The following is an 82,960-nucleotide window of genomic DNA, read 5'->3' on the forward strand; positions in this document are numbered from 1 at the left end:
CCCAGCACCGCCTCGGCCCGGCGGGTCCGCCGTCCGCTGGAGGCCCCCAGGGGAACGGGGCAAAAGGCCCCCTGCCCCCGGCCCCCGCATGATCTTCAGGAGTCCACGCGACCTCCGATGATCACGCGATGGCCGCACCCGCTTCCCGCCGGGTCCGCCACGAGATCGCGACGTCAGATCGGATTGCCAGGAGTCCGGCCGCCCTCGGCATCGGCCACCATCGTGCGCAGCACCCTGAGCGCGGCCACGTACTCCTCGTCGCTGATGCCCCTGTGGACTACGGCGCGTACCTCGGTCGCCAGCTCACGGAGCCGCGCTCTGGCGGCCTCCCCGGCCTCCGTGAGGTGCAGGCGCTGTCCGTCATCGGCCCGGAGCCATCCGCGGTGGAGCAGTTGGTCCACGACCCTGGCGATCTCGTGCGGACCGTCCGCGAGGTGCGCCAGCTGAGCGACGGCCTCCTCACGGCTCGGCGCCGTGGGACCGCCGTGCACGCGGTTGAGTACCCAGTACTGCGGCTGCGTGACGTCGATCTCGGCCATGGCGTCACGCAGATGCTGGGTGACGGTCGTATGGGTCAGCCCGCACCAGAAGCCGACCGGCTGAGTGGCCGACATGTCATCGGCCACGGCCGGGTTCGCCGGAGCCTGGTCAGTGGTGGTCCCGATCAGCGATTCCATGAGCGCGACGCTGCATTCCCCCCGGCGCACCGAACCATCGGAATGCGCCATCCACGGCAACTCGTCCTGAAGACGCATCGGAACCACGGACCACCGCCATCGCGGCGCTCCGGTCCGGCCGCCTCGCCGCGCCGCAGAATCGTACGGCCGGCGTCGACGGCCGACTGGACGACGGGGCCAAGCCCGGCTTGCGGGCAGCGATGGCGCCTTCGTGGAGCGAGACCGGTACGGGCCGGGCAGATCCTTCGCCGGGTGCCGGGGAGGCAGCCATGGACCAGCGTTCGACAGGACTCCTGTCAGGGGACGAGGTCTGTACCGGGGAGATCCCAGGGACTTTCCGCCGCGCGAGCAGGGAAGGCCCCGACACAGCGCTGAAAGGTGCGAACGCGCTGGTCAGGGCCGAGCCGCCTAGCACTCGATGATGTTCACCGCGAGTCCGCCGCGCGCCGTCTCCTTGTACTTGACGCTCATGTCGGCCCCGGTCTCCTTCATCGTCTTGATGACCTTGTCGAGGGAGACCTTGTGGCTGCCGTCGCCCCGCAGCGCCATCCTCGCCGCCGTGACCGCCTTCACCGCGGCCATCCCGTTGCGCTCGATGCACGGGATCTGGACGAGGCCGCCGACCGGGTCGCAGGTCAGGCCCAGGTTGTGCTCCATGCCGATCTCGGCGGCGTTCTCCACCTGCTCGGGGGAGCCGCCGAGAACCTCGGCCAGGGCCCCGGCCGCCATGGAGCAGGCAGAGCCGACCTCGCCCTGGCAGCCGACCTCGGCGCCCGAGATCGACGCGTTCTCCTTGAACAGCATGCCGATCGCACCGGCCGCGAGGAGGAAGCGGACGACGCTGTCCTCCTTCTCGGCCTCGGTGCAGCCGCCCGAGGCGAAGTTCATGTAGTAGTGCAGCACGGCGGGGATGATGCCCGCGGCGCCGTTGGTGGGGGCGGTGACGACCCGGCCGCCCGCCGCGTTCTCCTCGTTGACCGCCATCGCGTAGAGGGTGATCCACTCCATCGCGTGGGCCTGCGGGTCGCCCTCGGCGCGCAGCTGCCGGGCCGAGTTCGCGGCACGGCGGCGGACCTTCAGGCCGCCGGGGAGAATGCCCTCGCGGGACATGCCGCGTGAGACGCAGGCCTGCATGACGTGCCAGATGTCCAGCAGCCCCTCGCGGATCTCCGCCTCGGTGCGCCAGGACAGCTCGTTCTCCAGCATCAGGGAGGAGATGGACAGCCCGGTCTCCCGCGAGAGCCGCAGCAGTTCGTCGCCGGTGCGGAAGGGGTGCTTGAGGGCCGTGTCGTCCGGGACGATCGGGTTCTCCCCGGCCACCGCGTCCTCGTCCACGACGAAGCCGCCGCCGACCGAGTAGTAGGTCTTCTCCAGGACCGGCGCGCCCTCGGCGTCGTACGCGAGGATCGTCATGCCGTTGGCGTGGTAGGGGAGCGCCTTGCGGCGGTGCAGGACGAGCTGCTCGTCGAAGTCGAAGTCGATCTCGTGCATGCCGAGCAGGTTGATACGGCCACCGGTGCGGATCTCCTCGACCCGGGCGTCGGCGGACTCCACGTCCACGGTCCGGGGCGATTCGCCCTCCAGACCGAGCAGGACCGCCTTGGGCGTGCCGTGCCCATGGCCGGTCGCGCCGAGCGAGCCGTACAGCTCGGCGCGTATCGAGGCGGTGTGCGCGAGCAGCCCTTCGTTCTTGAGGCGGCGCGCGAACATACGGGCGGCGCGCATCGGGCCCACTGTGTGGGAGCTGGACGGGCCGATGCCGATCGAGAAGAGGTCGAAGACCGAAAGGGCCACGGGAGGACTCCTAAACAGGGTTGGTAGACGCCGTTGTCTGCCGGGTGGTGCGGGGACGGGCCGACGGGCCCGCGGAACGCGGGGCAGCGACGAGGGCACCGTGCTCACTGTTCAGTGTGCGCGGTGCCCCCACCGGATGTGCAAACTGCGAAGGTCTTACGCGAGGCCGGGGTACAGCGGGAACTTGTCGGCCAGCGCGACCACGCGGGCCTTGAGGTCGTCGGCGTCGTAGGACGGCTTGAGGGCGGCGGCGATGATCTCCGCGACCTCGGTGAAGTCCTCCGTCCGGAAACCGCGGGTGGCCAGCGCCGGGGTGCCGATCCGCAGGCCCGAGGTCACCATCGGCGGCCGCGGGTCGTTCGGGATGGCGTTCCGGTTGACCGTGATGCCCAGCTCGTGGAGCCGGTCCTCCGCCTGCTGGCCGTCCAGCTCCGAGTTGCGCAGGTCGACCAGGACCAGGTGCACGTCGGTGCCGCCGGACAGGACGGACACGCCTGCCTCGGTGACGTCCGGCTGCACCAGGCGTTCGGCGAGAATCCGGGCGCCCTCCAGGGTGCGCTGCTGGCGCTCCTTGAACTCCTCGCCCGCCGCGATCTTGAACGAGACCGCCTTGGCCGCGATCACGTGCTCCAGCGGTCCACCCTGCTGACCGGGGAAGACCGCCGAGTTGATCTTCTTGGCGAGCTCCTGGGTGGAGAGGATCACGCCGCCGCGCGGCCCGCCGAGGGTCTTGTGCGTGGTGGTGGTGACGACGTGGGCGTGCGGCACCGGGTTGGGGTGCAGGCCGGCGGCGACGAGGCCCGCGAAGTGCGCCATGTCGACCATGAGGTACGCGCCGACCTCGTCCGCGATCCGGCGGAAGGCGGCGAAGTCGAGCTGGCGCGGGTAGGCGGACCAGCCGGCCACGATCAGCTTCGGCTGGGACTCCTTGGCGAGGCGCTCGACCTCCTCCATGTCCACGACACCGCTCTCGTCGACGTGGTACGGGACCACGTTGTAGAGCTTGCCGGAGAAGTTGATCTTCATGCCGTGGGTCAGGTGCCCGCCGTGGGCCAGGTTCAGGCCCATGATCGTGTCGCCCGGCTTCAGCAGCGCGAACATCGCGGCGGCGTTCGCCTGCGCACCGGAGTGCGGCTGGACGTTCGCGGCCTCGGCGCCGAACAGGGCCTTGATCCGGTCGATCGCGATCTGCTCGACGACGTCGACGTGCTCACAACCGCCGTAGTAGCGGCGGCCGGGGTAGCCCTCGGCGTACTTGTTGGTGAGGACGGAGCCCTGCGCCTCCATGACCGCCACCGGAGCGAAGTTCTCCGAGGCGATCATTTCGAGGGTGGACTGCTGACGGTGGAGCTCGGCGTCGACGGCGGCGGCGACGTCCGGGTCCAGCTCGTGGAGGGAGGAGTTCAGAAGCGACATCAGGGGGTCCCTTAAAGGTCTCAGTTGCCGGAGAACGCGGTGTACTCGTCGGCGGAGAGCAGGTCGGCCGGCTCCTCCGCGACACGCACCTTGAACAGCCAGCCGCCCTCGAAGGGAGCGGAGTTCACCAGCGAGGGGTCGTCCACGACGTCCTGGTTGGCCGCCGTCACCTCACCGGTCACCGGCGAGTACAGATCGCTGACCGACTTGGTCGACTCCAGCTCGCCGCAGGTCTCGCCCGCGGTCACCGTGTCACCGACCTCCGGGAGCTGGGCGTAGACGACGTCGCCGAGGGCGTTGGCCGCGTACTCCGTGATGCCGATGGTGGCCACGCCGTCCTCGACGGCCGTCAGCCACTCGTGCTCCTTGCTGTACCGCAGCTGCTGGGGGTTGCTCATGACCTGAATTCTCCTGTACGCGGGAAGTGCTGATGAACGGTGGTCTTACGGTGTGAGACGCGGATACGTCACTTCCGTGACGCCCGCACGGCGCCGGGAAGGTCCGGGTTGTTCCGGAATATCACTTCTGGCGCTTGTAGAACGGCAGCGCGACGACCTCGTACGGCTCGTGCGTGCCCCGGATGTCCACGCCCACGCCCTCGGTGCCGGGCGCGGCGAAGGCCGCGTCCACGTACGCCATGGCGATCGGCTTGCCCAGAGTGGGGGAGGGGGCGCCGGAGGTGACCTCGCCGATCACCGTGGAGCCGGCCACGACCGGGAAGCCCGCGCGCGGCACCCGGCGGCCCTCGGCGACCAGGCCCACCAGCTTGCGCGGCGGCGCGGTCTCGGCGCGCTCGGCGGCGGCCTTCAGCGCCTCGCGCCCGACGAAGTCGCCTTCCTTCTCGAACTTCACGACCCGGCCCAGGCCCGCGTCGAACGGGGTCAGCGCGGTCGTCAGCTCGTGTCCGTACAGCGGCATGCCGGCCTCCAGGCGCAGCGTGTCGCGGCAGGAGAGCCCGCAGGGGATCAGGCCGTGCGCGGCGCCGGCCTCGGTCAGGGCCCGCCACAGCTGCTCGGCGTGCTCGGGGGCGACGAACAGCTCGAAGCCGTCCTCGCCGGTGTAGCCGGTGCGGGCGATGAGGGCCGGGACGCCGGCGACGGCGCCCGGCAGGCCCGCGTAGTACTTCAGCCCGTCCAGGTCGGCGTCGGTGACGGCCTTCATGATGGCGGGGGACTGCGGGCCCTGGACCGCGAGCAGCGCGTAGGCGTCCCGGTCGTCGCGCACCGCGACGTCGAAGCCCTCGGTGCGGGCGGTGAGGGTGTCCAGCACGGTCTGGGCGTTGCCCGCGTTGGCGACCACCAGGTACTCGGGGGCCTCGCTCTCGCCCAGCCGGTAGACGATCAGGTCGTCCAGGATGCCGCCGTCCTCCTGGACGATCATCGTGTAGCGGGCCCGGCCGCTTCCGATCGTGGCGATGTTGCCGACCAGCGCGTAGCTCAGGAAGGCGGCCGCCTGGGGCCCGGTGACCGTGATCTCGCCCATGTGCGACAGGTCGAAGAGACCGGCCCGGGTGCGTACGGCGTTGTGTTCCTCGCGCTCACTGGCGTACCGCAGGGGCATGTCCCAGCCCGCGAAGTCGGTCATGGTGGCGCCGAGCGAGCGGTGCAGCGCGTCGAGGGCGGTGAGACGGGGGGCAGTGCTCATGGATACGGCTCCAGGGCATGACGACGTCAGGATGAAACCTCCCCATCTGTCATCGAACCTGAGAGGTTCGCCGATGGCCCCTGACGGGGTATGCCCCTTCCGACAGGGCTCGGCTTGCACCTTGGGTGGAGCCGCCGGGCGGCTCGCTTTTCAGATCTGCCTCATCCACGCGGTACGGGGCCTGAGAGATTCAAGGGAGGATCTTGCTCCTTCGGCGCCCGGCTCACACTGTGGCCGGAACTCTCCCGCGCGGATTCGAACGGCCGGTATGCAGTTGGCGCGCTCATCATCGCACGCATTGGGGGAGAGTGGGGCGTGGCGGTCCCCCCGCAGGTGAAGAGTAGGGCGAGACCGGTTGTGCCGCATTGCCTTTTCTTTACACTTCAGGGGCAGACGCGGGTGACCCGACGGCAGGGGGATGGGCGATGACGTTGCAGCGGTCGGCACCGACCGCGGGGGTCGCGCACGGCGCGATGCCCGCACAATCCAAGGCGCCCGTGCGGGAGCCGCGGGCAGCCCGTGCGCCGGTGGTACGCGATCTGCGCGGGCGCTCCGGCGGCGGGCCGCGCAGTCTCGACTTCACCGCCGGGGACATCGTGGTGGTCTCCGGCCTGCCCGGCAGCGGGAAGTCCACCCTGATCCGGCGGGCCGCGGCGGGCCGTGCCATCGACTCCCAGAACACCCGCGACAGCTGGGCCGCCGCCCTGCCCCGCTTACTCCCCTACGCCCTGTACCGCCCTGCGGTGCGCGCCGCCCACTACCTCGGCCTGCGGCGGGCGCTGCGCTCCGGCGAGTCCGTCGTCGTGCACGACTGCGGCACCCAGGCCTGGGTGCGCCGCAGGCTCGCCCGGTACGCCGTGAGCCGGGGCCGCACCCTCCACCTGATCCTGCTCGACGTGACGCCGGAGGTGGCCCGCCAAGGGCAGCGCGAGCGCGGCCGGGGGGTCTCCGGTTACGCCTTCGCCCGGCATCGGCGCGCGGTGGCGAGGCTGCTGCGCGACACCGAACAGGGGCTCCTGCCCGCCGGCTGCACGTCCGCGGTGCTGCTGGACCGCGAGGCCGCGGGGGCGATCGGCCGGATCTCCTTCACGGAGACCGAAGTCGCCGCCGCCCGTGCCGGTTAGGGTGCTGGCCAGGAACGACGGCCGCCGGTCGGCCGCGACGGCGCAGAGAGGGCACAGAGGCAGTGGACACTGAGGCACCCGTCCAGGCGCACCCCCGGCAGGGGTGGCCCGCCAACGAGCTCGAAGAGGTGCTGGCCGCCTCGCTCGGCGTCCCGGACGCGGGCGGCCGCCTCGTCGAGGTGCTCGGCCGCAGCTCCGTGTGGGTGCCGCTGCCGAGCGGCGGCGGCCCCGCCAGCGCCGATCTCGACCTGCCGATGATGGAGATCCAGGGCGCCGCGTTCGTTCCGGTCTTCAGCTCGGAGGACCAGTTCCGCAGCTGCGTCGGCAGCCACATGTCCTTCGCGGTGGCGCCCGCCCGCGACTTCGCCCGGGGACTGCCCCCGCAGGTCGGCATCGCCGTGAACCCCGGCGGCGCGGTCGGCATCCCCCTCCCGCCGCCCGCCGTCGCCGAACTGTGCCGGGCCGGGCGCACCGCGCTCGACGGAGCCGCCACCGGCGGCCGGGTCCGGCTGTTCGAGCCGGACTGGCAGCACGACCCGGTCGACTTCCTCGCCGCCGTGTCCGAGGAGTTCCAGGCCATCGGAGTCGTGAGCACCGCCCGCCGGGCGCTGGCCAGCGTCGAGGGCGAGGACCCCGTCCTCTTCGTCGGCGTCGAGTTCGCCTCCCCCGAGGACGTCGGGCAGAGCGCCCCCATGGACGCCCTCGGCCGGGCGCTCGGCCGCGTTCAGGTCCCCTGGCCGGTCAACCTGGTCCTCCTCGACGTGGCCCAGGACCTCGTCGGCGACTGGATGCGGGAGAGAGTACGGCCGTTCTACCGGAGCGCGGGCCACTGACCGCACCGGGCCGAGACGGCCCGGACGCGGGACTCCCGCCGGGCCCGCGCGGCGGCGCCGGACCGCGCAGTCACCGCGGTGTCACAAGCGGCGCATAAGCTGGTTTGATGGCGAGGGCCTTTCGTTCGGCTCGGACCGGATCAGAACAGCGGGGCACGCGCGCTCGTCCCGGTCCGGACGGGAGGCGCCGGCGGCCGTTCCCGATGCGCCCGGGAGCGGTGGCGCGAATCCGACGGAGCGACGAGGGGCGGGACCCAGGGTGAGTGCGGCAGGCACTGCGGCGGACAACGGGGCGTCCCCCGCTCGGGCGGAGCCGGGCGCCCGGGGAAGCGTCGAGCACACGCTGCGCCAGGTCGCCCCCGGGCATTACGACGCCTACGAGGCGCTCCTCGCCTCGCTCGCCGACGGCCGGCTCTGGATGCTGCTCTGGCACGGCACGGCCGGTTCGCCCGACGCCCAGTACGGGAACATGCAGATCGACGGCCTGGGGTACGCCCCCTGCGTGACCTCCGCCCAGGAGTTGTCCGCCAGCGGCTGGAACCGGGCCCACGAAGTGGTCACCGGACGTGACATCGCCCGCGCCCTCTTCCCCGACCGCTGGGGCATCTGGCTCAACCCGCACGCCCCGGGCGGCGGCGTCGGCATCCCCTGGCTGGATCTGCGCCGGATCGCCACCGGTCTCGACCGGCTCCCCGCCGGTCCGCTGCGCCTCTCAGAGCCCGCCATCGAACTCCCGCAGTTCTACGCCGTGCTCACCCAGAACGCCCACCGCACGCCGGCCGTCCGAGCCCTGCGCCGCGCCTGGGTCCACCCCGCGGTCGGCGTCCCGTATCTCGCCATCGGCCTCGACCTCTACGACACGGGCCGCGCCTCCGTCGAGGCGGTGCGCTCGATGATGCGGGAGTCGGTCGGCACGGTACCCGAGGGGCTGCCCGTCTCCACCGTCGCCATGTCCGACGAGTACGACCCGGTCGCGATGTGGCTGCGCGCCAACGTCCGCCCGTTCTACGACCGTGAGGCGCACGCCCCGGCCGGCCCGCCGCCGGTCGCCGCCCCCGGCTACGGATATCCGCCGCAGCACCGCTGACCGGCGCGGGGCGCCCGTCCCCGGGCCGCGGGTGACATCGGCCCCGCCGACGTCACCCGCAGGGATGTCCCGGAACTGGACGGTTTGTTAACTGTCCGGGTCTCGACTAGGTCTCACCGCTATCCGGACTGTTCTCTTGCGCTGGGTCCCGTCGTAGTGTGCGGCCATCAAACCTCACCACATGGCGAACCAGGGGTGGACCCATGCGCATATTCAAGTCCCGGGCTGTCCGGGCGATCACGACAGCCGTCGCTGTCGGGATGATCGCCACGGGCTGTTCCAGCGAGCGGGACGAGGGCGGCTCCAAGGGGGGCGACAAGGACACCTTCGTCTTCGCCGGAGCCGGTGACCCCGGTTCCCTCGACCCGGCCCTCGCGAGCGACGGCGAGACGTTCCGCGTCACCCGCCAGGCGTTCGAGGCGCTTCTGGAGCACGAGTCCGGCGGCAGCAAGCTGGTCGGCGGCCTCGCGGAGACGTGGTCGAGCGACCCGGCCGGCAAGGTCTGGACGTTCAATCTGCGCCAGGGCGTGAAGTTCCACGACGGCGAGGCGTTCAACGCCGCCGCGGTCTGCGCGAACTACGACCACTGGTTCAACTGGAAGGGCACGTACCAGTCCAGCGCGGTCTCCTACTACTGGCAGTCCATCATGGGCGGGTTCGCGGAGAACGAGGACGCGGAGGCGCCCGAGCCGAACTACAAGTCCTGCACCGCCAAGGACGAGAACACCGCTGTCATCGAGGTGAACAAGCCCTCGGCGAACCTGCCCGGCGGTTTCTCCCTCCAGGCCCTCGCGATCCACTCGCCGAAGGCGATCGAGGAGTACGAGAAGCAGGACGCGAGCGCCAAGGGCGACGCCATCACGTACCCCGAGTACAGCCAGGAGGCCGGCACGGTCGCCGGCACCGGCCCGTACAAGATCGTGAAGTGGAACAAGGGGAACAAGGAAGTCTCCCTGGAGCGCTTCGACGACTACTGGGGTGACAAGGCCAAGGTGAAGAACCTGGTCTTCCGCACCATCTCCACGGAGGAGACCCGCCGCCAGGCGCTGCAGGCCGGTGACATCGACGGCTACGACCTCGTGGCCCCGGCCGATGTGACGACCCTGGAGAAGGAGGGTTACGAGGTCCCGACCCGTGACGTCTTCAACATCTTCTACCTCGGCATGAGCCAGTCGGCGAACCCGGCGCTGAAGAAGCCCGAGGTCCGACAGGCCATCACGCACGCCATCGACCGCGAGAACCTGGTCAACACCCAGCTGCCGGAAGGCGGCAAGGTCGCGACCCAGTTCATGCCCGACACGGTCGCCGGCTTCTCGGACAAGGTGAAGACCTACCCGTTCGACACCGCCAAGGCGAAGGAGCTCCTCAAGCAGGCCGGCGAGGAGAACCTGAAGATCGACTTCTGCTACCCGACCGAGGTCACCCGCCCGTACATGCCTGCCCCGCAGGACCTGTTCGAGCTGATGAAGGCCGACCTGGACAAGGCCGGCATCACCATCACCCCGAAGGCCATGAAGTGGGCGCCGGACTACCTGGACGCCACTGAGGCGGGCTCCTGCGCCCTGCACATGCTCGGCTGGACCGGTGACTTCAACGACGGCTACAACTTCATCGGCACCTGGTTCTCCGGGCCCGACAAGCAGTGGGGCTTCAAGGACCAGAAGGTCTTCGACGCCGTGAACGCGGCCTCCAAGATCACCGACACCGCCGGCCGCACCGCGGCCTACGAGAAGGCCAACGAGGCGATCATGGAGTACGTCCCGGGCGTGCCGATCTCGTCGTCCCCGCCGGCCATCGCGTTCGCCAAGAACGTCAACCCGCCGAAGGTCTCCCCGCTGACGCAGGAGAACTTCGCCGAGGTCTCCTTCAAGTAATCGCACACCAGCGGGTCCGCCCGGCCACCTNGACCAGGTGGCCGGGCGGACCCGCATCGACGCACGTGAGAAAGGGGCATGCGGGGTGCTGCGACTCGTCGTCAGAAGACTTCTCCAGCTCATTCCCACCCTGCTCGGCCTGTCGGTCCTGCTGTTCCTCTGGCTGAACCGGCTGCCCGGCGGGCCCGCCTCAGCGATCCTGGGCGAGCGGGCCACCGAAGCCGAAGTAGCGAGAATCAACCGGGCGCTCGGACTCGACGAGCCGGTCCACGTCCAGTACTGGCGCTTCCTCAAGCGCATCTTCGAGCTGGACCTCGGAACCTCCACCCAGACCGGGCAGCCGGTGTGGGACGAATTCGCCCTCCGCTTCCCGGCGACCGTGGAGCTCAGCGTCGCGGCGATCCTGATCGCCGTCGTCGTGGGCATCCCGATGGGCTATCTGGCCGCCAGGCACCGCGGTGGCTGGCTGGACGTGGCCTCGGTCTCCGGATCGCTGCTCGGCATCTGCATCCCGGTCTTCTTCCTGGCCATGCTGCTGCGCGGGATCTTCTCCGTGGAGCTGGGCTGGTTCCCGAGCCAGGGCCGGCTGACCACCGGGCTCAACGCCACGGACGTCACCGGGTTCGCCGTCCTGGACGGGCTGCTGACCGGCGAGTTCGACGCGAGCTGGGACGCGATCCAGCACCTGGTCCTGCCCGCCGTCGCACTGGCCTCGATCCCGCTCGCCGTCATCGTCCGGATGACCCGCGCCAGCGTCCTGGAGGTGCTCGGCGAGGACTACATCCGCACCGCCGAGTCCAAGGGCCTGGACAAGGGGACCGTGCGCGGCCGCCATGTGCTGCGCAACGCGCTGCTGCCCGTGATCACCGCGGTCGGCCTGCTGACCGGCAGCCTGCTCTCCGGAGCGGTGCTCACCGAGTCCGTCTTCGACTTCGGCGGTATCGGGTCCTTCATCCGCACCGCGATCGACGGCCGCGACTACCCGGTCCTCGTCGGGTTCATTCTCTTCATCGCGATGGTGTACGTGCTGATCAACCTCCTGGTCGACCTCGCGTACAGCATCATCGACCCGAGAGTGCGGGTGCACTGACGTGACGATCCTGACCAACAGAGCAGACAAGATCGACCGTCTCGCCGAGCTGACCCAGAGCTCGGAGACGGTCACCGGGACCAGCCTGTGGCGCGAGGCGTTCCGCCGGATGCGGTCCAGCAAGATGGCCGTCATCGGCGCGGCGATCATCGCCGCGTTCGTCGTCGTCGCGGTGGTCGGCCCGTGGGTCGCCCCGCACGCGCCCACCGCGCAGACCTGGCGCGACGAAGTCTTCCCCAACCAGGGCAAGTTCATCGGCATGCGCGGCGAGAACTGGTTCGGCCTGGACCACCTGGGCCGTGACATGTTCTCCCGCTGGCTCGTCGGGGCGCGGCAGACGCTGCTCGTCGGCGTGGTCTCCATGCTCATCGGCCTGCTCGTCGGCGCGATGGTCGGCGTGCTCTCCGGCGCCGCCGCCACCCTCGGCGGCAAGGTGGGCCAGCGCGTCGACACCGTCATCATGCGCTTCACCGACATCATGCTGTCGCTGCCCTCGCTGCTGCTGGCCGTCTCCATCGCCGCGATGCTCGGCCAGTCGCTGACCACCGTGATGATCGCCGTCGGTGTCGTCCAGATCCCGATCTTCGCCCGCCTGCTGCGAGGTTCGATGCTCGTCCAGGGCGGCGCCGACTACGTGCTCGCCGCCAAGGCGGTCGGCATCCGGCGGAAGCGGATCGTGCTCACGCAGATCCTGCCCAACTCCCTGAGCCCCGTGATCGTCCAGGCCACCCTGAGCCTGGCGACCGCGATCATCGAGGCCGCGGCCCTGTCCTACCTCGGGCTCGGCAACCCCGACCCGGCCATCCCCGAATGGGGCGTGATGCTCTCCCAGGCGCAGCGCTTCTTCGACAACGACCCGATGATGGCGGCCTACCCGGCCGTCGGCATCATCATCACCGCTCTCGGTTTCACCCTGCTCGGCGAGGCCATGCGCGAAGCCCTCGACCCGAAGTTGCGAGGCTGACGTCCTATGTCACTGCTCTCCGTTGAGGAACTCAGCGTCACTTTCACCGCTCGCGGCCGCAAGGACGCCACCGCCGTGGACGGGGTCTCCTTCGATGTCGACCAGGGCCAGGTCGTGGGCCTGGTCGGCGAGTCGGGCTGCGGCAAGTCCGTCACCTCGCTCGCCCTGATGGGCCTGTTGCCCCGCAAGGGCGTCCGGGTCGGCGGCCGGGCCGAGTTCGACGGTCAGAACCTGCTCACCATGAACGAGCGCAAGCTGCGCGACCTGCGCGGCAGCCAGCTGGCGATGATCTTCCAGGACCCGCTGTCCTCGCTGAACCCGGTCGTCCCCATCGGCGTCCAGGTCACCGAGATCCTCCAGCGCCACCGCGGGCTGAAGGGCGAGAAGGCCCGCAGGGAGGCCACGTCCCTGCTGGAGCGGGTCGGCATCCCCGACCCGGCGCGGCGGCTCAAGGAATACCCGCACCAGCTCTCCGGCGGCATGCGCCAGCGGGCGCTGATCGCCATGGCGGTCGCCTGCGCGCCCCGGCTGCTGATCGCCGACGAGCCGACGACCGCCCTGGACGTGACCATCCAGGCGCAGATCCTGGAACTGCTCAAGGAACTGGTCGACCAGGAGGGGACCGCCCTCCTGATGATCACGCACGACCTCGGCGTCGTCGCCGGCCTCTGCGACGAGGTCAACGTCCTCTACGCGGGGCGGGCGGTGGAGTCGGCGAGCCGCCGTGAGCTGTTCGCCCACCCCACCCACCCGTACGCGCACGGGCTCCTCGGCTCCATCCCGCGGCTCGACGCGCCGCGCGGCGAACCGCTGCACCCGATCCGCGGGTCCATCAACGACAAGATCGCCTGGGCCGACGGCTGCGCGTTCGCACCCCGGTGCGACCACTACACGATGGGATGCCTGACCGGCACCCCCGAACTGACCGAACCACGCACGGCCGGACACCAGGTGCGCTGCGTCAACCCGGTCCTGCCCGAGGCGGAGGTCTTGGCATGAGCCTTCTCGAACTGGACGGCGTCAAAGTCCACTTCCCGGTCAAGAAGGGCCTGTTCTTCGACCGTACGGTCGGCCACGTCTACGCGGTCGACGGCGTCTCACTGAGCGTGGAGGCCGGGCAGACGTACGGCCTGGTCGGCGAGTCGGGCTGCGGCAAGACGACGCTGGGCCGCGCGGTGCTGCGGCTGAACGACATCACCGAGGGCGGGGTCGTCTTCGACGGCACCGACCTGGCGAAGCTGCCGTCCGAGGAGATGCGGGCCTTCCGGCGACGGCTCCAGATGGTCTTCCAGGACCCGCTGGGCAGTCTCAACCCCCGGCAGAACATCGAGTCGATCCTGTCCGAGGGCATGGCCGCCCACGGCATCGGCGAGAACCGGGAGGACCGCCAGGAGAAGATCAAGGACATCCTCGCCAAGGTCGGCCTGCCGGCCAACGCGATGTCCCGCTACCCGCACGAGTTCTCCGGCGGCCAGCGCCAGCGCATCGGCATCGCCCGCGCCCTGGTCCTGGAACCCGATGTGATCATCTGCGACGAGCCGGTCTCGGCGCTCGACGTGTCGGTCCAGGCGCAGGTGATCAACCTGCTGGAGGAGCTCCAGGAGTCGCTGGGTCTGACCTATCTGGTCATCGCGCACGACCTCGCCGTCGTGCGGCACATCTCCGACGTCATCGGGGTGATGTACCTCGGCGGGCTCGTCGAGGAGGCCCCGAGCGACGCGCTGTACGCGGGCCCCCGGCACCCGTACACCAAGGCGCTGATGTCCGCCGTCCCGGTGCCGGACCCCGAGGTCGAGGACCGGCGCGAGCGCATCCTCCTCCACGGCGACCTGCCCTCCCCGGCGAACCCGCCGGCCGGCTGCCGGTTCCACACCCGGTGCCCGTGGGTGCAGGAGACCAAGTGCGCCACCGAGCGCCCGCCGCTGCTGGACACCGGCGAAGGCCACAAGGTGGCCTGCCACTTCACGGCCGAGATCGAGGCCGGGACGGTGCGGCAGTCCTCGGCGACGGAGGCGGGGACGGGGGGCGGCGGCCGCAAGGCGACGGCCTCCGAGGCCGGGGAGAAGCCCGGGGCCACCGGCGCCCTCGCCTCGGAGGAGGGTGCGCGGCCGGCCGGGGAGAAGCCTCTGGCCGTACCGCCGCAGACCGCTGCGGAGCCGGCCGGACGGGCGGAGGGCGACGCCCGGTCCTAGGACCGGCACACTTGTCCGGTGCTCACCGAACTGTTCACGCCCTCCGTCCAGCACGCGCTCGACATCGTCGGGATCTTCGTCTTCGCGATCTCGGGCGCCCTGCTCGCCGTACGCAAGAACTTCGATGTCTTCGGCATCGCGGTCCTCGCCGAGGCGACGGCGCTGGGCGGAGGGCTGTTCCGTGACGTGATGATCGGGGCGATCCCGCCCGCCGCCTTCACCGACCTCGGCTACTTCATCACTCCGCTATTCGCCGCCGGACTGGTGTTCTTCCTCCACCCGCACGTCGAACGCATCCAGGTCGGCGTCAACGTCTTCGACGCGGCGGGGCTCGGTCTCTTCTGTGTGGCCGGCACGGTGAAGGCCTACGAGTACGGCCTCGGGCTGACGTCGTCGGCGGCCCTGGGCCTGGCCACCGCGGTGGGCGGCGGGGTGTTGCGCGACGTGCTGGCCAACGAGGTGCCCTCGCTGCTGCGGTGGGACCGCGATCTCTACGCGGTGCCCGCCATCGTCGGCGCGACCATGGTCGTCCTGTGCATCCGCTTCGAGATGCTCAACGCCTGGACCAGCGCCCTGGCGGTCGTCGCCACCATCGTCCTGCGCCTGCTGGCGCTGCGCTTCCACTGGCGGGCGCCCCGCGCCTACAACCGGTCCTCCGCCCGCGCCGAGGAAGGCTCCGCGGCCGCTTAGGGGGCGCCCGCCGGACCGCCCCCGACCGGGCCGCCCCTCGGGAGGGGGAGACGGCCGCCCGAGGATAAAGCTACCGCTCAGTAATGCGTCCGTGTACCGTGCATCCCATGGCACAGGCAGCGACAGAAGCGGCGCAGACCGCACGGGCAACCATCGGCGACAGCGAGTTCGACCGGGACACCGCGGTCACCCTGCGCGAGCACGGCGTGTACGACGCCGAGCTCTCCGCGGGCTGGACCATCATCCACGCCGTCAACGGCGGCTATCTGCTGGCCCTGCTCGGCCGCGCCCTGGGCGAGGCCCTGCCGCACCCCGACCCCTTCTCGGTCTCTGCGCACTACCTCACCGCCTCCGTGCCGGGCCCCGCCGTGGTGCGCACGGAGATCGTGCGCACCGGACGCACGCTCTCCACCGGACAGGCCTCCCTCTTCCAGTACGCGGCGGACGGCAGCGAGATCGAGCGCATCCGGGTCCTGGCGACCTACGGCGACCTCGACGCACTCCCCGACGACGTCCGCACGACGGCGCTGCCGCCCGCCATGCCCGCCCGCGACCAGTGCCTTGGCCCGAGCGACGGCCCGGCGCCGATTCCCGGCAGCTCCGCCATCACCGAGCGTCTGGACATCAAGCTCGACCCGGCCACCGTCGGCTGGGCGATCGGCGCGCCGTCCGGCAAGGGGGAGATGCGCGGCTGGTTCGGCCTGGCCGACGGTCGCGACCCGGACCCGCTCTCGCTGCTCCTCACGGTGGACGCACTGCCGCCGACCTCCTTCGAGCTGGGCCTGACCGGCTGGACGCCCACCGTCGAACTCACCGCCCACGTCCGCTGCCGCCCTGCCCCCGGCCCGCTGCGCGTCGCCATCACCACCCGCAACCTCGCGGGCGGCTTCCTGGAGGAGGACGCGGAGGTCTGGGACAGCGCGGACCGGCTCGTCGCGCAGTCCCGCCAGCTGGCCAAGGCCCCACGCGACGCGTGACGCGTGACGGGCCGAGCCTCTCCGGTCGGGCGTCCCTGACCCCCCCCGTCTCCGGCTGCGCCTTGCGATGCACCGTGCTAGGGCGTCGCGGACCCGGCTCTGATCCGCCGGACACCCCCTGAGCGGCCCCGGCGGCCCAGGCGGCCTCCCGCGGCCCCGGGCTGCCCGGGCCCGGCGCTCCAGCAGGACGAGCGCCGGGCCCGGCAGCCCTGGCGCGTCCTGGGCTTTTGTGCCCGGCGGGTTCCGGCGGTGTGCCGCGCGCCGTGCGGGAGGCAGCCGTTCCCCCGACCGGGAAGCCGTACGGGGTTTAGGCTGCCGAGTCGGTGAACACGCGTACGGCGAACGGCTTTCGTCGTCGCACAGAGAGGTTCCGCCGTGCTCGTCCTCGTCGCCGCGCTGCTTCTGCTGGGGGTCGTCCTCGGGGCGGTCGCCCAGCTCCCGGTCCCGGTGTCCCTGGCCGCCGCCGCCGCCATCGCCGGCTGGCTGCTGATCTTCGCCGTGCGCGAGCGTTCCGCACGCCGGCCGCGCTGAACCGCCGTCCCCGCCGGACCCGCGCGTCGGCCGACCCGCGCGCCGCCCCTGTCGAGCCTGCCGCGCCCGGACGCATCCGAAGGAGCTCGCACCATGCCTCGCACCGACTTCGCCCGCCGCGCCCCCAGGACCGATACGGACGATGCCGACTTCGCCGCTCCCGACACCGGTTCCGAGCGCGGGGCCGAACCGTCCGGGCCCGCGCCGACGACTGCGCCGGCCGAGCCCGCGCCCCGGCGGACGTCCGCCCCCGCGCCGCGGGAGGGGACGCCCGCGCCGACGGACGGCGGCCCCCGTTCGGCCCCGGCCCGCGCGGTGGGCAGGGAGGCGGACGGGCTGGCCGTCGCCTCGTTCGTCCTCGGCCTCGTCGGGCTGCTGGTCTTCAACGTCCTGCTCGGGCCCGCCGCGATAGTGATGGCCCTGCTGGCCCTGGCCCGCCGGACCCGCCGCCCGGGGCGGGCCCGTCTCGGCCTCGCGCTCGGCGTGGCCGACCTGGTGGTCCTGGCCGTCCTGGTCACCGTCAACGGCACGGTCACCTGGGACCTCGGCGGCTGATTCGGCCCCCGCGAGGCGCTCGCCCCCTTCCGGATCGGCTCCGAAACGGGTCCCGGCCCCGGGCCCCGCACCGGTCCACCGCCCCGAGTGCGGGCGTGCGCTGGCGCCGGGCCGTGACGCGCCCGGCATGCGCCCCGCCCCGGCCTCGTAGAATCGGCCCCACCATGGCTTACCTCGACCACGCCGCGACCACGCCGATGCTTCCCGAAGCGATCGAGGCGATGACCGCCCAGCTGTCCGTCACCGGCAACGCTTCCTCGCTGCACGCCGCCGGACGCCGGGCCCGCCGTACCACGGAGGAGGCTCGAGAAGCCCTTGCCGACGCCCTCGGCGCACGTCCCAGCGAGGTGGTCCTCACCTCCGGCGGCACGGAGGCCGACAACCTCGCCGTCAAGGGGCTCTACTGGTCCCGCCGCGACGCGGACCCCCGGCGCACCCGGGTCCTCAGCGGCCCCGTCGAACACCACGCCGTCCTGGACGCCGTCGACTGGCTGGCCGAGCACGAGGGCGCGACCGTCGAGCACCTTCCCGTCGACCGCTTGGGCCGGGTCCACGTGGAGGACCTGCGCGAGGCGGTCCTCCGCAACCCCGACGACATCGCGATGATCACCGTCATGTGGGCCAACAACGAGATCGGCACCATCATGCCGGTCCGTGAACTCGCTTCGGTGGCCGCGGAGTTCGGCATCCCCATGCACGCCGACGCGGTCCAGGCCTTCGGTCAGCTGGAGGTCGACTTCGCTGGTTCGGGGCTGGCGGCGATGACGGTCAGCGGCCACAAGATCGGCGGCCCGTTCGGGATCGGCGCGCTGCTGCTGGGCCGCGACCACACCCCCGTTCCCGTCCTGCACGGCGGTGGTCAGGAGCGGCACGTGCGCTCCGGCACCCTGGACGTGCCCGCCGTCGCCTCCTTCGCGGTCGCCGGACGGCTGGCCGCCGAGCGGCGCGAGCACTTCGCCCGGCGCGTCGGCGGGCTGCGCGACGACCTCGTCGCCGCCGTGCACCAGGCCGTGCCGGACGCTGTACTGGGCGGCGACCCCGATCCGGCAGGGCGCCTCCCGGCCAACGCCCACTTCAGCTTCCCCGGCTGCGAAGGCGACTCCCTCCTGCTGCTGCTGGACGCGCAGGGCATCGAGTGCTCGACCGGCTCCGCCTGCACCGCCGGGGTCGCCCAGCCCAGCCACGTCCTGCTCGCCACCGGCACCGATCCGGACCTGGCCCGGGGGACCCTGCGCTTCTCGCTCGGCCACACCTCGACCGAGGAGGACGTCAAGGCGCTGGCCCGGGCGATCGGCCCGGCGGTGGAGCGGGCGAGGGCGGCCGGGCTCAGCTGATCCGCCCCGGCGGCGGGCTCAGCCGGCGGCCGGGGGCGCGCTCCGCGCGGCTCTCGCCGTCGCCGCCCGCCGCACCAGCTCCAGATAGCGGTCCCAGTCCCAGTGGGGCCCCGGGTCGGTGTGGTCGGTGCCCGGCACCTCCACGTGTCCGATGATGTGCTCCCGGTCGATCGGTATGTCGTGGCGCGCGCAGATGGACGCCGTGAGCCGGGCCGACGCCTCGTACATCGCCGTGGTGAGGTCCTTGGGCCGGTCCACGAAGCCCTCGTGCTCGATGCCGACGCTGCGCTCGTTGTACGCGCGGTCGCCCGCCTGATAGGCCACGTCCAGCTCGCGGATCATCTGCACCACGCGCCCGTCCTGGCCCACGATGTAGTGGGTCGCGGCCCGGTGCGCGGGGTCCTGGAACACCCGCACCGCGCTGGCGAAGCTTCCCTGGGTGACGTGGATGATCACGCGGTCGATCCCGAAGTCGTCGGGGCGGTCCGCGCGCCGCCAGTTCGCCTCCGAGGCGGCCACCCAGGTCGCGCCCGGGTAGTCCAGCTCGCCGGGCGTGCGCGGTTTCTCCACGCCGGGCACCCGCCACCACATCCGTTCCACCTCGTCGCGCGCGAGCACGAGGCCGCCGCCGACCGCCACCGCGCCTCCGCCGATCAGCAGGGCGCGCCGGCTGACGCCGCGCGCGGGCTTCTTCCGCGAAGGCTTTCGCGAGGCCCCGGTGCTCCCGTTGTTCCCCATACGAGCGTCAACGCTCATCCGCGAGCGTTCGGTTCCCGGGGACCCGTACCCTGGAGAGGCTATGACTCAGACTTCCCAGCGCCCCCTGCGTGTCCTCGCCGCGATGTCGGGCGGCGTGGACTCCGCCGTCGCCGCGGCCCGTGCCGTAGAGGCGGGCCACGACGTGACCGGTGTCCATCTCGCACTGTCCGCGAACCCCCAGTCCTTCCGGACCGGGGCGCGCGGCTGTTGCACGATCGAGGATTCGCGGGACGCCCGCCGCGCGGCCGACGTCATCGGCATCCCGTTCTACGTCTGGGACCTCGCGGAACGTTTCCGCGAGGACGTCGTGGAGGACTTCGTCGCGGAGTACGAGGCGGGCCGCACCCCCAACCCCTGTCTGCGCTGCAACGAGAAGATCAAGTTCGCCGCGCTGCTCGACAAGGCCCTCGCCCTCGGCTTCGACGCCGTGTGCACCGGCCACTACGCCACGGTGGTCCTCACAAAGGACGGCGGCCGCGAGCTGCACCGCGCCTCCGACATGGCCAAGGACCAGAGCTATGTGCTGGGCGTCCTGGACGAGAAGCAGCTCGCCCACGCCATGTTCCCGCTCGGCGACACCCTCACCACCAAGGACGAGATCCGCGCCGAGGCCGAGCGCCGCGGCCTGGCCGTCGCCAAGAAGCCCGACAGCCACGACATCTGCTTCATCGCCGACGGGGACACCCAGGGTTTCCTGGCGAGCCGTCTCGGCGGCCCCGCCGAGGGCGACATCCTCGACGAGACCGGTGCGAAGCTGGGCACCCACGACGGCGCGTTCGGCTTCACCGTCGGCCAGCGCAAGGGCCTGAAGATCGGCCGACCCGCCCCGGACGGCAAGCCGCGCTACGTGCTGGACATCTCCCCGGTGGACAACACGGTCACGGTCGGCCCCGTGGAGGCCCTCGACGTGACGTCCCTGACCGCCGTCAAGCCCCGCTGGTGCGGCACGCCGCCGTCCGGCCCCGGTGCCTACACCGCCCAGCTCCGCGCCCATGGCGGCGAGACCGAGGTGACGGCCGAGCTGGTCGACGGCGCCGAGCTGCACGTCACCTTCACAGAGCCGGTGAGGGGCGTGGCCCCCGGCCAGGCGGTCGTCCTGTACGACGGCACACGGGTGGTCGGCTCCGCCACCATCGCGACGACCGCGCGCCGCGAGCGGGCGGCGGCGGGCTGACGCCGGGGCCCGTGTCTCAGAATGCCGGTGACGCGTACACGTTCCTGGCGAAGAAGTCCGCCAGCACCGGGGCGATCACCTGGGGCGCCACCTCGCGCATCTGGCCCGTCAGGGTGCGGTGCCGGCCGCGCGGCAGAGCCTCGGCCAGGGCGCGGGTCGCCGCACGGGCCGGGGCGCCGCTGAAGCCGCCGCAGATCACCAGAGTCCGGGCCGTGACGGCGGCGAACCGCTCGGCCGGGACCGACCCGTCCCCGAGCAGGGCGTCGTCGTAGGCCAGGGTGTGCGCCATCGCCTCCAGGCCGGCCCACAGCGGCGCGCGCCGCATCCGGGCGAGCGTCCCCGCGTCGACGCCCGTCGCGGCCAGGAACAGCTCCACCGCCCCGCCCCGGTCCCCGGCCGCCAGCGACCGGTTCAGCCGGGCCGTGCGGCGGGCCCTGGCCGACGTGCCGGACGCGCCCGGGGCGTAGGGCGGCTCATAGACGGCGAGCAGGCCCGCGGGCAGCCCGGCGGCCGCCGCCTCCAGGGCCAGCGCCCCGCCGGACGCCGTCCCGAAGACCGAGGCCCGCGGCCCGGCCGCGTCGACGACGGCGGCCAGATCGTCGATCTCCCGGCCCACCGCCGCGGGCCGGGTGTCACCGCTGGAGCCCCGGCCCCGCCGGTCGTAGGTGACCACCGTGAAGCGCGGGGCCAGCAGGGCGGCGAGCGCCGCGTCGCTCGCCGCGGTGCTCAGCGCCCCGCCGACCAGCACCAGCGGCGGCCCCTCGCCCTGGCGGCGAAAGGCGATCGGCGTGCCGTCGGCGGAGAGAATCCTGTCCATGGGAGAGGAGACCGGGGCGGGCCGGGAAACTCATCGCTCCGGCGGAGAGGAACTTCCCGGCGCATCCGGCACGGCCCCCTCCACGGGGTCCGGCACCGTCTCGGTGGCGTAGAAGCAGAAGTGGCCCTTGATCGCGGCGACGTCGGCCTTCGGCTCGGGATAGGCCCAGACCAGGTCGGCCGCGCCGGGGAGCGACCAGTAGGAGGCGTCTCCCTTGAACGGGCAGTGGGTACGGGTGTCCGACGGGCTGAGCAGATCGGTACGCACGTCCTTCGGCGGCAGGTAGTAGCGGGCCGGGCAGCCCGTCTCGCGGAGCACGAGCGGGCGGTGGCTCTCGGCCAGCACCTGCCCGTCGTGCACCGCCCGGACGTGCTCCGTGCCCTGCTCGACGGTGATGCGGTGTCCTCGGATGGAAGTCATACGGGGTTCAGCGGCCTGCGGGCCCGGAATCTTCCCCGGCCCCAGGACCGTGACCGCGACGGGGGAGTGTCCGAGGCGGGTCGTACGGTGAGCCCATGAACATCTGCGTCTTCCTCTCCGCCGCCGACCTCGACGACCGCTACACCGTGCCCGCCCGCGAGTTCGCCGAACTGCTCGGCAGGGGCGGTCACACCCTGGTCTGGGGCGGATCGGAGAGCGGCCTGATGAAGGTCGTCGCGGACGGGGTCAAGGCGGCGGGCGGACGGCTCGTGGGGGTCTCGGTCGACTTCCTGGCGGCGAAGGCGCGGACCGACGCGGACGAGATGGTGTTCGCCCGCGACCTCGCCGAGCGCAAGGCGCTCCTCCTGGCGAAGGCCGACGCCGTGGTGATCATGGTCGGCGGGACCGGGACCCTGGACGAGGCCACCGAGATCCTGGAGCTGAAGAAGCACGGGCACCACGCCAAGCCGGTCGTCCTGCTCAACACGGCGGGCTTCTACGACGGGCTGCGCCGGCAGTTCCAGCGCATGGAGGACGAGGGCTTCCTGCCCGTCCCCCTGACCGAGCTGGTCTTCTTCGCCGAGGACGGCGTCGGCGCCCTCGCCTACCTGGAGGAGTCCGCCGGTCTCCAGTGAGGCGCCCGACCTAGGATCGCCTCATGCCTACCCACCTCATCACCGGCGCCGGCTCCGGCATCGGGGCCGCTGTCGCCCGCCGCCTCCTGGAGCGGGGCGACGACCTCGTCCTCCTCGCCCGCGACGCCGGCCGCGCCAAGGAGCTCGCCGAGCGCTACCCGGGCGCGCACACCCTCGTGGGCGACCTCTCCAACCCGGACCGGCTGTCCTGGGCGTTCGGCCAGCAGACCATGCCCGAGCGGATCGACACCCTGCTGCACGTCGCGGGCGTCGTCGAACTCGGCCCCGTCGCCGAACTCACCCCCAGGACGTGGCACTTCCAGCTCAACGCCAACCTGGTCGCCCCCGCCGAGATCACCCGCCTGCTCCTGCCGCAGCTGCGGGTCGCCCAGGGCCACGTCCTGTTCGTGAACTCCGGCGCCGGGCTCAGCGCCCACGCGCAGTGGAGTGCGTACGCCGCGAGCAAGCACGGCCTCAAGGCGCTCGCCGACGCGCTGCGCCACGAGGAGCACGGCAACGGGGTGCGGGTCACCTCCGTCTACCCGGGGCGCACCGCCAGCCCCATGCAGGCCAAGGTCCACCAGCAGGAGGGCAAGGAGTACGACGCCGCCCGCTGGATCGACCCCGAGTCGGTGGCCACCACCATCCTGATGGCGATCGACCTGCCGCGCGACGCCGAGGTCAACGACCTCACCGTCCGTCCCGGCCGCTGACGCACCGCGGGCGGGCGGCCGCGGCGCGCCCGGGACCGGAGCCCCGGCCGCGCCCCCGGCGCGCCCGGGACCGTAGGCTTCCGGTGTGAGCGAGAAGAGCGATTTCAGCGGGTGCCCGGCGACCGGCATCGGGTCGATGCCCGGGGGAGACGCGAGGGAGGCGGCCAAGACCGTCACCGGGTCCTTCGCCGACGGCCAGGGCATGCCGTACCTGGCGGAACTGCCCGCACGCGGTCCGGGCGCCGACATGACGGGCCGGACCGTCGGCATGCTGGTCGAGATGTACGGTCACCTGGAGCCGAGCGGCTGGCGGATCAGCGACCGGCCGGGCCGCGACACCCGCCGCGCCCGGTCCTGGCTGGGAGAGGACCTGGACGCCCTGGAGGAGTTCACCCAGGGCTACGAGGGGCTGCTCAAGGTTCAGGCCGCCGGGCCCTGGACGCTCGCCGCCGGGCTGGAGCTGCGCGGCGGCGAGGCCATGCTCTCCGACCCCGGGGCCTGCCGCGACCTCGCCGGGTCGCTGGCCGAGGGGCTGCGCGCCCACCTGGCGGATGTCCGCCGCCGGATGCCCGGCGCCCGCGTCGTGCTGCAACTGGACGAACCCTCCCTGACCGCGGTCCTGCGCGGCCGCGTCCGCTCCGCCAGCGGTTACCGCACCTACCGTGCCGTCGACCGCCAGGTCGTCGAGTCGGCCCTGCGCGATGTCCTCGCCGCCGCGGGCGAGGGCGGGACGACGCTCGTCCACTCCTGCGACCCCGAGGTGCCGTTCGCGCTGCTGCGCCGGGCCGGGGCCGACGGAATCTCGTTCGACTTCTCCCTGCTCACCGAGCGTGAGGAGGAGACCATCGGGGAAGCCGTCGAAGCCGGCACCCAGCTCTTCCTGGGCGTGGTGCCCTCCACCGACGCCGCCTCGGACGCGTTGTCGGACCCGGGCGGTAGCGTCATGGGGGTCAGGACGTTGTGGAGCAGGCTGGGGCTGAATCCGGGGACTCTCGCCGAGTCCGTCGCGATCACCCCGTCGTGCGGCCTCGCGGGGGCGTCCCCCGCGTACGCCCGCACCGCGCTCGCCCACTGCGCCAGGGCGGCGAGATCGCTCGCGGACAACCCTGAGTGACGGGGACCGCGGGCCCACGGGTTAACGGGAGGACGGGACGATGGCCGGCGAACAGCGGGTGGAGCAGGAGAGCTCGGTTCCGGCAGACGTGCGGGAGAAGCACGCGCTGCTGGCCGAGGAGATCGAGGAGCACCGCTTCCGTTATTACGTGAAGGACCAGCCGGTCGTCAGCGACGGCGAGTTCGACCGGCTGCTGCGCTCGCTGGAAGCCCTGGAGGAGGAGCATCCGGCGCTGCGCACCCCGGACTCCCCGACCCAGAAGGTCGCGGGGCCCTACCGCACGGAGTTCACCTCCGTGGAGCACCGCGAGCGCATGCTCTCCCTGGACAACGCCTTCGACGACGAGGAGCTGGCGGCCTGGGCCGAGCGGGTCGCCAAGGACGTCGGCACCCCGGACCACCACTTCCTGTGCGAGCTCAAGGTCGACGGCCTCGCCGTCAACCTCACCTACGAGCACGGCCGGCTGACCCGCGCGGCGACCCGCGGCGACGGCCGCACCGGCGAGGACATCACGCCCAACGTCCGTACGATCGCGGAGATCCCGCACCGCCTCCGGGGCGAGGACATCCCGGCTCTGGTCGAGATCCGCGGCGAGGTCTTCTTCCCGATGGAGGCGTTCGAGGAGCTGAACGCCCGGCTGGTGGCCGCCGACGACAAGCCCTTCGCCAACCCGCGCAACGCGGCGGCCGGATCGCTGCGCCAGAAGGACCCCAAGGTCACCGCCGCCCGCCCGCTGCACATGGTGGTGCACGGCATCGGCGCGCTCGAAGGCCTCACCGTCGACCGACTCTCCGAGGCCTACGAGCTGCTCCAGGGCTGGGGCCTGCCCACCGCCCGGCACAACAAGGTCGTCGACTCCCTGGCGGGCGTGCGGGAGTTCATCGCGTACTACGGCGAGCACCGGCACTCCGTGGAACACGAGATCGACGGCGTCGTCGTCAAGCTCGACGAGATCCCGCTCCAGGGGCGCCTCGGCTCCACCTCACGCGCCCCGCGCTGGGCCATCGCCTGGAAGTACGCCCCGGAAGAGGTCAACACCAAGCTGGTCAACATCCGCGTCGGCGTCGGACGCACCGGACGCGTCACCCCGTACGCCCAGGTGGAGCCGGTCGAAGTGGCCGGCTCCGAGGTGGAGTTCGCCACCCTCCACAACCAGAACGTGGTCAAGGCCAAGGGCGTCCTCATCGGTGACACCGTGGTCATCCGCAAGGCGGGCGAGGTCATCCCGGAGATCCTCGGCCCGGTCGCGGACCTGCGCGACGGCACCGAGAAGGCGTTCGAGATGCCGTCCCACTGCCCCGAGTGCGGGACGGAGCTGCGCCCCATGAAGGAGGGCGACATCGACCTCCGCTGCCCGAACGCCCGCAGCTGTCCGGCCCAGTTGCGCGAGCGGGTCTTCTATCTCGCCGGGCGCAAGAGCCTGGACATCGACCACTTCGGCTATGTGGCCGCCGCGGCCCTGACCCGGCCGCTGGAGCCCGCAGAACCCGTCCTGCGGGACGAGGGCGACCTGTTCTCCCTCACCGTCGACCAGCTGCTGCCGATCCGGGCCTACGTCCTGGACCAGGACAGCGGGCTGCCCAAGCGCGACCCGAAGACCGGTGAGGAGAAGATCGCCACGGTCTTCGCCAACCAGCAGGGTGAGCCGAAGAAGAACGCCCTGGCCATGCTGGAGGGCATCGCCGCCGCGAAGGAGGCCCCCCTCGCCCGCATCCTGACCGGGCTCTCCATCCGGCACGTCGGGCCGGTCGCCGCCCGGGAGCTGGCCCGGCAGTTCCGCTCCATCGACCGGATCGACGAGGCGAGCGAGGAGGAACTGGCAGACGCCGACGGTGTGGGGGCGATCATCGCCGCCTCGGTCAAACAGTGGTTCGCCGAGGACTGGCACCGCGAGATCCTGCGCAAGTGGCGCGAGGCCGGAGTGCGGATGGCGGACGAGGGGTCCGAAGAGGAGGAGGGCCCGCGCCCCCTCGCAGGGCTCACCGTCGTCGTCACCGGCACCCTCGCGGGCCACACCCGCGACGGGGCGAAGGAAGCGCTCCAGTCGCAGGGCGCGAAGGTCGCCGGGTCGGTGTCGAAGAAGACCGCCTTCGTGGTCGTCGGCGAGAACCCCGGGTCCAAGTACGACAAGGCGATGCAGCTGAAGGTCCCCGTGCTGGACGAGGACGGATTCGCGATCCTGCTCGGACAGGGACCTGACCAGGCCAGGGAGGCGGCCCTGCCGGCGCCGGAAGCCGCGCCGGAAACCGCCCCGCCCGCCGCGCCCGAGCCCCCGGCCGACGCCGCGCCCGAGCCCTCGGCCGACGCCACGCCCGAGCACGGGCCCGAGTCCGCCCCCGGCACGGCAGCCCACGTCGCTCCGAAATCGGTTCGCAAGAGCGCTGGCAAGTAGCCAGGACTCCCGGGCAGCGCCCCTTCGGCCGTCCGCCGTTCACCGGATCGAAACGCCTTCGAGACGCTGCCCGGGAGTGACGCGGCCCGGACGGGGAAGAAAGGGGGCAGAGAGGTGAAGAAGGGTCTGCGGGACCCCCAACGGCCCTCCTGCGTCACCCGTTCGGCGCACAGCAGATGTCACGGGCGGTCGATTCACCTGCGGGCAAGAGCTGTGGAGCGCTGCCCCTGGGAGCCTCTCGCGGCCTACTGTTGAGAGATGCGCCTGTCGTGCACGGCCGCTCGACGGGGCCGTGGCGCCATGGAAGCGGGCGCCACCGAGGGTCATCGGCACCGCCGGCTGTGAGAGGGACGGAATGAAACCGACCGAGAGCGCCGCCCCGGTGTCGCGGCTGCAGGGTTTCGTCGGCCCCACACCCTCCGTGGGCGCCGTCGTCGTGGGGATCGCCGGGTTACTGCTGGCGGCCGGGTTCTACCGGACCGTGAGCGAGGGCCACGCGCTCTTCCCGGACGGAGCGGTGGGCTGGTCCCTCGCCCTCCTCACCGGCATCATCGTCGGCCACCTGGTGGCGCTCGGCCGCGACCGCTGGTGGGGCGGCACCGGCTCAGGGGCCGCCCTCACCCTCGCCGTGCTGCTGCTCTACGGCTGGCTCCCCGCCGGGCTGGTGAGCCTGGCCGTCGTGGTGCTCGTCGGGACCGCCCGCAGACACCGCTGGTGGCAGGGGCTGCTGCACGGCGCGGTGGACATCCTCGGCATCGGGGCGGCGGCCCTCGTGCTGGCCGCCTTCGGCGAGGTGCCGACCGTCGAGAAGCCCTGGCAGCCACTCGACTGGGGGATCGCGGCCGTTCCGGAACTGCTCCTGACGGCGGCGACCTATCTGCTCGTCACCCGGGTCCTGCTGTGGTACGCGCGCGCCCCGCACAGCGGCGGACTGCCGACGATCGCCCGCACCGCGCTGCTCAGGCAGGGGCTCGTCGCGGTCGCGCTCCTCGGGCTCGCCCCGCTGATCTGCGCCGTCGCGATGTCCATGCCCCTGCTGCTGCCGCTCTTCGCGGTCCCGCTGATCGCCCTGGACTCCACACTCTGGATCGCCCGGGCCCGTGCGGAGGAGCAACTGCGCGACCCGCTGACCGGGCTGCCCAACCGGCAGTGGCTGCTGGAGCGGACCTGGGCGGCCTTGGAGGACGCGGAGAGCCTCGGCACCAGGTCGGCGCTGGTCCTGATCGACCTGGACCGCTTCCGCGCGGTCAACGACACCCTCGGCCACCTCGCCGGCGACCGTCTGCTGCTCCAGATAGCCGAACGTCTGCGACTCGCCCTGCCGCGCGGCGCGGAGGCGGCCCGGCTCGGCGGCGACGAGTTCGCCGTGCTCCTCTCGCACACCGACTCGACCACCAGCGCCCAGCAGGTCGCCCGCCGTCTGGTCGCCGAGCTCTCCTCGCCGCTCGACCTCGACGGGCTGACCCTCGTCCTGGAGGCGAGCGCCGGGGTCGCCGTCTACCCCGACCACGCGCTGGACGCCGAGGGCCTGCTGCGCCGGGCGGACGTCGCGATGTACCAGGCCAAACGGGACCGTTCGGGCGTGGAGGTCTACGAGTCCAAGCGGGACAGCAACACCCCCGACCGGCTCGGCCTCCTCGGGGACCTGCGCCGGGCCCTGGACGCGGGCGACGTCGAGCTGCACTACCAGCCGAAGGTCCGCTTCGACGGGCAGGTCGCGGGCCTGGAGGCGCTGGTGCGGTGGGTGCACCCGGAGCGCGGCCGGGTCCCCCCGGACGAGTTCATCGCCATCGCCGAGTCGTCCGGGCTGATGCCGCACCTCACGGAGTACGTCCTGGAGACGGCGCTGGCCCAGGTCGCCCGGTGGCGGGCGCAGGGCCTGTTCGTGCCCGTCGCCGTCAACGTCTCCCCGCGCGACGTGCACACCCCCGGGTTCGCGGGCGGCGTCGCCGCCCGGCTCGCCCGCCACGGTGTGCCCGCGGGAGCGCTCCAACTGGAGATCACCGAGCATGTGCTGCTGGAGGACCCGCAGCGCGCCGCCGACACCCTGGCCGGGCTCACCGCGCACGGGGTGAAGATGTCCCTCGACGACTTCGGCACCGGGTACTCCTCCCTGGTCCACCTGCGCCGGCTGCCGGTCAGCGAACTGAAGATCGACCGGTCCTTCGTGGCCCGGCTGGCCGTCGACCACGAGGACGCGGAGATCGTCCGCTGCACGATCGACCTGGCCCACTCGCTCGGCCTCGTCGTCGTCGCCGAGGGCGTCGAGGACGACGAGACCTGGGAGCGGCTGCGGGGCCTGCGGTGCGACGCGGTGCAGGGGTGGCTGGTGGCGGCCGCGATGCCGCCCCAGGAGACGACGGCCTGGCTGCGGGCGCGCGGCGAGCACGGCTGGCGGCGCCCCGCGGAGCTGAGGGCCCAGGCGGCCGCCGCCGCGGCGGCGACGAGGTCGGCCACCGGCCCGATGACCGGTGCGGCGGAGGCCGAGAGCCCCGCGCCGGGCCGGGCGGTCTCCGGGCCCGCCGGCGCCTGAGACCGCCCTGCGGAGCCCGCCGGACCGGGCGGGGGCGAGAAGCCGGACCGGGGCACGGGCGACGGGCCGGGCCGGGCCGGGGCCAGGACGCGGAGCCCGGCCGGGAAGGGCCGGGCGTGTGCCCCGCCCGGGCCGCCGGACGGCCCCTCGCCGACCGGAATCGGGGTGGCCCGATCGGGGCGGGGTATGCGGTCCCCCAGGACCCCATAGGATTGGGCCAAAACCGCACACCAACCCCTGAGGATCGCTGCATGCCTGGCATCACGCGCGAGGAGGTCGCCCACCTCGCCCGGCTGGCACGTCTGGAGCTGAAGGGCGAAGAGCTCGATCACTTCGCCGGTCAGCTCGACGACATCATCGGCGCGGTCGCCCGCGTCTCCGAGGTCGCCGACCAAGACGTACCGCCGACCTCCCACCCGCTGCCGCTGACCAACGTCATGCGGGCGGACGAGGTCCGTCCGTCGCTCACCCCCGCGCAGGCGCTCTCCGGCGCCCCGGCCCAGGAGCAGCAGCGTTTCAAGGTGCCGCAGATCCTGGGGGAGGACTAACCGCCATGACGGACATCAGCACCATCATCAAGCTCACCGCGGCGGAGATCGCCGCGAAGATCGCGTCCGGCGAGCTGACGGCCGTCGAGGTCACCGAGGCCCACCTGGCCCGGATCGACGCGGTCGACGAGAAGGTCCACGCCTTCCTGCACGTCGACCGCGAGGGCGCGCTGGCCCAGGCCCGCGCCGTGGACGCGAAGCGGGAGGCGGGCGAGAAGCTCGGCCCGCTCGCCGGCGTCCCGCTCGCACTGAAGGACATCTTCACCACCAAGGACATGCCGACCACCGTCGGTTCCAAGATCCTTGAGGGCTGGGTCCCGCCGTACGACGCCACGCTCACCCAGCGGCTGCGCGCCGCCGACGTCGTCATCCTCGGCAAGACCAACATGGACGAGTTCGCCATGGGGTCCTCCACCGAGAACAGCGCCTACGGCCCGACCGGCAACCCGTGGGACCTCACCCGCATCCCCGGCGGCTCCGGCGGCGGCTCCTCCGCCGCCCTCGCCTCCTACGAGGCCCCGCTCGCCATCGGCACGGACACCGGCGGCTCGATCCGCCAGCCCGCCGCGGTCACCGGCACGGTCGGCGTCAAGCCCACCTACGGCGGCGTGTCGCGCTACGGCATGGTCGCCTTCTCCTCCTCCCTCGACCAGGGCGGGCCCTGTGCCCGGACGGTTCTGGACGCGGCGCTGCTGCACGAGGCCGTCGCCGGACACGACCCGATGGACTCGACGTCCATCGACGCCCCGGTCCCGCCGGTCGTCGAGGCCGCGCGCAACGGCTCCGTACAGGGCATGCGGGTCGGCGTCGTCAAGCAGTTCCGCGGCGAGGGCTACCAGGCCGGTGTGCTCCAGCGGTTCGACGAGTCGGTCGAGCTGATGCGCTCGCTCGGCGCCACGATCGTCGAGCTGGACTGCCCCTCCTTCGACCTGGCGCTCTCCGCGTACTACCTGATCGCGCCGTCCGAGTGCTCCTCCAACCTGGCCCGCTTCGACGCCATGCGCTACGGCCTGCGGGTCGGCGACGACGGCACGAGGTCGGCCGAGGACGTCACCGCGCTCACCCGTGAGGCCGGCTTCGGCGACGAGGTCAAGCGCCGCATCATCCTGGGCACCTACGCGCTCAGCTCCGGCTACTACGACGCGTACTACGGCTCGGCCCAGAAGGTCCGCACCCTCATCACCCAGGACTTCGAGAAGGCGTTCGAGCAGGTCGACGTGATCGTCTCCCCGACGACGCCGACCACCGCCTTCCCGATCGGCGAGCGCGCCGACGACCCGATGGCGATGTACCTCGCGGACCTGTGCACCATCCCCACCAACCTGGCCGGCAACTCCGCCATGTCGCTGCCCTGCGGCCTGGCCCCGGAGGACGGCCTGCCGGTCGGACTGCAGATCATCGCCCCCGCCATGAAGGACGACCGGCTGTACAAGGTCGGAGCGGCCGTCGAGGCCGCCTTCGTGGAAAAGTGGGGGCACCCGCTGCTTGAGGAGGCTCCGTCGCTGTGAGTGCCATGGCAAAGAAGGCCAGTAACTTCAAGAAGTCCAAGACCGGGCTGTACATCTCGCTCGGCAGTACCGCGTTCGGCGCGATCACCGTCGCCAAACAGGCGAAGCTCGCGCGCGAGGACAACGACGTGCTGCGTCTCGTCGACGCAGCGGTCTCCGCGGCCGCCATCGTCACCGGACTCGCGATCCTCTATCGCGAACTGAAGCGTCTCGGCGACGACGACGTTCTGCTGGGCTGAGAGGGAAAGTTTCACCGTGACTGTCACTGACCTGGTGTCGTACGAGGACGCGCTCGCGTCCTACGACCCCGTCATGGGCCTCGAAGTCCATGTCGAGCTCGGCACCAAGACCAAGATGTTCTGCGGCTGCTCCACGGAGCTGAAGCAGGACGCCAACTCCCAGACCTGCCCGGTCTGTCTCGGACTGCCCGGCGCGCTGCCGGTCGTCAACGAGATCGGCGTCGAGTCCGCCGTCAAGATCGGTCTCGCGCTGAACTGCGAGATCGCCCAGTGGTGCCGCTTCGCCCGGAAGAACTACTTCTATCCGGACATGCCGAAGAACTTCCAGACCTCCCAGTACGACGAGCCGATCGCCTTCAACGGCTACCTGGACGTCCAGCTGGAGGACGGCGAGGTCTTCCGTGTGGAGATCGAGCGCGCCCACATGGAGGAGGACACCGGCAAGTCGACCCACGTCGGCGGCGCCACCGGCCGTATCCACGGCGCGTCCCACTCCCTGCTCGACTACAACCGCGCCGGCATCCCCCTCATCGAGATCGTCACCAAGCCGATCGAGGGGGCCGGCGCCCGCGCCCCCGAGGTCGCCAAGGCGTACGTCGCCGAGCTGCGCGAGCTGATCAAGGCCCTCGGGGTCTCCGAGGCCCGCATGGAGATGGGCCAGATGCGCTGCGACGTGAACCTGTCGCTGCGGCCCAACGGCACCGAGGCCTTCGGCACGCGCTCCGAGACGAAGAACGTGAACTCGCTGCGCTCCGTCGAGCGGGCCGCGCGCTTCGAGATCCAGCGGCACGCGGCGGTGCTGTCCTCCGGCGGCACCATCGTGCAGGAGACCCGGCACTTCCACGAGGAGGACGGCTCCACCACGGCCGGCCGCATCAAGGACAACGCCGAGGACTACCGCTACTTCCCCGAGCCGGACCTGGTGCCCGTGGCGCCCGCCCGCGACTGGGTCGAGGAGCTCCGCAAGGGCCTCCCCGAGCTGCCCCGGCTGCGTCGGGCGCGCCTCAAGGAGCAGTGGGGCGTCTCCGAGCACGACATGCAGTCCATCCTCAACGCGGGCGCGGTCGACCTGATCGTCGCCACGACGGAGGCGGGCGCCCCCTCGGACCAGGCCCGCAAGTGGTGGATGGGCGAGCTGGCCCGTAACGCCAACGAGACCGGTCGCGGCCTCGACGAGCTGCCGATCACCCCGGCCCAGGTGGCCCGGGTGGCCGAGCTCGTCGCCGCGGGCGACCTCAACGACAAGCTGGCGCGCCAGGTCATCGAGGGCGTCCTCGCGGGCGAGGGCGACCCGGACGCCGTCGTCGAGAAGCGCGGCCTGAAGGTCGTCTCCGACGAGGGCGCGCTGTCCACGGCCGTGGACGAGGCCATCGCGGGCAACGCGGCCATCGCGGACAAGATCCGCGGCGGCAAGGTCGCGGCGGCGGGCGCGCTCGTCGGCGCGGTCATGAAGGCCACCCGCGGCCAGGCGGACGCGGCCCGCGTGCGCGAGCTGATCCTGGAGAAGCTCGGCGTCGAGGGCTGACCGCCCGCCCCCGCCCCCGTCAGGGCCCGGTCGGACTTTCCGGTCCGGCCTGTCGGACGTTCACCACCGGGCTGGGCGCAGTCCTTCCCCCCGCCACCTGGTCTGGCTAGCTTCCGGGCTGTGACCACCGGAACCAGGAGGCCCCTTTGACCACGGACATGTCACGGCGACGGCTCTTCGCGCTGAGCGGCGGCGCGCTCGGCGCCGCGGCGGCCGGATCGTTTCTGCCGCCCTCGCTCCAGGCGGCCCTCGCCGCGCAGCCCGCCCACACGGGGTCCGGCCGCGGAGGGCTCGAAGCCATTGAGCATGTGGTGATCCTGATGCAGGAGAACCGTTCCTTCGACCATTACTTCGGCACCCTGCGCGGTGTACGCGGCTTCGGCGACCGCAACGCGATCGAGCTGCCCACCGGCGGCACGGTGTTCGAGCAGCCGAGCCCCTCCGGCTCGGTCCTGCCCTTCCCGGTGCGCGAAGCGGCCGAGGCGCAGAAGAAGGACCTCCAGTACATCGGCGCGCTGGACCACTCCTGGAACGGCGGTGCGAAGGCCTGGGGCGGCGGCTGGATGAACGGCTGGGTCAGCGCGAAGACCGCCGCGACGATGGCGTACTACGACCGCCGTGACATCCCGCTCCACTACGAGCTGGCCGACACCTTCACCGTCTGCGACGCCTACCACTCCTCGGTCCACACCTCCACCAGCCCCAACCGCAACCACCTGTGGAGCGGGAAGACCGGCTTCGAGGCGAACGGGAAGCGAGCCGTCGGCAACGACGCGTACAGCGAGGGCAGCCACCCCGGCTACGACTGGTCCACCTACGCCGAGAGGCTGGAGGACGCAGGCCGCAGCTGGCGCACGTACACCGAGTGGGAGAACTTCACCGACAACCAGGTCGAGTTCTTCGCCTCCTTCAAGGCCGTCGCGCGCAAGGCGCTCGCCCGGACCGGCGGACACACCTACATGGAGGCCTTCTACGCCAAGGTCCGTGGCGCCTCCGCAGCCGAGCGGGAGCGGCTGCTCGGGCTGCTGGAGGAGGGCGTCGCCACCCTCACCCGGCGCGAGCGCAGCCTGTTCGAGCGAGGGCTGCGCCGGGTGGAGAGCGGCACACTGGCGGACGAGTTCGCCAGGGACGTGGCGGCCGGGACGCTGCCGGAGGTCTCCTACCTGGTGCCCTCGGCCATCGACTCCGAGCACCCGAGCGTCTCCTCGCCGGTGCACAGCGCCACGATCCTCTACAAGGTCCTCGACGCGCTCGGCAACCACCCCGACGTGTGGCGGCGCACCGCCGTCCTGATCAACTACGACGAGAACGACGGCTTCTTCGACCACGTCCCGCCGCCCGTCGCGCCCCCGGAGGTGACCGAGGAGCGGTGGGACGGCCGTCCCACCGGGCTCGGAATCCGGGTGCCGATGCTCGTCGTCTCACCGTGGACCGTCGGCGGGTACGTCTGCTCCGAGGTCTTCGACCACACCTCGGTCATCCGCTTCCTGGAGCGCTGGACCGGTGTGCGCGAGCCCAACATCAGCGCATGGCGGCGCCGCGTCACCGGCGACCTCACCTCCGCCTTCGACTTCGCCCGGTCCCGGCGGCAGCCCGCCGTGGAGCAGCCCGGGATGATACCGCCCTTCGGGGGGCGCTGGCAGCCCAAGCCGCCCGCCGTGCAGAAGCCGCCGGTGCAGGAGCCCGGCGCGCGCCCGGCGCGCCCGTTGCCCTACCAGCCCGACGCCCAGGCCGGCAGGGCCGAGGGCGGTCTGCGGGTGGAGCTCTCCAACACCGGCCGTTCCTCGGCGCACTTCACGCTCTACCCGTACGCCGGGGAGTTCCCGGCCCCGCAGCACCGGGACGTACGGGGTTCGGCGCACTGGACCGTACCGCTGGCGGGGGACGCGTACCGGTTCACCGTCACCGGACCGAACGGCTTCCGGCGCGAGTTCGCCGGGCCGGCCGACGGGGGCGCCGAGCTCGCCACCCGGATCGACGTCCGCGACCGCGACCTCCACCTCACGCTGCGCAACACGGGCCGCCGCACCCTGACCTTCCTCGTACGGCCGCTGGGCTATGTCGACGAGGACGACCTGCGCGACTGGACCCGCCGGATCACGGTCAAGCCGGGCCGCAGCAGAAGGATCGTGCACTCCGCGGCCGACGCCCACGGCTGGTACGACCTCGCCGTCACGGCCGAGGGGGAGAGCGGCTTCCACCGACGGCTCATGGGGCACATCGAGAACGGCCGCGCGAGCGTGTCGGGCTGACGCCACGGGCGGGAGCGGAGCGTCACAGGGCCCGCTGTGTCGCGCACGGCTCACTGGCCATGCCTGTGACCATCGCCACGAAAGGGACAAAGGATCACTTTCGGGTGGCAGAGTGGCGCTCTCAGGTCATGAGACGTTTGCGGGCAGATCACGTCATCTGCGGGTAAAGGTCCACGAACCCGCAGGGAGCTCGTCCGTTGGCTGCCATCGCCCACTGGTGCATCAGGCACCGTCTCGTCGCCGTGCTCATCTGGCTCGCCGCACTGGGCGGCACCGCCGCCGCCGCGGGCTTCGCGGGTTCCGCGTACTCCAACGACTACGAGGTTCCGGGCACGGAGTCCGGCCGGGCCGGCGAACTCCTCTCCCGCGGCTTCACCGACCTCGGCGGCGACACCGACACCGTCGTCTGGCACACCACCGGCTCCACGGTCGAGGCCGCCGACGTCGAGCAGACCATGACCAGGACGCTGCACGCGATCGAGGAGCTGCCCGGCGTCGGCGGGGTCACCAGCCCCTACGGAGCAGCCGGGGCCGGCCGGATCAGCGAGGACGGCCACACCGCGTACGCCACAGTCGTCCTGGACCGGCCGGCCGACGAGATCCCCGTCGCCCAGGCCCAGGCCCTGGTGGACACCGCGAAGGCCGCCGAGGCCGACGGGCTCCGGATCGAACTGGGCGGGACGGCCGTCGCCCTCACCGAAGCCCCCTCCGCGCACATCGCCGAAGCCGTCGGCGTCGCCGTCGCGGCCGTCGTCCTCTTCCTCGCCTTCGGCTCGCTCGCCGCCAGCCTGCTGCCCATCGCCACCGCCCTGGTCTCCGTCGGCACCGCCCACGCCGGCATCGTGCTGCTGGGCCACGCGATGACCGTGGCGGACTTCGCCCCGATGCTGGGCATGCTGATCGGGCTCGGCGTCGGCATCGACTACGCCCTGTTCATCGTGACCCGGCACCGCAGAGAGCTGCGGCGCGGGATGCCGGTGGACGAGGCCGCGCGAAACGCCGTCGCGACCACCGGGCGCGCTGTCGTCTTCGCAGGGGCCACGGTCTGCATCGCGCTGCTCGGCATGCTGATCCTGCGGCTCGGCTTCCTCAACGGCGTGGCCATCGCCGCGTCGCTCACCGTCGTCCTGACCGTCCTGGCCTCGGTCACCCTGCTGCCCGCCCTGCTCTCCCTCATCGGGGACCGGGCCCTCAGCCGCCGCGAACGCCGGCAGCTCGCCGAACACGGACCGCGGCCCGAGCCGCCCACCGGCTTCGCCGCCCGTTGGTCCGCCTTCGTGGAACGTCGCCCCAAGCTGCTGGGCGGCATCGCGGCCGTCGTCATGCTCGTGCTGGCCCTGCCCGCCCTCGGCCTCCACCTGGGCACCTCCGACCAGGGCAACAACCCGGCCACCGCCACCACCCGGCAGGCCTACGACCTGCTGGCCGACGGCTTCGGACCGGGCGTCAACGGGCCACTGACCGTCGCCGCCCACCTCGACGGGGCCGACGACAGGCTCGCCCTGGACGCGCTGCCCGAGCGGCTGCGCGCCACCGACGGCGTCGCCTCTGTCAGCCCGCTCACGTACAACAGCGGCGGCGACACCGCCTTCCTCACCGTCGTCCCCGACACGGCCCCCCAGTCGCGCGACACCAGCGAGCTGGTCGACCGCATCCGTGAGGACGTACTGCCGCGGGTGCAGGACAACACGTCCCTCACCGCCCACGTCGGCGGGATGACGGCGAGCTACGACGACTTCGCCGAGATCATCGTCGGGAAGCTGCCGCTCTTCGTCGGCGTCGTCGTCGGGCTCGGCTGCCTGCTGCTGCTCCTGGCCTTCCGGTCCATCGGCATCCCCGTGAAGGCCGCCGTGATGAACGTGGCCGCCGTCGCCTCCTCCTTCGGCGTGGTCGTCGCCGTCTTCCAGTGGGGCTGGGGCAGCGAGTTCCTCGGCCTCGGCAGCGCCGGGCCCATCGAGCCCTTCCTGCCCGTGATCATGGTCTCGGTCCTCTTCGGCCTCTCCATGGACTACCAGGTCTTCCTGGTCGGCCGGATGTACGAGGAGTGGAGGGAGACCGGTGACAACCGCCGCGCGGTCCGGGTCGGCCTCGCCGAGACCGGCCGGGTGATCAACTCCGCCGCCGTCATCATGATCTCCGTCTTCCTCGCCTTCGTGCTCAGCGGCGACCGGGTGATCGCCATGTTCGGCATCGCCCTGGCCACCGCCGTCGCCCTGGACGCCTTCGTCCTGCGCACCCTGCTGGTGCCCGCCCTGATGCACATGCTCGGCGGCGCGAACTGGTGGCTGCCGGGCTGGCTGGACCGCCGGCTGCCCCGGATCAGCATCGAGCCGCCCGACCGGGCGGCGCCGCATGCGAAGATCCCTGGGGCCCGCGCGGACGACGGGAGCCGACCGGCGGCCGAGCGGGCCCACCGGTCCCGGCAGTCGGAGAAGGAGCACGATGTTCGCCATATCCCTGGGTGATGACCAGGCTGAGCTGCGCCCGCTGGAGCCCTGGCAGGCCGAGGAGTTCCTCGCCCACATGGACCGGGCCCGGGAGCTGGTCGATCCCTGGATTCCGTTCGCCGGCTACGCCACCGACCTGGCGTCGGCCCGCGCCCTGCTCCAGCGGTACGCGGACAAGCAGGCGGCGGACACCGGGCGGCTGTACGGCATCTGGCTGGACGGCGGCCTCGTGGGCGGCGTCCTCTTCCAGACCTTCGACGCGGCGTCCGGCAACTGCGAGATCGGCGTGTGGCTGGAGCCCGCCGCCCAGGGGCGCGGCCTGATCACCCGCGCCGCCGAGCGGCTGATCGACTGGGCGGTGTACGAGCGCGGCATGCACCGCGTGGAGTGGGACGCCTCCCCGGGGAACACCCGGTCGATCGCGGTGGCCAAGCGCCTGGGCATGACCCGCGACGGCGTGCTCCGCCAGAGCTATCTGTACCGCGGCGAGCGGCACGACTCGGAGATCTGGTCCCTCCTCGCCCCGGAGTGGCGGGCCCGCAGGGCCTGAGGCACAGCGCCGAGCGGGCTCCCGTCCCCCTCCGCCCGGCGCCCGGCGCCCCTGCCGGGCGGCGCCGGCCCCTCTGGGCCCGCGCCGCCGCGACGGCGGGCGCCGCCCTGGGCGTACCGCGCCTCCCGAGCGCCCGTCGCCTTCCTCGCCCCGCCGGACCGGCGGATGAGCCGCCCCGGAGAGCGGTCCGAGGCGTGCCGCGCGTGGCGGGTACGCCGCTCCGCCCACCCGCAGACGCGGCACGGGGCCCTCCTGGGGCACGAGGAGCTCTTGCCTAAGGCCCGGCGGCCCGTGAAGATGCGGCACTCGCCCGATGCGGCCGACCCCTCTGGCCGACGACAGTGGACACCCAGCGACCACCGGGCCCGGCTTGCCGGACAGCCCCGACAGGGCCGCTGCCACGACCGGAGAACCAGGGAGCAGCCATGTACGCGTACGAGCTCTACCGCACCACCTCCGCCGAACTGATCCGCCGGGCCGACGCCGAGCGCGAGGTCGGCCGTGCCCGCCGCGCGCTCCGGGCCGCCCGCCGGACCGGGCGCGGCGACCCGAAGGGGCGGGTGGTCAAGGACCGCGCCCGTTTCGTCCCCGCCGCCTGACGGTGATCCGACCGGGGGCGGCCGCCGCTCCCGGGCCCGCGCCGGGAGCCGGGCCCGCGCCGGACTCCACGTTCGCGCGCGGCTTCCGCCGACGCCCCGGATGCCGTCGGCGCCCCGGCCTCGCGGTGCCGGCGGAATCCGGGGCGGGAGCGTCCCGGCCCGGCGGGACGGGAGAAGAGACCATGATCACTCAGGGCGGCACGGGGCCCGCTCCCTCGCTCGCGTATGCGATGCTCGGCGGCGTGGAGACCAGGTCAGTCAGCCCCGTGTTCGTCGGACGGGCCGAGGAGCTCGCCTCGCTCACCGGGGCGCTCGCCCGAGCCGTCGGCGGTGTTCCGCAGGCCTTGCTGATCGGCGGTGAAGCGGGCGTCGGCAAGACCCGCCTGGTCGAGCAGTTCGTCGCCGCCGCGCAGCGGTGCGACGTCGTCGCCGCGGTCGGCGCATGCGTCGAGATCGGCGCGGACGGGCTGCCGTTCGCGCCCTTCCCCACCGCTCTGCGCGCCCTGCTCCGGGCCCTGCCGGAGGAGATGGCCGCCGCCTGCGCCGGACAGGAGGGCGAGCTGGCCCGGCTCCTGCCCGAACTGGGCGAGGTCCACAAGGACGCGACCGACGAACACAGCATCGCCCGCCTCTTCGAACTCACCGTCCGGCTCCTGGAACGGATATCCGCCGACCGGACCGTGGTCCTGGTCCTGGAGGACCTCCACTGGGCGGACGCCTCCACCCGGCACCTGCTCTCCTACCTCTTCCGCACCCTGCGCAGCGGCCACCTCATGGTCGTCGGCACCTACCGCGCCGACGACCTCCACCGCCGCCACCCCCTGCGCCCGCTCCTCGCGGAGCTGGACCGGCTGCGCACCGTCACCCGCGTCGAGCTCGGCCGGTTCAGCCACGAAGAGGTGGGTCGCCAGCTCGCCGGCATCCTCGCCGAGGCCCCGGAGGCCGGCCTCGTCGACGAGATCTTCGACCGCTCCGACGGCAACGCCTTCTTCGTCGAGGAGCTCGCCCGCTCCGTGGAGTGCTGCGGCGACAGCTCAGGGCTCTCCGAATCGCTCCGCGACCTCCTGCTCGTCCGGGTGGAGGCGCTCCCGGAGCACGCCCAGCGGATCGCCGGGATCGTCGCGGAAGGCGGCTCCTTCGTCGAGCACGAACTCCTCGCCGCCGTCGCAGGGCTCGGCGAGGAGGACCTCAACGAGGCGCTGCGCGCCGCCGTCGGCGCGAACCTGCTGCAACCCGCGCCCGACAGCGACGGCTACCGCTTCCGCCACTCCCTGGTCCGCGAGGCCGTCAGCGACGATCTCCTGCCCGGCGAGCGCACCCGAGTCAACCGGCGATACGCCGAGGCGCTGGAGGCCGACCCCTCCCTCGTACGGGCCGACGAACGCGCCACCCGCCTCGCCAGCTACTGGTATGCGGCCCACGACGCGGCCAAGGCACTGCCCGCCGTCCTCCAGGCCGCCGTCGAGGCCCGGAGACGCTATGCCTACTCGGAGCAACTCAGGCTGCTGGAGCGGGCGATGGAGCTGTGGGACGACGTGCCCGACGCCGTGCGCGCCACCCTGCGCCCCTTCGACTACGCGGAGGTCTACCCGGCGGCAGGCTGCGACCCGGAGCACACGCCGCTGCGCTACCTGGACGTGATGGCCGAGGCCACCGTCGCCGCCCGGCTCGGCGGCGACCGCAAGCGCGCCCTGGCCATCTCCAAGAAGGCGATGCGGGTCCTGGACCCCGACGGGGACCCGCTGCGCGCCGCCTGGTTCTGGGTGCAGCGCTCCCGGCTGACGCAGGGCCTGGACCGGGGCGACGGCTGGGAGGAGCTGGCCACCGCCCAGGAGCTGGTACGGGGCCTGCCGCCCTCCGCCGTGCAGGCCGACGTCCTGACGAATGTGGCCAGTTGGCGGGCCCTGCACCAGCCCGGCCCGCAGGCGCTGGCCGACAGCGACCGTGCGGTGGAGTACGCCCGGCTCGTCGGCGACGAGTACATCGAGCTGCACGCCCGCCTCACCCGCGGCTGGCTCGCCGCGGACGCGGGCGGCGTGGAGGACGGGCTGGCGGAGATGTACGCCGTCCGGGACCGCGCAGAAGAGCTGCGCCTGGTGCACCTCCTGGGCCGGGCCAGCATCAACCTGCCGTCCTCGCTCGAAGCGATGGGCCGCTCGCTGGAGGCCGTGGCCGCCGCCGACCACGGCATCGAGGTCTGCCACCGCCACGGCCTGGCCGACTCCGGCGCCTGGGTGTACGCCAACCAGGCGCAGTCCCTGTTCTCCCTCGGGCGCTGGTCGCAGAGCGAGAACGCCGCAGAGGCGGCCGGCCGCCTGGCCCTCTCCCACAAGTCCAAGGGGCTCGTCGCCGTCCGCCGCACCGAACTGGCCATCGCACGCGGGGACATCGCGGGCGGGGAGGAACAGCTGGCCCTGACCCGGAAGTACTTCGGGCTGCGCGATCCGCAGCCCCAGCACCTGATCACCCCGGCCCGGCACGCCATGCTGCTGGCCGCGGCGCAGGGCAGGATCGCCGAGGCACGCGCCGTCTTCGAGGAGATCGCCGGGCACGGCTTCCCGCCCGGGACCCAGCGTTACGCCCTGCCGCTGTTGCAGTCCGCCGCCACGATCGAGGCGGACGCCCGCGGACTGCCCGCCGCGGAACCGGAGCGACCGGCGATGCTCGCCATGATCCGCCGGTATGTGAAGAACCTGCCGATGCTCGTCCCCGTGTGGGCCGCCTACGGACTGTTCATCGAGGCGGAGCTGGCCCGTGCCGAGGACGCCGACACCCCTGCGCACTGGGCTCGTGCCGCTGAGGCCTTCGGCCCTCTCAGCCGCCCGCACGAGCTGGCGCAGGTCCGCCGCCGCTGGGCCGAGTCGCTGCTCGTCGCCCCCGGCGACCGGTCCACCGCCACGGCTCTGCTGCACCGGGCCCACACGGCTGCCCGGCGACTGGGGGCCCGCCCGCTGGCCGAGGCGGTCGAGCAACTGGCGTCCAGGGCCCGGATCGCCCTGGGCGCCTCCGGCGCGGCTCCCGGCGACGGCGGCGTCGTCCACCCGGCCGTCCTGAGGGACGCGTCCGCCGGAGGAGACCCTTCCCCCGCCGGGCGGGAGCAGCCGCCGGCCGAGGAACAGGACCCCGCCATCGCGGCCCTCGCGTCCTTCGGGCTCACTCCGCGGGAACAGGACGTGCACCGGCTGGTCGCGGCCGGGCACACCAACCGCCGGATCGCCGAGGAACTCTTCATCTCGCCGAAGACCGCGAGCGTGCACGTCTCCAACATCCTGGCGAAGCTCGGCGTCTCCAGCCGGGGTGAGGCGGCGGCCCTCGCCCACCGCCTGCGGCTCTACCCGGCCCCGTGACGCCGGCCACCGCACGCGCCGCGTCCCAGACCCCACCCGGCGGCCGAGCCGGCCGGGCCCGGCGCGACCGGCGGCTGCCCCGTCTGCCTACGGCGGGGGTCCCTCGTCATCCGGGCGGTCCGGCTCTGCGGCGGGCCTCTTGGGACGGGGCCGGTCGAGCACGGCGTCCTGCTCGGGGGCGGAGTGCCCCATGCGCCCAGGACGAGGCTCCGAAGCGCCGTCCGCCTCCGGAGCCGGTTCGGCGTCCGCGGCGCGCACGGTCACCTTCCCCGACGTCAGGTCTATGGGGCCCCGGCCCGGCTCGCCGACGCCGAGATCCACCCGGCTCAGCTCCAGCCGCTTCTGCTCGTCGGAGACGTGCTTGCGCCCCGGGGCGAAGAGCTCCTCGAAGAAATTGAACACCGACCGTGCTCCCTCCGACGTCCTGCTCGGGCGAGGCGGCTACTCCACCTCCACCAGAAGGATCTTGTCGTCCCCCGGCTTCGGTGCTCGGCGGCCGTCCGTGTTGCTGGTGACCAGCCACATGCGGTCGCCCCCCGCACTCACCACCGTGCGCAGGCGCCCGTGCTTCTCGTCGAGGAACGACTGGGGGTCCGCCAAAGGTTCCGCGCCGGCGTCGCCGGACAGCGGAATCCGCCAGAGCCGCTCACCGCGGAGCGCGGCCATCCAGATCGACCCTTCGGCGAACGCGATCCCGCTGGGCGAGGCCTCGGAGGTCCGCCACTGCGCCACGGGGTCGATGAACCCCTCCTCGCCCGCCTCGCCTTCGGCCTCGGGCCAGCCGTAGTTGCCGCCGGGCTCGATCAGGTTCAGCTCGTCCCAGGTGTTCTGGCCGAACTCGGACGCCCACAGCCGCTTCCGCGCGTCCCAGGCGAGCCCCTGCACGTTGCGGTGCCCGTACGAATACACCACCGAGTCCGCCTCCGGGTTGCCGTGCACCGGCTCCCCGTCGGGGGTCATGCGCAGGATCTTGCCCCCCAGCGACTCCTTGTCCTGGGACAGGCCCGTGTCACCGGTCTCGCCCGTGCCCGCGTACAGCATCTTGTCCGGGCCGAAGGCGATCCGGCCGCCGTTGTGGATGGAACCCTTGGGAATGCCGCGCAGCACGGTGTCCGGCGCGCCCAGCTGTCGGCCCTCCGGGCGTTTCTCGTCGTACTGCATCCGTACGATCCGGTTGTCGGACGTCGTCGTGACGTACGCGTACACCAACCGGTCCGCACCGAACGTGGAGGGGACGGCGAGCCCGAGCAGTCCGCCCTCGCCCGCCGGAGACACCCCGGGCACCGAGCCCAGCAGCGTCTGCTTCCCGCTCTCGCCGTCCACCCGGTGGACGGTCCCCTCGTCCCGGGAGGAGACCAGCAGGTCACCACCCGGCAGTACGGCGAGCCCCCAGGGGGTCTTCAGACCGTCGGTCAGCGTCGAGACCACCTTCGCCGACCCCTTGGCGGGCGGCCGGTCGGCCGCCCGGCTCGGGGAGACGGGGGAGGCGGAGTCCTGCGAGGGGGCGGCGGAGTCGGACCGCTGCCCGGGGGCGCCCCCGTCCGCCCCCTCGCCGGAACACGCGGCGGTCAGCAGCAGGGCGGCCGACGCCAACGCGGCCACCACCCCCCTGCGCACCGCGGGGGACGGGAGAGATCCGAACACAGCACGACGCACGGAAGCGATCCTTTCGACGGCGGTCCGACTCCTCGTTCCCGCACCGCGGCCCGGCAAGGAGTCCTGGACGCGACCATTCTCCGGCCGCGCACCCGGTCCCACGATGACACGGACGCTCCCGCCCCGGGCGGACCCCGGCCCCGGCCTCCACGAAGACCTGGCGCGCGCCCGCCGGCATCGGCACGGTCCCGCCCGGCGCCCTCGCCGCCCCACCTGGCCTGGCACGCGCCGATCTGCCCTGGTCCGACCTGGTGCGACCCGACCCGACCCGACCCGACCCGCCCTGACCCGACTCGACCCGAACGGCCTGACCCCGCCCCGCCCCGACGCGCCACGGCCCGGTGCCCGCCCCGCCGGCCGACGGCGGTCTTGCAACCGCCCCGCTCCGCAACGCGGACGAGCGCTTCACGCCTCCCGCGGCGTTCAGTCCCACGATCCGCGCGCGGCGTTCAGTCCCACGATCCGCGCGCGGCGGGCAGCCCGGCGATCTCCGCCAGGTCCCGGGCGTCCAGGGCCACCGTCGCCGCCCCGGCGTTCTCCACCGCCCACCGTTCCCGTTTCGCCCCCGGCACCGCCACCACGTGCGGACCCTGGCGCAGCACCCACGCCAGCGCGACCTGCGCCACCGTCGCCCCCCGCCGCTCCGCCACGCGCCGCAGACCGGCCACCACGGGCTGGTTCGCCGCCATCATCTCCGCCGTGAACCGCGGATGCCTGGCCCGCAGGTCCTCCGGCTCGAATCCCCGGCCCGGCTTCAGCGTCCCGGTCAGATAGCCGCTGCCCAACGGCATCGCGGCCAGCAGCCCGACTCCGCGCGCCCTGCACCAGGGCAGCAGTTCGGTCAGCGCCTCGCGCGACCACACCGACAACTCGGCCTCGACGGCGCTGACCGGGAACACCTGCTGGACGCGCTCCAGCTGCCGGATCGTTCCCTCATGCAGACCCGCGCCCGACCGGCGCGGCGGCCGCGCCCCCACCGCGCACAGCCCCAGCGAACGCACCTTGCCCGCCGTCACCAGATCCGCCATCGCCCCCCAGGTCTCCTCCACCGGCACCTCGGGGTCGGCCCGGTGCAGTTGGTAGAGGTCGATCACGTCGGTCTGGAGCCGGCGCAGCGAGGCGTCACAGGCCCGCCGCACATATCCGGGCCGCCCGTTGGAGACGATGTGCTGATCACCCACCAGCAGACCGCACTTGGTCGAGATGAACGCCTGCGACCGGCGGCCCTTCAGTGCCCGCCCGACCAACAGCTCATTGGTGAACGGGCCGTACATGTCCGCGGTGTCGAGCAGTCGGACGCCCGCATCGAGTGCCGCGTGCACCGTCCGCAGCGAACGGTCGCCGCGCTGCTGCGACGCGCTGTAGCCCCAGCTCATCGGCATACAACCCAGCCCGATCGCGCCCACGGCAAGCCCGGCCGCCCCGATAGTCCTGCACTCCAACTCCCCGAACCCTCCCCTAGGGTGTCGCTCCCGCCGTCACGGGCGGGCTCCCTCCCGTGATCACGGGGCCGCGCCGCACCCAAAAGTAACCTCTGCCCGTGGCGTGCCTCCGCGCAGCCGCCCTGGAGCGCTCGCACGGCCTTCGCATAGCCTCCTGCACATGACTGCGACGACCGCCGACGTATGGCTCCCCTTCCCGGCCGAGGAGATCGACGGGCTCCCCGAAGGCCTCAACTACCTCCTCTGGGACGGAGAGCCGGACTTTCCCGGTGACCCGGCCGACTGCGCCTACTACGTCGTTCCCTATATGAAGGGGCCCGAAGTGGCGGTGCGCCCGCTCGCCTCGATGAGCGCCGTCCAGGTGGTGCAGACGCTCTCCGCGGGCATCGACCACGTGGAGCCTGGCCTCGGGCTGCTGCCCGAGGGCGTCCGGCTCTGCAACGCCAGGGGCGTGCACGAGGCGTCCACCGCCGAACTGGCGCTCGCCCTCGTCCTCGCCTCCCTGCGCGGCTTCCCCGGATTCGTCCACGGCCAGGACGCCGAGGAGTGGCGGTCCGGCTTCTACCCCGCGCTGGCCGACAAGTCCGTCCTCATCGTGGGGTACGGCTCCATCGGCTCGGCCGTCGAGGACCGGCTCGCCCCCTTCGAGTGCGCGCGGGTGGCGCGCGTCGCGCGCTCCGCGCGGACCACCGCACGCGGCCCCGTACACGCGCTCGACGACCTGCCCGCGCTGCTGCCCCGGGCCGACGTCGTGATCCTCACCACCCCGTTGAACCCGTCCACACAAGGGCTGGTGGACGCGGACTTCCTCGCCGCGATGCCGGACGGCGCGCTCCTCGTCAACATCGCGCGAGGCGGAGTCGTGGACACCGAGGCCCTGCTGTCCGAACTGGAATCCGGGCGCCTGCGGGCCGCGCTCGATGTGACCGACCCCGAACCGCTGCCCGCAGGCCACCCCCTCTGGCATGCTCCGCATGTCCTGATCACGCCTCATGTGGGTGGAAGCACCTCGGCGTTCGAGCCGCGCGCCAAGCGGTTGCTGGCTGCCCAGCTCACCCGTTTCGCGGCGGGGGAACCGCTGCGCAACGTCGTGCGAACCACCGGCTGACCCACCCCGAACGGCCGCGCCGAGAGCGGAATCGGATGCACGCAGTGCCGCCCACCTCGCATTTCGTCACGGAGCGTAGAGGTGCTATGGCCCTGAGTGACGGATCTGGTGTATCGTCCGGACCAGGGGGCTGCGCCGTGGCAGAGACGGCGCGGGGGGAGCATCGGAACGCTAGGGGGCGACGGGCGATGTGCTGGCCATGGAGAGACGATCCGACGTGGGGAAGCGGGCGGCAGAAGCCGCCCGCTCCGACGGAGCGCGGCATCTGCGCGTGGCCGGATCACGGCCCCGGGCGGACGCCGACGGCACGGGCGCCGCGACCGCGGGCCGGGCGCTCCCGTGCGGACGCCGCCGCGCCCCCGGCCCAGCGGCCCCCGTGCCCGAGCGGTCCGGGCCGGGGAGCCCTCCGGTGAGCGCGTTGGCGGCCCTGCTCTCGCCGCGGTCCGCCTCCGGCAGCGCGGGCATGCGCTCCCGGCTCCTGCTCGGCGCCGTCTGCGCGGGGTATTCCGTGGGCGCCGCCGTCGGCTGGGGGTCACCCCGACTGGCTCTGGTGATGGGGGACTTCGGCCTCGCCGTGGCGGCGCTGATCGCCGCCGTCTCCTGCTTCCTCTACGCCCGTGCCGGCGCGGGCCGCATGCGCCCCGCCTGGCTGCTGTTCTCGCTCTCCTCCCTCATGGCGGCCTGCGGGAACGCCGTCTGGGGCTGGTACGAAGTGGTCCGCGGCGTCCCCGTGCCGACCCCCTCCCTCGCCGACCTCTTCTTCCTCTGCTTCGCGCCGCCCGCCATCGTCGGTCTGCTCGTGCTGGCCAAGCGCCCGGTCACCCGGGCAGGCTGGGTCTGCCTTGCCCTGGACGCCTGGCTGATCGGCGGCTCCCTGCTGACGCTCGCCTGGAGCCTCGCCCTCGCGCACACCGCGCCCATGGCGGGCCTCCAGGGCGCGAGCGTCGCGCCCGCGGCCCTTTCCCTGGCCTACCCGCTGCTCGACATCGTGCTCGTCTCGATGGTGCTCGCCCTGCACTTCCGCCGGTCCGGCGTCAACCGCTCCGCGGTGAACACCGCCATCGCCGCCCTGGCCCTGACCGTGCTGAGCGACGCGGTGTTCACCTCGCCGCTGCTGCGCTCCACCTACCACTCGGGCGACCTGCTCGACGCGGGCTGGTTCGCGGGGTCACTGCTCCTGGCCTACGCCCCGTGGGGCCCCCGGAACGCGGCCGGGGGCGCCGACGGCCCCGCACTCCCGGGCGCCACCGCCAGCCGCCCGATCGCCGGTTCGCTGGCCGCACTGACCCCCTATCTGGCCGCGGCCGTCTGCACCCTGGGCATCCTCCACAGCGTCGTCCAGGGCCGCAGGGTGGACCGGGTCGTCGTCCTCACCGGCTGCGCCGTCGTCCTGGCGCTCGTCGTCCGCCAGGGCATCATGCTCCTCGACAACATCTCCCTCACCCAGGAGCTGGCCCAGAAGGAGAACCACTTCCGCTCCCTGGTGCAGGGCTCCAGCGACGTCATCATGATCGCCGCGCCCGACGGCACCCTGCGCTACGTCAGCCCTGCCGCCGCCGGCGTCTACGGACGGGACGCGGAGGATCTCGTCGGCTCCGCGCTGTCCTCGATCATCCACCCGGAGGACCTCGGCCGGGTGGTCCACGAGCTGCGGCGCTTCCTCGCCGCCCCGCCGCGCGAGCAGCCCACCACCCGTATCGAGTGCCGCTTCCGCTCCGGCGACGGCGACTGGCTCAACGTCGAGTCCACCGTCAACCGCCACCAGGGCGGCCTGCTCCTCAACAGCCGGGACGTCACCGAACGCGTGAGGCTCCAGGCCCAGTTGCAGCACAACGCCGAGCACGACCCGCTCACCGACCTGCCCAACCGGGCCCTGTTCACCGCCCGGGTGCGCCAGGCCCTCGACGGCCGACGCTCCTGCGACCCCGGCACCGCCGTCCTCTTCATCGATCTGGACGGCTTCAAGGCGGTCAACGACACCATCGGCCACCAGGCGGGCGACGAACTGCTCGTGCAGGCCGGCCGCCGCCTCCAGGAGTCCGTCCGGGCCGGCGACACCGCGGCCCGGCTGGGAGGCGACGAGTTCGCCGCGCTCATCATCGGCGACGGCGCCCACGACCAGGGGGCCCGCGAGTACCAGGTCCACGAGATCGCGGAGCGGCTGCGCCTCACCCTCTCCCAGCCCTACCGGATCGGCCCCAGCGAGGTCCGAGTGGCCGCGTCCATCGGGGTCGCCTTCGCCGAGCCCGCCATCAGCCCCACCGATCTCATGCGCAACGCGGACCTCGCGATGTACCGCGCCAAGGCGGGCGGCAAGGACCGGGTCGAGCTGTACGCCCCCCAGATGCAGGCCGACGTCGTACGCCGCTCCGAGCTCGCCGCCCGGCTGCGCACCGCGCTGCGCGAGGGCGAGTTCGCGCTGCTGCACCAGCCCGTCGTCCACCTCGCCAGCGGGTCCGTGGCCGCCGTGGCCGCCCAGGCCCGCTGGCGCTCCGCCCAGGGCATCCTGTTCACTCCCGCCGAGTTCCTCCGGGTCGCCGACGACGACGACCGCACCGCCGAGCTCGGCCGCTGGCTCCTCCAGGAGGCCGTGGCCCAGGCCGCCGAGCGCGCGCGAGCGGGCCACCCCGTCTCCGTCTCCGTCCGGCTCTCCGCCGCACGGCTGCTGGACACCGCTCCGCCCTTCGGCTCCATCGAGGCGCTGCTGACCCGGCACGGCCTGCCCTCCGGCGCCCTGATGATCGAGGTGGCCGACAGCGATCCGCGCGTCTCCTTCGACGCCCTGGAGCAGCGGCTCGTGGCACTGCGCCGACTCGGCGTACGGATCGCGCTCGACGGGTTCGGCAGCGGCTTCGCGGCGATCAACGCCCTGCGTCGGCTCCCCATCGACGTACTGAAGCTGGACCGGAACCTGGTCGAGGGCGTGGTCGAGTCCGCCAGACTGCACAAGATCACCAGCGGGTTGCTGCGCATCGCCTGCGACCTCGGCCTCCAGTCCGTCGCCGACGGCGTCGACATCCCCGAACAGGTCCTCGCCCTGCGCGCCATGGGGTGCACGCACGGCCAGGGCATGGCCTTCTCCGGGCCGCTCGACGAGTACCGGCTGCGACGGGCGCTGGTGCGCGGGGAGTTCCCCGTGCCAGGCGTTCCGAGCCCCCGGCCGGTCATGGCGGGCGGCTCGATCCCCCTGCTCGCTGGATCACATGCTGAGACGCCCGTCCCACCTACTTGACACGTCATGCGTGCCGGAGAGATGGTCAGTGCCATGCGCACCCGAATTCTCGTACTTGGAAAGCGCGTCGGCTGAAGCGGAGTCGCTCCACGGCACTCTGCGAACCACACCCGACGCGCTCCCCTCGCCTGCCTCACGGCACGAGGGGTTTTTTGTTGCACCGACACCTCTCAAACTGCTGCAAAACACCCGCGAAAACCCTCAGCTTCGAGAAGAGAATGCCGATGACCGAGCAGGCCACCGGGGCCCATCACCCGCAGCCGCGCGCCCGTACCGGCGGACAGCCGTCCGCCACCGTCACGCACGTCACGGGCGCGCAGTCCCTCATCCGTTCTCTTGAGGAAGTCGGCGCCGACACGGTATTCGGCATTCCCGGCGGCGCGATCCTCCCCGCCTACGACCCGATGATGGACTCGACCCGGGTCCGTCACGTCCTCGTCCGCCACGAGCAGGGCGCAGGACACGCCGCCACCGGGTACGCGCAGGCCACCGGTCGGGTCGGCGTGTGCATGGCCACCTCGGGGCCCGGCGCCACCAACCTGGTCACCCCGATCGCCGACGCGCACATGGACTCCGTGCCGCTCGTCGCGATCACCGGACAGGTCGCCTCCAAGGCCATCGGCACCGACGCCTTCCAGGAAGCCGACATCTGCGGCATCACGATGCCGATCACGAAGCACAACTTCCTGGTCACCAAGGCAGAGGACATCCCGCGCACCATCGCGGAGGCCTTCCACATCGCCTCCACCGGCCGCCCCGGACCGGTCCTCGTCGACATCGCCAAGGACGCCCTCCAGGCGCGTACGACCTTCAGCTGGCCGCCCGTCCTGGACCTGCCCGGCTACCGGCCGGTGACCAAGCCGCACGCCAAGCAGATCCGCGAGGCCGCCAAGCTCATCACCCAGGCCAAGCGCCCCGTGCTGTACGTCGGCGGCGGCGTCCTCAAGGCGGGGGCCACCGCCGAGCTGAAGGTCCTCGCGGAGCTGACCGGAGCACCCGTCACCACCACCCTCATGGCGCTCGGCGCGTTCCCCGACAGCCACCCGCTGCACGTGGGAATGCCGGGCATGCACGGTGCGGTCACCGCCGTCACCGCGCTCCAGAAGGCCGACCTGATCGTCGCCCTCGGAGCCCGCTTCGACGACCGCGTCACCGGCAAGCTGGACAGCTTCGCCCCGTACGCCAAGATCGTCCACGCCGACATCGACCCGGCCGAGATCGGCAAGAACCGCACCGCCGACGTGCCGATCGTGGGCGACGCCCGCGAGGTCCTGGCCGACCTGGTCCAGGCCGTCCAGGCCGAGCACACCGAGGGCAACACCGGGGACTACACCGCCTGGTGGAAGGACCTCGACCGCTGGCGCGACACCTACCCGCTGGGCTACGACCTCCCCGAGGACGGCAGCCTCTCCCCGCAGCAGGTCATCCAGCGCATCGGCCGACTCGCCCCCGAGGGCACGATCTTCGCGGCGGGCGTCGGCCAGCACCAGATGTGGGCCTCGCACTTCATCGACTACGAGCAGCCCGCCACCTGGCTCAACAGCGGAGGCGCCGGGACGATGGGGTACGCGGTCCCGGCCGCGATGGGAGCGAAGGCCGGCATGCCCGAGCGCACCGTCTGGGCGATCGACGGCGACGGCTGCTTCCAGATGACCAACCAGGAACTGACCACCTGCGCGCTCAACAACATCCCGATCAAGGTCGCCGTCATCAACAACGGCGCCCTCGGAATGGTCCGGCAGTGGCAGACCCTCTTCTACAACCAGCGCTACTCCAACACCGTGCTGCACTCCGGCACGGACACGGACGGCGTCCCGGCCAAGGGGACCCGCGTCCCGGACTTCGTCAAGCTGTCCGAGGCGATGGGCTGTTACGCGATCCGCTGTGAGGACCCCGCGGACCTGGACAAGGTCATCGAAGAGGCCAACTCCGTCAACGACCGACCGGTCGTGATCGACTTCATCGTCCACGAGGACGCCATGGTCTGGCCGATGGTCGCCGCCGGCACCTCCAACGACGAGGTCCAGGCCGCACGCGGGGTCCGCCCCGACTTCGGCGACAACGAAGACGACTGAGAGACAGAGAGAGACCGACTCCATGTCCACCAAGCACACGCTCTCCGTCCTGGTCGAGAACAAGCCAGGTGTCCTCGCCCGGATCACCGCCCTGTTCTCCCGCCGCGGCTTCAACATCGACTCCCTCGCGGTCGGCACCACCGAGCACCCCGACATCTCCCGCATCACCATCGTCGTGAATGTCGAGGACCTGCCTCTGGAGCAGGTGACCAAGCAGCTCAACAAGCTGGTCAACGTACTGAAGATCGTCGAACTCGAGCCCGCCGCCGCGATCCAGCGGGAGCTCGTCCTGGTGAAGGTCCGCGCCGACAGCGAGACCCGCTCCCAGATCGTCGAGATCGTCCAGCTGTTCCGCGCCAAGACCGTGGACGTCTCCCCGGAGGCCGTCACGATCGAGGCGACCGGAGGGGCCGACAAGCTGGAGGCGATGCTCAAGATGCTGGAGCAGTACGGCATCAAGGAGCTGGTCCAGTCCGGCACCATCGCCATAGGGCGCGGCGCGCGCTCGATCACCGACCGGTCCCTGCGCGCCCTCGACCGCACGGCCTGAGCGCAGCGGCCGCCGCGCCGCTCGCATGGCGAGACCCGACAACGCACCCGACGCACCCGCCGTACGGTGGGACGCAACACCTGCACACCAAGGAGAAGACCCAGTGGCCGAGCTGTTCTACGACGACGATGCCGACCTGTCCATCATCCAGGGCCGCAAGGTCGCGGTCATCGGCTACGGCAGCCAGGGCCACGCCCACGCGCTGTCGCTGCGCGACTCCGGCGTCGACGTCCGCGTCGGCCTGCACGAGGGCTCGAAGTCCAAGGCCAAGGCCGAGGAGCAGGGCCTGCGCGTGGTGACCCCGTCCGAGGCCGCCGCCGAGGCCGACGTCATCATGGTCCTCGTTCCGGACCCGATCCAGGCCCAGGTCTACGAGGAGTCCATCAAGGACAATCTCAAGGACGGCGACGCGCTGTTCTTCGGCCACGGCCTGAACATCCGCTTCGGCTTCATCAAGCCGCCGGCCGGCGTCGACGTCTGCATGGTCGCGCCCAAGGGCCCCGGCCACCTGGTCCGCCGCCAGTACGAGGAGGGCCGCGGCGTCCCGTGCATCGTGGCCGTCGAGCAGGACGCCTCGGGCAAGGGCCTGGCGCTCGCCCTGTCGTACGCCAAGGGCATCGGCGGCACCCGCGCCGGCGTCATCAAGACCACCTTCACCGAGGAGACCGAGACCGACCTGTTCGGTGAGCAGGCCGTTCTCTGCGGTGGCACCGCCGCTCTGGTCAAGGCCGGTTTCGAGACGCTGACCGAGGCCGGCTACCAGCCCGAGATCGCGTACTTCGAGTGCCTGCACGAGCTGAAGCTCATCGTCGACCTCATGTACGAGGGCGGCCTGGAGAAGATGCGCTGGTCCATCTCGGAGACCGCAGAGTGGGGCGACTACGTCACCGGTCCGCGGATCATCACCGACGCCACCAAGGCCGAGATGAAGAAGGTCCTCACCGAGATCCAGGACGGCACCTTCGCCAAGAACTGGATGGCCGAGTACCACAACGGCCTGCCCAAGTACAACGAGTACAAGAAGGCCGACAGCGACCACCTGCTGGAGACCACCGGCCGTGAGCTGCGCAAGCTCATGAGCTGGGTGAACGACGAAGAGGCCTAGGTCTCTTCGCGGGCGGGGCGGGTCCGCAGGGGCCCGCCCCGCCCGCCGTGCCCGTCCCCCCGCCCCCGTGTCACTGCGGAGACAGGGCGGGAGGCGGTGGCGGGAGCGGTCGCTCCGTACGGGTGAGGCAGGCGTCCACGCGGCGTTCGCCCTCGTGCGGGTGATCCTTCCGCCGGGGCGCGGTGGAAGGCCCATCGCATGACTACACTTCTCAACACATACACGCGTCAGGGCCCACAGTGTCGTGCGTCTACCACGCGGCTAGCCCCTCCACCGCCTGCGGCCGTCGGGACGGCCGTCCGCACTGGACTTGTGAGGACTCACGTGAGCTCGAAACCTGTCGTACTCATCGCTGAAGAGCTGTCGCCCGCAACGGTCGACGCTCTGGGTCCGGATTTCGAGATCCGGCACTGCAACGGCGCGGACCGCGCCGAACTGCTCCCCGCGATCGCCGACGTCGACGCCATCCTGGTGCGCTCCGCCACCAAGGTCGACGCAGAGGCCATCGCCGCCGCCAAGAAGCTCCGGGTCGTGGCCCGCGCGGGCGTCGGTCTGGACAACGTCGACGTCTCCTCCGCCACCAAGGCCGGCGTGATGGTCGTCAACGCCCCCACCTCCAACATCGTCACCGCGGCCGAGCTGGCCTGCGGTCTGCTGGTGGCCACCGCCCGCAACATCCCGCAGGCCAACACCGCCCTGAAGAACGGCGAGTGGAAGCGTTCGAAGTACACCGGGGTCGAGCTGAGCGAGAAGGTCCTCGGCGTCGTCGGCCTCGGCCGCATCGGCGTCCTGGTCGCGCAGCGCATGTCGGCCTTCGGCATGAAGATCGTCGCCTACGACCCCTATGTCCAGCCGGCCCGCGCCGCGCAGATGGGCGTCAAGCTCCTCAGCCTGGACGAGCTGCTGGAGGTCGCCGACTTCATCACGGTGCACCTGCCGAAGACCCCCGAGACGCTCGGTCTGATCGGCGACGAAGCGCTGCACAAGGTCAAGCCCTCGGTGCGCATCGTCAATGCCGCGCGCGGTGGGATCGTCGACGAGGAGGCCCTGGCCTCCGCGCTCAAGGAGGGCCGCGTCGCCGGCGCCGGCCTCGACGTCTACGCGAAGGAGCCCTGCACGGACTCCCCGCTCTTCCAGTTCGACCAGGTCGTCTGCACCCCGCACCTCGGCGCGTCCACGGACGAGGCGCAGGAGAAGGCGGGTATCGCGGTCGCCAAGTCCGTCCGTCTGGCGCTCGCCGGCGAGTTGGTCCCGGACGCGGTCAACGTCCAGGGCGGAGTCATCGCCGAGGACGTGCGCCCCGGCCTGCCGCTCGCCGAGAAGCTCGGCCGGATCTTCACCGCGCTGGCGGGCGAGGTAGCGGCCCGCCTCGACGTCGAGGTGTACGGCGAGATCACCCAGCACGACGTCAAGGTGCTGGAGCTCTCGGCACTGAAGGGCGTCTTCGAGGACGTCGTCGACGAGACCGTCAGCTACGTCAACGCCCCGCTCTTCGCCCAGGAGCGCGGTGTCGAGGTCCGTCTCACCACCAGCTCCGAGTCGCCCGACCACCGCAACGTGGTCACCGTGCGCGGCACCCTGGCCGACGGCCAGGAGGTCGCGGTCTCGGGCACCCTCGCCGGCCCGAAGAACCTCCAGAAGATCGTGGCCATCGGCGAGCACGACGTCGACCTGGCGCTCGCCGACCACATGGCCGTCCTGCGCTACCAGGACCGTCCCGGTGTGGTGGGCGCGGTCGGCAAGATCCTCGGTGAGGCCGGGCTGAACATCGCGGGCATGCAGGTCTCGCGGGCCGCCGTGGGCGGCGAGGCGCTCGTCGTCCTCACCGTCGACGACACCGTTCCGCAGCCGGTGCTGACCGAGATCGCCGAGGAGATCGGCGCCTCCTCGGCCCGTTCGGTCAACCTCACCGACTGACCCGCGCGCGGTCTTCTCCGTACCCGGCAGCCGACTCCTCGTTCCGTACGGGAGGCCCGGTTGCCGGGTACGCTGCCGTCCGCACCCCCGCACCCCCGCACCCCCGCACCCCCGCACCCCCGCACCCCCGCACTCACGGCTGCCGAGCGGGCGAGCCCGCCGCCCGGGCGCCGGCGCGCAGGCGGCCGCCCCCGGGGGCTTGGTGGGTCCGGGGTTGGGCCCTGGGGCCCACGACCTGCGAAGGCCCCGACCCTAGGGTGACCGGTTGTCATGGCATCCATGGGCACCGGGGGGCGAACCGCGTATGGCTGCTGTCGATGGCATATCCGCGGCGGGAGGACCGGCTCCGGCCGCCCCGCGACGTGAACTGCCGGGCCCGCTCGTCCTGGTGCGCGTGCTGCTCCTCGTGCTGTTCGGCGCGACGGTGCTGGGGGCGGTCGGCCTGTCCGGATCTGCCCTCGCGGTGGGGGCGATGGGCGCCGAGGTGCTCGGCGTCCTGCTGTACGCCTGCGCCCCCGGGGTGCTCGCGGCGCTGCTGGCCCGGCACGTACGGACCGGCGGCGCGCGGGTGCGGTGGGGGATCGTCGCCGTCCAGGCGTGGCTGGTCATCGGCGGGCTCGCCAACCTCCGGGACGGATCGCCGGACGGACTGACCCAGTTGGCCCTGCCGGCCCTGATCACCGTGCTGATCAGCCGTCCGCAGAGCCGGGCGTGGTTCCGGCTGCCGCCCGCCGAGCGCGGGCAGCCGCCGGAGTTCTCCCTTCCGCACGTGATCACCTGGCGCCGGGACCGGGGGCAGACGGCCCTGGAGTACCTCGGCCTGGTCCTGATCGTCGTCGCGCTGATCGCGGCCCTCGCGGTGGGCGGCCTCGGCGGCCGGATCACCGACGGCCTCCAGTCGGCGATCTGCTCACTGACCGGCTCTTCGTGCCCGGCCCCTGCGGGCAGCGGTTCCGTCGAGGCGGGTGACCGGACCGACGGCGGCGGGACGTCGGAGGGCGGTGCGACGGAGGCCGGTGCCGCGAACGGCGGTACGGACGGGGGAGCCGGGGGAGAGGCCGACGCGGGCGCCCCCGGCAGCGCGGACGGCGGCTCGACGACCGCCGGAGCCACCGGCGGCGATGCCACGGGCGGCGCCGGCGGCTCCGGCGGGGCGGAGAGCACGGGCGGCGCCGGCGGCACCGCGGGGGAGTCCTCCGGCGCCGGCGACACGGGGGCCGTCGGCGGCGGCGCCGGCGGCCCCGACGACGACGGGCGGCCCGGAACCGGCGTGGACACGTTCCCCGAGGACGCCGAGGAGCCCGAGGCCGCCCACGACGTGCCCGCGTCCGCCCCGGGGGGCAAGGACGGCGAAGACGGCGGCGGCCGGGCAGAGGACAAGGAGGACTGCGGCGGCTGGGGCTTCTTCGGCTGCGCCTGGGACCGTACGAGCCAGGTGTTCACGGGTCTGGTGGTCGACGGCGTCTGGGGTGACATCACCGGGATCGCCGACCTGTTCGATCCGGAGACCTGGACGGGGCTGGCCGACTACGGCCGGCAGCTCGCGGACCGGTGGGCGGACGACTCCGCGGCCGCGGGCGACAAATGGCGGGACGGCGACTACCTGGGCGCGGTCCGGGACTGGGGCACGGCCTCCGTCACCACCGTGGTCACGGTCGGCGACGACGTCTTCGTCGGGGACGAGGTCCGCGAGCGGTGGAACGACGGGGAGAGGACCAGGGCCGTCACCGATGTGATCTGGAACGTCGGTTCGCTCTTCATCCCCGGCTACAACGTCGGGAAGGTCGTCAGCAAGGTCGGCGCGCTCGGCGAGGTGGGCCGGGTCGCCGGAGCCGTCTCCCACGCCGCCGACGACGCCGGGGCCGCCGCCCGCCGGGCCCGCGAGGCGGCGGAGGCGGGCGACCTCGACGGCGTGCGCGCGGCGGCGAAGGACGCCGACGAAGCGGCGGACAGCGCCGAGGACGCGGCGCGTCGGACGGGCTGCGCCATCGCCGCTGGACCGCCGCCGGTGCGGTACGGGGGAGGCGGCAGCGCCGGCGTCGCGGGGTCCGGGACCGGCGTGCTGGCGGGCGGCGTCCCGGCACGGGCCGTACTCGCGGAGGGCGGCTGCGACGAGGCGGCCCAGGCGGCGGCCGCCGAGGCGCGGGCGGCCGAGCGGGCCGCGCACCTGGAGCGGAAACGGCTGGAGGAGCCGGAGCGGGCCCGCGCGGCGGAGGCGGACAAGAAGCGGTACCCGGGCCCGCGGCGGGACGACACCTCCGACCCGCGCAACTACGACCCGCCGTCCTGGGCCGACGACCTCGCCGACCGCGAGCTCGGCGACGCCGACGCGGGCGACGGCTACTGGGCGAGCCGGGACCGCAATCCCGCGCCCAACTGGAAGAACGAGTCCTGGCTCCGCTACCAGGAGCAGGTCACCGGCGTCAACCGCGGCCAGGAGTACGTCGTCCCGCACCCCCGTGAGGGCAAGCCGGCGGTGGAGTACGACGGCTGGGACTCCTCCCGGCAGACCTTCCTGGAGGCCAAGAACGGCTACGGCGGCTACCTCTCCAAGACCGACCGCGGTTCCCTCACCGCGTCCGGCAGGGAGAGGTTCGTCGCAGAGGCCCGCGCCCAGGTGGAGGCGTCCGGCGGCCGGACGGTGGAGTGGCACTTCTCCGACCCGGACGTGGCCAAGGCGGCCCGGAGGGCTTTCCGCGACGAGCAGCTGCCGATCAGAGTGGTCCACAACCCGACGAAGCCGAACGACAGCACGAGGAAACCCGGGGCCTTCGGCGGGTAGCCGAGTAGCCTGCAACGCGAGTGCCCCGGCCGCGGAGCGGCGCAGCGGCCGGCCCGACGGAGGAGAGACGAGCATGCGACGTGTAGTGCGGGGCTTCTGGGGTCCGAGGCCCGAGCCGGTGGAAGTCCTGGCCGACCGGTGGCAGCAGACCCTGCGAGGGCTCGCCGCGCTGGTGCCCCAGGCGGCCGGCGCCTGGAGCCAGGTCCACGCGAACGGACCGGCGACCGCGCTCACCCCCGACGGGGCGGCCCTGCTCGACGCGCTGCGCACCGCCCAGAGCGCGGCCGACTGGTCGGACCTCACCGGTACCGGGCTGCGGCTCGTCGGCACGGGCACGCCCGGGTGGGAGGTCGAACTCAGCGGACTGGCCGGGGGCGCCCCCCGGTCCCTGCTCCAGTCGCTCGCGGTCGTCCTGCACGCGCCGGACGTCGCGGTGGTGCCGGAGGAGGGGGTCCTGTCCCTCCTGGCCCGGGTGTGGGAGCCGGACTTCGGGGACGTCAGCGACGACGACGTGCTGGACGCGCTGGAGGACGAGGCGGGGTTCTCGGTGGGCGACCCCGTCATCGGCCGGGCCGGTTACCTGTCCGCCGCCCGCGCCGCCCTCGTACCGGACGACCTGGCAGCGGTGCGCGAGCGGCTCCCCGGCGGCGGGGAGCTGCTGAGCGTCGCCGCGCCGGGCGACAGCGCCGCGGTGGTGCGGGCGTACGAGCGGTTGCGCGAGGCGGGAGCGCTGGAGCCGCTGCCCCGCCCGCTGGACCGGGCCGTCCTGTGACCTCGCGGGCCGGTGAGACCTTCGCGGTGGACCGTGCGGCCGCAGAGGTCGGGGAGCTCCTCGACGCCCCCCTGCCGGCCACCGGTCCCACCACCGCGGAGGGCGACCCGGCGACCGGCGAGTGGACGGCCACCGTCGGCGCGGGTTTCCGGATCGTGCCGCTGTGGGAGGGCGGGCAGCTGACCGGGGTGTACGGCCCCGAGTGGGACGAGGCGCAGGAGACCGCGGCGGCGCTTCTCGCCTCGCTGGCACGGGCGTTGGACTGCCGTTGGGGCCCCCACCGCACGGTCCGGCTGGACGGCCCGCTGATGAGGTGGCAGGCGGGCTCCCCCGTGGAGCCGCTGTTCGCGGCGCTGTTCGCCGAGGACCTGTACGGGGACCTGAGCGTCTGGGGCCCTGTCGGCCCCGGCGGACGCTGGGTCGCGGTGGGCGGCGGCCACAGCGACGGGGACGCGCCGCTGGTGCTGGCCGCCCTGGTCGGCGACCGTACGGCGCCCGGCCCGGGCGACGCGGACGGCCCGCTGTGAGGCGGGCCGGAGGGGGCGGGGGCCGCTGATCCGTAGGGGGCGGGGGCCGCTGATAAAGTCCTTCGACATCAGCCGTCGTGTGATGGAGAAGGTCCATGAAGCTGCTTCCCCTGTTCCTCCGGCGGCCGATCGAAGCGGTTTACGAACGGCGGCTCGCCAGCACCCTGGTGGGGCTGCCCCGCCCGCAGCACGTCGGGATCATGGTCGACGGCAACCGGCGCTGGGCCCGCGAGGCGGGACACACGGACGTCCGTGAGGGGTACCGGGCGGGCGGGGCCAAGGTGACCACCTTCCTCGGCTGGTGCACCGCCGCCGGCATCGAGCACGTGACGCTCTTCATGCTCTCCGACGACAACCTCGGCCGCCCCGCCGAGGAGCTCGGCCCGCTGATCGAGGTCATCGAGGACACCGTCCGCGACATCACCGCACAGGGCCGCGACTGGGAGGTCCGGGTGATCGGCTCGCTCGACATGCTGCCCGGCACCAGCGCCCGGGTCCTCAAGGAGGCCACAGAGGCGACGGCGGGCCGCGGCGGGCTCAAGGTGGACGTGGCGGTCGGCTACGGCGGTCGGCGAGAGATCGTCGACGCGGTGAAGAGCGCCTTCGAGGAGCACATGGCGGCCGGCGGCGACCCGGCCGAGCTGGTCGCGCGGTTCGGTATCGACGACATCTCCCGGCACCTCTACTCGCCGATCGCCGACCACACCGACTTCATCATCCGGACCTCCGGTGAGCAGCGGCTCTCCGGCTTCCTGCTCTGGCAGTCCGCCTACGCCGAGATGCACTGGGTGGACTGCTACTGGCCGGCCTTCCGGCACGTGGACTTCCTGCGCGCGCTGCGCTCGTACGCCAACCGGGAGCGCCGCTTCGGCAAGTGACGGCCGCGCCCCCCGCGCCGCTGCCCGCCGTGTCCGCCCGTCACAGCCGCTCCCCCTTCAGCGCCATGTGCAGCAGCAGCCGGTCCTCGCCGTCGTTCAGATCGAGGCCGGTGATCTGCTGGATGCGGGAGAGCCTGTAGTAGAGCGTCTGGCGGTGCACGCCCAGCGTGGCCGCCGTCCGGCTCGCCTGCCCCGCGCAGTCGAGGAACACCTCGGCGGTGCGCGCGAGGTCCCGGTGCGGTGGAGCCAGCAGGCTGGCGACCGCCGGGTCCCGTGCGGTGTCGGCCGGGCGGGGGAGAGCTGTGAGCAGGCGGTACGGGCCGATCGCCGACCACCGGGCGACCGGGCCGAAGCGGGGCTCCGCCCGTGCGGCGCGAGCCGCCGCCGTGGCCTCGCGCCAGGAGGCCGTCAGCTCGTCCAGACCCCGGCGCGCCGCCGCGACGCCCCCGGTGGCGGCCGGGCCCGCGCTCGTGCGCAGCCGGTCCGCCGCGCTCAGGGCCGGGTCCAGGCGGTCCGCCGAGCGCAGCCGGATCAGCGCCGCCAGCGACATCGGCCCCGGGTCGGGCCCCGGCCCCGCTCCCGGAGCGGCGACGGCCGCGACGGCCGCCGCCGCCGCGACGCCCCGGACCGACGGCGTGGCGTCGGGCCACGGGGTCACGCACACCACCGCGTGCAGCCCCTCGGCGTCCCGGCCCAGCGCCTCGCGCAGCGCGGCCACGGCGGTGTCATGCTGCCGGCCTGGCCCCGCCGTGAGCACGGCGCCGAACTCCCGCGAGAGGTCCGCCCCGGCCCGCGCCTCGTCGTAGAGCAGCGCCCCGATCCGTGCGGCGACCTCCATCGCGGCGCTCAGCTGCTCGCCCGCCGGGCCGGGGTCGGTGTCGAGCAGCCAGACGTAGCCGAGGACCACCCCCCGATGGCGTACCGGAAGGCAGACGCGGCCCCGGAAGACCCCGGCCTCCGGGGCGGCGGGAATCCGGACGGGCCCGGTGGCCCGCGTGATCCCGAAGGCCTCGAACCAGGCACGGACGGCGGGCGTCGAGCGCCGGGTCAGGATCGAACGGGTGCGCACCGGGTCCATCTCGGTGTCGTCGTCGCTGTCGTGGGCTCCGAAGGCGACCAGGCCGAAGTCCCGGTTCTCCAGGGTGGCCGGGGCGTCGAGGAGGGCGGAGATCTCGTCGACCAGTTCCTGGTAATCGCCTGTCACTCCGCCATTCTCGCACTCTTCAGACATGTGTCTGAGATGGCGGCCACGGATGCGTGACAGGTGTCGATGGCACAGGATCGGAGCGATCTCTAGATTTCACGGTGGTTATCCGTGCCGTGCCGGTCCGTTCATCTTCGTACCGGTATGGCTGTTCTTCTGTACATTCGTGGAGGTGCCCCGTGCTGGGTCCCGTGATTCTCGCCGCGTCCCGCAGCGACAAGATGCGTCGGTTCGTCTCGGCGGCGCCCGGCACCAAGCAGGTCGTCGACCGCTTCATCGCCGGGGAGACGGTCGACCAGGTCGTGCCGATCGTCGAGGACGCCGCGGACAAGGGCCTGGAGGTCACGCTCGACGTGGTCGGCGAGGACATCACCACCCCCGAGCAGGCCGAGGGCGCGCGCGACGCCTACCTGGCGCTGGTCGAGCGCCTCAAGGACCTGGGTCTGGGGGCCCGCGCCGAGATGTCGGTGAAGCTCTCGATGTTCGGGCAGTCGCTGGAGAACGGCCACGAACTGGCCCTCGCCAACGTGCGCCCCGTCGTCGAGGCCGCTGCCGCCATCGGCACGACCGTCACCCTGGACGCCGAGGACCACACCACCCTCGACTCCATGTTCGCCGTCCACGAGGAGCTGCGGAGGGAATATCCGCAGACCGGATGCGTTATCCAGTCGTACCTGTTCCGCACCGAGGACGACGCCCGCCGGCTCGCCGCCGCCGGCAGCCGCGTACGGATCGTGAAGGGCGCCTACAAGGAGCCCGCCTCCGTCGCCTACCAGGACAAGGCGGAGATCGACAAGGCGTACGTCCGCATCACGAGGATTCTGATGGAGGGCGAGGGCTACCCGATGATCGGGTCCCACGACCCCCGTCTCATCGCCATCGCCCAGGAGCTGGGCCGCCAGGCGGGGCGCAAACTGGACGAGTACGAGTTCCAGATGCTGTACGGCATCCGCAGCGACGAGCACCTCCGGCTCGCGGCCGAGGGCCACCGGATGCGCGTCTACACGGCGTACGGCACCGACTGGTACGGATATTTCATGCGCCGCCTCGCGGAGAAGCCGGCCAACCTGCTGTTCTTCGCCCGCTCGATCCTCACCAAGGGCTGAGCCCCCGGCGAAGCGGCCACGGCCGACACCCCCTTTTCCCGCCGACACCCAAGGAGACAAGGCACTCATGGACGCCGTCACCCAGGTCCCCGCGCCGGTCAACGAGCCGGTCCACTCCTACGCCCCGGGCTCCCCGGAGCGCGCCCGCCTGGAGAAGAAGCTCAAGGAGCTCAGCCAGAATCCGATCGACCTGCCGATGACCATCGGCGGCGAGAAGCGGATGGGCGGCGGCGAGCGCGTGAACGTCGTACAGCCGCACAACCACCGGTCGGTCATCGGCACCTTCGCCGGGGCCACGGAGCAGGACGCCCAGGACGCCATCGACGCGGCCCTCGCCGCCGCTCCGGCCTGGCGCGCCATGTCCTTCGACGACCGCGCCGCGATCATCCTGCGCGCCGCCGAGCTGCTGGCCGGCCCCTGGCGCGAGACGCTGGCCGCCTCCACCATGCTGGGCCAGTCCAAGACCGCCCAGCAGGCAGAGATCGACACCCCCTGCGAGCTCATCGACTTCTGGCGCTTCAACGTGCACTACGCGCGCCAGATCCTCGCGGAGCAGCCCCCGGCGAACTCCCCGGGCGTGTGGAACCGCATGGACCACCGTCCGCTGGAGGGCTTCGTCTACGCGATCACGCCGTTCAACTTCACCGCCATCGCGGGCAACCTCCCCACCGCCCCCGCCCTCATGGGCAACGTCGTGGTGTGGAAGCCGTCCCCGACCCAGACCCACGCCGCCGTGCTGCTGATGCAGCTCCTGGAGGAGGCCGGGCTGCCCAAGGGCGTCATCAACCTGGTCACCGGCGACGGCATCGCCGTCTCCGAGGTGGCGCTGAACCACCGCGACCTGGCCGGCATCCACTTCACCGGCTCGACCCCCACCTTCCAGCACCTGTGGAAGACGGTCGGCAACAACATCGCCACGTACCGCACCTACCCGCGGCTGGTCGGTGAGACCGGCGGCAAGGACTTCGTCGTGGCGCACCCCAGCGCCGACCGCGCCGTCCTGAAGACCGCGCTGACCCGCGGCTCCTTCGAGTTCCAGGGCCAGAAGTGCTCCGCGTCCTCGCGGGCGTACATCCCGGCCTCCATCTGGAACTCCGGCTTCAGGGAGGAGTTCGCGGCCGAGGTCGACGCCATCAAGATGGGCGACGTCACCGACCTGTCCAACTTCATCGGAGCCGTCATCGACGAGCGCTCGTTCGCCAAGAACAAGGCCGCGATCGACCGCGCCAAGAGCGACCCGTCGTGCACCGTCGTCGCGGGCGGCAGCTACGACGACTCGGTGGGCTACTTCGTCCGGCCGACCGTCATCGAGTGCACCGATCCCTCCAACGAGGTCTTCACGACCGAGTACTTCGGCCCGATCCTCGCGGTCCACGTGTACGAGGACGACGCGTACGACGCCATGCTGGAGCAGATGGAGTCGGTCTCCGACTACGCGCTGACCGGCTCGGTCATCGCGGGTGACCGCGCGGCCGCCGCGTACACGATGGACAAGCTCCGCTACGCCGCGGGCAACTTCTACATCAACGACAAGTCGACCGGCGCCGTCGTCGGCCAGCAGCCCTTCGGCGGCGGCCGGGCCTCTGGCACCTGCGACAAGGCGGGCGCCCCGCAGAACCTCCAGCGCTGGACCCTGACCCGGGCCATCAAGGAGACGCTGGTCCCGCCGACCGACTACACCTACCCGCACCAGGGCTGACGCCCTCCCCGGGGCGTCGCAGCACGGCGCCCCGGACGCGGGGCGCTCCGCGGGGCGCCCCGCCCGAGCACCGCCCCCCGACCGGCCCCCCTGCCGGCCGGGGGGCGGTTTCTTCGTACCGCCCCCGTACGGGGCGCAGAGGGGACGCTCAGACCTCCACCAGCACCTGGTCCAGCGATTTGCGCACCAGGTCGGGGACCTCGCAGTCGTCGGCTGGGTGGCCGACGGGGATCACGGCGAACGCCTTCTCGTTCGAAGGGCGGCCCAGCACCTCGCCCAGGAAACGCATCGGGCTCGGGGTGTGGACCAGCGCGGCCAGCCCGGACAGGTGCAGGGCGCTCAGCAGCATCCCCACCGCGATGCCGACCGACTCGTCGACGTAGTAGTGCTTGCGCTTCGTGCCGTCCTCGCCGAGCCAGTGGCGCTGCTGGAACACGACGATCAGGGCGGGCGCGTCCGTCATGTGGGCCTTCACCGCGTCGGTGCCCAGCGGGCGCAGCGCCGCCAGCCACTCCTCGCCGAGCCGCCCGTCGTAGCTCAGCTCCTCCTCGTGCTCGGCGGCCTCCCGTATGCGTCGGCGCACCTCGGGGTCCTTGACGAGGACGAACGTCCACGGTTGCTGATGCGCGCCGGAAGGGGCGGTGGCCGCACACGCGATGGCGTCGCGCAGCACCTGGTCGGGGACCGGGTCGGGCGAGAAGGCGCGGACGGTCCTGCGTTCGTCCATACGCTGCCGCAGCCGGGCGGCGCGCGCGAGGGACTCCTCTGGCGGGACCCGTACCGGACGGTAGGGCGTGGGGCGGTACGGCTCGCCGTGGGTGGGCGACCACCGGCGGTGCTCGGGCGTCGTGTCAGACATGGCCGCAGTGTGCGCGGCCGGGGGCGGACGGGGGAAGCCGGGCTTCGGACAAGGGCGGAAGCCGGTCCCGGACAGTGTCCGGTGACCGGGACCGAGGGGGCCGCCGCCCGCTCGGGGGCCGGGGCCCCAGCGGCAGGCGGTCTTGCGGGTTCAGTAATGAGCATGTCAAATGCTGCTCGGCACGTCCCCACACGTCCCCCTCACAAGGAGCCCCCGTGAGACGCAACTCCCGTGCGCGCCTCAGTGTTTCCTTACTGCTCGTCGCCGGCGCCCTCGGCCTCGACGCCGCCCCCTCCGCTGCCGCCGGCGCCCCCTCCGCCGACGCGGCGCCGGCGATCCCCGCCCCCTCCGCCTACGCCCTCGACGCCGCCGTCGAACGCGACCTCGGGGCCGAGACGGCCGGAAGCTACCTCGACCGCGGAACCGGTGACCTGGTCGTCACCGTCACCACCGACCGGGCGGAGGAGCGGGCGCGCGCCGCCGGGGCCACCGTCCGCCGGGTGGAGCGCAGCGCCGCCCAGCTCCGGTCGGCGATGGACACGCTGGAGGCGGAGGCGAAGATCGCCGGCACCTCCTGGGGCGTGGACCCGCGTGCCAACCGCGTCACCGTGGAGGCCGACTCCTCCGTCTCGACACAGGACATGGCCCGCCTGGAGGCCGTCGCCGAACGGCTCGGCCCGGCGGTGAGCATCAGCCGCGTCCCCGGGGTCTTCCACCGCGAGGTGCTGGGCGGCGGGGCGATCTACGGCGGCGGCAGCCGCTGCTCGGCGGCCTTCAACGTCACCAAGGGCGGGGCCCGTTACTTCGTGACCGCCGGGCACTGCACCGACATCTCCGCCAACTGGGCGGCGACCTCGGGCGGTCCGGTCATCGGCGCCCGCGAGGACAGCAGCTTCCCGACCAACGACTACGGCATCGTCCGCTACACCGACGGCTCCTCACCCGCCGGCGCGGTGGACCTCCACAACGGCAGCAGTCAGGACATCGCCTCCGCCGCCAACGCGGTCGTGGGCCAGGCGATCAGCAAGAGCGGGTCCACCACGAAGGTGACCCGCGGCACGGTCACCGCCGTCAACGTCACCGTCAACTACAGCGACGGGCCGGTCTACGGCATGGTCCGCACCACCGCCTGCTCGGCCGGCGGCGACAGCGGCGGCGCGCACTTCGCCGGCTCCGTGGCCCTCGGCATCCACTCCGGCAGCTCGGGCTGCTCCGGCGCCAGCGGCTCCGCCATCCACCAGCCGGTCAGGGAGGCGCTGGCCGCGTACGGGGTCTCCGTCTACTGACCCCCGCCTCCGGCGACGCCCGCCCGGACCGCCGCGCACCGGTGGCCCGGGCGGGCTTTCGCGTGCCCGGCCGGCCGGCGGCACGGGAGACTGGGGGCATGGCCGAGTCCCCCGCTGTGCGCACCGCCCACACCTTCGAGCTGACCGCCGCCGAGCGCGACGAGATCCGCGCCCTCCTCGACGCCGCCTTCGACGGCGACTTCCGGGACGAGGACTGGGAGCACGCCCTCGGCGGCGTCCACGCCCTGGTGTACGGCCCGGACGGGGCCCTGATCGCCCACGGCGGTGTCGTCCAGCGGCGCGTGCTGCACGCGGACCGCTGCTGGCGGGCCGGGTACGTCGAAGCCGTGGCCGTCCGCGCCGACCGCCGCCGGGAGGGGCTCGGCCACCGGGTGATGGCCGCCCTGGAGCAGGTCGTCGACGCGGCCTACGACTTCGGGGCGCTGTCCGCCTCCGACGCGGGCGCGGCCCTGTACGGCGCGCGCGGCTGGCAGCTGTGGCCGGGCCGCCTCGCCGCCCTCGGCCCGGCCGGTCCGGTCCCGCTCCCCGAGGAGGAGGGCAGCACGTACCTCCGCCCCGCGGCGGGCCGGCCCCTCCCGGCCCCCAAAAGCCCGCTCGCCTTCGACTGGCGCGACGGCGACCTGCTGTGACCGCGGCCCTCCCGGCGAAGACCGCGCGGCCTTCGCGGCGCCTTCGCCGCGTCGGGCCCGGGGACGGGCCGCGGGGGAGCGGCCGTCTCAGATAGTAGGAAGTCCGAGTAACTGTGGAGACAGAACGGCCGGACTGTCCTAGCGTTGTAGGAGCCGAACGACTCGCTCGATCGAGCGACCGGCGGATGCGGGTGCGCGCCCCGAAGCAGGCAACCCCTGCGGCGTACGCCCCCCGCCCCTTTGCGGCGCCTCGAAACCTCCCTCTCTCCCGATGCCGTGCCGCCCGTCGGGGCCCGCGACCGCCAGCCGGTCCGCGTCCCGCTCCGCGGACGGCCCCGACGCCCGCACGCGACCTCAAGGAGTCGATCCCCATGGCCGAGACCACTGTCCGCCGCGTCCGTCACGCCTCCCGCCCGGCCGAGTCGGAGCGCAAGAACGCCGCCGCCGCTCTCCAGCGCGCCCTCGACCGCCGTGACAACGGCGGCTCGACCGGCCACTGAGCCACCGGCCCCGCGCGGGGCCGGTCCGCCGGCCCGTACGCGGGGCCGGTCCGCGTGCGGCCCCGCGCCCCGACCCCCGCCCTTCGGCCCGCCGTGCCCGTGCGGCCTACGGCCGCGGCCCGCGCCTTGCCCGTCCGTAGACCGGCCACTCGTGTCCGATGTCCAAATGATGGACGTCGCATGTCATGGGGTGGGACGACCGTTAGGCTTCCGGCATGTCTCGCAGCATCGATCTCGCAGTGATCCCCGGCGACGGAATCGGCCAGGAAGTCGTGGCCCAGGGCCTCAAGGTCCTGAGCGCCGTCCTCCCGCAGGACGTGAAGCTGGAGACCAAGGAGTACGACCTTGGCGCCCAGCGCTGGCACCGCACCGGCGACACCCTTCCGGACGTCGAACTGGAGGCGCTCAAGGGCCACGACGCCATCCTCCTCGGCGCGATCGGCGACCCGTCCGTGCCGTCCGGCGTCCTGGAGCGCGGCCTGCTGCTGAAGCTGCGTTTCGCGTTCGACCACTTCATCAACCTGCGGCCCTCCAAGCTCTTCCCGAACACCGCCACCCCCCTCGCCGGCCGCCCCGACATCGACTTCGTCGTCGTCCGCGAGGGCACAGAGGGCCCGTACACCGGCAACGGCGGCTCGCTGCGCACCGGCACCCCGGCCGAGGTCGCCACCGAGGTCAGCGTCAACACGGCGTACGGCGTCGAGCGGGTCGTCCGGGACGCCTTCGAGCGCGCCGCCGCCCGCCCGCGCAAGAAGCTGACGCTGGTCCACAAGAACAACGTCCTCGTCTACGCCGGCCACCTGTGGAAGAACACCTTCGACCGGGTGGCGGCCGAGTACCCGCAGGTCAGCGCCGACTATCTGCACGTCGACGCCGCGACGATCTTCTTCGTCACCCAGCCGGAGCGCTTCGACGTCATCGTCACCGACAACCTCTTCGGCGACATCCTCACCGACCTCGCCGCCGCCGTCACCGGCGGTATCGGCCTGGCCGCCTCCGGCAACATCAACCCGACGGGCGCGTTCCCGTCGATGTTCGAGCCGGTCCACGGCTCCGCCCCCGACATCGCGGGGCAGGGCAAGGCCGACCCGACCGCCACGGTCCTCTCCGTCGCCCTCCTGCTGCGCCACCTCGGCCACGAGGCGGAGGCCGCGCGCGTCGAGGAGGCCGTCTGCGCCGACCTCGCGGAGCGCGACGGGGCCGCCCCGCGGACCACCGACGAGATCGGCGACGCTCTCGCGGTACGCGTAGCGAGCTGACCCGACGCCTCCACTTCGAAGCCGCCGGGTCGCATCAGCGCCCGGCGGCTTCACCTGTGCGGCCCCGGGCGCCACCATCGATCCCCGGACCGCATTCACACCATTTCGTGCACGGCCCCCCGCAAGTGATAATCGAACGCGGGGCCGTGGCTTGCGAGAAGCTCGGACGTCCTAGGACCTGACCGAGAAGCGTCGGGCGTGAACGGGCGTGAGCGCGGTCCAACACACACAAGACCGGTGAAGGACACGCACTCATGACGACGCCCACGATCGAGCTCAAGCCCTCCTCGAACCCCCTGTCCGACGCGGAGCGCGAGGCGATCCTGGCCAACCCCGGGTTCGGCCGCCACTTCACCGACCACATGGTGACCATCCGCTGGACCGAGGGCCGCGGCTGGCACGACGCCCAGCTGGTCCCCTACGGCCCGCTGTCGATGGACCCGGCCAACATGACCCTGCACTACGCCCAGGAGATCTTCGAGGGGCTGAAGGCCTACCGTCAGCCCGACGGCTCTGTGGCCTCCTTCCGCCCCGACGCCAACGCCCGGCGCTTCCAGCGCTCCGCCGCCCGCCTGGCCATGCCCGAGCTGCCCGTCGAGACGTTCATCGCGGCCTGCGACGCACTGGTCCAGCAGGACAAGGCATGGGTCCCCGCGCACGGTGGCGAGGAGTCGCTCTACCTGCGCCCGTTCATGATCGCCACGGAGGTCGGCCTCGGCGTGAGGCCGGCCAACGAGTACCTCTTCCTGGTGATCGCCTCGCCGGCCGGCGCCTACTTCCCCGGCGGCGTGAAGCCCGTCTCCATCTGGCTCTCCGAGAACCGCGTCCGCGCCGTCCCCGGCGGCATGGGCGACGCCAAGACCGGCGGCAACTACGCCGCCTCCCTCCTCGCCCAGGCAGAGGCGGCCGAGCACGGCTGCGCCCAGGTCGCCTACCTCGACGCGGTCGAGCACAAGTGGGTCGAGGAGCTCGGCGGCATGAACCTCTACTTCGTGTACGCACAGGACGACGGGTCGAAGAAGATCGTCACCCCGTCCCTCACCGGCTCTCTGCTCGCCGGAGTCACCCGCGACTCGCTCCTCAAGGTCGCCCGCGACCTCGGTTACGGCTCGGAGGAGGGCCGGGTCTCCATCGACCAGTGGCGCGAGGACACCGCGAAGGGCGCCCTCGTCGAGGTCTTCGCCTGCGGCACCGCCGCCGTCATCACTCCGGTCGGCCTGGTGAAGTCCGAGGGCGGCGAGTGGACCCAGAGCGAGGGCAGGCCCGGCGAGGTCACCATCAAGCTGCGCGAGCGCCTGCTCGACATCCAGCGCGGTGTCGTCGAGGACACCCACGGCTGGATGCACCCGCTCGGCTGAGCCCCGCTCGAACCGGGCCCCCGCTCGGATAAGGCCGCACCAGGCGCCCCGCCGGTGCGGCCTTTTCCGTGACTCCACTTAGAGCGACGCTCGAAACATTCCGAAGGGAACTTCTCGTGCCCGTGTACCACTCGTTAGAGTGGCGCTCTAACAGTCGAGCCAGGAGCCTCCATGACCGCGACCCCCGCCTCCTTCCGCATGCCCCCCGAGTGGGCCCGCCACGAGCGAACCTGGATGGCCTGGCCGGGGCCCAACCCCACCTTCGCCTCCGCCGCCGAGCTGGACGAGGCCCGCCGTGCGTGGGCCGCCGTCGCCCGTGCCGTACGCCGGTTCGAGCCGGTCACCGTGGTCGTCGGGCCCGGCCAGGAGGAGGGCGCGGCCGCGCTCCTCGGGCCGGACGTCGAGCTGGCCGTGCGCCCGCTCGACGACGCCTGGATGCGGGACATCGGGCCCACGTTCGTCACCGACGGCCGCACGCTCGCCGCCGTCGACTGGACGTTCAACGGCTGGGGGGCCCAGAGCTGGGCCCGCTGGGACCACGACCGGCACATCGCCCGCTCGGTCGCCGGGCTGGCGGGCGTCCCCGTGCACGGCTCCCCGCTCGTCAACGAGGGCGGCGCGATCCACGTGGACGGAGAGGGCACCGTCCTGCTCACCGAGACCGTCCAGCTCGGCCGGGAGCGCAACCCCGGCTGGACCCGCGACCAGGTCGAGGCCGAGATCCACGTCCGCCTCGGCACCCGGAAGGCGATCTGGCTGCCCCGCGGCCTGACCGGCGACTACGGGACGTACGGGACGCTCGGCCATGTCGACATCGTCGCCGCCTTCGTCCGCCCCGGCACCGTCGTCGCCCACGTCCAGCCGGACCCGGCCCACCCCGACCACGAGGTCACCCGCGAGAACCTCGCGGTGCTGCGGGCCGCGACCGACGCCAGGGGCCGCCCGCTGGAGGTCGTCGAGGTCCCGGCGCCCACCGTGCTCCGGGAGGACGGGGAGTGGGTCGACTACTCCTACATCAACCACTACCTCTGCAACGACGCCGTGATCCTGTGCGCCTTCGACGACCCCCGCGACGAGGAGGCCGCCGCGCTCTTCCGCCGGCTCCTCCCGGACCGTACGGTCGTCCCGGTCGACGCCCGTACGATCTTCGCCGGCGGTGGAGGCATCCACTGCATCACCCAGCAGCAGCCGAAAGTCTGAGCCCATGACCTCCGCCCCCCGCCGCCGCCACCCGGCACCGCCCCGCGAGGACGTCCTCCGCGCCGCCATGGCCACCATCGCGGAGCGCGGAATCGACGGCCTGACCATGGCGGGGCTCGGGCGGGAGGTGGGGATGAGCAGCGGACACCTCCTCTACTACTTCCGGACCAAGGACGAGCTGCTCCTGCGGACCCTGGAGTGGAGCGAGGACCGACTCGGGGCGCAGCGCCGCGAGCTGCTCGCCCGGCCGGGCACAGCCCGCACGCGGCTGGACGCCTACATCGGCCTGTACCTCCCCGCCGGACACCGGGACCCCCACTGGACGCTCTGGCTGGAGGTCTGGGGGCGGTCCCGGAACGCGGACGACGACGCCCGCTCCCGGCAGGCCGCCATCGAGGGCGCCTGGCACCGCGATCTGGTGGCACTGCTCGCCGAGGGGGCCTCGCGCGGCGAGTTCCGGCCGGTGGACGCCGAACGCTTCGCGGCCCGGCTGCGGGCCCTGCTCGACGGGTTCAGCGTCCACGTCACGGTCGGGCTCCCGGGGACGGACCGCCGCCAGGTGCTCGCGCAGGCGGCCGAGTTCCTCGACGAGACCCTGACCGCCGCCCCCGCCTGACCGCCGGACGCGGGGCGGACGCGACCGGGGTCACGACCGCATCCTGAGACGCCGGGGTCACCGGGCCGACGCTGTGCCAGACTGCTGCCGTGTCCTCGTTCGTCATGATTATTGGCAGCAGGCGCGCCGGTCCGCAGTGAACGTCCCGTACCACCCCGTACGGCACGGACATCGTGCCCCAGACCCGCGCGCAGACCTCTCGCACCCGCGAGGGGTTTTTTCGTTTTCCGGCCCTCACCAGGGGCGGGGCGAGGCGCACGGGATGATGGGGGCAAGTGGAGCCAGATCGTCCGGATTCACTCATCCGACAGGAGTCAGACCAGCATGACCACCATGGCCAACGCCACCGACGACGGTTTCCATGTCTTCGACACCACGCTGCGCGACGGCGCCCAGCGTGAGGGCATCAACCTGACGGTCGCCGACAAGCTGACCATCGCCCGGCATCTGGACACCTTCGGTGTGGGGTACATCGAGGGCGGCTGGCCGGGGGCCAACCCGCGCGACACGGAGTTCTTCGCCCGCGCCCAGCAGGAGATCGCGTTCGAGAACGCCCAGCTCGTGGCGTTCGGCGCGACCCGCAGGGCCGGGGGCGACGCGGCCGACGACCCCCAGGTGAAGGCGCTCCTCCTCTCCGGGGCCCCGGTGATCACACTGGTCGCCAAGGCGCACGACCGCCACGTCGAACTGGCCCTGCGCACCACCCTGGAGGAGAACCTGGAGATGGTCCGCGACACCGTCTCCCACCTGCGCGAACAGGGCCGCCGGGTCTTCGTGGACTGCGAGCACTTCTTCGACGGCTACCGCGCCAACGCCGAGTACGCCAAGTCCGTGGTCCGCACCGCCGCGGAGGCGGGCGCCGAGGTCGTCGTCCTCTGCGACACCAACGGCGGCATGCTGCCCGCCCAGGTCCAGGCCGTCGTCTCCACCGTCCTCGCCGACACCGGCGCCCGGCTCGGCATCCACGCCCAGGACGACACCGGCTGCGCCGTCGCCAACACCCTGGCCGCCGTGGACGCCGGGGCCACCCACGTCCAGTGCACGGCCAACGGCTACGGCGAGCGGGTCGGCAACGCCAACCTCTTCCCGGTGGTCGCCGCCCTGGAGCTCAAGTACGGCATGAGGGTGCTGCCCGACGGCGCTCTCGCCGAGATGACCCGGATCTCGCACGCCATCGCGGAGGTCGTCAACCTCACGCCTTCCACCCACCAGCCCTACGTGGGCGTCTCCGCGTTCGCCCACAAGGCCGGGCTGCACGCCTCCGCGATCAAGGTGGACCCCGACCTCTACCAGCACATCGACCCCGAACTGGTCGGCAACACCATGCGAATGCTGGTCTCCGACATGGCGGGCCGCGCCTCCATCGAGCTGAAGGGCAAGGAACTCGGCGTCGACCTCGGGGACGACCGAGCCCTGGTCGGCCGGGTCGTGGCGCGCGTCAAGGAGCGCGAACTCCAGGGCTACACCTACGAGGCCGCCGACGCCTCCTTCGAACTGCTGCTGCGCGGCGAGGCCGAGGGCCGCACCCGCCGCTACTTCCGTACGGAGTCCTGGCGGGCCATCGTCGAGGACCGCCCCGACGGCACGCACGCCAACGAGGCGACCGTGAAACTGTGGGCCAAGGGCGAGCGCATCGTCGCCACCGCGGAGGGCAACGGCCCGGTCAACGCACTCGACCGGGCCCTGCGCGTCGCCCTGGAGCGGATCTACCCGCAGCTCGCCAAGCTGGAGCTGGTCGACTACAAGGTCCGCATCCTGGAGGGCCGCACCGGCACCGAGTCCACCACGCGCGTCCTCATCACCACGGGCGACGGCAGCGGCGACTGGGCGACCGTGGGCGTCGCGGAGAACGTCATCGCCGCGTCCTGGCAGGCGCTGGAGGACGCGTACACCTACGGGCTGCTGCGGGCGGGCGTCGAGCCCACCGAGTGACGGTCCCCGGCGCTCTCCGGGCGGGCGGCGACGTTCGCCGCCCGCCTGGAGTAGCGTGAAGTATGAGGAAAAGGCTGCTCTCCACGTTGCTGGCGGGCCTGCTGCTCATCTTCGCAGCGGCGGCTCTCGCCCCGACCTCCTCCGCGTCCGCCGCCCCCGCCGGGACCCTCCAGGACGCGGCCCAGGCGCTGCGCGACGACCCGGTGTATGTGGACCCGGGCGCGCGCGACCAGCTCTCCGTCGCCGAGGAGAAGGCCCTGGAGGACAAGATCACGAGCGCCGACAAGCCGGTGTTCGTGGCCGTGCTCCCCGACACACCGGCCTTCCCGGAGGAGGGACTGCTCCCGACCCTGCGCAGCGACACCGGCATCACCGGCGTCTACGCGGTACGCCTGGGCGACGGCTTCGACGCGGGCGCGGACCCGCAGGTCATGCCCACCCGAGCCGTCGACAACCTCACCGACGCGGTGAAGAACCCGGCCACCGGCACGGACCCCGCCGCCCAGCTCGACGCCTTCACCGACCGGGCGGTCGAACAGGCCCGGGGCGCCGCTCCCGCCTCCTGGTCCGGCGGCGCGGCGGACGACTCCGGTGCGCCGGTCTCCGGCCTGATCACGCTCGGCGCCCTGGCGGCGGCGGGCGGCGCCGGCGCGTACGCCGTCTCCCGCCGCAACAAGCGCCGCCGCGAGGAAGAGGAGCGCGTCGCGCTCGACAAGCTCCGGGTCGTCGTGGACGAGGACATCACCGCGTACGGCGAGACCCTGGAGCGCCTCGACTTCCATCCCGCGGAGCCGGGGGCCGACGACACCATGCGCGCCGACTACGAACGGGCCCTGGACTCCTACGAGAGCGCCAAGACCCGGATGGAGAAGGCCGCCCACCCCTCGGACGTCCGCGGGGTCACCCAGTCCCTGGAGGACGGCCGCTACTCCCTGGCGGTCCTGGAGGCCCGCCGCACCGGCCGGGAGCTTCCGGCCCGCCGCCCGCCCTGCTTCTTCGACCCGCGCCACGGCCCCTCCGTCACCGACGTGCTCTGGACCCCGTCCGGGGGCGCGTCCCGCGAGGTGCCCGTCTGCGGCGCGGACGAGGCCCGGCTGAGCCGGGGCGAGGACCCCATGAGCCGCACGGTCGACGCCGGCGACGGCAACCGCCGCCCGTACTGGGAAGCGGGCCCGGCGTACGGCCCCTGGGCCGGCGGCTACTTCGGCGGCGGCCTGCTCCCCGGCCTCCTGGTCGGCACCATGCTCGGCTCGATGCTCGCCACCCCGGCGTACGCCTCGGAGTACGGCGGCGGTGACTTCGGCGGCGGCGCGGGCGGCGAGTGGGGCGGCGGCGACTTCTCCGGCTCCGACTTCGACGCCTCCGGCTTCGGCGGAGGGGGCGGCTTCGGCGACGGCGGAGGCTTCGGAGGCGGCGGCTTCGACGGCGGCGGGTTCTGAGGGAGCAGTGGGTTCCGGGGGAGGGGCGGGCTCCGAGAGCGGGGCGGCTCCGCGCGCCTACCCGAATCCGTGGTGCGCGGACCCCCACCAGGCGGCCGCTCCGGCCAGGACGATCAGCCAACACGCCACCATGTTGGTCCGCCGGTGGGCGACGAGGATCGCGGTGAACTCGCGGAGCGTCGCACTGGGCCAGAAGTACGCGGCCGTGGGCGAGCCCACCACCTGGGCCCTGAGCCCGACCCGCCGTGCGGTGAGGGCGGCACGGAAGGCGTGGTAGTTGTTCGTGACGACGACGCACCGGTAGTCGGGCTTCGCCCGTTCCATGATCGCCTTGCTGAGGAGCAGGTTCTCCTCGGTCGTCGTCGAGCGGTCCTCCCGCTCGATGAGGTGCGGAGGAAAGCCGTCGGCCACCAGGTGGTCGGCCATGGCGTGGGACTCCGGCACGTCCTCCCCGGGCCCCTGGCCGCCGGAAGCGATGAGCACCGGAGAGCCGCCCCGCCGCGAGAGCCGCGCGTGCACCTCCCGCGCCCGCTTCAGACGGCTCGCCAGGAGGGGGGTCACGGTGGAGCCGTCGGCGAGCCCCGACCCGAGCACCACCACGAAGTCGGCCTTCCGGCGGACGCGCAGTCGCCCGTAGAGGAACGCGTAGCAGACGAAGCACAGAAAGAGGAACGAGACGTAGAGAGCCAGCCCTCCCGTGGCCGTCGCCACCCCGATCAGCACCGGGGTCCGCAGGAACGCGGCGGTGACCAGCAGCGCGACGACCCCGATGATTCCCAGGGCGGCCAGCAGCGAGAGCAGGTTGGACAGACTTCTGCCCTCCTTGCGGAGCATCTGCACACCGTTGAGGAACAGGAAACACGTCAGCACGAGGAACGCCACCGCGCCCAGGACCAGCAACGACCAGACCGCGACCGCGCCCGACGCCGATTCGGACCTGATCAGCCGGTACAGCCAGGCCGCCACCGCGCAGAGTGCGGCGACCCCCAGGATCACAGCGTTGCTGAACTTCCTGCGGTCGTGGAGCACGCTCGCACAGAAGACGAGGAAGAGGAGCGCCGCCGGGGCGTAGACCACCATGGGCACAGAGTAGGCGGCGCGGAGAATCCGGCCGAGGGCGGTCGTCCCTCGCGAAACGGAGCGTGCCCTTTGTGGGGGGTGAGCCGTTGAACCCGGCATGAAGAAGCGAAGCGTACTCGCCGTTGTCACTCTCGCCACCGGAGCGGTCATCGCCGCCATCTCCCCGCACCCCGGCGGCGGCGACACGGCACACGCGGCCGAACCGGCCGTCAGCCTGGGCGCACTCGACGGCGTCGAAGACCTCGGCAAGCTGGTCGACGGCGCGGCGGGGGCGACCACCTCCACCGCCGGAACGGTCTCCTCGACCGTCTCCGACGCACAGCTGAGCTGAACCGACAGCACCACGCGGCCCGGCCGCACCACGGCGGCCCACCGGGAGGAACCGGTGGGCCGCCGTCCGCATGCCCGCCCGCCCCGACAGAGCCGGCCCGCCACCCGGGGCCCCTGTCCGACCGGACCCGACCGAACCGGGCACGGACGGTCGGGTCCGGCAGGCTGGTCCCTTCCTACGGTGGACCGACAAGAGGAAGGCGGGGAAAGAGTTGCTGGAGCGACTGAACGAGGCCATGGAGCACATCGAGGCGCACCTCGGTGAGCGCGTCGAGGCCGCGGAGCTCGCACGGATCGCCAGGACGTCGGAGTACCACTTCCGCCGGATGTTCTCCGCGCTGGCGGGCGTCCCGCTGGCGGAGTACGTCCGCCGTCGCCGTATGACGCTCGCGGGCCCCGAGGTGCTCGGCAGCGACCGGACGCTGCTGGAGATCGCGGTGCGGTACGGCTACGACACGGGGGAGGGCTTCGCCCGCGCCTTCCGGTCCGTCCACGGAGTCGGACCGGGCGAGGCGCGGCGGAGCGGCGCGGTTCTGCGGTCCCAGCAACGCCTGACCTTCCGGCTCGTCGTCGAAGGGAGCAGTGCTGTGCGATATCGGCTGGTGGACAAGGAGGAGTTCCGTGTGGTGGGGAGGAGGGCGCGCGTACCGCTGGTCCACGAGGGGGCGAACCCGGCCATCGCGGAGTTCATCCGGGGGATCGGCGCGGACGCGCTGCGCCGCATCGAGGCGCTCTCCGACCAGGAGCCGGCCGGGCTGGTCGGAGTGAGCGACCAGCTCGACCCGAGTCGGGCGGAGGGGACCGAACTCGACTACTACCACGGCGTGGTGACGTCGGCCGAGCCTCCGGAGGGCCTGGACGCCCTGACCGTGCCGGCAGGGACATGGGCGGTCTTCGAGAGCGCGGGCCCGTTCCCGCGCACGCTCCAGTACCTCTGGCGGGATGTGTTCACCCAGTGGTTCCCGTCGAACCCGTACGCGTCCCGGCCCGGCCCGGAGATCCTGCGGGTGGACCTGTCCGCGGACGGGTCAGAGGCGCAGGCGGAGCTCTGGATTCCGGTGGAGAGGACGGAGTCGCTCACGGGGTGAGCGGATGCCGCCGGGGCGGGGCCGGCCACCCTCCGGGCTGCGGTGACGCGGCTCAGAGGGTGGCGCTGCTCCGCACGAAGGCGCCCCACGCTGCTGGCTCCACGGTGAGGACGGGCCCGCCGGTCACCTTGGAGTCGCGGACGTGCACGGCGGCGGGGTGCGCGGCCACCTCGACGCAGGCACCGCCCTGGTCGTTGCTGTAGCTGGACTTGTGCCAGTGGTAGGCGACCTCGACGCAGTTGCCGCCCTGATCGCTGCTGTAGCTGGACGTGAACCAGTGAAGGGCGGTGGCGGGGTGGGCTGGGCGGGTCATGTCTCTCCAAGCAGTGCTTCAAGCAGTGCGTCCAGTAGCCGGGCGCTCTCCTCGACGGTCAGCGCCTGCGACCGCAGCATCCCATATTTCTGCATGAGGACGCTGACGTCGGCCGGATCGTCGTACAGCTCCGCCCGCAGGTGCATCTCGACGTACGCGAGTTGGTCGTGGTCCGGAGTCTCCAGCAGGACGAGCGGTCCCGCGAGACCGGCGTGCTTCGGCGTCTTCCGCGGCATGATCTGGATGTTGACGAACGGCAGGTTCATGCAGCGCCGCAGATGGAGAAGCTGCTCCCGCATGACCTCGGGATCGCCCAACTCACCGTACAGAACGCTCTCTTCCAGGACGTAGTGCAGGATCGGCCGGGGTTTGCGCTCCAGCAGCTTCTGCCGGTCGAGCCGCGCCGCGACCCGGCTCTCGACCTCGTCCACTTCGAGGGGCGGATAGTGGCAGGAGAAGACGAGCCGCGCGTACGCCTCGGTCTGGAGCAGCCCCGGAATGAGCTGGGTCTCGTACGAGAACAGGCTCACCGCGTCCTGCTCGTACTCCACGAAGTCCTGGATGAAGGCCGGATAATGCTCCTTCTTCGGCACCTTCCTCACCGCGACCTCCAACGCACCCTTTGTGCCCAGCAGTTCGTCCAGCTCGATGGCGAAGTCCAGCTTGAGCGCCCGCCGTCCCTGCTCGATGGAGGCGATGGTGTCTTCGCCGACCCCGAACCGCTCGGCCAGGGTCGGTTGTGTCAGTCCCGCTCCTTTGCGGAAGTGGGCGAGCTGCGCCCCGATCACGTGCCACGAGCTGACCCGCCTGTTCCGCTTACCTGGTTGCATGGGGTGTCTCTTCCCGTTCTCGTGCCACTGTCGACCCGTCAGAAGTCGTACGGCTGCGATGTACGCCCTTCCGCTCTGCTGAAGCCTAGTGACGTTGTGTGAGCGTGGAAGGATGAACGAGACAATCCACCCCCCCCTACTTCCGCACCGCCTTCTACTGCCGTGAGCGCAGGTCGATCCCGGTCGTACGGAGGTTCGTGCGCAAGGCCCTCGTCGAATGGGCGTGCGAGGAGCGCGCCGACGATGTGCTGCTCTGCGTAACCGAACTGGCGACCAACGCCCTGCGGCACGGCGTTCCGCCGGGGCGCGGCTTTCGCGTGCACATCTATCTGGAGCGGATCGAGAAGGCGATCCGGGTCGAGCTGCACGACAGCGGCGACGGCGAGGTCCGGGCGGCGGACGGCCCGCCGGGCGCGGAGGACGAGGGTGGCCGCGGACTGCTGCTGGTCGCGGCGCTGGCGGACGCGTGGGGAGTGGAGGAGCGGAGCCCCGGCAAGATCGTGTGGTGCGAGTTCCTTCTCCCGTGAGTTGCCGTTCCGGCAAGCATGTTTGTCGTTTCTGGTGCATCGCCTGCACGCTCTCCCTCATCAGGAGGTCATCCGCATGACGAGCAGGACGGGCGTGAACGACATGGAGCAGCAGCGGTACGACGTGGTGATCGTGGGCGGCGGGGCCGCCGGCCTGAGCGGGGCGCTGACCCTGGCGCGGGCCCGGCGCTCGGTCCTGGTGATCGATGCGGGCGAGCCCCGCAACGCCCCCGCGTCCCACGTCCACAACTACCTGGGCCGCGAGTCGACCCCGCCCGGCGAGCTGCTGGCGATCGGCCGGGGCGAGGCGGCCGGGTACGGGGCGGAAATCGTCGCGGGCCGGGTGGTCTCGGCCGAGCGACTGCCGGGCGAGCGGGGCTTCCGGGTGGTGGCGGACGACGGCCGAAGCGTCGAGGCGCGCAGGCTGCTGGTGACGACGGGGCTCGTCGACGCGTTGCCGCCCGTGCCCGGCCTGGCGGAGCGCTGGGGGCGGGAGGTGTTGCACTGCCCGTACTGCCACGGCCACGAGGTGGCGGACCGCCCGATCGGCGTGCTCGCCACCGGGCCCCTCGCCGTGCACCAGGCGCTGATGTGGCGGCAGTGGAGCGAGGACGTCACTCTCTTCCGCCACATGGGCCCGGAGCCGTCGGACGAGGAGTACGAGCAGCTGGCGGCCCGGGGCGTGGCGGTGGTGGACGGCGAGGTGACAGGTCTGGAGGTCACGGACGACCGCTTCACCGGTGTACGTCTGGCGGGCGGCCGGGTGATCCCGCGCGAGGCGCTGGTGGTCCAGGCCCGCTTCACCGCCCGCTCGGCCGTCCTGGAGTCGCTGGGGCTGACCCCGGTCGACCAGGAGGCGGGCGGGGCGGTGATCGGTTCGTCGATCGCGGCGGACGCGACCGGCGCGACGGAGGTCCCCGGTGTCTGGGTGGCCGGCAACGTCGCCAACCTCACCGAGCAGGTCATCGGCGCGGCCGCGGCAGGTCTCCGCGCGGCAGGCGCGGTCAACGGGGACCTGATCGCCGAGGACACCCGGCTGGCGGTGGCGGCCCGGCGGGGCTGAGCGGGCGGCTCCACGGGATAGGGCGGGCGCGGGAGCCGGCGCACGCGCCCGCGCCGTGGGTCTCGCCCCGGCAGCCGGAGCGCGTCCCGCCGCCCGGTGGCCGTCCGGCGTGACCGGGACTCGGCGCGCGGGACACAGCCCGAAAGCGATGGTCCGGGGAACCGCGTATGTGTGAGATGCGGCAATGGGGACACGCGAAGGGTGCCAGGCACCACGAGGTGCCGGGTCGTCGGCAACGTCAAGGGAGATAGCGTGACCATCATCGCCTGGATTCTCATCGGCCTGTTCGCGGGTCTCATCGCCAAGGCACTGACGCCGGGCAAGGACCCGGGTGGCTGCCTTCTCACCATGGTGATCGGCATCGTGGGCGGGCTGCTCGGTGGCTGGCTGGGCAAGGTGCTCTTCGGAGTCGACTCGATCGACGGATTCTTCAGCCTGTCGACGTGGATCGCCGCCGTGGCCGGTTCGGTGATCGTTCTGCTCGTCTACCGCATGGTCACGGGGCAGCGCTCCCGCTGACGTAGCGGGGCGGCCCGGCGAGGTCCCGACGGGTCGATTCGCCTGCGTCCGCCTCCGTCGGCAGAGGGCCGGCATGGCACCCGGAGCAGGGGACACCGCTGACAGGCCTGTGGAAGACGAACCAGAGGAATCGACGACATGACCGACACCTCGCGCAAGCCCACCACCTCCGATTCCGGCGCCCCCGTGGAGAGCGACGAGCATTCGCTCACCGTCGGCCCGGGCGGGCCGATCCTGCTCCAGGACTCCTACCTGATCGAGCAGATGGCCCAGTTCAACCGCGAACGCATCCCCGAACGCCAGCCGCACGCCAAGGGCAGCGGGGCCTTCGGGAGGTTCGAGGTGACCGCGGACGTCTCCGCGTACACGAAGGCCGCGGTCTTCCAGCCCGGCACCACGACCGACCTGGTCGCCAGGTTCTCCACCGTGGCGGGGGAGCGGGGCAGCCCGGACACCTGGCGGGACCCGCGCGGCTTCGCGGTGAAGTTCTACACCAGCGAAGGCAACTACGACATGGTGGGCAACAACACCCCCGTGTTCTTCGTGAAGGACCCGATGAAGTTCCAGCACTTCATCCGGTCCCAGAAACGCCGGGCGGACAACAACCTGCGCGACCACGACATGCAGTGGGACTTCTGGACCCTCTCGCCCGAGTCGGCCCACCAGGTCACCTGGCTGATGGGTGACCGCGGCATCCCGCGGACCTGGCGCCACATGAACGGCTACACCTCGCACACGTACATGTGGATCAACGCGCAGGGGCAGCGGTTCTGGGTGAAGTACCACTTCAAGACCGACCAGGGCATCGAGACGTTCACGCAGCACGAGGCCGACCAGATGGCCGCCGCGGACACCGACTACCACACGCGGGACCTCTTCGAGCACATCCGCGACGGTGACTACCCGAGCTGGACCCTCCAGGTCCAGGTCATGCCGTACGCGGACGCGAAGGACTACCGGTTCAACCCCTTCGACCTGACCAAGGTGTGGCCGCACGGCGACTACCCGCTGATCGAGGTCGGCCGGATGACGCTGGACCGCAACCCCACGGACAACCACGCCGAGATCGAGCAGGCGGCCTTCCAGCCGAACAACCTGGTCCCCGGCATCGGCCCGAGCCCCGACCGCATGCTCCTGGCCCGGCTCTTCAGTTACGCGGACGCGCACCGCCACCGCATCGGCGGCAACTACCAGCAGCTGCCCGTCAACGCCCCCGTCGCCCCGGTGCACACGTACTCCAAGGACGGGGCGATGGCGTACCGGAAGACCACGGACCCGGTCTACGCCCCGAACTCCAAGGGCGGCCCTGCGGCCGACACGGAGCGCTATGGCACCCCGCCGAGCTGGTACGCCGACGGCGACATCACCCGGGCGGCCTACGTCGACCACGCGGAGGACGACGACTGGGGCCAGGCGGGCACCATGGTCCGCGAGGTCCTGGACGACGCGGCACGGGACCGGCTGGTGGACAACATCGTCGGTCACCTGCTGAACGGGGTGAGCGAGCCGGTGCTGCGTCGGGCGTTCCAGTACTGGTCGAACGTCGACAGCACCCTCGGCAAGCGCGTCGAGGAGGGGGTGCGCGCGAAGGCGGGCGAGAAGGACCCCAAGGCGGCTGAGCAGGGCAACCCGGCGCGGAGCGGGATGCAGCGCAAGGCCTGAGGCTGCGGGTCCGTACGCGGTAGGGCGCCCCTACGGCGCGTG

Annotated in this window: 71 protein-coding genes and 1 riboswitch; of the genes, 55 read left to right on the forward strand and 16 right to left on the reverse strand. The window is 72.4% G+C overall.

Features of this window, described 5'->3' with window-relative positions; translation table 11 throughout:
- Positions 1 to 173: 173 nt before the first annotated feature.
- The 5 genes from V9U70_RS28820 to gcvT form a co-directional block, all read right to left on the reverse strand.
- Positions 174 to 677: a MarR family winged helix-turn-helix transcriptional regulator gene (locus tag V9U70_RS28820; protein ID WP_336679993.1), complete on the reverse strand. Its 504-nt coding sequence runs from the start codon at positions 675 to 677 to the stop codon at positions 174 to 176.
- Between the two features lie 408 nt (positions 678 to 1,085).
- Positions 1,086 to 2,471, reverse strand: a complete 1,386-nt coding sequence (locus tag V9U70_RS28825; protein WP_336679995.1) for an L-serine ammonia-lyase — start codon at positions 2,469 to 2,471, stop codon at positions 1,086 to 1,088.
- Between the two features lie 156 nt (positions 2,472 to 2,627).
- Complete coding sequence (gene glyA, locus V9U70_RS28830; RefSeq protein ID WP_336679997.1) at positions 2,628 to 3,887, reverse strand: serine hydroxymethyltransferase; 1,260 nt, start codon at positions 3,885 to 3,887, stop codon at positions 2,628 to 2,630.
- A 20-nt stretch (positions 3,888 to 3,907) separates the two neighbouring features.
- The gene (gene gcvH, locus V9U70_RS28835; RefSeq protein ID WP_336679999.1) at positions 3,908 to 4,285 is read right to left on the reverse strand and encodes a glycine cleavage system protein GcvH; all 378 of its coding nucleotides are present in this window, start codon (positions 4,283 to 4,285) and stop codon (positions 3,908 to 3,910) included.
- A 121-nt stretch (positions 4,286 to 4,406) separates the two neighbouring features.
- The gene (gene gcvT, locus V9U70_RS28840; RefSeq protein ID WP_336680001.1) at positions 4,407 to 5,531 is read right to left on the reverse strand and encodes a glycine cleavage system aminomethyltransferase GcvT; all 1,125 of its coding nucleotides are present in this window, start codon (positions 5,529 to 5,531) and stop codon (positions 4,407 to 4,409) included.
- A gap of 160 nt (positions 5,532 to 5,691) precedes the next feature.
- Positions 5,692 to 5,789: riboswitch (glycine riboswitch) on the reverse strand.
- Between the two features lie 167 nt (positions 5,790 to 5,956).
- Between gcvT and V9U70_RS28845 the strand changes: the two genes are divergently transcribed.
- The 13 genes from V9U70_RS28845 (at position 5,957) to V9U70_RS28905 (ending at position 18,782) form a co-directional block, all read left to right on the forward strand.
- Complete coding sequence (locus tag V9U70_RS28845; RefSeq protein WP_336680003.1) at positions 5,957 to 6,655, forward strand: AAA family ATPase; 699 nt, start codon at positions 5,957 to 5,959, stop codon at positions 6,653 to 6,655.
- 62 nt (positions 6,656 to 6,717) lie between these two features.
- Positions 6,718 to 7,488: an enhanced serine sensitivity protein SseB gene (locus tag V9U70_RS28850; protein ID WP_336680005.1), complete on the forward strand. Its 771-nt coding sequence runs from the start codon at positions 6,718 to 6,720 to the stop codon at positions 7,486 to 7,488.
- 259 nt (positions 7,489 to 7,747) lie between these two features.
- Positions 7,748 to 8,575, forward strand: a complete 828-nt coding sequence (locus V9U70_RS28855) for an enhanced serine sensitivity protein SseB C-terminal domain-containing protein (RefSeq protein WP_419724045.1) — start codon at positions 7,748 to 7,750, stop codon at positions 8,573 to 8,575.
- A gap of 203 nt (positions 8,576 to 8,778) precedes the next feature.
- Positions 8,779 to 10,449, forward strand: a complete 1,671-nt coding sequence (locus tag V9U70_RS28860) for an ABC transporter substrate-binding protein (RefSeq protein WP_336680007.1) — start codon at positions 8,779 to 8,781, stop codon at positions 10,447 to 10,449.
- An 85-nt stretch (positions 10,450 to 10,534) separates the two neighbouring features.
- On the forward strand, positions 10,535 to 11,539 hold the full coding sequence (locus V9U70_RS28865) for an ABC transporter permease (RefSeq protein ID WP_336680009.1): 1,005 nt from the start codon (positions 10,535 to 10,537) through the stop codon (positions 11,537 to 11,539).
- 1 nt (position 11,540) lies between these two features.
- Entirely contained in the window at positions 11,541 to 12,503 is a 963-nt protein-coding gene (locus tag V9U70_RS28870; protein WP_336680011.1) for an ABC transporter permease, read from the forward strand.
- A 6-nt stretch (positions 12,504 to 12,509) separates the two neighbouring features.
- Positions 12,510 to 13,502: an ABC transporter ATP-binding protein gene (locus V9U70_RS28875; RefSeq protein WP_336680013.1), complete on the forward strand. Its 993-nt coding sequence runs from the start codon at positions 12,510 to 12,512 to the stop codon at positions 13,500 to 13,502.
- Positions 13,499 to 14,695, forward strand: a complete 1,197-nt coding sequence (locus V9U70_RS28880; RefSeq protein ID WP_336680015.1) for an ABC transporter ATP-binding protein — start codon at positions 13,499 to 13,501, stop codon at positions 14,693 to 14,695. Before V9U70_RS28875 ends, V9U70_RS28880 begins: the two co-directional genes overlap by 4 nt.
- Before the next feature lie 18 nt (positions 14,696 to 14,713).
- On the forward strand, positions 14,714 to 15,385 hold the full coding sequence (locus V9U70_RS28885) for a trimeric intracellular cation channel family protein (protein WP_336680017.1): 672 nt from the start codon (positions 14,714 to 14,716) through the stop codon (positions 15,383 to 15,385).
- A 107-nt stretch (positions 15,386 to 15,492) separates the two neighbouring features.
- The gene (locus V9U70_RS28890; protein ID WP_336680019.1) at positions 15,493 to 16,362 is read left to right on the forward strand and encodes a thioesterase family protein; all 870 of its coding nucleotides are present in this window, start codon (positions 15,493 to 15,495) and stop codon (positions 16,360 to 16,362) included.
- 375 nt (positions 16,363 to 16,737) lie between these two features.
- A complete protein-coding gene (locus V9U70_RS28895) occupies positions 16,738 to 16,893 on the forward strand; it encodes a hypothetical protein (protein WP_336680021.1) in 156 nt (51 codons plus the stop codon).
- A gap of 93 nt (positions 16,894 to 16,986) precedes the next feature.
- Positions 16,987 to 17,448: a hypothetical protein gene (locus V9U70_RS28900; protein ID WP_336680023.1), complete on the forward strand. Its 462-nt coding sequence runs from the start codon at positions 16,987 to 16,989 to the stop codon at positions 17,446 to 17,448.
- A gap of 164 nt (positions 17,449 to 17,612) precedes the next feature.
- Positions 17,613 to 18,782 (forward strand): cysteine desulfurase family protein, encoded by a 1,170-nt coding sequence (locus tag V9U70_RS28905; protein WP_336680024.1) that lies wholly within the window; start codon positions 17,613 to 17,615, stop codon positions 18,780 to 18,782.
- Between the two features lie 18 nt (positions 18,783 to 18,800).
- On the opposite strand, the gene V9U70_RS28910 is transcribed toward V9U70_RS28905, so the two are convergent.
- Positions 18,801 to 19,520 carry an N-acetylmuramoyl-L-alanine amidase gene (locus tag V9U70_RS28910; RefSeq protein ID WP_336680142.1) on the reverse strand — a complete coding sequence of 240 codons (720 nt, stop codon included), beginning with the start codon at positions 19,518 to 19,520 and terminating at the stop codon, positions 18,801 to 18,803.
- 61 nt (positions 19,521 to 19,581) lie between these two features.
- Between V9U70_RS28910 and mnmA the strand changes: the two genes are divergently transcribed.
- Positions 19,582 to 20,715, forward strand: a complete 1,134-nt coding sequence (gene mnmA / locus V9U70_RS28915) for a tRNA 2-thiouridine(34) synthase MnmA (protein ID WP_336680026.1) — start codon at positions 19,582 to 19,584, stop codon at positions 20,713 to 20,715.
- Between the two features lie 16 nt (positions 20,716 to 20,731).
- Here mnmA and V9U70_RS28920 read toward each other — a convergent pair whose 3' ends face one another.
- Together V9U70_RS28920 and V9U70_RS28925 are read right to left on the reverse strand one after the other, a co-directional pair.
- Entirely contained in the window at positions 20,732 to 21,532 is an 801-nt protein-coding gene (locus tag V9U70_RS28920) for an alpha/beta fold hydrolase (RefSeq protein WP_336680027.1), read from the reverse strand.
- Positions 21,533 to 21,562: 30 nt separating this feature from the next.
- Positions 21,563 to 21,952: a DUF427 domain-containing protein gene (locus V9U70_RS28925; RefSeq protein WP_336680029.1), complete on the reverse strand. Its 390-nt coding sequence runs from the start codon at positions 21,950 to 21,952 to the stop codon at positions 21,563 to 21,565.
- 95 nt (positions 21,953 to 22,047) lie between these two features.
- Between V9U70_RS28925 and V9U70_RS28930 the strand changes: the two genes are divergently transcribed.
- The 14 genes from V9U70_RS28930 to V9U70_RS28995 all read left to right on the forward strand — a co-directional run bounded on the left by V9U70_RS28930 (position 22,048) and on the right by V9U70_RS28995 (position 42,354).
- Positions 22,048 to 22,587: an LOG family protein gene (locus tag V9U70_RS28930; protein ID WP_336680031.1), complete on the forward strand. Its 540-nt coding sequence runs from the start codon at positions 22,048 to 22,050 to the stop codon at positions 22,585 to 22,587.
- 23 nt (positions 22,588 to 22,610) lie between these two features.
- On the forward strand, positions 22,611 to 23,300 hold the full coding sequence (locus V9U70_RS28935) for an SDR family oxidoreductase (protein WP_336680033.1): 690 nt from the start codon (positions 22,611 to 22,613) through the stop codon (positions 23,298 to 23,300).
- An 85-nt stretch (positions 23,301 to 23,385) separates the two neighbouring features.
- Entirely contained in the window at positions 23,386 to 24,414 is a 1,029-nt protein-coding gene (locus tag V9U70_RS28940) for a methionine synthase (protein ID WP_336680034.1), read from the forward strand.
- 40 nt (positions 24,415 to 24,454) lie between these two features.
- Complete coding sequence (gene ligA, locus V9U70_RS28945; protein ID WP_336680036.1) at positions 24,455 to 26,806, forward strand: NAD-dependent DNA ligase LigA; 2,352 nt, start codon at positions 24,455 to 24,457, stop codon at positions 26,804 to 26,806.
- Between the two features lie 355 nt (positions 26,807 to 27,161).
- Positions 27,162 to 29,339 (forward strand): putative bifunctional diguanylate cyclase/phosphodiesterase, encoded by a 2,178-nt coding sequence (locus V9U70_RS28950; RefSeq protein WP_336680037.1) that lies wholly within the window; start codon positions 27,162 to 27,164, stop codon positions 29,337 to 29,339.
- Positions 29,340 to 29,590: 251 nt separating this feature from the next.
- Entirely contained in the window at positions 29,591 to 29,887 is a 297-nt protein-coding gene (gatC, locus tag V9U70_RS28955; RefSeq protein ID WP_003966094.1) for an Asp-tRNA(Asn)/Glu-tRNA(Gln) amidotransferase subunit GatC, read from the forward strand.
- 5 nt (positions 29,888 to 29,892) lie between these two features.
- On the forward strand, positions 29,893 to 31,395 hold the full coding sequence (gene gatA / locus V9U70_RS28960; RefSeq protein ID WP_336680039.1) for an Asp-tRNA(Asn)/Glu-tRNA(Gln) amidotransferase subunit GatA: 1,503 nt from the start codon (positions 29,893 to 29,895) through the stop codon (positions 31,393 to 31,395).
- Between the two features lie 5 nt (positions 31,396 to 31,400).
- On the forward strand, positions 31,401 to 31,634 hold the full coding sequence (locus tag V9U70_RS28965) for a hypothetical protein (protein WP_336680144.1): 234 nt from the start codon (positions 31,401 to 31,403) through the stop codon (positions 31,632 to 31,634).
- Between the two features lie 16 nt (positions 31,635 to 31,650).
- Positions 31,651 to 33,159, forward strand: a complete 1,509-nt coding sequence (gatB, locus tag V9U70_RS28970) for an Asp-tRNA(Asn)/Glu-tRNA(Gln) amidotransferase subunit GatB (RefSeq protein WP_336680040.1) — start codon at positions 31,651 to 31,653, stop codon at positions 33,157 to 33,159.
- Positions 33,160 to 33,305: 146 nt separating this feature from the next.
- Complete coding sequence (locus V9U70_RS28975) at positions 33,306 to 35,411, forward strand: phosphocholine-specific phospholipase C (protein WP_336680041.1); 2,106 nt, start codon at positions 33,306 to 33,308, stop codon at positions 35,409 to 35,411.
- Positions 35,412 to 35,608: 197 nt separating this feature from the next.
- Positions 35,609 to 37,876: an MMPL family transporter gene (locus V9U70_RS28980; RefSeq protein WP_336680043.1), complete on the forward strand. Its 2,268-nt coding sequence runs from the start codon at positions 35,609 to 35,611 to the stop codon at positions 37,874 to 37,876.
- Positions 37,854 to 38,408, forward strand: a complete 555-nt coding sequence (locus tag V9U70_RS28985; RefSeq protein WP_336680044.1) for a GNAT family N-acetyltransferase — start codon at positions 37,854 to 37,856, stop codon at positions 38,406 to 38,408. The genes V9U70_RS28980 and V9U70_RS28985 overlap by 23 nt, the downstream gene beginning before the upstream one ends.
- Positions 38,409 to 38,833: 425 nt before the next feature.
- Positions 38,834 to 39,007 carry a hypothetical protein gene (locus tag V9U70_RS28990; protein ID WP_336680045.1) on the forward strand — a complete coding sequence of 58 codons (174 nt, stop codon included), beginning with the start codon at positions 38,834 to 38,836 and terminating at the stop codon, positions 39,005 to 39,007.
- 182 nt (positions 39,008 to 39,189) lie between these two features.
- The gene (locus tag V9U70_RS28995; protein WP_336680046.1) at positions 39,190 to 42,354 is read left to right on the forward strand and encodes a helix-turn-helix transcriptional regulator; all 3,165 of its coding nucleotides are present in this window, start codon (positions 39,190 to 39,192) and stop codon (positions 42,352 to 42,354) included.
- An 87-nt stretch (positions 42,355 to 42,441) separates the two neighbouring features.
- Here V9U70_RS28995 and V9U70_RS29000 read toward each other — a convergent pair whose 3' ends face one another.
- From V9U70_RS29000 to V9U70_RS29010, 3 genes are all read right to left on the reverse strand, one after another.
- Positions 42,442 to 42,756 carry a DUF6191 domain-containing protein gene (locus tag V9U70_RS29000; protein ID WP_336680047.1) on the reverse strand — a complete coding sequence of 105 codons (315 nt, stop codon included), beginning with the start codon at positions 42,754 to 42,756 and terminating at the stop codon, positions 42,442 to 42,444.
- Between the two features lie 39 nt (positions 42,757 to 42,795).
- Positions 42,796 to 44,010, reverse strand: coding sequence for a PQQ-dependent sugar dehydrogenase (locus V9U70_RS29005; protein ID WP_336680048.1), 1,215 nt, complete (start codon positions 44,008 to 44,010; stop codon positions 42,796 to 42,798).
- Positions 44,011 to 44,459: 449 nt separating this feature from the next.
- The gene (locus tag V9U70_RS29010) at positions 44,460 to 45,416 is read right to left on the reverse strand and encodes an aldo/keto reductase (protein WP_336680146.1); all 957 of its coding nucleotides are present in this window, start codon (positions 45,414 to 45,416) and stop codon (positions 44,460 to 44,462) included.
- Between the two features lie 196 nt (positions 45,417 to 45,612).
- On the opposite strand from V9U70_RS29010, the gene V9U70_RS29015 reads away from it, so the two are divergent.
- The 10 genes from V9U70_RS29015 (at position 45,613) to V9U70_RS29060 (ending at position 60,398) form a co-directional block, all read left to right on the forward strand.
- A complete protein-coding gene (locus tag V9U70_RS29015) occupies positions 45,613 to 46,560 on the forward strand; it encodes a 2-hydroxyacid dehydrogenase (protein WP_336680050.1) in 948 nt (315 codons plus the stop codon).
- 409 nt (positions 46,561 to 46,969) lie between these two features.
- Complete coding sequence (locus tag V9U70_RS29020) at positions 46,970 to 49,792, forward strand: putative bifunctional diguanylate cyclase/phosphodiesterase (RefSeq protein ID WP_336680051.1); 2,823 nt, start codon at positions 46,970 to 46,972, stop codon at positions 49,790 to 49,792.
- Positions 49,793 to 50,010: 218 nt separating this feature from the next.
- A complete protein-coding gene (locus V9U70_RS29025) occupies positions 50,011 to 51,867 on the forward strand; it encodes an acetolactate synthase large subunit (RefSeq protein ID WP_336680052.1) in 1,857 nt (618 codons plus the stop codon).
- Positions 51,868 to 51,889: 22 nt separating this feature from the next.
- Positions 51,890 to 52,417, forward strand: a complete 528-nt coding sequence (gene ilvN / locus V9U70_RS29030; RefSeq protein WP_148020972.1) for an acetolactate synthase small subunit — start codon at positions 51,890 to 51,892, stop codon at positions 52,415 to 52,417.
- Between the two features lie 103 nt (positions 52,418 to 52,520).
- On the forward strand, positions 52,521 to 53,522 hold the full coding sequence (gene ilvC, locus V9U70_RS29035) for a ketol-acid reductoisomerase (RefSeq protein ID WP_336680054.1): 1,002 nt from the start codon (positions 52,521 to 52,523) through the stop codon (positions 53,520 to 53,522).
- A gap of 324 nt (positions 53,523 to 53,846) precedes the next feature.
- Positions 53,847 to 55,439, forward strand: a complete 1,593-nt coding sequence (gene serA, locus V9U70_RS29040) for a phosphoglycerate dehydrogenase (RefSeq protein WP_336680055.1) — start codon at positions 53,847 to 53,849, stop codon at positions 55,437 to 55,439.
- A 304-nt stretch (positions 55,440 to 55,743) separates the two neighbouring features.
- Positions 55,744 to 58,221: a Tox-REase-5 domain-containing protein gene (locus tag V9U70_RS29045; protein ID WP_336680056.1), complete on the forward strand. Its 2,478-nt coding sequence runs from the start codon at positions 55,744 to 55,746 to the stop codon at positions 58,219 to 58,221.
- Between the two features lie 73 nt (positions 58,222 to 58,294).
- Positions 58,295 to 58,993, forward strand: coding sequence for a hypothetical protein (locus V9U70_RS29050; RefSeq protein ID WP_336680057.1), 699 nt, complete (start codon positions 58,295 to 58,297; stop codon positions 58,991 to 58,993).
- The gene (locus V9U70_RS29055; RefSeq protein WP_336680058.1) at positions 58,990 to 59,520 is read left to right on the forward strand and encodes a hypothetical protein; all 531 of its coding nucleotides are present in this window, start codon (positions 58,990 to 58,992) and stop codon (positions 59,518 to 59,520) included. Before V9U70_RS29050 ends, V9U70_RS29055 begins: the two co-directional genes overlap by 4 nt.
- Positions 59,521 to 59,615: 95 nt before the next feature.
- A complete protein-coding gene (locus V9U70_RS29060) occupies positions 59,616 to 60,398 on the forward strand; it encodes an isoprenyl transferase (RefSeq protein WP_336680059.1) in 783 nt (260 codons plus the stop codon).
- A gap of 40 nt (positions 60,399 to 60,438) precedes the next feature.
- Here V9U70_RS29060 and V9U70_RS29065 read toward each other — a convergent pair whose 3' ends face one another.
- Entirely contained in the window at positions 60,439 to 61,602 is a 1,164-nt protein-coding gene (locus tag V9U70_RS29065; RefSeq protein WP_336680060.1) for a PucR family transcriptional regulator, read from the reverse strand.
- Positions 61,603 to 61,781: 179 nt separating this feature from the next.
- On the opposite strand from V9U70_RS29065, the gene V9U70_RS29070 reads away from it, so the two are divergent.
- Both V9U70_RS29070 and pruA read left to right on the forward strand, forming a co-directional pair.
- Complete coding sequence (locus tag V9U70_RS29070; protein WP_336680061.1) at positions 61,782 to 62,708, forward strand: proline dehydrogenase family protein; 927 nt, start codon at positions 61,782 to 61,784, stop codon at positions 62,706 to 62,708.
- A gap of 67 nt (positions 62,709 to 62,775) precedes the next feature.
- The gene (gene pruA / locus V9U70_RS29075; RefSeq protein ID WP_336680062.1) at positions 62,776 to 64,407 is read left to right on the forward strand and encodes an L-glutamate gamma-semialdehyde dehydrogenase; all 1,632 of its coding nucleotides are present in this window, start codon (positions 62,776 to 62,778) and stop codon (positions 64,405 to 64,407) included.
- A gap of 148 nt (positions 64,408 to 64,555) precedes the next feature.
- On the opposite strand, the gene V9U70_RS29080 is transcribed toward pruA, so the two are convergent.
- On the reverse strand, positions 64,556 to 65,266 hold the full coding sequence (locus V9U70_RS29080; protein ID WP_336680063.1) for a nitroreductase family protein: 711 nt from the start codon (positions 65,264 to 65,266) through the stop codon (positions 64,556 to 64,558).
- Between the two features lie 215 nt (positions 65,267 to 65,481).
- Here V9U70_RS29080 and V9U70_RS29085 point away from each other — a divergent pair, with 215 nt between their 5' ends.
- From V9U70_RS29085 to V9U70_RS29125, 9 genes are all read left to right on the forward strand, one after another.
- Positions 65,482 to 66,552 carry a S1 family peptidase gene (locus V9U70_RS29085; protein ID WP_336680064.1) on the forward strand — a complete coding sequence of 357 codons (1,071 nt, stop codon included), beginning with the start codon at positions 65,482 to 65,484 and terminating at the stop codon, positions 66,550 to 66,552.
- 98 nt (positions 66,553 to 66,650) lie between these two features.
- Positions 66,651 to 67,202 (forward strand): GNAT family N-acetyltransferase, encoded by a 552-nt coding sequence (locus V9U70_RS29090; protein ID WP_336680065.1) that lies wholly within the window; start codon positions 66,651 to 66,653, stop codon positions 67,200 to 67,202.
- Positions 67,203 to 67,573: 371 nt separating this feature from the next.
- Positions 67,574 to 67,702: a hypothetical protein gene (locus V9U70_RS29095; protein ID WP_336680066.1), complete on the forward strand. Its 129-nt coding sequence runs from the start codon at positions 67,574 to 67,576 to the stop codon at positions 67,700 to 67,702.
- A 215-nt stretch (positions 67,703 to 67,917) separates the two neighbouring features.
- Positions 67,918 to 68,961, forward strand: coding sequence for a 3-isopropylmalate dehydrogenase (locus V9U70_RS29100; protein WP_336680067.1), 1,044 nt, complete (start codon positions 67,918 to 67,920; stop codon positions 68,959 to 68,961).
- Positions 68,962 to 69,215: 254 nt separating this feature from the next.
- Positions 69,216 to 70,319, forward strand: coding sequence for a branched-chain amino acid aminotransferase (locus V9U70_RS29105; protein WP_336680069.1), 1,104 nt, complete (start codon positions 69,216 to 69,218; stop codon positions 70,317 to 70,319).
- Between the two features lie 171 nt (positions 70,320 to 70,490).
- Positions 70,491 to 71,519: an agmatine deiminase family protein gene (locus tag V9U70_RS29110; protein WP_336680071.1), complete on the forward strand. Its 1,029-nt coding sequence runs from the start codon at positions 70,491 to 70,493 to the stop codon at positions 71,517 to 71,519.
- A 4-nt stretch (positions 71,520 to 71,523) separates the two neighbouring features.
- The gene (locus V9U70_RS29115; RefSeq protein WP_336680073.1) at positions 71,524 to 72,135 is read left to right on the forward strand and encodes a TetR/AcrR family transcriptional regulator; all 612 of its coding nucleotides are present in this window, start codon (positions 71,524 to 71,526) and stop codon (positions 72,133 to 72,135) included.
- A gap of 324 nt (positions 72,136 to 72,459) precedes the next feature.
- The gene (gene cimA / locus V9U70_RS29120; RefSeq protein WP_336680075.1) at positions 72,460 to 74,067 is read left to right on the forward strand and encodes a citramalate synthase; all 1,608 of its coding nucleotides are present in this window, start codon (positions 72,460 to 72,462) and stop codon (positions 74,065 to 74,067) included.
- A gap of 62 nt (positions 74,068 to 74,129) precedes the next feature.
- The gene (locus V9U70_RS29125; protein ID WP_336680077.1) at positions 74,130 to 75,506 is read left to right on the forward strand and encodes a hypothetical protein; all 1,377 of its coding nucleotides are present in this window, start codon (positions 74,130 to 74,132) and stop codon (positions 75,504 to 75,506) included.
- A gap of 57 nt (positions 75,507 to 75,563) precedes the next feature.
- On the opposite strand, the gene V9U70_RS29130 is transcribed toward V9U70_RS29125, so the two are convergent.
- Positions 75,564 to 76,586 (reverse strand): YdcF family protein, encoded by a 1,023-nt coding sequence (locus V9U70_RS29130; RefSeq protein ID WP_336680079.1) that lies wholly within the window; start codon positions 76,584 to 76,586, stop codon positions 75,564 to 75,566.
- A 97-nt stretch (positions 76,587 to 76,683) separates the two neighbouring features.
- Between V9U70_RS29130 and V9U70_RS29135 the strand changes: the two genes are divergently transcribed.
- Positions 76,684 to 76,917: a hypothetical protein gene (locus tag V9U70_RS29135; protein ID WP_336680081.1), complete on the forward strand. Its 234-nt coding sequence runs from the start codon at positions 76,684 to 76,686 to the stop codon at positions 76,915 to 76,917.
- 211 nt (positions 76,918 to 77,128) lie between these two features.
- A complete protein-coding gene (locus tag V9U70_RS29140; RefSeq protein ID WP_336680082.1) occupies positions 77,129 to 78,004 on the forward strand; it encodes an AraC family transcriptional regulator in 876 nt (291 codons plus the stop codon).
- 52 nt (positions 78,005 to 78,056) lie between these two features.
- Here V9U70_RS29140 and V9U70_RS29145 read toward each other — a convergent pair whose 3' ends face one another.
- Both V9U70_RS29145 and V9U70_RS29150 read right to left on the reverse strand, forming a co-directional pair.
- The gene (locus tag V9U70_RS29145) at positions 78,057 to 78,317 is read right to left on the reverse strand and encodes a DUF397 domain-containing protein (RefSeq protein ID WP_336680084.1); all 261 of its coding nucleotides are present in this window, start codon (positions 78,315 to 78,317) and stop codon (positions 78,057 to 78,059) included.
- On the reverse strand, positions 78,314 to 79,147 hold the full coding sequence (locus V9U70_RS29150; protein WP_336680086.1) for a helix-turn-helix domain-containing protein: 834 nt from the start codon (positions 79,145 to 79,147) through the stop codon (positions 78,314 to 78,316). Before V9U70_RS29150 ends, V9U70_RS29145 begins: the two co-directional genes overlap by 4 nt.
- Before the next feature lie 176 nt (positions 79,148 to 79,323).
- Between V9U70_RS29150 and V9U70_RS29155 the strand changes: the two genes are divergently transcribed.
- The 4 genes from V9U70_RS29155 (at position 79,324) to V9U70_RS29170 (ending at position 82,918) form a co-directional block, all read left to right on the forward strand.
- The gene (locus tag V9U70_RS29155; RefSeq protein ID WP_336680149.1) at positions 79,324 to 79,674 is read left to right on the forward strand and encodes an ATP-binding protein; all 351 of its coding nucleotides are present in this window, start codon (positions 79,324 to 79,326) and stop codon (positions 79,672 to 79,674) included.
- Between the two features lie 103 nt (positions 79,675 to 79,777).
- Positions 79,778 to 80,737, forward strand: coding sequence for an NAD(P)/FAD-dependent oxidoreductase (locus V9U70_RS29160; RefSeq protein WP_419724048.1), 960 nt, complete (start codon positions 79,778 to 79,780; stop codon positions 80,735 to 80,737).
- A 252-nt stretch (positions 80,738 to 80,989) separates the two neighbouring features.
- Entirely contained in the window at positions 80,990 to 81,256 is a 267-nt protein-coding gene (locus V9U70_RS29165) for a GlsB/YeaQ/YmgE family stress response membrane protein (RefSeq protein WP_336680089.1), read from the forward strand.
- A 138-nt stretch (positions 81,257 to 81,394) separates the two neighbouring features.
- Positions 81,395 to 82,918 carry a catalase gene (locus tag V9U70_RS29170; RefSeq protein WP_336680091.1) on the forward strand — a complete coding sequence of 508 codons (1,524 nt, stop codon included), beginning with the start codon at positions 81,395 to 81,397 and terminating at the stop codon, positions 82,916 to 82,918.
- The last annotated feature ends 42 nt before the right edge of the window (positions 82,919 to 82,960 follow it).

Source organism: Streptomyces pratensis (assembly GCF_037137275.1).
Classification (GTDB): domain Bacteria; phylum Actinomycetota; class Actinomycetes; order Streptomycetales; family Streptomycetaceae; genus Streptomyces; species Streptomyces pratensis_B.

What these genes read in the sequence shown, in the direction of transcription:
- V9U70_RS28820 (WP_336679993.1), bottom strand. Translation starts at nt 677, where the DNA reads ATGGAATCGCTGATCGGGACCACCACTGACCAGGCTCCGGCGAACCCG.
- glyA (WP_336679997.1), bottom strand. Translation starts at nt 3,887, where the DNA reads ATGTCGCTTCTGAACTCCTCCCTCCACGAGCTGGACCCGGACGTCGCC.
- gcvH (WP_336679999.1), bottom strand. Translation starts at nt 4,285, where the DNA reads ATGAGCAACCCCCAGCAGCTGCGGTACAGCAAGGAGCACGAGTGGCTG.
- gcvT (WP_336680001.1), bottom strand. Translation starts at nt 5,531, where the DNA reads ATGAGCACTGCCCCCCGTCTCACCGCCCTCGACGCGCTGCACCGCTCG.
- V9U70_RS28845 (WP_336680003.1), top strand. Translation starts at nt 5,957, where the DNA reads ATGACGTTGCAGCGGTCGGCACCGACCGCGGGGGTCGCGCACGGCGCG.
- V9U70_RS28860 (WP_336680007.1), top strand. Translation starts at nt 8,779, where the DNA reads ATGCGCATATTCAAGTCCCGGGCTGTCCGGGCGATCACGACAGCCGTC.
- V9U70_RS28875 (WP_336680013.1), top strand. Translation starts at nt 12,510, where the DNA reads ATGTCACTGCTCTCCGTTGAGGAACTCAGCGTCACTTTCACCGCTCGC.
- V9U70_RS28880 (WP_336680015.1), top strand. Translation starts at nt 13,499, where the DNA reads ATGAGCCTTCTCGAACTGGACGGCGTCAAAGTCCACTTCCCGGTCAAG.
- V9U70_RS28890 (WP_336680019.1), top strand. Translation starts at nt 15,493, where the DNA reads ATGGCACAGGCAGCGACAGAAGCGGCGCAGACCGCACGGGCAACCATC.
- V9U70_RS28900 (WP_336680023.1), top strand. Translation starts at nt 16,987, where the DNA reads ATGCCTCGCACCGACTTCGCCCGCCGCGCCCCCAGGACCGATACGGAC.
- V9U70_RS28905 (WP_336680024.1), top strand. Translation starts at nt 17,613, where the DNA reads ATGGCTTACCTCGACCACGCCGCGACCACGCCGATGCTTCCCGAAGCG.
- V9U70_RS28910 (WP_336680142.1), bottom strand. Translation starts at nt 19,520, where the DNA reads ATGGGGAACAACGGGAGCACCGGGGCCTCGCGAAAGCCTTCGCGGAAG.
- mnmA (WP_336680026.1), top strand. Translation starts at nt 19,582, where the DNA reads ATGACTCAGACTTCCCAGCGCCCCCTGCGTGTCCTCGCCGCGATGTCG.
- V9U70_RS28920 (WP_336680027.1), bottom strand. Translation starts at nt 21,532, where the DNA reads ATGGACAGGATTCTCTCCGCCGACGGCACGCCGATCGCCTTTCGCCGC.
- V9U70_RS28925 (WP_336680029.1), bottom strand. Translation starts at nt 21,952, where the DNA reads ATGACTTCCATCCGAGGACACCGCATCACCGTCGAGCAGGGCACGGAG.
- V9U70_RS28930 (WP_336680031.1), top strand. Translation starts at nt 22,048, where the DNA reads ATGAACATCTGCGTCTTCCTCTCCGCCGCCGACCTCGACGACCGCTAC.
- V9U70_RS28935 (WP_336680033.1), top strand. Translation starts at nt 22,611, where the DNA reads ATGCCTACCCACCTCATCACCGGCGCCGGCTCCGGCATCGGGGCCGCT.
- ligA (WP_336680036.1), top strand. Translation starts at nt 24,455, where the DNA reads ATGGCCGGCGAACAGCGGGTGGAGCAGGAGAGCTCGGTTCCGGCAGAC.
- V9U70_RS28950 (WP_336680037.1), top strand. Translation starts at nt 27,162, where the DNA reads ATGAAACCGACCGAGAGCGCCGCCCCGGTGTCGCGGCTGCAGGGTTTC.
- gatC (WP_003966094.1), top strand. Translation starts at nt 29,591, where the DNA reads ATGCCTGGCATCACGCGCGAGGAGGTCGCCCACCTCGCCCGGCTGGCA.
- gatA (WP_336680039.1), top strand. Translation starts at nt 29,893, where the DNA reads ATGACGGACATCAGCACCATCATCAAGCTCACCGCGGCGGAGATCGCC.
- V9U70_RS28965 (WP_336680144.1), top strand. Translation starts at nt 31,401, where the DNA reads ATGGCAAAGAAGGCCAGTAACTTCAAGAAGTCCAAGACCGGGCTGTAC.
- V9U70_RS28985 (WP_336680044.1), top strand. Translation starts at nt 37,854, where the DNA reads ATGTTCGCCATATCCCTGGGTGATGACCAGGCTGAGCTGCGCCCGCTG.
- V9U70_RS28990 (WP_336680045.1), top strand. Translation starts at nt 38,834, where the DNA reads ATGTACGCGTACGAGCTCTACCGCACCACCTCCGCCGAACTGATCCGC.
- V9U70_RS28995 (WP_336680046.1), top strand. Translation starts at nt 39,190, where the DNA reads ATGATCACTCAGGGCGGCACGGGGCCCGCTCCCTCGCTCGCGTATGCG.
- V9U70_RS29015 (WP_336680050.1), top strand. Translation starts at nt 45,613, where the DNA reads ATGACTGCGACGACCGCCGACGTATGGCTCCCCTTCCCGGCCGAGGAG.
- V9U70_RS29025 (WP_336680052.1), top strand. Translation starts at nt 50,011, where the DNA reads ATGCCGATGACCGAGCAGGCCACCGGGGCCCATCACCCGCAGCCGCGC.
- ilvN (WP_148020972.1), top strand. Translation starts at nt 51,890, where the DNA reads ATGTCCACCAAGCACACGCTCTCCGTCCTGGTCGAGAACAAGCCAGGT.
- V9U70_RS29045 (WP_336680056.1), top strand. Translation starts at nt 55,744, where the DNA reads ATGGCTGCTGTCGATGGCATATCCGCGGCGGGAGGACCGGCTCCGGCC.
- V9U70_RS29050 (WP_336680057.1), top strand. Translation starts at nt 58,295, where the DNA reads ATGCGACGTGTAGTGCGGGGCTTCTGGGGTCCGAGGCCCGAGCCGGTG.
- V9U70_RS29060 (WP_336680059.1), top strand. Translation starts at nt 59,616, where the DNA reads ATGAAGCTGCTTCCCCTGTTCCTCCGGCGGCCGATCGAAGCGGTTTAC.
- pruA (WP_336680062.1), top strand. Translation starts at nt 62,776, where the DNA reads ATGGACGCCGTCACCCAGGTCCCCGCGCCGGTCAACGAGCCGGTCCAC.
- V9U70_RS29080 (WP_336680063.1), bottom strand. Translation starts at nt 65,266, where the DNA reads ATGTCTGACACGACGCCCGAGCACCGCCGGTGGTCGCCCACCCACGGC.
- V9U70_RS29090 (WP_336680065.1), top strand. Translation starts at nt 66,651, where the DNA reads ATGGCCGAGTCCCCCGCTGTGCGCACCGCCCACACCTTCGAGCTGACC.
- V9U70_RS29095 (WP_336680066.1), top strand. Translation starts at nt 67,574, where the DNA reads ATGGCCGAGACCACTGTCCGCCGCGTCCGTCACGCCTCCCGCCCGGCC.
- V9U70_RS29100 (WP_336680067.1), top strand. Translation starts at nt 67,918, where the DNA reads ATGTCTCGCAGCATCGATCTCGCAGTGATCCCCGGCGACGGAATCGGC.
- V9U70_RS29105 (WP_336680069.1), top strand. Translation starts at nt 69,216, where the DNA reads ATGACGACGCCCACGATCGAGCTCAAGCCCTCCTCGAACCCCCTGTCC.
- V9U70_RS29110 (WP_336680071.1), top strand. Translation starts at nt 70,491, where the DNA reads ATGACCGCGACCCCCGCCTCCTTCCGCATGCCCCCCGAGTGGGCCCGC.
- V9U70_RS29115 (WP_336680073.1), top strand. Translation starts at nt 71,524, where the DNA reads ATGACCTCCGCCCCCCGCCGCCGCCACCCGGCACCGCCCCGCGAGGAC.
- cimA (WP_336680075.1), top strand. Translation starts at nt 72,460, where the DNA reads ATGACCACCATGGCCAACGCCACCGACGACGGTTTCCATGTCTTCGAC.
- V9U70_RS29125 (WP_336680077.1), top strand. Translation starts at nt 74,130, where the DNA reads ATGAGGAAAAGGCTGCTCTCCACGTTGCTGGCGGGCCTGCTGCTCATC.
- V9U70_RS29130 (WP_336680079.1), bottom strand. Translation starts at nt 76,586, where the DNA reads ATGGTGGTCTACGCCCCGGCGGCGCTCCTCTTCCTCGTCTTCTGTGCG.
- V9U70_RS29135 (WP_336680081.1), top strand. Translation starts at nt 76,684, where the DNA reads ATGAAGAAGCGAAGCGTACTCGCCGTTGTCACTCTCGCCACCGGAGCG.
- V9U70_RS29145 (WP_336680084.1), bottom strand. Translation starts at nt 78,317, where the DNA reads ATGACCCGCCCAGCCCACCCCGCCACCGCCCTTCACTGGTTCACGTCC.
- V9U70_RS29150 (WP_336680086.1), bottom strand. Translation starts at nt 79,147, where the DNA reads ATGCAACCAGGTAAGCGGAACAGGCGGGTCAGCTCGTGGCACGTGATC.
- V9U70_RS29160 (WP_419724048.1), top strand. Translation starts at nt 79,778, where the DNA reads ATGGAGCAGCAGCGGTACGACGTGGTGATCGTGGGCGGCGGGGCCGCC.
- V9U70_RS29170 (WP_336680091.1), top strand. Translation starts at nt 81,395, where the DNA reads ATGACCGACACCTCGCGCAAGCCCACCACCTCCGATTCCGGCGCCCCC.